The organism is Pseudoalteromonas sp. MM1 (assembly GCF_030296835.1).
Classification (GTDB): domain Bacteria; phylum Pseudomonadota; class Gammaproteobacteria; order Enterobacterales; family Alteromonadaceae; genus Pseudoalteromonas.
Genome location: NZ_AP027922.1, coordinates 1,960,832 through 2,076,174 on the forward strand (window position 1 = coordinate 1,960,832; position 115,343 = coordinate 2,076,174).

General features: G+C 39.7%; 108 protein-coding genes, 5 tRNA genes and 2 pseudogenes (1 of these 115 cut by a window edge). 43 read left to right on the top strand and 72 right to left on the bottom strand.

Annotation, left to right across the window (positions count from 1 at the left end):
- The 7 genes from prc to QUE46_RS08880 form a co-directional block, all read right to left on the bottom strand.
- Positions 1-322, bottom strand: partial view of a carboxy terminal-processing peptidase gene (gene prc, locus QUE46_RS08850; protein ID WP_286244473.1) — the beginning only. 1,703 nt of this gene lie to the left of the window's left edge; 322 of the gene's 2,025 nt are visible here — the first part of the coding sequence; its start codon is at positions 320-322; the stop codon falls past the left edge of the window.
- A gap of 26 nt (positions 323-348) precedes the next feature.
- On the bottom strand, positions 349-987 hold the full coding sequence (gene proQ, locus QUE46_RS08855) for an RNA chaperone ProQ (RefSeq protein ID WP_286244474.1): 639 nt from the start codon (positions 985-987) through the stop codon (positions 349-351).
- 15 nt (positions 988-1,002) lie between these two features.
- Complete coding sequence (locus tag QUE46_RS08860; RefSeq protein WP_004586713.1) at positions 1,003-1,281, bottom strand: hypothetical protein; 279 nt, start codon at positions 1,279-1,281, stop codon at positions 1,003-1,005.
- Positions 1,281-1,739, bottom strand: coding sequence for a GAF domain-containing protein (locus QUE46_RS08865; RefSeq protein WP_286244475.1), 459 nt, complete (start codon positions 1,737-1,739; stop codon positions 1,281-1,283). Before QUE46_RS08865 ends, QUE46_RS08860 begins: the two co-directional genes overlap by 1 nt.
- A gap of 128 nt (positions 1,740-1,867) precedes the next feature.
- Positions 1,868-2,248, bottom strand: a complete 381-nt coding sequence (locus QUE46_RS08870; protein WP_286244476.1) for a hypothetical protein — start codon at positions 2,246-2,248, stop codon at positions 1,868-1,870.
- Between the two features lie 184 nt (positions 2,249-2,432).
- Positions 2,433-2,523 (bottom strand) — tRNA-Ser (locus QUE46_RS08875).
- A 52-nt stretch (positions 2,524-2,575) separates the two neighbouring features.
- A tRNA-Ser gene (locus QUE46_RS08880) sits at positions 2,576-2,666 on the bottom strand.
- Positions 2,667-2,917: 251 nt separating this feature from the next.
- Between QUE46_RS08880 and QUE46_RS08885 the strand changes: the two genes are divergently transcribed.
- Genes QUE46_RS08885 through QUE46_RS08915 form a run of 7 tightly spaced genes read left to right on the top strand, consistent with a single transcriptional unit; the run spans position 2,918 to position 6,063 of the window.
- A complete protein-coding gene (locus QUE46_RS08885; protein WP_286244477.1) occupies positions 2,918-3,583 on the top strand; it encodes a Bax inhibitor-1/YccA family protein in 666 nt (221 codons plus the stop codon).
- A 55-nt stretch (positions 3,584-3,638) separates the two neighbouring features.
- Positions 3,639-3,992 (top strand): sulfurtransferase complex subunit TusD, encoded by a 354-nt coding sequence (gene tusD, locus QUE46_RS08890; RefSeq protein WP_286244478.1) that lies wholly within the window; start codon positions 3,639-3,641, stop codon positions 3,990-3,992.
- The gene (locus tag QUE46_RS08895) at positions 3,989-4,345 is read left to right on the top strand and encodes a DsrE family protein (protein ID WP_286244479.1); all 357 of its coding nucleotides are present in this window, start codon (positions 3,989-3,991) and stop codon (positions 4,343-4,345) included. The genes tusD and QUE46_RS08895 overlap by 4 nt, the downstream gene beginning before the upstream one ends.
- Complete coding sequence (gene tusB, locus QUE46_RS08900; RefSeq protein WP_286244480.1) at positions 4,342-4,608, top strand: sulfurtransferase complex subunit TusB; 267 nt, start codon at positions 4,342-4,344, stop codon at positions 4,606-4,608. Before QUE46_RS08895 ends, tusB begins: the two co-directional genes overlap by 4 nt.
- Before the next feature lie 3 nt (positions 4,609-4,611).
- Positions 4,612-4,941, top strand: a complete 330-nt coding sequence (locus QUE46_RS08905; protein ID WP_286244481.1) for a TusE/DsrC/DsvC family sulfur relay protein — start codon at positions 4,612-4,614, stop codon at positions 4,939-4,941.
- Positions 4,941-5,627, top strand: coding sequence for a pseudouridine synthase (locus QUE46_RS08910; protein ID WP_286244482.1), 687 nt, complete (start codon positions 4,941-4,943; stop codon positions 5,625-5,627). The genes QUE46_RS08905 and QUE46_RS08910 overlap by 1 nt, the downstream gene beginning before the upstream one ends.
- Positions 5,620-6,063: an NUDIX domain-containing protein gene (locus QUE46_RS08915; RefSeq protein WP_286244483.1), complete on the top strand. Its 444-nt coding sequence runs from the start codon at positions 5,620-5,622 to the stop codon at positions 6,061-6,063. Before QUE46_RS08910 ends, QUE46_RS08915 begins: the two co-directional genes overlap by 8 nt.
- Positions 6,064-6,098: 35 nt before the next feature.
- On the opposite strand, the gene QUE46_RS08920 is transcribed toward QUE46_RS08915, so the two are convergent.
- Positions 6,099-7,367, bottom strand: a complete 1,269-nt coding sequence (locus QUE46_RS08920; RefSeq protein ID WP_286244484.1) for a sensor domain-containing diguanylate cyclase — start codon at positions 7,365-7,367, stop codon at positions 6,099-6,101.
- Positions 7,368-7,706: 339 nt separating this feature from the next.
- Between QUE46_RS08920 and mnmA the strand changes: the two genes are divergently transcribed.
- The 5 genes from mnmA (at position 7,707) to QUE46_RS08945 (ending at position 12,503) form a co-directional block, all read left to right on the top strand.
- Positions 7,707-8,807: a tRNA 2-thiouridine(34) synthase MnmA gene (gene mnmA, locus QUE46_RS08925; RefSeq protein WP_286244485.1), complete on the top strand. Its 1,101-nt coding sequence runs from the start codon at positions 7,707-7,709 to the stop codon at positions 8,805-8,807.
- Complete coding sequence (gene hflD / locus QUE46_RS08930) at positions 8,807-9,409, top strand: high frequency lysogenization protein HflD (RefSeq protein ID WP_004586725.1); 603 nt, start codon at positions 8,807-8,809, stop codon at positions 9,407-9,409. The genes mnmA and hflD overlap by 1 nt, the downstream gene beginning before the upstream one ends.
- 32 nt (positions 9,410-9,441) lie before the next feature.
- Positions 9,442-10,812, top strand: a complete 1,371-nt coding sequence (gene purB / locus QUE46_RS08935; RefSeq protein ID WP_286244486.1) for an adenylosuccinate lyase — start codon at positions 9,442-9,444, stop codon at positions 10,810-10,812.
- A 77-nt stretch (positions 10,813-10,889) separates the two neighbouring features.
- Positions 10,890-12,035, top strand: a complete 1,146-nt coding sequence (locus tag QUE46_RS08940) for a cupin domain-containing protein (RefSeq protein ID WP_286244487.1) — start codon at positions 10,890-10,892, stop codon at positions 12,033-12,035.
- A gap of 9 nt (positions 12,036-12,044) precedes the next feature.
- Positions 12,045-12,503: a GNAT family N-acetyltransferase gene (locus QUE46_RS08945; RefSeq protein ID WP_286244488.1), complete on the top strand. Its 459-nt coding sequence runs from the start codon at positions 12,045-12,047 to the stop codon at positions 12,501-12,503.
- A 46-nt stretch (positions 12,504-12,549) separates the two neighbouring features.
- Here QUE46_RS08945 and QUE46_RS08950 read toward each other — a convergent pair whose 3' ends face one another.
- Together QUE46_RS08950 and QUE46_RS08955 are read right to left on the bottom strand one after the other, a co-directional pair.
- Positions 12,550-12,996 carry a DUF4826 family protein gene (locus QUE46_RS08950; RefSeq protein ID WP_029772653.1) on the bottom strand — a complete coding sequence of 149 codons (447 nt, stop codon included), beginning with the start codon at positions 12,994-12,996 and terminating at the stop codon, positions 12,550-12,552.
- A gap of 138 nt (positions 12,997-13,134) precedes the next feature.
- Positions 13,135-14,538, bottom strand: a complete 1,404-nt coding sequence (locus QUE46_RS08955; RefSeq protein WP_286244489.1) for a M28 family metallopeptidase — start codon at positions 14,536-14,538, stop codon at positions 13,135-13,137.
- A gap of 228 nt (positions 14,539-14,766) precedes the next feature.
- Between QUE46_RS08955 and QUE46_RS08960 the strand changes: the two genes are divergently transcribed.
- Positions 14,767-15,564, top strand: a complete 798-nt coding sequence (locus QUE46_RS08960; RefSeq protein ID WP_286244490.1) for a spermidine synthase — start codon at positions 14,767-14,769, stop codon at positions 15,562-15,564.
- 1 nt (position 15,565) lies between these two features.
- Here QUE46_RS08960 and QUE46_RS08965 read toward each other — a convergent pair whose 3' ends face one another.
- Complete coding sequence (locus QUE46_RS08965; protein WP_286244491.1) at positions 15,566-15,970, bottom strand: GFA family protein; 405 nt, start codon at positions 15,968-15,970, stop codon at positions 15,566-15,568.
- Positions 15,971-16,168: 198 nt separating this feature from the next.
- Here QUE46_RS08965 and QUE46_RS08970 point away from each other — a divergent pair, with 198 nt between their 5' ends.
- Both QUE46_RS08970 and QUE46_RS08975 read left to right on the top strand, forming a co-directional pair.
- Entirely contained in the window at positions 16,169-17,008 is an 840-nt protein-coding gene (locus QUE46_RS08970) for a hypothetical protein (protein ID WP_286244492.1), read from the top strand.
- A gap of 91 nt (positions 17,009-17,099) precedes the next feature.
- Positions 17,100-18,947 (top strand): ABC transporter ATP-binding protein, encoded by a 1,848-nt coding sequence (locus QUE46_RS08975; RefSeq protein WP_286244493.1) that lies wholly within the window; start codon positions 17,100-17,102, stop codon positions 18,945-18,947.
- An 80-nt stretch (positions 18,948-19,027) separates the two neighbouring features.
- Here the strand turns inward: QUE46_RS08975 and QUE46_RS08980 are convergent, their stop codons facing one another.
- Both QUE46_RS08980 and QUE46_RS08985 read right to left on the bottom strand, forming a co-directional pair.
- Complete coding sequence (locus QUE46_RS08980) at positions 19,028-19,447, bottom strand: MAPEG family protein (protein WP_286244494.1); 420 nt, start codon at positions 19,445-19,447, stop codon at positions 19,028-19,030.
- Positions 19,448-19,591: 144 nt separating this feature from the next.
- Positions 19,592-20,737, bottom strand: coding sequence for an endonuclease/exonuclease/phosphatase family protein (locus tag QUE46_RS08985; protein ID WP_286247715.1), 1,146 nt, complete (start codon positions 20,735-20,737; stop codon positions 19,592-19,594).
- Between the two features lie 239 nt (positions 20,738-20,976).
- Between QUE46_RS08985 and QUE46_RS08990 the strand changes: the two genes are divergently transcribed.
- Positions 20,977-22,239, top strand: a complete 1,263-nt coding sequence (locus tag QUE46_RS08990) for a valine--pyruvate transaminase (protein ID WP_286244495.1) — start codon at positions 20,977-20,979, stop codon at positions 22,237-22,239.
- Positions 22,240-22,308: 69 nt separating this feature from the next.
- On the opposite strand, the gene QUE46_RS08995 is transcribed toward QUE46_RS08990, so the two are convergent.
- Positions 22,309-22,755 (bottom strand): hypothetical protein, encoded by a 447-nt coding sequence (locus QUE46_RS08995; RefSeq protein ID WP_286244496.1) that lies wholly within the window; start codon positions 22,753-22,755, stop codon positions 22,309-22,311.
- Between QUE46_RS08995 and QUE46_RS09000 the strand changes: the two genes are divergently transcribed.
- Positions 22,740-23,927 carry a PQQ-dependent sugar dehydrogenase gene (locus QUE46_RS09000; protein ID WP_286244497.1) on the top strand — a complete coding sequence of 396 codons (1,188 nt, stop codon included), beginning with the start codon at positions 22,740-22,742 and terminating at the stop codon, positions 23,925-23,927. The genes QUE46_RS08995 and QUE46_RS09000 overlap by 16 nt on opposite strands.
- A gap of 261 nt (positions 23,928-24,188) precedes the next feature.
- On the opposite strand, the pseudogene QUE46_RS09005 reads toward QUE46_RS09000, so the two are convergent.
- The 5 genes and pseudogenes from QUE46_RS09005 to QUE46_RS09020 all read right to left on the bottom strand — a co-directional run.
- Positions 24,189-24,528: pseudogene (locus QUE46_RS09005) on the bottom strand (hypothetical protein); the annotation flags it as partial.
- A 19-nt stretch (positions 24,529-24,547) separates the two neighbouring features.
- Entirely contained in the window at positions 24,548-24,865 is a 318-nt protein-coding gene (locus QUE46_RS20285; protein ID WP_374761379.1) for a DUF5677 domain-containing protein, read from the bottom strand.
- A gap of 114 nt (positions 24,866-24,979) precedes the next feature.
- On the bottom strand, positions 24,980-25,426 hold the full coding sequence (locus QUE46_RS09010) for a hypothetical protein (RefSeq protein WP_286244498.1): 447 nt from the start codon (positions 25,424-25,426) through the stop codon (positions 24,980-24,982).
- Positions 25,427-25,555: 129 nt separating this feature from the next.
- Positions 25,556-25,951, bottom strand: coding sequence for a hypothetical protein (locus QUE46_RS09015; RefSeq protein ID WP_286244499.1), 396 nt, complete (start codon positions 25,949-25,951; stop codon positions 25,556-25,558).
- A gap of 125 nt (positions 25,952-26,076) precedes the next feature.
- Positions 26,077-26,484 (bottom strand): hypothetical protein, encoded by a 408-nt coding sequence (locus tag QUE46_RS09020; RefSeq protein WP_286244500.1) that lies wholly within the window; start codon positions 26,482-26,484, stop codon positions 26,077-26,079.
- A 126-nt stretch (positions 26,485-26,610) separates the two neighbouring features.
- Here QUE46_RS09020 and QUE46_RS09025 point away from each other — a divergent pair, with 126 nt between their 5' ends.
- Positions 26,611-27,765 carry an IS110 family transposase gene (locus tag QUE46_RS09025; RefSeq protein WP_286244501.1) on the top strand — a complete coding sequence of 385 codons (1,155 nt, stop codon included), beginning with the start codon at positions 26,611-26,613 and terminating at the stop codon, positions 27,763-27,765.
- A gap of 405 nt (positions 27,766-28,170) precedes the next feature.
- Here the strand turns inward: QUE46_RS09025 and QUE46_RS09030 are convergent, their stop codons facing one another.
- The 11 genes from QUE46_RS09030 to lrp form a co-directional block, all read right to left on the bottom strand.
- Positions 28,171-28,485, bottom strand: a complete 315-nt coding sequence (locus QUE46_RS09030) for a hypothetical protein (protein ID WP_286244502.1) — start codon at positions 28,483-28,485, stop codon at positions 28,171-28,173.
- A 117-nt stretch (positions 28,486-28,602) separates the two neighbouring features.
- The gene (locus tag QUE46_RS09035) at positions 28,603-29,121 is read right to left on the bottom strand and encodes a hypothetical protein (RefSeq protein ID WP_286244503.1); all 519 of its coding nucleotides are present in this window, start codon (positions 29,119-29,121) and stop codon (positions 28,603-28,605) included.
- A complete protein-coding gene (locus tag QUE46_RS09040) occupies positions 29,105-29,473 on the bottom strand; it encodes a DUF6794 domain-containing protein (protein ID WP_286244504.1) in 369 nt (122 codons plus the stop codon). Before QUE46_RS09040 ends, QUE46_RS09035 begins: the two co-directional genes overlap by 17 nt.
- A gap of 85 nt (positions 29,474-29,558) precedes the next feature.
- Positions 29,559-29,861 carry a hypothetical protein gene (locus QUE46_RS09045; RefSeq protein ID WP_286244505.1) on the bottom strand — a complete coding sequence of 101 codons (303 nt, stop codon included), beginning with the start codon at positions 29,859-29,861 and terminating at the stop codon, positions 29,559-29,561.
- Positions 29,862-29,981: 120 nt separating this feature from the next.
- Positions 29,982-30,398, bottom strand: a complete 417-nt coding sequence (locus tag QUE46_RS09050) for a hypothetical protein (RefSeq protein ID WP_286244506.1) — start codon at positions 30,396-30,398, stop codon at positions 29,982-29,984.
- A gap of 361 nt (positions 30,399-30,759) precedes the next feature.
- The gene (serS, locus tag QUE46_RS09055) at positions 30,760-32,064 is read right to left on the bottom strand and encodes a serine--tRNA ligase (RefSeq protein WP_089347797.1); all 1,305 of its coding nucleotides are present in this window, start codon (positions 32,062-32,064) and stop codon (positions 30,760-30,762) included.
- 9 nt (positions 32,065-32,073) lie between these two features.
- On the bottom strand, positions 32,074-32,454 hold the full coding sequence (crcB, locus tag QUE46_RS09060; protein ID WP_089347798.1) for a fluoride efflux transporter CrcB: 381 nt from the start codon (positions 32,452-32,454) through the stop codon (positions 32,074-32,076).
- Complete coding sequence (locus QUE46_RS09065) at positions 32,447-33,790, bottom strand: replication-associated recombination protein A (protein WP_286244507.1); 1,344 nt, start codon at positions 33,788-33,790, stop codon at positions 32,447-32,449. The genes crcB and QUE46_RS09065 overlap by 8 nt, the downstream gene beginning before the upstream one ends.
- On the bottom strand, positions 33,783-34,409 hold the full coding sequence (gene lolA, locus QUE46_RS09070; protein ID WP_286244508.1) for an outer membrane lipoprotein chaperone LolA: 627 nt from the start codon (positions 34,407-34,409) through the stop codon (positions 33,783-33,785). Before lolA ends, QUE46_RS09065 begins: the two co-directional genes overlap by 8 nt.
- Positions 34,409-36,937, bottom strand: coding sequence for a DNA translocase FtsK (locus QUE46_RS09075; protein WP_286244509.1), 2,529 nt, complete (start codon positions 36,935-36,937; stop codon positions 34,409-34,411). The genes lolA and QUE46_RS09075 overlap by 1 nt, the downstream gene beginning before the upstream one ends.
- Before the next feature lie 154 nt (positions 36,938-37,091).
- Complete coding sequence (gene lrp / locus QUE46_RS09080) at positions 37,092-37,571, bottom strand: leucine-responsive transcriptional regulator Lrp (RefSeq protein ID WP_004586747.1); 480 nt, start codon at positions 37,569-37,571, stop codon at positions 37,092-37,094.
- A 142-nt stretch (positions 37,572-37,713) separates the two neighbouring features.
- Between lrp and ald the strand changes: the two genes are divergently transcribed.
- Entirely contained in the window at positions 37,714-38,835 is a 1,122-nt protein-coding gene (gene ald / locus QUE46_RS09085) for an alanine dehydrogenase (RefSeq protein WP_286244510.1), read from the top strand.
- A 120-nt stretch (positions 38,836-38,955) separates the two neighbouring features.
- Here ald and pssA read toward each other — a convergent pair whose 3' ends face one another.
- Positions 38,956-40,281 (bottom strand): CDP-diacylglycerol--serine O-phosphatidyltransferase, encoded by a 1,326-nt coding sequence (gene pssA / locus QUE46_RS09090; RefSeq protein ID WP_286244511.1) that lies wholly within the window; start codon positions 40,279-40,281, stop codon positions 38,956-38,958.
- Between the two features lie 287 nt (positions 40,282-40,568).
- Here pssA and trxB point away from each other — a divergent pair, with 287 nt between their 5' ends.
- The 4 genes from trxB to infA all read left to right on the top strand — a co-directional run bounded on the left by trxB (position 40,569) and on the right by infA (position 43,338).
- Positions 40,569-41,519 (top strand): thioredoxin-disulfide reductase, encoded by a 951-nt coding sequence (gene trxB / locus QUE46_RS09095; RefSeq protein ID WP_024033489.1) that lies wholly within the window; start codon positions 40,569-40,571, stop codon positions 41,517-41,519.
- A 96-nt stretch (positions 41,520-41,615) separates the two neighbouring features.
- Positions 41,616-42,332 (top strand): leucyl/phenylalanyl-tRNA--protein transferase, encoded by a 717-nt coding sequence (gene aat / locus QUE46_RS09100; protein WP_286244512.1) that lies wholly within the window; start codon positions 41,616-41,618, stop codon positions 42,330-42,332.
- Positions 42,325-43,029, top strand: coding sequence for an arginyltransferase (locus QUE46_RS09105; protein WP_286244513.1), 705 nt, complete (start codon positions 42,325-42,327; stop codon positions 43,027-43,029). The genes aat and QUE46_RS09105 overlap by 8 nt, the downstream gene beginning before the upstream one ends.
- Positions 43,030-43,119: 90 nt before the next feature.
- A complete protein-coding gene (gene infA / locus QUE46_RS09110) occupies positions 43,120-43,338 on the top strand; it encodes a translation initiation factor IF-1 (RefSeq protein ID WP_002962494.1) in 219 nt (72 codons plus the stop codon).
- Between the two features lie 243 nt (positions 43,339-43,581).
- On the opposite strand, the gene clpA is transcribed toward infA, so the two are convergent.
- Both clpA and clpS read right to left on the bottom strand, forming a co-directional pair.
- Entirely contained in the window at positions 43,582-45,843 is a 2,262-nt protein-coding gene (clpA, locus tag QUE46_RS09115; protein ID WP_286244514.1) for an ATP-dependent Clp protease ATP-binding subunit ClpA, read from the bottom strand.
- 68 nt (positions 45,844-45,911) lie between these two features.
- Positions 45,912-46,220 (bottom strand): ATP-dependent Clp protease adapter ClpS, encoded by a 309-nt coding sequence (gene clpS / locus QUE46_RS09120; protein WP_004586754.1) that lies wholly within the window; start codon positions 46,218-46,220, stop codon positions 45,912-45,914.
- Between the two features lie 209 nt (positions 46,221-46,429).
- Between clpS and cspD the strand changes: the two genes are divergently transcribed.
- Both cspD and QUE46_RS09130 read left to right on the top strand, forming a co-directional pair.
- Positions 46,430-46,648: a cold shock domain-containing protein CspD gene (cspD, locus tag QUE46_RS09125; protein WP_004586755.1), complete on the top strand. Its 219-nt coding sequence runs from the start codon at positions 46,430-46,432 to the stop codon at positions 46,646-46,648.
- Positions 46,649-47,094: 446 nt separating this feature from the next.
- Positions 47,095-49,317: an NADP-dependent isocitrate dehydrogenase gene (locus tag QUE46_RS09130; RefSeq protein WP_286244515.1), complete on the top strand. Its 2,223-nt coding sequence runs from the start codon at positions 47,095-47,097 to the stop codon at positions 49,315-49,317.
- A 145-nt stretch (positions 49,318-49,462) separates the two neighbouring features.
- Here QUE46_RS09130 and QUE46_RS09135 read toward each other — a convergent pair whose 3' ends face one another.
- The 3 genes from QUE46_RS09135 to QUE46_RS09145 form a co-directional block, all read right to left on the bottom strand.
- On the bottom strand, positions 49,463-50,707 hold the full coding sequence (locus tag QUE46_RS09135; RefSeq protein ID WP_286244516.1) for an amidohydrolase family protein: 1,245 nt from the start codon (positions 50,705-50,707) through the stop codon (positions 49,463-49,465).
- Positions 50,708-50,717: 10 nt separating this feature from the next.
- Positions 50,718-52,100 (bottom strand): amidohydrolase, encoded by a 1,383-nt coding sequence (locus tag QUE46_RS09140; RefSeq protein ID WP_286244517.1) that lies wholly within the window; start codon positions 52,098-52,100, stop codon positions 50,718-50,720.
- Positions 52,101-52,200: 100 nt separating this feature from the next.
- Positions 52,201-52,986, bottom strand: coding sequence for a hypothetical protein (locus tag QUE46_RS09145; protein WP_055253785.1), 786 nt, complete (start codon positions 52,984-52,986; stop codon positions 52,201-52,203).
- 250 nt (positions 52,987-53,236) lie between these two features.
- Between QUE46_RS09145 and QUE46_RS09150 the strand changes: the two genes are divergently transcribed.
- Positions 53,237-53,602: a DUF3718 domain-containing protein gene (locus QUE46_RS09150; RefSeq protein ID WP_286244518.1), complete on the top strand. Its 366-nt coding sequence runs from the start codon at positions 53,237-53,239 to the stop codon at positions 53,600-53,602.
- Between the two features lie 49 nt (positions 53,603-53,651).
- Here QUE46_RS09150 and QUE46_RS09155 read toward each other — a convergent pair whose 3' ends face one another.
- A complete protein-coding gene (locus QUE46_RS09155; RefSeq protein ID WP_286244519.1) occupies positions 53,652-54,344 on the bottom strand; it encodes a DUF445 domain-containing protein in 693 nt (230 codons plus the stop codon).
- Positions 54,345-54,453: 109 nt separating this feature from the next.
- On the opposite strand from QUE46_RS09155, the gene QUE46_RS09160 reads away from it, so the two are divergent.
- Complete coding sequence (locus QUE46_RS09160; RefSeq protein WP_286244520.1) at positions 54,454-55,320, top strand: fructosamine kinase family protein; 867 nt, start codon at positions 54,454-54,456, stop codon at positions 55,318-55,320.
- 203 nt (positions 55,321-55,523) lie between these two features.
- Positions 55,524-55,727 (top strand): CPXCG motif-containing cysteine-rich protein, encoded by a 204-nt coding sequence (locus QUE46_RS09165; RefSeq protein ID WP_286244521.1) that lies wholly within the window; start codon positions 55,524-55,526, stop codon positions 55,725-55,727.
- Here QUE46_RS09165 and QUE46_RS09170 read toward each other — a convergent pair.
- Positions 55,724-56,350 carry a riboflavin synthase subunit alpha gene (locus QUE46_RS09170; RefSeq protein ID WP_286244522.1) on the bottom strand — a complete coding sequence of 209 codons (627 nt, stop codon included), beginning with the start codon at positions 56,348-56,350 and terminating at the stop codon, positions 55,724-55,726. The genes QUE46_RS09165 and QUE46_RS09170 overlap by 4 nt on opposite strands.
- Before the next feature lie 128 nt (positions 56,351-56,478).
- Here QUE46_RS09170 and QUE46_RS09175 point away from each other — a divergent pair, with 128 nt between their 5' ends.
- From QUE46_RS09175 to QUE46_RS09195, 5 genes are all read left to right on the top strand, one after another.
- Complete coding sequence (locus QUE46_RS09175) at positions 56,479-57,828, top strand: MATE family efflux transporter (RefSeq protein ID WP_286244523.1); 1,350 nt, start codon at positions 56,479-56,481, stop codon at positions 57,826-57,828.
- Positions 57,821-58,867 carry a DUF3080 family protein gene (locus QUE46_RS09180; RefSeq protein WP_286244524.1) on the top strand — a complete coding sequence of 349 codons (1,047 nt, stop codon included), beginning with the start codon at positions 57,821-57,823 and terminating at the stop codon, positions 58,865-58,867. The genes QUE46_RS09175 and QUE46_RS09180 overlap by 8 nt, the downstream gene beginning before the upstream one ends.
- Before the next feature lie 113 nt (positions 58,868-58,980).
- A tRNA-Val gene (locus tag QUE46_RS09185) sits at positions 58,981-59,057 on the top strand.
- Between the two features lie 45 nt (positions 59,058-59,102).
- Positions 59,103-59,179: transfer RNA gene (locus QUE46_RS09190), tRNA-Val, on the top strand.
- 45 nt (positions 59,180-59,224) lie between these two features.
- Positions 59,225-59,310 (top strand) — tRNA-OTHER (locus tag QUE46_RS09195).
- A gap of 350 nt (positions 59,311-59,660) precedes the next feature.
- Here QUE46_RS09195 and QUE46_RS09200 read toward each other — a convergent pair.
- Positions 59,661-62,024, bottom strand: coding sequence for an alkaline phosphatase D family protein (locus tag QUE46_RS09200; RefSeq protein WP_286244525.1), 2,364 nt, complete (start codon positions 62,022-62,024; stop codon positions 59,661-59,663).
- Positions 62,025-62,428: 404 nt separating this feature from the next.
- Between QUE46_RS09200 and QUE46_RS09205 the strand changes: the two genes are divergently transcribed.
- From QUE46_RS09205 to QUE46_RS09215, 3 genes are read left to right on the top strand one after another with little or no spacing between them, the layout of a single operon-like run.
- Positions 62,429-63,238 (top strand): hypothetical protein, encoded by an 810-nt coding sequence (locus QUE46_RS09205; protein ID WP_286244526.1) that lies wholly within the window; start codon positions 62,429-62,431, stop codon positions 63,236-63,238.
- Positions 63,239-63,263: 25 nt separating this feature from the next.
- On the top strand, positions 63,264-63,509 hold the full coding sequence (locus tag QUE46_RS09210; RefSeq protein ID WP_286244527.1) for a hypothetical protein: 246 nt from the start codon (positions 63,264-63,266) through the stop codon (positions 63,507-63,509).
- A complete protein-coding gene (locus tag QUE46_RS09215; RefSeq protein WP_286244528.1) occupies positions 63,490-65,418 on the top strand; it encodes a CRTAC1 family protein in 1,929 nt (642 codons plus the stop codon). The genes QUE46_RS09210 and QUE46_RS09215 overlap by 20 nt, the downstream gene beginning before the upstream one ends.
- Before the next feature lie 51 nt (positions 65,419-65,469).
- Here QUE46_RS09215 and QUE46_RS09220 read toward each other — a convergent pair whose 3' ends face one another.
- On the bottom strand, positions 65,470-66,009 hold the full coding sequence (locus QUE46_RS09220; RefSeq protein ID WP_286244529.1) for a sulfatase/phosphatase domain-containing protein: 540 nt from the start codon (positions 66,007-66,009) through the stop codon (positions 65,470-65,472).
- Between the two features lie 30 nt (positions 66,010-66,039).
- Here QUE46_RS09220 and QUE46_RS09225 point away from each other — a divergent pair, with 30 nt between their 5' ends.
- Positions 66,040-66,300, top strand: coding sequence for a helix-turn-helix domain-containing protein (locus QUE46_RS09225; protein WP_374761402.1), 261 nt, complete (start codon positions 66,040-66,042; stop codon positions 66,298-66,300).
- Positions 66,301-66,302: 2 nt separating this feature from the next.
- On the opposite strand, the gene QUE46_RS09230 is transcribed toward QUE46_RS09225, so the two are convergent.
- The 19 genes from QUE46_RS09230 to QUE46_RS09320 form a co-directional block, all read right to left on the bottom strand.
- On the bottom strand, positions 66,303-68,618 hold the full coding sequence (locus QUE46_RS09230; protein WP_286244531.1) for a beta-galactosidase: 2,316 nt from the start codon (positions 68,616-68,618) through the stop codon (positions 66,303-66,305).
- Positions 68,619-68,685: 67 nt separating this feature from the next.
- Complete coding sequence (locus tag QUE46_RS09235) at positions 68,686-70,233, bottom strand: LamG-like jellyroll fold domain-containing protein (protein ID WP_286244532.1); 1,548 nt, start codon at positions 70,231-70,233, stop codon at positions 68,686-68,688.
- Between the two features lie 2 nt (positions 70,234-70,235).
- The gene (locus QUE46_RS09240) at positions 70,236-70,820 is read right to left on the bottom strand and encodes an RNA polymerase sigma factor (RefSeq protein ID WP_286244533.1); all 585 of its coding nucleotides are present in this window, start codon (positions 70,818-70,820) and stop codon (positions 70,236-70,238) included.
- Positions 70,821-70,829: 9 nt separating this feature from the next.
- Positions 70,830-71,975 carry a lactonase family protein gene (locus QUE46_RS09245; protein WP_286244534.1) on the bottom strand — a complete coding sequence of 382 codons (1,146 nt, stop codon included), beginning with the start codon at positions 71,973-71,975 and terminating at the stop codon, positions 70,830-70,832.
- Positions 71,976-71,989: 14 nt separating this feature from the next.
- Positions 71,990-74,275: an FAD-dependent oxidoreductase gene (locus QUE46_RS09250; protein ID WP_286244535.1), complete on the bottom strand. Its 2,286-nt coding sequence runs from the start codon at positions 74,273-74,275 to the stop codon at positions 71,990-71,992.
- A complete protein-coding gene (locus QUE46_RS09255; RefSeq protein WP_286244536.1) occupies positions 74,272-75,474 on the bottom strand; it encodes a glycoside hydrolase in 1,203 nt (400 codons plus the stop codon). Before QUE46_RS09255 ends, QUE46_RS09250 begins: the two co-directional genes overlap by 4 nt.
- Positions 75,464-77,149 (bottom strand): sodium:solute symporter family protein, encoded by a 1,686-nt coding sequence (locus QUE46_RS09260; protein ID WP_374761380.1) that lies wholly within the window; start codon positions 77,147-77,149, stop codon positions 75,464-75,466. Before QUE46_RS09260 ends, QUE46_RS09255 begins: the two co-directional genes overlap by 11 nt.
- A gap of 4 nt (positions 77,150-77,153) precedes the next feature.
- Positions 77,154-78,428, bottom strand: a complete 1,275-nt coding sequence (locus QUE46_RS09265) for a family 16 glycosylhydrolase (protein WP_286244538.1) — start codon at positions 78,426-78,428, stop codon at positions 77,154-77,156.
- 159 nt (positions 78,429-78,587) lie between these two features.
- The gene (locus QUE46_RS09270; RefSeq protein ID WP_286244539.1) at positions 78,588-82,055 is read right to left on the bottom strand and encodes a TonB-dependent receptor; all 3,468 of its coding nucleotides are present in this window, start codon (positions 82,053-82,055) and stop codon (positions 78,588-78,590) included.
- Between the two features lie 863 nt (positions 82,056-82,918).
- On the bottom strand, positions 82,919-83,131 hold the full coding sequence (locus QUE46_RS09275) for a hypothetical protein (protein ID WP_286244540.1): 213 nt from the start codon (positions 83,129-83,131) through the stop codon (positions 82,919-82,921).
- A gap of 78 nt (positions 83,132-83,209) precedes the next feature.
- Positions 83,210-83,566: a hypothetical protein gene (locus QUE46_RS09280; RefSeq protein WP_286244541.1), complete on the bottom strand. Its 357-nt coding sequence runs from the start codon at positions 83,564-83,566 to the stop codon at positions 83,210-83,212.
- A 61-nt stretch (positions 83,567-83,627) separates the two neighbouring features.
- On the bottom strand, positions 83,628-84,020 hold the full coding sequence (locus QUE46_RS09285; protein ID WP_286244542.1) for a hypothetical protein: 393 nt from the start codon (positions 84,018-84,020) through the stop codon (positions 83,628-83,630).
- Between the two features lie 393 nt (positions 84,021-84,413).
- Entirely contained in the window at positions 84,414-84,560 is a 147-nt protein-coding gene (locus QUE46_RS09290; protein WP_286244543.1) for a hypothetical protein, read from the bottom strand.
- A gap of 65 nt (positions 84,561-84,625) precedes the next feature.
- The gene (galE, locus tag QUE46_RS09295) at positions 84,626-85,654 is read right to left on the bottom strand and encodes a UDP-glucose 4-epimerase GalE (protein ID WP_286244544.1); all 1,029 of its coding nucleotides are present in this window, start codon (positions 85,652-85,654) and stop codon (positions 84,626-84,628) included.
- A 10-nt stretch (positions 85,655-85,664) separates the two neighbouring features.
- Positions 85,665-86,819 (bottom strand): galactokinase, encoded by a 1,155-nt coding sequence (galK, locus tag QUE46_RS09300; RefSeq protein ID WP_286244545.1) that lies wholly within the window; start codon positions 86,817-86,819, stop codon positions 85,665-85,667.
- A complete protein-coding gene (locus QUE46_RS09305) occupies positions 86,816-87,871 on the bottom strand; it encodes a UDP-glucose--hexose-1-phosphate uridylyltransferase (RefSeq protein WP_286244546.1) in 1,056 nt (351 codons plus the stop codon). Before QUE46_RS09305 ends, galK begins: the two co-directional genes overlap by 4 nt.
- 11 nt (positions 87,872-87,882) lie before the next feature.
- Positions 87,883-88,971 (bottom strand): family 43 glycosylhydrolase, encoded by a 1,089-nt coding sequence (locus QUE46_RS09310; protein ID WP_286244547.1) that lies wholly within the window; start codon positions 88,969-88,971, stop codon positions 87,883-87,885.
- Positions 88,972-88,980: 9 nt separating this feature from the next.
- Complete coding sequence (locus QUE46_RS09315) at positions 88,981-89,919, bottom strand: sugar kinase (RefSeq protein WP_286244548.1); 939 nt, start codon at positions 89,917-89,919, stop codon at positions 88,981-88,983.
- Complete coding sequence (locus QUE46_RS09320) at positions 89,916-91,511, bottom strand: MFS transporter (RefSeq protein WP_286244549.1); 1,596 nt, start codon at positions 91,509-91,511, stop codon at positions 89,916-89,918. The genes QUE46_RS09315 and QUE46_RS09320 overlap by 4 nt, the downstream gene beginning before the upstream one ends.
- 319 nt (positions 91,512-91,830) lie before the next feature.
- Here QUE46_RS09320 and QUE46_RS09325 point away from each other — a divergent pair, with 319 nt between their 5' ends.
- Entirely contained in the window at positions 91,831-94,164 is a 2,334-nt protein-coding gene (locus QUE46_RS09325) for a beta-galactosidase (protein ID WP_286244550.1), read from the top strand.
- A 106-nt stretch (positions 94,165-94,270) separates the two neighbouring features.
- The gene (locus QUE46_RS09330) at positions 94,271-94,885 is read left to right on the top strand and encodes a GntR family transcriptional regulator (RefSeq protein WP_016709239.1); all 615 of its coding nucleotides are present in this window, start codon (positions 94,271-94,273) and stop codon (positions 94,883-94,885) included.
- Positions 94,886-95,568: 683 nt separating this feature from the next.
- Here QUE46_RS09330 and QUE46_RS20290 read toward each other — a convergent pair.
- From QUE46_RS20290 to QUE46_RS09365, 8 genes are all read right to left on the bottom strand, one after another.
- Positions 95,569-95,709 carry a hypothetical protein gene (locus QUE46_RS20290; protein WP_374761381.1) on the bottom strand — a complete coding sequence of 47 codons (141 nt, stop codon included), beginning with the start codon at positions 95,707-95,709 and terminating at the stop codon, positions 95,569-95,571.
- A 64-nt stretch (positions 95,710-95,773) separates the two neighbouring features.
- On the bottom strand, positions 95,774-96,052 hold the full coding sequence (locus QUE46_RS20295) for a transposase (RefSeq protein ID WP_374761382.1): 279 nt from the start codon (positions 96,050-96,052) through the stop codon (positions 95,774-95,776).
- A gap of 162 nt (positions 96,053-96,214) precedes the next feature.
- Positions 96,215-96,637: an SH3 domain-containing protein gene (locus QUE46_RS09340; RefSeq protein WP_286244551.1), complete on the bottom strand. Its 423-nt coding sequence runs from the start codon at positions 96,635-96,637 to the stop codon at positions 96,215-96,217.
- Between the two features lie 365 nt (positions 96,638-97,002).
- Positions 97,003-98,013, bottom strand: a complete 1,011-nt coding sequence (locus QUE46_RS09345; protein WP_286244552.1) for a Gfo/Idh/MocA family protein — start codon at positions 98,011-98,013, stop codon at positions 97,003-97,005.
- 41 nt (positions 98,014-98,054) lie between these two features.
- Positions 98,055-98,768 carry a SapC family protein gene (locus tag QUE46_RS09350; RefSeq protein ID WP_286244553.1) on the bottom strand — a complete coding sequence of 238 codons (714 nt, stop codon included), beginning with the start codon at positions 98,766-98,768 and terminating at the stop codon, positions 98,055-98,057.
- A gap of 21 nt (positions 98,769-98,789) precedes the next feature.
- Positions 98,790-100,358, bottom strand: a complete 1,569-nt coding sequence (locus tag QUE46_RS09355; RefSeq protein ID WP_286244554.1) for a tryptophan halogenase family protein — start codon at positions 100,356-100,358, stop codon at positions 98,790-98,792.
- A gap of 77 nt (positions 100,359-100,435) precedes the next feature.
- Positions 100,436-103,207: a TonB-dependent receptor gene (locus tag QUE46_RS09360; RefSeq protein ID WP_055014345.1), complete on the bottom strand. Its 2,772-nt coding sequence runs from the start codon at positions 103,205-103,207 to the stop codon at positions 100,436-100,438.
- Between the two features lie 273 nt (positions 103,208-103,480).
- Entirely contained in the window at positions 103,481-104,251 is a 771-nt protein-coding gene (locus QUE46_RS09365) for an IclR family transcriptional regulator (RefSeq protein ID WP_286244555.1), read from the bottom strand.
- A gap of 235 nt (positions 104,252-104,486) precedes the next feature.
- Here QUE46_RS09365 and QUE46_RS09370 point away from each other — a divergent pair, with 235 nt between their 5' ends.
- From QUE46_RS09370 to QUE46_RS09380, 3 genes are all read left to right on the top strand, one after another.
- Positions 104,487-105,251 carry a phytanoyl-CoA dioxygenase family protein gene (locus QUE46_RS09370; protein WP_138554832.1) on the top strand — a complete coding sequence of 255 codons (765 nt, stop codon included), beginning with the start codon at positions 104,487-104,489 and terminating at the stop codon, positions 105,249-105,251.
- 83 nt (positions 105,252-105,334) lie between these two features.
- A complete protein-coding gene (locus QUE46_RS09375) occupies positions 105,335-106,444 on the top strand; it encodes a 6-bladed beta-propeller (protein WP_286244556.1) in 1,110 nt (369 codons plus the stop codon).
- A gap of 86 nt (positions 106,445-106,530) precedes the next feature.
- Entirely contained in the window at positions 106,531-108,882 is a 2,352-nt protein-coding gene (locus QUE46_RS09380; protein ID WP_286244557.1) for a beta-galactosidase, read from the top strand.
- Between the two features lie 89 nt (positions 108,883-108,971).
- Here the strand turns inward: QUE46_RS09380 and QUE46_RS09385 are convergent, their stop codons facing one another.
- Together QUE46_RS09385 and QUE46_RS09390 are read right to left on the bottom strand one after the other, a co-directional pair.
- Positions 108,972-109,898, bottom strand: a complete 927-nt coding sequence (locus QUE46_RS09385; protein WP_286244558.1) for a 2-dehydro-3-deoxygalactonokinase — start codon at positions 109,896-109,898, stop codon at positions 108,972-108,974.
- Between the two features lie 28 nt (positions 109,899-109,926).
- On the bottom strand, positions 109,927-110,589 hold the full coding sequence (locus QUE46_RS09390; RefSeq protein WP_286244559.1) for a GntR family transcriptional regulator: 663 nt from the start codon (positions 110,587-110,589) through the stop codon (positions 109,927-109,929).
- Positions 110,590-110,828: 239 nt separating this feature from the next.
- On the opposite strand from QUE46_RS09390, the pseudogene QUE46_RS09395 reads away from it, so the two are divergent.
- Positions 110,829-111,377: pseudogene (locus QUE46_RS09395) on the top strand (TonB-dependent receptor plug domain-containing protein); the annotation flags it as partial.
- A 691-nt stretch (positions 111,378-112,068) separates the two neighbouring features.
- Here QUE46_RS09395 and QUE46_RS09400 read toward each other — a convergent pair.
- The 3 genes from QUE46_RS09400 to QUE46_RS09410 all read right to left on the bottom strand — a co-directional run bounded on the left by QUE46_RS09400 (position 112,069) and on the right by QUE46_RS09410 (position 115,252).
- Positions 112,069-112,722, bottom strand: a complete 654-nt coding sequence (locus tag QUE46_RS09400; RefSeq protein ID WP_286244560.1) for a bifunctional 4-hydroxy-2-oxoglutarate aldolase/2-dehydro-3-deoxy-phosphogluconate aldolase — start codon at positions 112,720-112,722, stop codon at positions 112,069-112,071.
- 51 nt (positions 112,723-112,773) lie between these two features.
- Positions 112,774-113,970: an MFS transporter gene (locus QUE46_RS09405; protein WP_374761403.1), complete on the bottom strand. Its 1,197-nt coding sequence runs from the start codon at positions 113,968-113,970 to the stop codon at positions 112,774-112,776.
- A gap of 127 nt (positions 113,971-114,097) precedes the next feature.
- Entirely contained in the window at positions 114,098-115,252 is a 1,155-nt protein-coding gene (locus QUE46_RS09410) for a mandelate racemase/muconate lactonizing enzyme family protein (protein WP_286244562.1), read from the bottom strand.
- Positions 115,253-115,343 lie beyond the last annotated feature (91 nt).

Here is a 115,343-nt window from a genome sequence, read left to right on the forward strand (position 1 = left end):
ACTTGCCAGTGGTAATCGCATTATCAAAATCGTTGCGGTATTTTTCAAACGCAGCAATGTCGCTTGCTAAAAACACACTTTTATTAAAATCAAGGGATTCGATATAACGATCGTACACTTTACTAGAAAGCGCATCGTTAAATCGAACCGGTGTATAGTGTGAACGAGCAAATAAGTTAGCCACTCGTTTGCTGGCAGTGCCATGTTGACTTTCTTGTTTAAGTACAGGCAAGTCTTCAAGTTTTGCCGCTTCAACTGAAGCGAATAAAGAACCCGAAAACAGGGCAGCAACTAACGGAATGAGCGTAAACTTTTTACTCATACACAACTCCTTAATTTATTTACAACTTAAATAATGTATAAGCTGTCAGCTTTGGTTTTAACTTGCATGCCTGTTACTAATTCAACATGGACTTCGTCTTTGTTTACTTCAGTAATTACCGCATTTACAAGTGCTTGGCCAAGTTTTACCTTAACCTTGTTATTAACCTTGACCTCACTTTCAGGTAAAGGTTCAACTTTTCCTGAACGTTTAGCAGGGGCTGCTTTAGCTGGTTTGTTAGCTTGTGCATTGTTTTTGCTAGAGTGGGCTGGTTTTTTCTTGAAAGATTTAGAATCTGAATCTTGGCGAGGACGCTGTTGTTTTTTGCGTTTTGCCATTTTAGCACGGCTTTCTTCTAGTGCTTTTTGAGCGTGGTCAATGTGCTCTTGCTCAACTTTTTCACCTTGATTACCATCAAGATCAATACGAAACTCTGACTTAGTCACAGCTTCTAAATAACGCCAGTTAGACGTGTATTTTCTAAGCGCTTGACGTACTTGAGTCTTACTTACTTTTTCAGACCCTTCGATACGCTCGGCAATATCTTTAAAAATACCGACTTTAAGCGGTTTAATACCGTCTTTTTGTTTAAAACATTGTGGAAATTCTTGATAAAGAAATTCCAGCACTTCATTAATATCTTTTAGCTTGTTTGTGGTTTCCATTTTAGAACCTATTTTTCACATCTTTTCATCAAGGGACGAATCAACGTAGTGTATTACCCAGTCGATTAACTCTTCGAAGTCGGCCTCAAGTACAGCCAAATCACCTCGAAGGTGTTCCCAAATACCATTTATTATTTCATCGATTGATTCACAATCTAAATCATCTGGGAGTTTATCCCAGGCTATGTGAATCAAATCATTGAGCGTTTCCGCTACATGTTCTTCTTCCCCTTCCCAATCGCCTACATCTTGTACTGCGAATAGGTAGTCTTGAACATTTAGCAAGTCTTTCATTATAAGCTTGCCTCTAAGCATTTAACTAATGCTTCAAGACCTGCTTGGTCATCAGTATCAAATCGACCAATAGTTGGGCTATCGATATCAAGAACAGCAACTATTTTATCATTTTTCATGATAGGTACAACAATCTCAGAGTTAGACGCTGCATCGCAAGCTATATGGCCTTCAAACGCATGTACATCTTCAATTAGTTGAGTTTTTAATGTTGCTGCAGCCGTACCACACACCCCTTTTCCAACAGGGATACGTATACACGCTGGATTACCTTGAAAAGGCCCAAGCACTAATTCACTTGGCGAATCCATAAAGTAAAAGCCCGCCCAATTTACATCTTCTAATGAGGTAAATAATAGCGCACTTATGTTAGCCATATTAGCAATGACATTAGATTCACCAGCAATTAGTGATTCAGTTTGCTTAACTAATGACTGGTAAAAATCGTGCTTTTGCATACCAAACTACTTCTTATTAAACAGACAGTAGCTAAAGGTACTCTTTGTCGTGAAAAATTGAAACCTTTTACAGGCAAAAAAACAGAAATAGCGCCGTTTTTGAGCACGCTTGATTAATATTTCTGCAATTATTTTTTTGCTGATTTACGCAAGCCAAATAAAAATAGTCCTGCAGCAAAAGCGGCCATTACACTATTAATTAAAAATATCTCGCCTGTTGTAGCACTCAATAGGTAACTAAAAATTGCGCCACCAAGCAACCCAAGAGTCAGTACCCCTGAATAATTTACTTTTGCATACTTAAACATAAGCAAATAACCAGGCACAACAAAAGCGGCCATAGTAAGGCCAACAATATGTGCATTGGCGATTGCCGTCATTAATAGTTGTAAAAAAATGGTAGCCGTATCGCCATTCATAGTGAGCCCATAATAAAGGCCAAGTAAACTACCAACAATAACGGGAGATAATAAAGAAAGCGCGACACTTTTTGCTAGTTGATGTTTCATTTAAGTTCCTAAATACACACTACAAACATTATCTTAAGCATGCACCAAGTTCTTAAGGTTAGAAACAGAGACTATGGTCGTAATTTATGATGGGAAATTATACGTATTTTTGAGTTAAGAAAAGTGTTACTGAATCAACTAATCTAAAAACAAAAAAGCCCGCTAAAAGCGGGCTTTAATATAATGGTGGAGAGATAGGGATTTGAACCCTAGATGGGCTACAAACCCATGCCGGTTTTCAAGACCGGTGCATTCGACCACTCTGCCATCTCTCCAAAAGTGCTATAAACTACAAGTAAGAGTGTACTCATAGTTATTGTAATTAGGTGGTGGAGAGATAGGGATTTGAACCCTAGATAGGCTACAAACCTATGCCGGTTTTCAAGACCGGTGCATTCGACCACTCTGCCATCTCTCCGCACGGCCTGCATAATAGGGAAACCCATTGGCTTTGTGAAGCTTTTTTTAAAAAAAACTGTTTAAGTGCTTAAAAAACAATTAATTTGTTCAAAGATAAAACAAAAGCGCTATTATTTATACACAAATGAACTTTAATTAAAAAATAACACGCTATTGATCTACAAAGGTTTGCCCAAACATATAAGAGTTGGTAATCTAATTTTAGTTAAATTATCGAAACAAACATGTTTCACTTAAAGGAGCTCTACAATGGCATTTAATCATTCGTACAATACCGCTAAACCGGTAATGTCGACCATTGAAACAAACAAGGTACTTAAAAACACCTATTTCTTACTGGCCATGACATTAGCATTTAGTGCTGTTACGGCGGGTATTTCAATGGCATTACAATTACCTTACTTTATGGGAATTGTGTTCACACTGGTTTCGTTTGGTTTATTATTTGTTGTAAACAAAAAAGCAGACTCAGCCTCAGGCGTTTTTTGGGTATTTGCTTTTACTGGCTGTATGGGCGCAGGCCTTGGCCCACTACTTAACTATTATGCGGCTATGCCTAATGGCCCAATGCTTATTATGCAGGCGCTTGGTTCAACTGCATTAATATTTTTTGGTCTATCGGCTTATGCATTAAACACTAAAAAAGACTTCTCATTTATGGGTGGTTTTTTAACTGTGGGCTTATTAGTCGTTATTGTTGCAAGCATAGTTAATATTTTCATTGGCAGCTCGCTAATGTTTATGGTGCTAAACGCAGCTGTTGTGTTAATTATGTCTGGCTTAATTTTATTTGATACAAGCCGTATTATTAACGGCGGTGAAACTAACTACATTCGCGCTACTGTCTCTCTATACTTAAACGTATATAACCTATTTACCTCTTTACTGCACCTTCTTGGCGCAAGTGATGACTAATTAAATAGTTCTGTTAAAATAGCCCCTTTATTGGGGCTTTTTTATTGGAATTGTTTTGGCGCGATTTGTTCTTTCTTTACATACTCCACCTTCAGATCATGATTCAACGCAGCGCATTATAAAGTTTGCAAATGCATGTTTAGCACAAGGCCATACTATAGATGCGATATTTTTGTATCAAAATGGTATTTATCACGCATCAACATATTTTGAGCTAGCTTCGGACGAACTGCAAACTCCTACGTACTGGCAACAGCTTGCAGATAAAAACGTCAACTTAATGCTCTGTATTACTGCAGCAGAAAAACGCGGCTTAGATACAAGTCAAACAGGTGTGTTTACTGTTGCAGGGCTTGCTGAATTTGCAATGTTAGCGAGCGAAGCAGATAAATGGATACAGTTTAAATGAAAAACGTTTTAGTGATGAGCCAATCCAGCCCCTTTGATGAGCTTAATACCCGTGATGCCTTAGACATGTCACTAATATTTGCTGCAGTGGAGCAAAATATTAGCTGGCTATTTAGCGGCCCAGCGGTACTTGCTTTAAAGCATAATCAATCAACGCAGCAACTGGGTGTAAAAGATTTTTTTAAAAACATTAAAACACTCGAAATCTATGAAGTAGAAAACATATATGTTTGTGAAAAGTCGTTACTTGATTACAACTTAAGTAAATCTCAATTAATTATTGATACAACCAGCCTAAATTACACCGAGCAGCAACAATTAATAAGTCAGCAAAATTTTGTGGTGAACCTATGAGCACATTACATATTTTTTCAAAGCCACTGGCTTATTACGACTCAACTCAGCTTGAAAACTTAATTCAAGACACCGATAAAGTACTCCTTGTTGGTGATGCCTGTTATGCCGCTAAGCAATACTTTCAATTAAACAACTCGCTAATGTTGCTTTTAGAAGATGCCCAAGCTCGCGCGGTTAAACTAACCCCAGGCCAAACACTTATAAATTACGAAGAGTTTGTTACCCTTACACTATCTACTAACCAATCTATTACTTGGTAATCTATGCTTGAATTTAATAATCAACAAATCGACACTGATAAGCAAGGCTATTTACTTGATTACACCTTGTGGACAAAAGAGTTAGCGCCCGTAATAGCAGAGCAAGAAAACATAACGCTTAGCGAACAGCACTGGGAAGTCATTAATTTTGTGCGCGGCTTTTATTTAGAGTATAACACCAGCCCAGCAATAAGAATGCTTGTTAAAGCCATGGCAAAAGCCCTTGGTGAAGACAAAGGCAATAGCATTTATTTGTATAAATTGTTTCCTAAGGGCCCTGCAAAACAAGCCACAAAAATTGCTGGGTTACCAAAACCCGCTAGGTGTATTTAATGGCTAGTAAACCAATACATAATCGCGCAAGTAAAAGTACCACTAAACGCACTACGGGTAGAACTTATTCACGCAGTGCGCTAACTAAAAAAAGCACAATTTCGCGGGAAGTTAAGCCCGCCATAGCGTCTAAAGATAAAAAAATTGTGCTATTTAACAAACCATACGATGTGCTGTGCCAATTTACTGATGATGCCAACAGAAAAACCTTAGCTGAATTCATTCCCATTAAAGATGTATACGCTGCAGGAAGACTCGACCGCGACAGTGAAGGGTTATTACTTTTAACAAACTGCGGAAAGCTTCAAAATACCCTTACCGCACCAAGTAAAAAAACCAATAAAACCTATTGGGTGCAAGTTGAGGGCGAGCCAAGTGCAGAGGCTATTAATGCCCTATGTAAGGGGGTGGAACTAAAAGATGGTATTACCTTACCCGCAAACGTAAAAATTATTGATGAGCCGAATATTTGGCCTCGCGTGCCACCCGTTAGAGAGCGAAAGTCGATTCCTACAACGTGGTTAAGTATTACAATTAACGAAGGACGCAATAGGCAAGTTCGCCGTATGACCGCTCATGTTGGGCACCCCACATTAAGGCTTATTCGCTACAGTATTGGTAATTATACGCTTGATGACATTGAGAGCGCTCAATACCGTGTTCTTAAGGGGGATGAAAATGCATAAACCCCATGTTACGGTTGCTGCTGTAGTAAAAAAAGGAGACAGCTTTTTACTCGTAAAAGAGCGAGATAAATTTACTGCTACTATTTGCTATAACCAACCTGCCGGCCATTTAGAATTAAACGAAACACTAGCTCAAGCAGCCAGCAGAGAGCTTTTTGAAGAGACAGGTTTAACCTTAACCCCAATTGGTTTAGTCGGTATTTATAACTTACATGCGGCAAATGGGGTACATTATTTGCGCTTTTGTTTTATGTTTGATGGCGCTCAAACCACGACTGAGCCCAGCCCAAAAGACACAGATATAATTAGCGCCGACTGGCACACTTTAGAAGACATAAAAACGCTGCCTCTAAGAAGTCATTTAGTTTTAAAATGTATTGAAGACAGTCTAAACCGCCCTATCCAAGACGTTGAGTTTATTTACGACGATAATTAAACACCTGCGCTTTATATAATTCTCAAGGCTAAAAGTTAACTTAATGCTAAACAATTTCGTCCTTGCCTTTTAGAATAATAAAGTGCGCTGTCGGCAGCCTTAATAAACTCTTTTTGATCGCAATTATCATCTTTACCTATCGCGTTAATACCCATGCTAAGAGTTAAGTAGCCGGTAAAGCTGTCTTCGTGAGGAACATGTAGCTCTTCAATTGCTTTTTGAATATGCTCAGCAATAAATAAAGCCCCTTGTTTGTCGGTTTGAGGCAGCAATACAACAAATTCTTCTCCACCATAACGCGCCACAAAGTCCTCGGTGCGGCTTACCGTGCACGCTATTGCTTGCGCCACGTTATACAAACATAAATCTCCTTCAACATGCCCGTAGCGGTCGTTAAATAGCTTAAAGTGATCAATATCAATTAAAATAATCGCCAAGTCGTCACCACACTCAACGGCTTTTTCAAACTCTTTACTTAGCTTTTCATCAAAACGACGTCTATTTGCTATTTGTGTTAGCGAATCTAAGAATGCCATGTCGCGTAAAATATTTTGATCTTCTAAACGCTTGGTCGCATCATTAAATACAGCAATATATTCATCGCCCAAATTGATTCCAGATACTTCCATGGTAATTGTATTGCCGTTTTTACAAGTCACATGGTAATCGTGCGCGGGAATGTCTTGCCCTGTTTCATTGCCAGTTTCTAATGCCGATTGCCACGTTTTTTTAACCGCTTCACGATAATGTGCATCGGGGTAAGCCTTTACCCACCACTGGTCTAAATTAGGTAAATCGTCAACGGTGTAACCAAATACATCAATAAAACGCTGGTTAACGCGGATAATATCCCCTGTTTTTGCACATACATTAGAGATAGGCATAGGCAAAATAGTAAACAAATGTGCGTAATGGCTCATTTCGTGGCGCTTCATAGGGTGGTGCATTTTTTTTGAAAGGAAACTGTAAGGCGCATCTTCTTTATCGTGAGACAGTGAATGCTCCATTGTTAACACAAAATACCACTCACGCCACCATTGTTGCGTCGCTTCAGTTAAAGCGACTTCTGCTTGGTTAATTAAACTTAAAGATTCATTAACCGAGTTAAAAATATCATCAACGGGGCTCGGCTGTTGAAAATCCACAGGCAGTGTGTGTTTAAATATTTCATGAAAAAGTTTGTAAGCCGACTGCTTAAACTCACTCGCTGGGTTTTCAAGTAACTGCTTTACATGAAAGCTTGAGTTGGTGGTATAAAATGTAATTAAGGTCGTAAGCTTTTTTACCTGAAAGGCATAATTCATATATTCATTCCGTTGAAAATATTAAGACAATAAAGAGCAAATTTAAAACACAAAATCTTGCCTGCTCCTTAATTGTGCTGCAAACACAAGGTAATACGGGCATAATTATTATGTGTTCAGACAATAATGGCACCGAAAAATCTTTTTACAATGGCTTATTTAAAGTTTTCGTGATTTTTTATGTTAAATGCGATTCAGTCTTATTTGCTATTTATTATATGAATAAAATAACGACAAAATCGTGAGTTTGCACTACTCCTCCCTTTAAGCAAAAACAAAATGCGTGCTATAATCGCGGCCTTTCCAAGTTAACAGCAATCTGTATAAGCGAAATTATTCATGAGCGAAAATAGTCACATTAAAGTCATCGTTGGCATGTCCGGCGGTGTTGATTCTTCTGTATCTGCATATTTATTAAAACAACAGGGCTACCAAGTAGAAGGCCTGTTTATGAAGAACTGGGAAGAAGACGACAATGACGAATACTGTGCAGCCGCTGAAGACTTAAAAGATGCACAAGCAGTGTGTGACAAATTAGGCATTGAGCTTCATACCGTTAACTTTGCAGCCGAATACTGGGATAACGTTTTTGAGTACTTTTTAGAAGAGTACAAAGCCGGCCGTACGCCAAACCCAGATATTATGTGTAACAAAGAAATTAAATTTAAAGCATTTTTAGAATTTGCAGCACAAGCACTTGGCGCCGATTATATTGCAACAGGTCATTATGTTCGTCGTGAACTACGAGATGACAAATATGTTATGTGCCGAGGCTTAGACGATAACAAAGATCAAAGCTATTTCTTATATACCTTAAGCCATGAACACATAGGCCAAACTCTTTTCCCAGTAGGCGATATAGCTAAACCAGAAGTACGCCGTATTGCAGAAGAGCAAGACTTAATCACTCATGATAAAAAAGACAGCACCGGTATTTGTTTTATTGGTGAGCGTAAGTTTAAAGACTTTTTACAAAAGTTTTTACCTGCTCAACCAGGTGTGATTGAAGATAATGACGGCAACAACGTCGGAGAGCACGAAGGGCTTATGTATCATACACTTGGCCAACGTAAAGGCTTGTTAATTGGTGGCATGAAAGAAGGCTCTGGCGAACCCTGGTACGTTGTTGATAAAGATGTAGAGCGCAATGTGCTCGTTGTAGGGCAAGGTAAAGACCACCCTCGCCTATACAGCAATGGCTTAAACGCCAATCAATTACATTGGGTAGACCGTGTTGGTCCACAAGGCACAACGCGTTGCACCGTTAAAACCCGTTACCGCCAAGAAGATATTAATTGTACCCTTTTAGTTGGCGAAGATGGTATGGCACGCGTATTATTTGATGAACCACAAAAAGCCGTTACACCAGGTCAATCAGCTGTATTTTATGCCGATGATGTGTGTTTAGGTGGCGGTATTATAGATTCGGTGATTAAGTAATGAATCAACACCAAGTCATGGCGCTTGCGGCCATGTGCCAAGTGGCAAAACAAGTACAAAAAATTGCGCAATACGGCAGCGCAAACGATTCAGACTTAGACGTGCTATTTACAAGTATCGTACAAACATCACCTGCATCGCCGGTTGATGTTTATCAAGGTACGCATAACTTGCGCGACGGCTATAAAACATTAATGGCACAGCTCACTGCTGGCGCCCAAAAAGATGTGGAAATAGTTAAGTACGTAGGTGGTTTAATGCAGCTTGAACGTATTTTAAATAACGAGCCAAAAAGCTTAGCTGAACTTGGCCGTCGTATCGACGACATTCATCGTCGCTTAGACCACTTTGCCATAACCGATGACACCGTAGTTGCCGGTTTAGCAGATATATACTCGTCGGTGCTGAGCCCCCTTGGGCACCGAATTCAGGTTTATGGCAAACCCGAGTTATTAAAACAGCAGCAAACGCAAAATAAGATTCGTGCACTTTTATTAGCAGGAATTCGCAGTGCTGTATTATGGCGACAAATGGGCGGTAAACGCCGTCACTTTTTCTTTGCAAAAAGAAAAATTCTCGCTATTGCAAAAACAAACATTTAATTATCGTTCAAAACTAAAATTTAGGAGTTATTATGGAGCTTTCAGCGTTAACCGCTATCTCTCCAGTGGATGGTCGCTACGGCAGCAAAACCACTGAACTACGCAGTATTTTCAGCGAATTTGGCTTAATCAAATACCGCGTAACCGTTGAAGTGCGTTGGTTGCAAGCCTTAGCTGCAGCAAGCGATATTAAAGAAGTACCTGCATTTAGCGAACAAGCCAATGCACTTTTAAATGCCATTGTTGATAACTTCAGCGAAGCAGACGCACAACGCGTAAAAGACATTGAACGCACCACAAACCACGATGTTAAAGCGGTAGAATATTTACTAAAAGAAAAAGTAGCCGATAACAGCGAAATTAACGCTATTAACGAGTTTATTCATTTTGCTTGTACCTCAGAAGATATTAATAACCTATCTCATGGTTTAATGCTTACAGAAGCTCGCGATAAAGTATTATTGCCATACTGCGACCAATTACTTGACGCCATAAAAGAAAAAGCAATTGAGTACAAAGCAGTGCCTATGATGACGCGTACCCACGGCCAACCTGCTACGCCTTCAACTATGGGTAAAGAATTTGCTAACGTATACATGCGCTTAAAGCGTCAACGCGACCAAATCGCACAGGTAGAAATGTTAGGTAAAATTAACGGTGCTGTAGGTAACTATAATGCCCACTTAAGTGCCTACCCAGATTACGATTGGCATACCCATGCAAGCAACTTTGTAACTAGCCTTGGTTTAACGTTTAATCCATTCACTACGCAAATAGAACCGCATGACTACATCGCTGAGCTATTTGATGCCATTGCTCGTTTTAACACTATTTTACTTGATTTTGATCGTGACGTTTGGGGTTACATTGCCCTTAACCACTTCAAGCAAAAAACCATTGCTGGCGAAATCGGCTCTTCAACAATGCCGCATAAAGTAAACCCTATCGACTTTGAAAACTCAGAAGGTAACCTAGGTTTAGCAAATGCCATATTTGCTCACCTTGCACAAAAACTACCTGTTTCTCGTTGGCAGCGTGACCTTACCGACTCAACCGTTTTACGTAACTTAGGTGTGGGTATGGGTTACACGCTTATTGCGTATCAATCGACACTTAAAGGCGTAAGCAAACTTGAAGTGAATGAGCAACGTTTACTCGACGAGCTTGATCAAAACTGGGAATTACTTGCAGAGCCAATTCAAACAGTTATGCGTAAATACGGTATTGAAAAACCATACGAAAAACTTAAAGATTTAACGCGTGGCAAACGTGTAAATCAAGAGATTATGGCCGACTTTATTGATGGTTTAGACCTGCCTGAGCACGCAAAAGTTGAAATGAAAAAACTAACACCTGCCAACTACATTGGCCGTGCTGTTGAGTTTATTGACGATTTAGTTTAAATACTAAATTGCACATATAAAAAGCGAAAGGATAACTCCTTTCGCTTTTTTTGTACTAAAAATTATAGGCCAACTCTATGTACCAATTAAAAATAAATAACCTCTGTGAGCAAGAATTTTTAAACCAATATTGGCAAAAAAAGCCACTATTAATTAAACAAGGCTTTACAGACTTTCAAGACCCAATAGAGGCAGAAGAGCTTGCCGGTCTTGCTATGGAAGAAAGTATAGAGTCGCGAATTGTTACCAACCACGATAACGATTGGCAAACATACCAAGGCCCATTTGAAGATTTTAAAAATTTAACTGAGCGACATGCTACTTTGTTGGTACAAGCGGTAGATCATTGGCATAGCGATGCAGCCCAACTGTTAGAGCCGTTTAGATTTATACCAAATTGGCGAATAGATGATTTAATGATCAGTTACTCAACCCCTAAAGGTGGCGTTGGCCCTCACTTAGATCAGTACGATGTATTTATTATTCAAGGCCAGGGTAAGCGTCATTGGCGCGTTGGCCTGCCCGATCCAACACTTAAACAATTTGCACAAAATAAAAAACTACTGCAAGTTGAGCAATTTGAAGCTGTAATAGACTGTATTTTAGAACCCGGCGATATTCTATATATACCCCCAGGGTGCCCACATGAAGGCTACGCGATAGAAAACGCGTTAAATTATTCAGTAGGCTTTAGAGCACCTAATCAACAAGATTTATTTTCTAGCTTTGCTGATCATATTATTGATATCGACAGCGGTCAAAAACGTTATACCGATCATACTTTAGCTCTAAGAGGCTCTAAAGGTGAGCTTTTAGATAGCGAAGCCGATAAAGTAAAAACGCTAATGCAAGCGCTATTAAATAACGATGAATTATTTAAGCAATGGTTAGGTAACACGCTTAGCCAAGCCATGCACGAAATGGACTTAGCACCGCTTGAAGAGCCCATAACTTGCGAACAAATGAGTGAACTATTAGCAAATAATGAAGAGGAATTTGAACGCTTAGGTGGAGTCCGTGCTATTTACCAGCAACTTGAAGATACCCTACTGTTAAGTGTTAATGGCGAGAACTACCCACTGCCATTGTCAGATATAAATGCTGTTAAACTTCTAACTAATAACAGCTATTTTAATACTGAAGACTTAAACGCAGCTCAACCAAGCCTAGTTTTTATTCAAACTTTTACTACACTAGTTAATGAAGGAATTTGGTTTAACTAGGGGTGAGCTATGGGCTATCAAGTTAGTAAAGTTGACTGGGATATACAAAAAGACCTACTTCAACAAATACGTGAAAAGGTTTTTGTATACGAATTACACATCCCCAAACGCATAGAATTTGATAGCCTCGATAAAATTGCTCACCACGTTTTAGTGACTGATGAATGCAAATTGCCTGTGGCTACAGGTAGGCTTTGTAGTGACGGTTTAATTGGCCGTATTGCCGTGCTACCAGAGCACAGAAATCGCCACGTTTACACATCGCTTCTAACCTTTATAGTTCAACTTGCTGCAAACGATGGCCATAAAGCCATTAGTATTAATTGCATATTAAATGAAGTAGAGCGTTTTAGACGAAACGGCTTTATACAACAAGGAGGAGTCTTTATGGAAGCAGGTATACCAAGGCAGCGAATGCAATGCAATGTGTCTGAATTTGTCACTAAACCATTTACATTAGTACATTAAAAAAGGGCCGTTAATTGCCCTTTTTTATGGTTATACACGCATTATTTTATTTTGGCTCATTGGCCCAAAGCTGCTCGTTTTCATGCATTTCATATAAGCCGTGAGCACGGTTTATTAATAAATTAGCAAAGTCGACCTGTGTTTTATCACGAGCGCCAACACTCATTATTTGATCCGCTTTTAACTGCCATTGTAATGAAAAATAACGCATGGCATCACGTGCATCTTTTGCTGCGCTAACTTCAGCATGATCCGTTGGTAAGCGCCCTGTTATTACCCAATAGCTCTTGCCGTTTTGCGCTTTAAATTTCCACATAGCACACAGTGGCGCTAAAAAACGGCTGTCTTTGTCTATTACTGATTTAGGCATAATGCCTTTTTCTGCTAAATATTTTTGGGCATTTTGAAAACATTCGCGTTGCCAAGCAACACGTTGCTGCTCTATTTGTGCTTGCTCTTGCGCTGTTAATGGTTTTTTTTCTTCTTGCTGCATTTTATTAACCTTTACTGCTTTTTTTTACACTCTAAGTGCATAACAAATAAGGTGCAAGCATAAAACAGCTACTTTGCACCTTAAATACATCATTTGATTTGTTTTTAATCACAATTACACTTAAATAATAAATCGCTGTTATTTTATATTGTGATCAAACGAGCCTACATCACCCGGGAACACCACTGGCGATTCAATCCCGTCTTTGCTTATCGCTGCAACACCAAAATAGTAATTATCAATAACCACATTTTTAAGTGTAGCCGTTGTGACCTTGCCTACATCTTGACTAAATTGCCATTGTGGCTCACTGGTATAGCGCCAATAAATACGATAACCGGCTATATTATCATCATCTGATTTTTGCCACGAAAGTGTGGTATCGGCCTTAACAGCGCCTTCAATTTTTACCTGCTTAGGAGGTGCTGGCGCCCAAGCCATTGAAGCCATAGTGACTGCGTTCAGTGACGTAAGTTTTGCTGTGTAGTCAAAATCAACACCATCTATTGTATCGCCATAAACCACGCCATTTTCAGTGCGTAAGTCTTGATGCTGTCGGTCGTAATGCTCGTTAGTTTCCATAATTCTGACTGCTGCAAAACCTGCATCATTAAACGGTCTATGGTGCCCGCCTCGGCCAAATCTATCTAACCTGTAAACTAACATTGTATCTAAATTTGGGATGTACCTATCAGCAATAGTATCTATATAGCGGGCTAAATTACGGCTCGCTGAGTCCACTTCACCGCCGGTAAATCGCCTTGTACGCGCCTGCTCCTTAGTTTCTACTACACGTGTGCCTTCAGAAAATATGCGTGCCGTTGTATTGTCGGTCACGCCATTAATACCGGTAATGTTGCCAATCATATCGTTATTTAAAACACCATGAACTTGCCAATCATGCTTTTGCGCATACGCTGTGAGTATTTTACCGCCAAACAAGCCTTGCTCTTCGCCCGAAAGCGCTGCATACACTATTGAGCCATTAAATTTATGCTTGCTTAGTACGCGTGCAGCTTCAATAACGCCTGCCACGCCCGAGGCGTTATCATTAGCACCTGGTGAATCGCTGGTAAAATCCATTACATCGCTCACCCGCGAATCAATATCGCCCGACATAATCACCATTCGGTTTGGCTCAGTACTGCCGCGCTGAATTGCAACAATGTTTACTACTTCAACAGGATTAGGGATTCGTTTTTCACCTGTTATAGTATCTTTAACTTCAATAACCTCAAGGCAGCCACCACATTGTGCTGATATTTTCTCAAACTCTTTTTTGATCCAACGCCGTGCAGCACCTATGCCCCGCGTATCTGACTTAGTGTCTGAAAGCGTATGGCGAGTTCCGAAATCCACCAGCGTTTGTATGTCACTCCCAATACGCTTAGCTGATACTTCGGCTGCAATATCATGTAGCTTTTGTTGCTCTTCATATTTTATGCTGGCATGAGCGTGTGCAGTTAATCCTGCTGTACAAGCAAAGGCTAACGCACTCAATTTAATAAGTTTAGTTGTAATAGAAAAAGGGGTTCTGCGCATTTTAAGCTCCTTATTTTTTACCTTACCATTACTCAACAACCTATTTAGTGCAACTATTTTGAGTTAAAGCTTTATACAAGTAAGCTCAACTGTAAAAATTAACCCCACTTAAGTACTCCCTTTTTTTAAGCAAGTGAGCCTGCTACAAACCTTGTTACATAAATAGGCTATATACTTAGCGTGTTTTCGTGGCAAACTAATCGGGTGTTTTATTTGAATTTGTGATCTATGCGCCAGCTTAAAGCCGACACTGTCTCTGCCAATTTAATAGCCTCTAGTAACAACCAATATGGGCCTATTTGTGTCTATCAAAATACGGCCTATCGCTGGTTAACACTTGCCCAAAATGCGCAAAGCGATATTACCATTCAAGGGGTGATGAGCCTTAATGAGAATGAGCAATTACTGATTGCGGTTAATCAATGTATGCTGTTATTTTTACTTAAAGCAGCTGAGCCACTGCGGATTTTAAATTTAGGTTTAGGCACTGCAGGAATAGAGCGAGCCATTTATTATTTACACAATAAAACGGCTTATATAAATAATTTAGATGTGTTTGAAAGTGTGGAAATAAACCCCGCGATGATAAGCGTTGCAAAGCAGTATTTTAACTTGCCCGCTGACCATACTGTGCACTTACAAAATGCAGAGCTGTTTGTTGCAACGTGCACAAGCACATATAACGTCATCACAATTGATATTTTTAGTGGCGATGTACATCAAGGCTTTTTATCAGATAGCGTATTTTGGCAAAACATACGTCGCTGTAGTGAGCAAAATGCACAAATTATTATAAATTTAAACCCTAAAACAGGTAAAGAGCTCCAAGCTTTACTCGTCCTATTTAGGCAACACTTTGGCTGTATTGCCCTTATAGAGTTTAACGAATACAAAAATATTGTTGTGATACTTTCTCAGCAAAGCTTAGTGCACATTAATAAAGAAGAAATAGCCCATTCGTCATTATTTAAAACATGGGCGCCCACCCTTCACCACGAGATAAACAGCATTTATCACATAGAGTGATTTAGCGCCCAGGTTCGTGCTTTTCATAGCACGGTAAACGGGTTTCTAATTGCTCCCAATTGGCTTTAGAGGTCACAAAATTATGCGAAATTACCTGTTCGGTAATATCGTCATCTATCAACCCAAGGCGTATCCGCAAGCGAGATTTATCCTCTGCATTTGCACTGTAAATAGGTGAGCCACATGTTTTACAAAAAAAGCGCGCACGCCCGGGTTTAAAATTAAATTCAGTTAAATTATTTTTACCTTTGGTAAGTGTAAAATCGCGAGTATTTACAAACCCATTTGTAGCAAAAGCAGTCCCGCTATTTTTTCTGCAAAGTGAGCAATGACAATGAATAATTTGAGAAATAGCCCCTTTAATTTCAATGCTTACCGCTTTACATAGGCACGTTCCTGTATACATATAATCCCTTTATTATTTTTTAGTTGTGTGTTGTTAGCTATTTTACCCGTTTAAAATATAAACGTCAGCAGGTTAGATACAACACAATATTGGTTGACTAATTTACAGCAAATTGGTTATATAGATTTTAAGGTTTAAAAATTAAAACCCATGCATTGGTATACCAATTTATATACTTACATAAGTAAAAGAGGGATTATGCGCGTTAAATACAGCTTACTGTTAGTGGCCTGCTCAGGATTATTGGCCTGTAGCCAAAACAATCAAAACGCCCCTTCTGCAAAGTGGTTACTAGTCGATAACTTTCAACAACCGCTAAAAGGTTGGACAAAGGCCGACACTGATAACCAAACTCAACCTTATGTCGCTAACCCACAAGTAACTAAAATAGAAGTTGAGGACACAGCCAAAGGGGTTAATCATTTTTTAATTAAAAAGCCTGCCGAAAACGGTATTGTTGGCAACCGTAAAGCCCTCAGCTATAAAAAGCTTCCAAAAACAGTGCCTGTTGGCGAAACCTACACTTTTTTTACGCGTATTAACGTAGCCTCTTTTCCAAATAACCATGCTTTTGGATTAAGTAACTTAGAACCAGAGCAGATAAACATTCATGGCTACGATGCCTTCGAAGCCACTCTTAGGGTTACAGACAAAACCGAGTCAAACGGCCTAGTCAACACCGGTGCGCTAATGGTCAAAACTGATAAAGGCTATAGTAATATCCAAAACTATGCGCAAGCGCAATCGGCACAACCACTTGATACAAACAGTTGGTACAACATTTGGTACGTTGTTAATAATGCATCGGTAAAAATGCAAGGCCAGCAATATAATGTATACGTACAAGGCGGCGAATTTAAAAATCAAACCTTAGTCTATAAAAATGCCACCTTTAGAATGAAACGCGAACGTCCACTTAGCTATTTTTTGGCTAACTGTAATACGGGCCCTCATAAAAAGCCCTACGGAAATGGCGGTTTACGCTATGACGACATTTACATGATAAAAGGCGTAAACCTCACAAACCCGATTCGATAAAGGTAGCTGAGTAAATTAGTCGCTAAAGATCTACAGCGCACTCCTTAAATGGTATGATCCTTTTCTATTATTTGTCATTTAAGTTTATAAAATGTATCGATTATTCGAAAAAATGACCAACGCATTTCCTGAGCAAAAGCCAACGCAGCCGCCCTCTACCTTATTTGCGTTTTGTCGTCACTACACTAAAGGTATGGAGCTGTCGTTAGTTTTAATGTCAGTTAGTGCCGCTCTGCTTGCCATTTTAGAAGTGTCGTTGTTTAGCTATATGGGCCAATTGGTTGATTGGTTAGGCACCTACACACCGCAAACTCTGTTTGAAGAACAAAAAGCCGAGCTTATAAAAATGGCAGTAGTGCTTTTAGTCGTATTGCCTATTGTGGTGTTTTTTCACTCGGCTATTTTGCACCAAGCATTACTGGGCAATTACCCTATGTCGATTCGCTGGTCAGCGCATAGATACTTATTACGCCAAAGTGTGAGCTTTTATCAAAACGAGTTTGCAGGACGTATTGCCACAAAAGTAATGCAAACATCACTGGCCGTGCGCGAAGCAGTTATGAAACTGCTCGATGTGCTAATGTATATTGTGGTTTATTTTGGCGCTATGGTGTTTTTAGTTGCCGAAGCAGACTGGCGTTTAATGCTGCCACTTTTAGTGTGGGTAATTCTTTATGCTGCCATTCAAATGTACTTTGTGCCAAAACTTAAAAAAATTGCCAGCTCGCAGGCCGATGCACGCTCAGAAATGACCGGTCGAATAGTCGATAGCTATACAAATATATCGACCATTAAGCTTTTTTCGTACACACAGCGTGAAGAGCAATACGCAAAGCAAAGCATGGATGTATTTTTACAGCCTGTTTATAAGCAAATGCGCTTAGTAACCAGTCTCAACTTTGCCATTAATAGCCTAAATTATTTATTAGTATTTAGCGTGGCCGCACTCTCTCTATATTTATGGTCGTTAAGTGCGATTAGCGCAGGCGCGATTGCAGTTGCCGTTAGTTTATCGCTCAGATTAAATGGCATGGCCCAGTGGATAATGTGGGAAATAAGTAGCTTATTTGAAAACATTGGCACCGCAACCGATGGCATGAAAACCTTATCGACACCAATTAAAGTAGCTGACAAACCTAATGCGAGCACACTTAACGTTTCTAAAGGCGATATTGAATTTACAAACGTGCATTTTAACTACGGTAAAGCCGCTAACGAAACCAATCGCGGCCCGGTAATGAACGGCCTAAACCTACATATAAAACCCGGTGAAAAAATTGGCTTAGTGGGTCGCTCTGGCGCTGGTAAATCAACGTTAGTGAATTTATTACTGCGTTTTTACGATACTGACTCTGGCACCATTAAAATTGATGGCCAAAACATTACCGATGTAAGCCAAGAAAGCCTTCGCCGCTATATAGCCATGGTGACCCAAGACACTTCCCTGCTGCATCGCTCTGTAAAAGATAATATTTTATACGGCCGACCCGATGCCTCAGAAGCTGAAATGCTCAGCGCTGCCAAGCAAGCTAAAGCGCTCGACTTTATAAGTGATTTAGAAGACAGCAAAGGCAATAAAGGGTTTGATGCACAAGTTGGCGAGCGTGGCGTTACACTTTCTGGCGGGCAACGCCAGCGTATCGCTATAGCGCGGGTATTACTTAAAAATGCACCCATACTTATACTTGATGAAGCCACCAGCGCGCTCGACTCAGAAGTAGAAGCAGCAATACAGGCAAGTTTAGATGATTTAATGACAGGTAAAACTGTGATTGCCATTGCGCATAGGCTATCGACCATTGCGCAAATGGATAGATTAATAGTCCTTGATCAAGGCGGTGTTGTAGAGCAAGGCAGCCATGAAGAGCTTATTGCACAAAATGGTATTTATGCTGGACTTTGGGCGCATCAAACCGGTGGGTTTATTGGTGTAGATTAAGTCTTATCGAGTGCCTTTAATCCACACATAAAAACGAAGCGTTAAGGTAACGCTTCGTTTTTTTAATTAAATCAAAGCTGCTAAGCCATTAACCTTAAGCCAATTAAAATTAGCATGACAATATTGGCAATAAAACTAATTAAAAAGAAGTACGTTCGCGGGCTTGGGTTTTTCTCAGTGGCTATAACGTAGTACAACACCATATGAATTAAACGTGCTATTACGTACACCCAAACACACATAGCAAATATAGGGCTTTGGTAATTTATAACAAATGCAAACAGCACAGTACCAATAAATAGCGCACTGTTTTCTAGTGTGTTTTGAAAAGTACGATGAGCCCTGAATATAAAACTGTCGTGCGATAAATCATCGCTTATTTTGCCTGGTACAGCATTAGGTTGTTTAGCCTTGCTAAAGGTAGCCACAGACCACTGTACCACTAACATTATTAAGTAAACGTAAAACGCCATATAGGCAGAAAGCGCAACTTCAGTCATTTTTATATCCTTAAAATTATTTTAACTCAGTTGTTACTGCAATTTTCAAGCCTAAAATAAGTCATTTATAATTAATTACTTATAATTTAAAGGTTCAGTAATAATGTAAAAGCTGCAAACCTATTTATAAATGTTACCCACGTATTAACTTCTTAAAGTGAGTGTAATTGATACCACTGCATGATCGGTTGTTAAATCGTCTCGTTCGTATTCTGGGTTTATTAAATGCCTGTCGTATGTATGATAATCGCTCACTTCATAAAAGCTATCATCGTAACTTGGGTCAAATTCACACGAGAGTAAAATATAATCAAGTACCGCACTACTTGTTCCATAGTAATGGGTGGGGCTGCGCATAAATAACGGCGCAGTATTATTTATTTGCGAAGTAGCTTCGTTTATTGACTGTTGCAGCGCAGCAGAGCCATTACTTTGTTGATCATCTGTATGGCTCCCAGCGTTTTGCTGTGTATTAAACGCTGTATATTGGCTCATTTTTAGTGTTTTAAATAACTGCCACGCGTCATTTAAACAATATTTAGCAAGGTAGGCTTTAACGTCAAACGCTGGAGCAAATCGCAATGTGTTTGTGAGTAAGTGGCTAAGCACACCATCGGCAAGGTCGTTATTAAAATCGCCCATTAACACCATGGGGTGTTGGGTAGTTTCGCGACGGGCAATCATTTCTATCATGAGTAAGGTAGCTTCACTGCCGCGCTGCACGGTTGATCTCCACGAGCCTGCAACATTAGCCTTTAATGTTTCTATTATGTTTTTCTCAGGCGTCAGCTCATTAGCAGAGATAGCCAATGCATTCGTGTTTATCTCAGGCTCTAACATTGGGCGTTTAGATTTAAAATGCACAACGTAGCAATCGGTACTACCTACATGAGGCAATGAAATAGTGGCTCTTAACACTTTACGGCTAAACGTAAAGTCACTACAAAGGCCAAGTTCACTTGCAAGGGCATTACTGTGCTTAACCGCCTCTGTGGCAATTATAGGGAATTTAGAGGCTATGGCAACTACAGGGCTTTTATAAATAAAGTCATCAATCACCTCTGGTGTATCAACCACTGCAAAATATGTATAGCCTTGCTGCGCCATTAACGCTTTTAGCGATTCAATACTAAACACCTCCTGAAAACCTATTACATCAGGCGCGTACTCATTTAAATAATCTACAATCCAGCGCTGTTTGCGTGCCCATTGCTCTGCGGTATAAATTTTTTCAAAATCGTAATATGCATTAGGCGGCTCAAGGTAGTTAAATAAATTAAACGTGGCTATTTTAAATTGCGTGTTTTTAACTACAGGCTCGTTTAAATTAGTGGCAGGTTTAGTCTCAAGCGTAGTGTGGTGTAAAGTCGATTCAAAATTACTGATAACAATAGCCTAGCGAATTAAAGTGCGTTAATTATACCCTAAAGGGTTTAAAGTTCTAAACCGTGAATTATTCTCAACATGCAATTTAAAGCCGAAATTTACGTTATACTGCCCTCCTCGTTATTAGCGCACACATAGGTATTATGAACTACTCAAACTTTGGTACTAAATTTACACAGCCCAACGGAATAACGCAGCTTATGGAAGATTTAGGCAGCGCTAACGCAAGCAATAATCCAAATATTGTTATGCTAGGTGGCGGTAACCCCGCACACGTACCACAGGTTAATGCCGTATTTTTAGATGAATTACAAAAGCTAGTAGCCAGTAATAAAGTGTCGCAAGTGTTCGGTTTGTACGATGGCCCAACCGGTAACGATGAATTTAGAACAGCCCTTGCTAAACAGCTCAATAGCGAGTTTGACTGGGGCTTAACACCACAAAACATAGCACTGGGTAACGGCAGCCAAGCTAACTTTTTTGTATTGTTTAATATGTTAGCAGGCAAAATGAGTGACGGCAGTACCAAGCGTATTCTCTTCCCTCTTGCGCCTGAGTACGTAGGTTACGCCGACCAAGGTTTATCTGATGATATGTTTGTGGCTATAAAGCCCGACATTGAAATTTTAAATACACCCAGTGGCTCTAAGCAATTTAAATACGTGATTGATTTTGACGCGGTTGAAAAAGTACTTGCTGAAGATAGCAGCATAAGCGCGCTGTGCGTATCGCGCCCTACCAACCCAACCGGTAATGTCATAACCGATGAAGAAGTACGCCACCTTGACGCCCTAGCGCACAAATATAATATTCCTCTCATTATTGATAACGCCTATGGTGACCCTTTCCCGGGGTGTATTTACACCGATGCAAACCTTACTTGGAACTCAAACATAATATTATGTATGTCTCTTTCAAAATTGGGCTTGCCTGGCCTGCGCACTGGTATTGTGGTTGCCAATAACGAAATAATTAAAGCCATTGGCCGTGTTAACGGCTCTATGGTGTTATCGCCTAACGCTATTGGCCCAAGCCTAGTAACGCGCTTAATTAACGAAGGCGAATTACTGCCTTTGTGTAAAAATACTGTATTACCTTTTTATAAAAATAAAGCAGAGATAGCCATAAACCTGTTTGATGAAATTTTTGCAGACTTGCCTGTTTATTTACATAAACTCGAAGGCGCATTTTTTATGTGGCTATGGTTTAAAGACTCAAAAATAACCAGCGAAATGCTTTATCAAAAACTTAAAGAGCAAGATGTATATATAATTCCTGGTCATAACTTTTTTATTGGTATTGAAGATAGCTGGGAGCACAAGCACCAGTGCGTACGCATTAATTACGCCAACGATGAAACCAATCTCAGAAAAGGCTTAGAGGCAATTAAAGCGCTTATTATGTAGTACTTTTAGTAAAATAGCTTAGCAAGGTGGCTAACACCTAAACGTTAGCTACCTTTTTAATTTTTTAACTCACTTTTTAGTGTTTAATACATTTGTTAACACAGCAAACAGCAAACCACCTGTAGCACCTGCTAATAATTGCATATAAAAGCCCCAACCCCGCGCACCTGCTATAATGTGAATATTCATAACCGACTCAATGGCCAGTAACACCACAGCAAAAGCAGTAATACCCGCTGCAATAAATAACACCATACTGTATTGCTTAACTTTTTGAGTAAGCTTTGCAGTCACCAAAAACGCAATGGCAAGCGCTATGGCAATAATAGCGCCATAGGTAGGTAATAAACCTAACCAATCATCTAGCGTTAAATTGATACGATCGCTTATGCTTACTACTACGCCTACATTAACTAATTGATTGACAACGTATTGGCTATGAAACAAGCTAGCAAGGGTAAAGGTAAGTAACCAAGAAACTAAAAATATAGGGAGTACACGTGTTAAAAATGGCATGGTTATCTCAACTTAAAATAAAGCTTTTTTCTTACAGTAGCAAAGGCTTGCAATGTAAACAACGACTCTCTCAGTTCGCACTATGTTTATATGTAGGGCTTTTTGCATCAACGGCCAGTGCAGCTGAATTACCTAAAGAGCAATACAGCACTCACACACTCGCAGCACATTTAAACTCGCCGTGGAGCATGGTTAAACTTCCAAACGGGACATGGCTAATCACAGAGCGCGACGGACACATTGTTATTGTAAAAAACAATCAGCAAACTAGAGTAAATTTAAACCTTGAAGGTTTATACGTTGCAGGCCAAGGCGGCTTACTGGATATAGTGCTGTCGCCTAATTTTAACACTACTAAAGAAGTTATATTTACTTATGCGCAAGGCACTGCTGAAGCTAACCGCCTTGTAATTGCCAAAGCCACCTTTAATGGCACTGACTTTTCAAAGCCTAACGTTATTTATAAAGTAGCGACTGATAAAAACACTCCACAGCATTACGCTGGCCGCGCCCTTATTTTACCCGACAACACCCTACTGTTTTCAACCGGTGATGGCTTTGATTTTAGAGAGCAAGCACAAGTGATAACCAGCCAACTAGGCAAACTATTGCGTATAAATCTAGATGGCACTATCCCAAAAGATAACCCGTTTATTAATCACAAAAACCCCAATGCACACGCTGTTTACTCGCTCGGTCACCGTAACCCACAAGGCTTAGTATATGATTACGATACAGAGCAAATTGTCAGCCACGAGCACGGCCCCGCCGGTGGCGATGAGCTAAATTACTTAACGCCAGCTACCAACTACGGCTGGCCGGTGATCACCTATGGCAAAGATTACTCGCAAGCACGTATTTCACCCTTTACGGAATATAAAGGTATGCAAAAGCCAAACGTAGATTGGACGCCATCAATCGCCCCATCGGGTATGGCGTATTACGGCACTAAACACACTGCATTTCCTTCACTTGCACAACATGTACTCATCACCACACTCGTTGATAAAAAGCTCTACAGCATTAATTTAGCTAATGGAAAATTCACCCAGTCTCACGTATTTCCACAAGCAGCAGGAAGATTAAGAGATGCTTATGTAACCACGCAAGGTAATGTAGCAATATTAACCGATGGGAAAGATGCTGAACTTATATTGTTTAAAGCTAATTAATACACAAAGAAGGTTAGAGGCGCTTCGCTTTTAGATAAATATACCGGGTTATATTAGGACGGTTTAGGTATTTGTAATTTAATGTCTGAAGTCAATATTTGATCCCCCTTTATTTGAGCTGATGTTGTTTAAAGCGGATTAATTCACAAAGAGGACTAGAGGCGCTTCGCTTTTAGAGAAATATAATGGGTTATATTAGGACGCTTTAGCTATTTGCAATTTGATGTCTGAAGTCAAGATTTGACCCCCTTTATTCCTGACCCCCTTTATTCTCTTTTGCGTAAGTACGGTGCCTTTGCACAGCTTGTGCCACCGAATACCGAATAACAATCGCTTTATCATTTAGCCTATTCGCTTTTTTATTATCAACATACAACACTAAGTGCGTATGATTGCTCATGACTGCAAAAGCACACACGTCAATACAAAATATCTTGGCTAATTCAAGCAACTTATCTTCAACCCACCCTCGTCAATGCTCGTAAGATTGACCTGTAATGTGGTCTTCGCCACATAGAAAGGCTCGACGAACACAGCGCGAGATACAGTGGTAATATTTTGTATCAACCAAACTTATTTGTCGCTTTCTTGCAATTGCCATAAGACATCCTGCTTGTTTTTTATACTGATAAAAGCCTAGTACTACGTTTGCTAAACTGCAAAATTAAGATGGGTGTCTTGTTTATTTTTGGGTGACTAATATCTTTTATACAACATTGAAGATCGGCATACGATTCTAAAGCTGAACGAAGGACAATAGGAACCGATGACATTCTATGATTATTCAAAAGTATTACTGCATCTAAGCATAATTCAGTAACTCTTATACACAAAGCGAGAATGTATTTCTCTTGCAAGTTACTATGGCTTAAAGACTTAAATTTTTCATCTCGAAACTTTAGTAAACCTACCCAATCATCTACCTTACCAGAACTCATAGCTACCTTGCTTTATAGCTTTTAAATAAGGGGCGCAGGCATGTGGGGCATAATGGCGAAGCCGCCCCGCATGTATGCGTCCCAACGAACGAAGTGAGTGACTTAATTTTTTTGTTATGTGCTACTTTGTTCTTCAAAAGAGAACCCCTTAAAAACAACCTTGAAGATAGAGCCTGAACGCATTTCAATTATATGGTTGTAAGCGTCGCCAGTAATACTAATGCGATGATCCAATATATCTCCATGGAAAGTGTCATTTGGGTTAAACCTATTTTCTGAACCTAAGAACTCATAGGCGACAACATCTGAATAGATTAACACTAGTGTTCTATCATGTTGTTGACCAAGTAGCTTTAATGTCACTCTTAACGCGCATTCAAATGGCCGTGTATTGTTTCTAAGTTCTTCTGTACACAGCGAAGATACCCATGAATCGTGAAGTGATTGAGGGTGATTCAATTCGTAGTGGTCTTCGTTTGATGCAAAAGAAAATAGCTCTGGAGGCATAGACTTCCTGTTTGCCTTAATTGAATCCATATAATCATCGAAGCTAATATTCATTACACAGTACTTTCCTTGGCACATAACTTTTAAATAAGGGGCGCAGGCATGTGGGCTAAAATCCGAACGAAGTGAGCAGCCAAGATGTTTGCGTCCCAGCCCGTGCAGCGGGCGAACTTAATTTTTTTGTTAGGTGCCATAATACCGCCGAACTTCATTAAATGAAAAAAGATAAATCGCAGCGATAACTGGAACAATCAAGAAGAATACTAATGCGTAAAAGTCTCTTTCTTCTAACGCTGGCATAGAAACTGCGACAGCTAAGGCGAAGCAATAGAAATGTCTAGAATACTTTTGTTTTAAAAGAACTGATACGCCAGAGAGAGGCATCAAAAGACCGATTAGAATTAACGGCACTCCAAAACCACGCTCCCATATTTCATTAAATTCTAGAACTTCACCATTGTACGTGAAAGTACCAAACATTCCGGGGATCGTGGCTTTAAAAAAAAGAAATATAAAGAAAATTGCCATCCCAGTTAAAAATTTTAAAACAGGCGGCATTTCTTTAAATGATGCATACATACTTTGGCACCTACCTTCCAAATATGGGGCGCAAATACGTGTACGAAAATGGCGAAGCCGCGCACGTGTTTGCGTCCCAGAGAGCGGCAGCGAGTGCCATAATTTGTTTGTTATGTGACTTTACCCTAAATAAGAGCATGCTTTTTATACTTTTTAACAAACACTTTAGCTTCTGCCAACGTTGAAGGGTAAGAAACGTTGCAATAGCTATTTTTGATAGGCCTGATTTTTTGAAAATAGAAACCATGGTGGACGAGGTATGCCACCTTTTTCCATTGGGCGAAATCAGACTTTTTTGGTGCTTTGAAATGCCGGCCTAAATTATAAGTAACACCACCACAAGAAACACACTGGCCGTGCAATGGATAATCGCATGGAGCACCAGGAAAGCTACGTTGAAAAGAGGTTTTGCAGTCGAGGCAAGCATACGCCATAGAATACTTGCCACTTGAAAAGGAAGCTTTGTCTGGTTTGATTGGTTTAGTTCTGTAACCAGAATCCCATCTCAGTGCTTTTTTAGTGTTTCTATCCATGAATATCCTGAGTCACATAGACATAATGACTCCCACACGGTGTTAGCCTCCGCTTTTCGTGGGTTAGCTTAATTCAAAGCCAGAGCCATAATTAGTTTGTCAAATAACTAAATAGCAGAGGCTAACATGAACAAACATAGCATACTTTTTATCGGACTTGATACACATAAAGAATTCAATGAAGTCGCCTATATTGAAGAACATAGAGGCGCGCAACCCGTTCATCTTGGCCGAATTTCTTCTTCCAAAGTGGCCGTTCAAAAGCTTGTTCGTCAGTTTGAATCCAAATACCCTGGCGCAACGCTACACTTTGTCTATGAAGCAGGCCCTTGTGGTTATTGGATTTACCGATTAATTACCAGCCTTGGCCATTGCTGTTATGTGGTTGCACCCTCTCTTATTCCTAAAAAGCCAGGTGAGAAGATTAAAACCGATAAACGTGATGCCCTTAAGCTTGCTAAATTACTCAAATCTGAAGATTTAACACCTATTTATGTTCCTGAGCCTGAAGATGAAGCTGTACGCGATTTATCTCGTGCTCGCGAAGTAGCCATGAAGGATTTAAAAGATGCTAAATATCAGTTAAAAGCGTTGCTGCTTCGCAATAATATTAATTATAAAGGCACCGCAAATTGGTCACAAAAACATTTACGTTGGCTCACTGAGCTTGTGTTGCCACATCCCGCGCAGCACATCGTCTTACAAGAGTTTTTACACACAATTACTGAACGAATAAGCCGACTTGAGCGGCTAGACAATGAGCTAACACATCACGTCCATCAATGGCGCTATTATCCTGTAGTAAAAGCAATACAAGCTATGCGAGGTGTTCGCTTGTTGGTCGCCACCGGCGTTGTTGCTGAGCTTGGCGATTTATCGCGCTTCGACCACCCCCGCAAATTAATGAGTTATCTTGGTCTTGTACCTAGTGAGCACTCGAGTGGTGGCAAACGCCATATTGGCGCCATCACAAAATGCGGAAACGGCCGAGCGAGGCGCCTTCTCGTTGAAGGTGCACACACTTATCGATATGCAGCAAATATATCAACAGATATGCAAAAACGACAAGAAGGTTTACCAAAAGACATTATTGATATTGCATGGAAAGCACAGCTTAGGCTCTGCAAGCGCTATAAAAAAATGATAGCCAAAGGGAAACATTCCAACCTGGTTGTCACCGCCATTGCTCGAGAAATGATTGCATACATATGGGCAATTGCAAAAGAAGTGGTGCTAACGCCAGTAAATACAAAACTTAGATTGGCAAGAGTACCCGCATGATAAACGAATTAGAGTTAATGCATAGGATCAAGCATCAGGTGTGGCACAACCACCGACGGCGTTAGGATGGCAATGTAGCTAACGCTTCATTGAACCACGAACATAGACTGAAGACAGGTGCCACGACGAAATAAGTAAGGTCTGCTCTGTTACTAGAGATAGTAATAACCAACGAATATCAGCAAGATAACCGACGACATTACTTGCTTCATCCTATGTATTAACTCGCTCTAATTCGAGCTGAAGTAATTATGGCTTAAAAAGTTAAGCAAGGATCAGTGTGTTTAACTTGACAATGGGAGTCATACCAACGCCTACTTAAGCGGAAAAATATAGTTGGCTAAAATGTTGAACGGAGTGAAAACAGCCAACTGTAATTTTTCCGTTTGATGTTCTTGTTAGCATTTATTTGCACTGAATTTCGGCTTTTAACCAAGGATGATCTATAGAAGTGATACCACCAAGGAAAATACCTCCATCCGTTTTTCCTTTATTTTCACTCACTACATCATAACCATTAGGACACAATTCTGAAGCGCGTTTACTCCAAAAGGTTTTAAGCATTTCGGTTGAAGTTGTGCCATTCCCATAGTACTCAACCATATAATTATTTTCGCCTAGCTCTTTATCTTTGTAACCGCCAGACCAAGTATGTGCTTGATAACCTGTTGCACATCCCGTTAATAATGCACATCCTGTAATTAAGGCTAAATACTTCATTTGTACTCCATACTTGTTTTGAATGCTAACGCCTTACTAATGGGCGCATAAATGCTTGGCTAAAATTAGCGACGAAGGAGCACAAGCCAAGCGTTTTGCGTCCTTTTGAGTAACTTGTTATATAGCACTTTTGCACTGACTATCATTGTAGAAAGTGAGACGTGCATCAAAGGTTTTAAATAGTTTATCCTTCAGTTGATGAGCTAATTCTAACGCCTGCTTTTCGTTGTTTTTATCAAAATCATAAGCTGCGGCGAAAAAGCAATCATGATCTAAATAGTTTTGAACGTAAATATGAATACTTTCATCTAAAGAATATTTGGCGGCAACTAAAACAGCAGCTTTTTCTGGAAGCATTTTCTCTCCGCCTTCGTAATTTTTTACCAAATTATTGTCGAGTGCAAATGAGTCTAAATGCGTTATTAGTTCTGCTTTACTCAAGCCTTCAATTGAGAACTGCATTCCACCTATCGCTGGATGATGCTCCCTTGAACAACCTGACAACAAAACAACTAACAATAGTAAAAGATAACGCATGACTTCCTTGTGCCAACGCTCAGCTAAACGGCGCGAGCTTGCGAGCGTCCGGCAGGCGAAGCCTGCGTATTTGAGCTGCTTGTTACATGTTGGCGCCATTAATAATCTCCCAAACTCCGTCCATGATTATCCCAGATGCATTGTCGGGGTGCATGTCTTGCTCTCCAATCGATTTAGCGCAAGATTTTCTAATTGGGGAGTTTTCCGACCACAAGCCATAGCTATTTCTTATCCCCATGCCCCAGGACATATGAAACAAAATCAAATCTTCCTTTTTCGTTTCCTTGAGAGTCTTGATGCTATCGTCATCGAGGCTTTCAGCCACTTTCTTAATTGCGCCTTCACAGGTTTGTGGGATCTCAGAATTATTAATGGCTTCCACTTCTTTGGTTGGCTTCGAAGCACAGCCAACAAGGATAAATATTAGTAACGATGCAACTAAAAATTTCATCAGTTCCCCTAAGACATGTAACGCTTACAGCTGGGGCTTGTGGGAGCGCAGCGAGTACAAGTCCCTAGACTTGACTTGTTAGCAGCTATGTCCACAAGGCCCACCTTATTTTAATTAAACGGATTAGCATATTATTCTCTAACTCAAAGCTATCCTCTTCAGGTGTATCTGATTCGGTATAGCTAATCCACCACTTATACAATTCGTCTATCTCAGCTTTGGCTAGTCGATGCTTTTCATCTGAATTCCAATCCGTATTTCCAAGGGCTAAGTCTTCTTTCTCTACGAAGTCTTTTAGCAGCTGAAAACAGGCATGTAAAAGTATGGAGTCTTTATCCCGCCAATCATCATTTAATGATTCAATTTTTAACAGATTACTTGGTTGCATGATGGTAACTTCTGGCTGCTAACGCCCTAATAATGGGCAAAAAATTGTTGGCTAAAATGTTGAGGAACGAAAACAGCCAACTGTTTTTTGTCCTTATTAATTAGCTTGTTATACGCCATTTTACCCATCCAAAGACTCTGAAACAGCTACCTCAGCCTCAATAATAGCTCGATGTGCTTTTAAACCTATGTTACTAGAATAAAAGTCTGCTGCAATTTTTAACTCTTCAGCTGTTAATAATGAGAGAAGTTTAGTTTTAAATACAACCTTGGCTGCATTTATATTGATAGGATCAGTCATCATTTTTGAAGGCATAGACTCGATGAAAATTCTTTTCTGGTTTTCAGATAAACCACTTAGCGTGTCTGAAAAAAGTTTTTCGGGGCTGATATTTATTTCACCACCAAAAGAGCTCAATATTTCTTCCATTCCAAGAGCAACATAAAGCCGTTCAAATTCAGCGTTTGCATCAAGTTTAGGTGTTGAAGAACATGCGAAAAGCGAAAGTGATATTAATATTAAAAGAGTTTTTTTCATCATCATCCTTAATTTTACACCAAACTATAGTGGCGTATAACAACTTTGTATCCGACATTTGTCGCTTTATAAACCGACAAATGTCCAAATATTACGAAGCATCTAATTTAACCAGCGAATAAGCACATGTAAACAATTAGTTAGCTCTCGTATAAATTTACTGGATGTAGAAAAACACCAAAATGGTAGAGATCAGTAATATCGGACAAAAGAGTAATACACTAATAAACAACAAAACTTAAACTTTTCTTTCGCCTTGAACCTTTTACCTTTAACTTTTTACCCACAAAAAAGCCGCTGTTCATTACAAACAGCGGCTTTTCTACTTAAAGCTGATAGCTAAAAACTGACAGCTTGTATTTTAAGCTTTACCAATCACTTCAAGCCCACCCATGTATGGGCGTAATACTTCTGGCACGACTACTGAACCATCTGCTTGTTGGTAGTTTTCTAGTATAGCGACTAGTGTACGGCCAACCGCTAAACCTGAGCCATTTAGTGTATGGAGTAACTCTGGCTTTTTAGCCCCTTCACGGCGAAAACGTGCTTGCATACGGCGCGCTTGGAAATCGACCATATTTGAACAAGACGAAATTTCGCGGTAGGTATCTTGCGCCGGTAACCATACTTCTAAGTCGTATGTTTTAGCTGCGCCAAAGCCCATGTCGCCCATACATAAAATTACTTTACGGTATGGTAGTTCTAGTGCTTGTAGTATTTGCTCTGCGTGGCCTGTTAGCTCTTCAAGCGCTTGCATTGAATCTTCAGGTTTTACTAGTTGTACTAGTTCAACTTTATCAAACTGGTGCTGGCGAATTAAACCACGTGTATCGCGCCCGTAGCTGCCTGCTTCACTTCTAAAACATGGCGTGTGTGCAGTTAAGCGAATTGGTAAATCACTTTCTTCGTAAATTTCGTCGCGTGCGCTGTTTGTAAGCGGTACTTCTGCTGTAGGGATTAAGCTAAAGCCTGCTTGTTGTTCACCGTCGTCATTTACTAGGCCTAATGTGTGAAATAAGTCGCCTGCAAACTTAGGTAATTGGCTAGTGCCGTAAAGGCTTGCGCTATTTACTAAGTACGGTACATACATTTCTGTGTAGCCGTTTGTATCTGTGTGGGTGTCTAGCATGTATTGCGTTAATGCACGGTGCATACGTGCTACTTGGCCGCGCATTACTGTAAAGCGTGCGCCACTGATTTTAACGCCCATTTCAAAATCTAGGCCGTTTAGGTCTTGCCCAACATCTACGTGATCTTTTACTTCAAAGTCGTACTTTTTAGGCGTGCCCCACGTAAGTATTTCAACGTTGTCGTCTTCATCAGCGCCTTCTGGTACTGATTCGTCTGGCAAGTTTGGAATTGCTAATGCAATGTCGTTAATGGCGTTTAATACTTCGTCTTGCGCTTTTTTAGTTGCGTCTAATTCGCTACCTAAATTTGCCACTGCGTCTAATAATGGCTGTGCGTCTTCGCCTTTCGCTTTTGCTTGACCAATGGCTTTAGCACTGGCGTTACGTTGACTTTGAAGCTCTTGCGTTTTTACTTGTAATGTTTTGCGTTGCTCTTCAAGTTCTGTCACTTTTGCAACATCAAGCTCGTAGCCACGAGCCGCTAAGCGTGCTGCAGTTTGCTCAACGTCTTGTCGTAAATATTTAGAATCTAACATGTTAGTTTTTTAACCTTTTTGCATTACCAGCTGAAGGCCCAGCCAAGCCATAAAAATACAGATCATCACATTTAAGATGATATTGAGGGCCATTTTAATAAAGTGACCTTGTTGTAACAACAACAACGAGTCCATTGAGAATGTTGAGAAGGTGGTTAACGCACCTAAAAAGCCAATACCAATAAGGGTTTTGGCGGGGCTTGCGGTGATAATTTCTTTATCTATCAAACCGTACAAAATGCCCATTAACAATGAACCCAGAATATTAACCGTCAACGTGCCAAAAGGGAATCCCCTACCGAGGAGTTTTAGCATGGTTTCGCTAATAAAAAACCGTAAACAGGCTCCTGAGGCGCCGCCAAGGGCAATCATCATATAAAGTTTAATCATTTTCGTACCGTTTAAGTGGGCTTTGCGCATCGCGCTCTTTTAGGTAATCGAGTTTTTGTTTAATTTTTTGCTCAAGGCCGCGATCGCTCGGTAAGTAATATTCCTTAGTGTCCATTTCTGGCGGTAAGTACTTTTCACCTGCGGCAAAGGCACCCTCTTCGTTATGCGCATAGCGGTACTCAGCGCCGTAACCTAAGTCTTTCATTAAGTTGGTTGGTGCATTGCGTAGATGCTCTGGCACCGGGTAACTTGGCTCGTTTTTGGCGTCAGCCTTTGCTTGGTTAAATGCCATATAAACCGCATTACTTTTGGGTGCGCTGGCTAAATATAAGGTGGCTTGTGCAATGGCGCGCTCGCCCTCACTTGGGCCTACACGCTGAAATATATCCCATGCGTTTAACGCCACTTCCATTGCGCGGGGGTCGGCATTACCTATGTCTTCTGTTGCAATGGCAAGTAACCGCCTTGCTACATAAAGTGGGTCGCCACCGCCGGCTAAAATACGGCAATACCAATACAGCGCACCATCGGGGGAGCTGCCGCGTACTGATTTATGAAAAGCCGATATTAAATCGTAAAATTCATCGCCGCCTTTATCGTATTTAGCTAAATGCGTGGGAAGTACTTGGCTTAATACGTGCTCGTCTAGGTTGTATGTGCCGTTTTGCTCGGTGGTTAAATCAACAGCTTGTTCAAGCAGGTTTAACACTTTTCGCGCATCACCGCCGCTAGCTTGGCACAGTGCCTGTTTGGCGTTATTAGCAATAACTATGTTTTTTTGGTTTAGTTGCTCATCTTGCAAAAGTGCGCGCTCTATAACTGTGTATAGATCGCTCTCTTGTAATGACTTTAAAACATAAACCCGTGCGCGCGATAAAATAGCGTTATTAAGTGCAAACGAGGGGTTTTCGGTTGTGGCGCCTACAAATATAAAAGTGCCATCTTCTATGTGAGGTAAAAATGCATCTTGTTGCGATTTGTTAAAGCGGTGCACTTCGTCAACAAACATAAGCGTGCGTTGCCCGCGGCTTTGAAGGTTATCGTGCGCTTGCGTTACGCTGTCGCGAATATCTTTCACGCCTGCGGTAACAGCCGACATTTGTATAAGCTGGGCATCGGCATGGTTTGCAATAATTTGCGCAAGAGTTGTTTTACCCACACCAGGCGGGCCCCACAAAATTAAGCTGTGGCAACGCCCTGCAACAATGGCTTGGTGCAGGGGTTTATCGTCACTAAGTAAATGTTGCTGACCTATATATTCGTCAAGTGTTGTTGGGCGCATTCGCGCCGCAAGTGGGCGTACATCGGGCCCAAAGTTAAAGCCTAAATTATTCACCGTTACTCTGATCGTCTATTTCAACACCCTCTGGTGGGGTAAATTCAAAGGTACTTGTATCAAGCTCGGTATTTACTTGTGCATCGCTAAAGCTAAATGATGAAAGCTGACCAGAGTTATCTGTCACTACTAATTTAGCAAGGCCTTGCTCGTTACCTGCAAAGGTAATATCAAGCTGTTCTACTTGGCTCTCTACGCCTTTATTTGGTGTTACACTAAAGCCAGAGTTAGTAGCTTGTACGATGTATTTTTCCCACTGTGCGGGATCTTTTGAAGTAAGCAATACAAACGGCGTTGAATCTATAAGGCTATGGGTATCCATAATAGTTACTTGCTCAGCGAAGCTATCGAAGTAATAAGTTTTGTCGCCATTTGATACAAATAAGGTATCGTCTGGGTTTGTTTGCTGCCAGCGGATCATCATAGGCTGTTTAAGGGCTATGGTGCCCTCGCCTTGCATAACTGCTTGGCCTTGGGAGTCAGTTACGGTTTGTGAAAACTGCGCTTTAAAACTTTTAAGTGTGGCGAGTTTGTCTTGCAGTGCTTGGCTGTCGTCAGCAAAGCTAGGCGTGGCAATTAAACCGCCAAGCACTAATAATAAACTGTTTAATTTTTTCATTAATTTGCTCCATTAGGTACTAATACATCGCGAGCGCCGTTATGGCCTGGGGAACTCACGATACCCGATGTTTCCATTTGTTCTACTAGTCGTGCTGCGCGGTTATAGCCAACACGTAATTTACGTTGTACAGACGATACTGATACTTTGCCGGTTTCGATTACAAATGCTACGGCTTCGTCGTAAAGCGGATCTGACTCGTCATCTGCGTTTTCACTGGTTTCACCTGGTAATAAAACATCTTCTGTTGCATCACCATTTAAAATTTCATCAATGTAATTAGGTTTACCACGTGCTTTCCAATCGTTAACTACCGCATGTACTTCATGGTCGTCAACAAATGCGCCATGCACACGCTCTGGTACGCTTGTGCCTGGCGGTAAATAAAGCATGTCACCCATACCTAATAGGTTTTCAGCGCCTTGCTGGTCCAAAATAGTACGCGAGTCTATTTTGCTCGACACCTGAAACGCCATTCTCGTAGGTATATTGGCTTTAATTAAGCCGGTAATTACATCTACCGATGGGCGTTGTGTTGCAAGTACTAAGTGTATACCTGCGGCACGTGCTTTTTGCGCAATACGGGCAATTAGCTCTTCAACTTTTTTGCCTACAATCATCATCATGTCGGCAAATTCGTCAATTACTACTACTATACTTGGTAGTTTGTCTAGCTCATCGGGGCCTTCTTTCATGCCGTCGGTGTCTTTAAATAATGGGTCAAGAATTGGGTAACCCGCCTCTTTGGCTTCCATTACTTTTTGGTTGTAACCTTTCAAGTTACGCACACCCAACGCCGACATTAATTTATAGCGGCGCTCCATTTCGCCTACACACCAACGCAGCGCGTTAGCGGCTTCTTTCATGTCGGTAACAACTTCACACAATAGGTGCGGAATACCTTCGTAAACCGAAAGTTCCAGCATTTTCGGGTCAATCATGATCATACGAACATCATCTGGGCCCGATTTGTACAGTAAGCTTAATATCATTACATTAACGCCCACTGACTTACCAGAACCCGTGGTACCCGCTACCAGTAAATGTGGCATTTTACCTAAATCGGCACACACAGGTTGACCGGCAATATCTTTACCTAACACCATGGTAAGTGGTGATGGGTTTTGCTCAAATTTAGGGGCGTTAATTACCTCAGATAAACGTACTATTTCACGGTACTTGTTAGGCAGCTCAATTCCTATATATGTTTTACCTGGGATCACCTCAACCACACGTACGCTAATTGCCGAAAGTGAACGGGCTAAATCTTTTGATAAACCCGTAATTTTAGACACCTTTATACCCGGCGCTAAATCAAGCTCAAAACGTGTTACAACTGGCCCTGGGTATACGCCTACTACAGTGGCTTGTACGTTAAAGTCGAGTAATTTTGTTTCAACAAGGCGCGAAACACTTTCGAGCTCTTCTTGTGATATTGGGTTTTTTGCTTTATCAGGTCTATCGAGTAAATCAAGTGACGGCAACGGTCCTGGTGGTGGCTCCTTATCAAGTAATTCTTCAAACTTTTCTTTTGCTGTTGGCGGTGGCTGATACGCAGGTTTTGGCTTAGGCATTGGCCTTGCTGGCGATACAACTGTGGTCACCGGTTTTTCAGGCTCAACAACTTGACTTTGATCCAGTGCATTTAACGCAGCGGCTGTATCCATAGGCTCATCGTCTATGGCGCTAAAGCCAATTTCTTGGTCGAGTATATCGTCTAGCTCATCAAATGGGCTGTAGTCATCACTAATTTGCGGCTCGCTAAAGGTTGGCTGCTCTTTAGTAATGGCTTTTTGTTTAGCTGGTTTTTTACTTTTTGCAGGCGCTTGTTCAAATTCTGATGATTGCTCGTGTGTGGTATCGCTTTGCTCATAATCGTCAGGGTCATCATTAAATTGCGCATCGGCTTGTACCGGATTTGCCGCAATACGCTCTCGTTGCATCCAACCTTGGGCGTAATTAAAAGCATAGCGGTAGCCTCTAACCACTAAATCACCAAGGTAGTCTACAAATTCAACCCATGACACACCGGTTAGCAAAGTAAGCCCAGCAAAAAAGAAGCACAATAATAAAATAGAGGTACCGGTAAAGTTAAATGCCGGCATCATGGCCGATGCAATCACATCGCCCACTACCCCACCGGATGAAAAATTATAAATATCATCAAAGTTAATACTGCTTATTGCCGTTGCTGAGGTAATAAATAAAGCAAAACCAATAACACGCAAGGCAAGTGTGGTGTAATCGAGCTGTAAAATACGATGTGGTTGCTTAAACAGTAAATAGCCAAATAGCTGAATTGCAGCCGGCACTAAATAAGCAAGCCAGCCAAATGATAGTAATAATATATCGGCCACCCAAGCACCGGCAGTGCCTGTAATATTTTTTACGTTTCTAAATTCACCCGTTTGCGACCACGCGGGGTCTGCGGGATCAAAGCTGATTAAAGCACATAAAATAAATATTGCCGCAAAGGTGCTGATGATCAGCCCTGTTTCTAATAGTCTTTGCACACCATTTAGGCGCATAACTTCCTATCCCTCTTTATTGTTCTATTGGCACTTGCTTGCAATCAAATACCTTAGCAGGAAATGCAATTTGATGCACTTTATCTTAATGTGTATGGCCTGATTATGAACAAGTTTTTATAAATAAGAGCGTGTTTATCTTTTGCGGTTAAATTTACGCAATGTAAGGGCGAATAATTACGCCGTCTTCACCTTTTACTTCTTCCATTACTACATAGGTGCGGCTTTCACTCACATTTGGTAGTTTTAAAAGTATGTCTCCTAGTACACCTCGGTATTCTGACATATCGTTTACACGGGTTTTTAATAAAAAATCAAAATTACCCGATACCAAGTGACACTCAATTATTTCTTCGTGCTGTTTAACGGCTGCACTAAATTCGTCAAATACATCGGGAGATGTTTTAGTGATGGTTACTTCAACATACACAGATAAGCCTTGGCCAAGCTTTGCTGGATCAACCACCGCTTTGTAGCCAAGTATGTAGCCTTCTCGCTCTAACTTTTTTACGCGTTCCAGACAGGGCGTGGCGCTCAGGCCAACTCGTCGGGCCAGTTCCACATTCGACAAGCGTCCATCATGCTGTAATTCCATTAAAATTTTACGGTCAATCCTATCTAATAACTGATGCATACACCCAACTAGTTTTATATTCTGTTTATTTTATTTTTTTAGATGATAACACTAGACTGGCTTTTAAAAAAGGTGAGACACACTGCCATATGATGAATATAATAGTGAAAAATGTTAATCCGTTCTTAATAAGGCAAATTTTATGATTATTGGTGTACCTAAAGAAATTAAAAACCATGAATACCGTGTAGGTATGGTTCCTGCGAGTGTTCGTGAATTAGTAAATCACGGCCACCAAGTGATTGTTGAAACTGATGCGGGTATGGGCATTGGTTTTACTAACGAAGATTACACTCAAGCTGGCGCTGAAATTTTAGCAACTGCAGCTGATGTTTTTGCAAAAGCAGACATGATCGTAAAAGTAAAAGAGCCGCAAGCTGTTGAGCGTGCAATGTTACGTGAAGACCAAATTTTATTTACTTACCTTCATCTTGCACCTGATCTTCCGCAAACTGAAGACCTTGTTAAAAGCAAAGCAATTTGTATTGCGTACGAAACAGTGACTGATGCACGTGGCGGCTTACCTCTTCTTGCACCAATGAGTGAAGTAGCTGGTCGTATGTCTATTCAGGCCGGTGCACAAGCGCTTGAAAAATCTAACCACGGCCGTGGTATGCTACTTGGTGGCGTACCAGGCGTTGAAGCAGCTAAAGTTGTTGTTATTGGCGGCGGCATGGTTGGTCGTAGCGCTGCACAAATGGCTGTTGGCATGGGCGCAGACGTGGTAGTACTTGATCGTAACATTGATGTACTTCGTGCATTAGACGCGCAATTTGGTAATAAAGTAAAAGCGATTTACTCAACTGCCGATGCACTTGAAAAACACGTACTAGAAGCTGACCTAGTAATTGGTGGCGTACTAATTCCTGGTGCAGCGGCACCTAAGCTTGTTACAGCTGAACACATTAAAGCCATGAAGCCAGGCGCTGCAATTGTTGATGTTGCTATTGACCAAGGTGGTTGTATTGCAACGTCTAAAGCAACTACGCACGCTGATCCTACTTACATTGTTGATGAAGTTGTACACTACTGTGTTGCTAACATGCCAGGTGCTGTTCCACGTACATCTACGTTTGCACTTAATAATGCAACATTGCCGTTTATTATTAACCTTGCAAACAAAGGCTACAAAAAAGCTCTACTTGATGACGCGCACTTCTTAAAAGGCTTAAACGTAATTAAAGGCCAAGTAACTTACAAAGAAGTAGCAGAAGCGTTCAACATGGAATATGTTGACCCACGTACTGCAGTAGAAAACGCATAATTTTGCGGTTAGTCGTTAGTTGTTATTAACCAAATAGCTACCTAACTAACTACAAGCAATAAAAAAGCAGCTAAAATTAGCTGCTTTTTTTGTATCTAAATTTTGTCTATATAAAATAATTTATATAAAACGCTTAATTATAAAATCTACTTTTACGCGTTTAGCCTGACCAAGTAGCTTTTTAACCGGTTGCGGGTAATTTTCTACTGTTTCTAAATCATTTGGCCCAGTTAAACGGCGGCAGTGTTTTAAAATTTCCTGCTTTTCGTTATCTATGGCTTGCATAATACTTTGCTGTGGGTCTTCAATTAAAATACCGTTTTCGATATCAAGCCCCCACGCTCGCGGATTAAGGTTATGGCCGCTTAATAAGTGACGTTGTCTATCGGCACAAATACCTTTTAAGTGAAACGAGTTACTTTCGTGCTTCCATAAGTACACGTTTAAATTACCGTTATCAATATGGCGCTTTTGCGATTTTACAAATTTATGCAAAATAGTTTCGTATAAATACGGTAATGCGCCAATTTTACTAAATGGCTCACTAGGCGGAAGATAAAAATCGTTCGCAGTTTTATCGCCCACAACAATGGTTACCTGCTTACCTTGTTTTAATAATCGACGCAATGAGCGCATAAGCGGCGCCGGAAAATTAAAATACGGTGTATAAAGCACAAGCTCTTGTTCTGTTGTATCAAACAAGTTTTTAATTAATCGGTTAAGGCTATTATTACGACGCCCTAAACCTAAAAACAAACGCACACCGAGTGGGTCGGTATTGGGCGTAGTTGAATTGGCATAACTGGCCGACTTTAGCTCGCGCATAAGTTGCTTTTGTTCAAATTTAAAGTCTATTAAGCGCTTGAGCGGGCGTGTATCAATGCGTGGTACGGCATGGGAGCCAATGAGCTTAGACTCAATAAAATCAACCACAGAGTCACATAGCGCTGCTTGGTTAATTAAAAAGTAGCGGTCGAGCCTGTAGCGTTCGTTGTATTGTAGGTACACGTTATTTAAGCTAGCGCCGCTGTATAACAAAGTATCGTCTACAACAAAACCTTTTAAATGTAATACACCAAAGAGCTCTTTTGCTTTAACGGGTACACCGTAAACTTGTACGTTTGATTTAAATTTTTCTAAATAGTCACAATATAAACTTGCGTTACCGTCTGATTTTGCCGCCCCAATAAGACCACGTTGAGCACGATGAAAATCAACCAACACTTTTATTTCAAGGTTGGGGTTTGCCAACGATACACGATGCAGCGCTTCAAGTATTTCTCGCCCGGCTTCGTCATCTTGTAAATAAAGTGCCGTAATGTAGATTCTTTTTTTTGCATTGCTAATTAAACGTAGCAATTGCGTACGGTACTCTTGTGCGTTGGTTAAGACGTTAACGTCTTTTGAAGTCAACCCAAATGCGGGTTTTTCCTGCCAAAATAACATAGTTGCCTATTCACTAAGGTCACATAATCTTTCAGTGACAAATAAAATTAGGTAAAACATATCAAAAAAATACTAACGGGTCATGAATTAACGAAGCTTTGTTGTTCATCTGTTTGTTTTTTAGCCTTTACACGGGCTTTTTTATCGTTCAATGCAAAGTCAGTACATAATATTGCACAGCTTTTAAATTTGTCAGAAAAAAATAATCACATAATTTGTTTACTTGTGCCTTGTTTTTCTTAGAATCGAAGCCATTAAGTTCAGTATTAAACGTTTAGGAAAAGATCATGACTGAAGCAAAACACTCTAAGTTACTAATTTTAGGCTCAGGCCCTGCAGGTTACACTGCCGCGGTTTACGCAGCGCGTGCAAATTTAAACCCGGTTTTAATTACCGGCATTCAACAAGGTGGCCAATTAACGACCACAACTGAAGTTGAAAACTGGCCAGGCGATGCGCATGGTTTAACAGGCCCTGCATTAATGGACCGTATGAAAGAGCACGCTGAGCGCTTTGAAACTGAAATTGTGTTTGACCATATTAATAAAGTCGATGTGTCTAAGCGCCCTTTCACGCTTACTGGCGACCAAGGTACTTACACGTGTGATGCTTTAATTATTGCAACGGGTGCGTCTGCTAAATACTTAGGTTTAGAATCTGAAACTAATTTTCAGGGGCGCGGTGTTTCTGCATGTGCTACCTGTGATGGTTTTTTCTACAAGGGCCGTAAGGTTGCCGTTGTAGGTGGTGGTAACACAGCCGTTGAAGAAGCACTTTACTTATCTAACATTGCCGATGAAGTACATGTTATTCACCGTCGTGATAGCTTCCGCAGTGAAAAAATTCTTGCAGATCGCCTTAACGAAAAAGCACAAAATGGTAACGTAGTAATGCACTATAACCGTACGCTAGACGAAGTACTTGGCGATGACATGGGCGTAACGGGTGTACGTATCAAAGATACGCAATCTGATGCTACCGAAGAGCTTGATTTAGCCGGTGTGTTTATTGCTATTGGCCATAAGCCAAATACCGACATGTTTGAAGGCCAACTTGAGATGAAAGACGGCTATTTAGTTGTTGAGTCGGGCCTTAACGGTAACGCTACACAAACAAGTGTACCAGGCGTATTTGCCGCAGGTGATGTGTCTGATCACATTTACCGCCAAGCAATTACATCTGCTGGTACTGGCTGTATGGCAGCCCTAGATGCAGAGCGTTTCTTAGATAATCTGTAATCGCGCTAAATATTTTAAAAGAGGCTGATAATTCAGCCTTTTTTTATGCCTAAAATATAGTTACACTTTTATGATAATTAATAAGTTAAGTCCTCTATGAGAAACCAGCTATACCAACTAAGTGAAACCGATATAGTATTTCCAAACCCCGAATATGCACTCACCTCTCCCGATGGACTGCTTGCCATAGGCGGCGATTTATCTGTAAAGCGATTAAGTAACGCCTACAAAATGGGTATTTTCCCGTGGTTCAGCGAAGGTGAACCCATTATGTGGTGGTCACCAAGTGAGCGTGGCATTGTAGAGCTAAATGACTTTCATATAAGTAAAAGCTTGCGTAAACATTTAAAAAAGCACCCTGTCAAAGTAACTGTTAACAATGCCTTTGCTGAGGTGATAGAAGCGTGCTGTGAGCAACGAATAGACACCGAAGGCACATGGATAACAAACGACATGTTAAACGCTTATATTGCTGCGCATGACGCTAATATTGCGCATAGTGTTGAGGTATGGCAAAACGGCGAACTTGCCGGTGGACTTTATGGCATTATGCAAAATGGCGTTTTTTGTGGCGAGTCAATGTTTCATCATCAAACCAACTGCTCTAAGCTTGCAATGTGGGCGTTAGTAAATTGGCTAAAGCGCCATAACGCACATTTTATTGACTGCCAACTAGAAAACCCCTATTTAACCTCTTTAGGCGCAAAAGTGATCCCTCGCTCAGAATTTTTGACTAAACTTAAACGAGCAAATGCTTACACCCTCAACTCAACCATGTGGCAACCACAGGAGTTATCAGCAATTTATGAGTGAACATATTCCTGCACGCGTTGGCCTTAGCCAAGAGTTTGCTTGTAGCTATTTACCTGACAGGCAAGAACAATTATTAGTAATACTTGACCCAACCTGTTACAGCACGCATAAATTTGAAATGCTTTTATCACTCGGCTTTAGGCGCAGTGGTAATCAAATTTATCGACCACACTGCCCTTCGTGTAGCGCCTGTAATTCTGTACGCGTGTTAGCCCAAGAGTTTGTCCCTTCAAAGTCGCAAAAAAGAAAATTAAATAAAGTTAAAGCAAACTTTGCAGTTAAATACACGCAGGCTAAGCGCGAGGAATATTACCCACTTTATAGTAAATACATTTCAATGCGCCACAGTGATGGCACTATGTTTCCGCCTAATTTAGAACAGTTTCAAAGTTTTTTATTTTGTAGCTGGTTAGAAATAACGTTTATTGAGCTTTGGCACCAAGACACTTTAGTGGCTGTGGCCGTAACAGATTGCATGGATAACACTGTTTCGGCTATTTATACGTTTTTCGATCCCGACTTTGAACACTACAGTTTAGGGACGGTAATGATTTTACAGCAGCTCGAATTTGCCAAACAACAAAATAAAGAATTTGTGTATTTGGGCTACCAAATCGATGAATGCACCAAAATGAAATACAAAACTCAGTTTTTACCCGCGCAAAAACACGTTAATGACCAGTGGTTGGCTATTTAATTTGCAAAAATGCCCGCTGCGCCTTTACTTATTGGCGTATTTTGGGCAAAATCTGCAGCGTTTAACTATTAAAGAGGTGTTACGCTAAACATGGCGAAAGAAGACGTAATCGAAATGCAAGGGACAGTCCTTGATACTTTACCAAATACAATGTTCCGAGTTGAGCTAGAAAATGGTCACGTAGTTGTGGCTCATATTTCAGGTAAAATGCGCAAAAACTATATCCGTATTTTAACCGGCGATAAAGTAACGGTAGAAATGACTCCTTACGATTTATCGAAAGGACGTATCGTATTCCGTGCTCGCTAAGTGCGTAAACGAGATTTAGTTTTTGGCTAGTGTAAACTAGCTTAAAGCGTTTATTAAATGTAATTGATGGTACTGACTAGCAATTACATTTAATAAACAAAAAACCCAGCTTTTGCTGGGTTTTTTGTTGCCTATTAAAAAGCACAAAAAAGCCCACGCGTATGGCGCAGGCTAGTTTATATACCCATTCACATAATTAAGTTATCTATTTTGCGGATGGGTATTATAAGTAAATACACTGATTTAAGCGGGTGTTAAATTACTTTCATAGTCAAAGTTAATTTTCTTATCTTTAACAGATACTTTAACAGTACCGCCATCAACCAGTTCACCAAAGAGTATTTCGTTAGCCAATGGCTTTTTAAGCTCGTCTTGAATAACACGTGCCATAGGACGTGCACCCATTGCTTTATCGTAGCCTTTATCTGCTAACCACTCTCGGGCCTTAGAGGTCAGCTCAAGATTAACTGACTTCTTATCTAATTGAGCTTGCAGCTCAACTACAAATTTATCGACCACTTGCAAGATAACGTCTTTTTCAAGGTGGTTAAACCAAATAATATTATCTAAGCGGTTTCTAAATTCAGGTGAAAATACCTTGTTAATTTCACTCATTGCATCGTGCGTATGATCTTGCTCGGTAAAGCCAATCGATTTACGCGTGGTTTCTTGCACACCGGCATTGGTTGTCATAACCACCACGACGTTTCTAAAGTCAGCTTTACGACCATTATTATCGGTTAACGTACCGTGATCCATTACTTGCAGTAGTATGTTGTAAATATCTGGATGGGCTTTTTCAATTTCATCCAATAATACAACGGCATGTGGGTTTTTAATAACAGCTTCGGTAAGTAAGCCGCCTTGTTCAAAACCAACATACCCAGGAGGCGCGCCAATTAAACGGCTTACTGCATGGCGCTCAACATACTCTGACATATCAAAACGGATAAACTCAACGCCCATACATTTTGCAAGCTGTTTTGTAACCTCGGTTTTACCTACACCCGTTGGCCCCGCAAATAAGAACGAGCCTACTGGCTTATCTTCGTTAGCAAGTCCAGAGCGAGATAAACGAATCGCAGATGTTAGCGCGTCGATAGACTGATCTTGGCCAAACACTAACATTTTAAGATTACGATCAAGATTTTTAAGCGTTTCTTTGTCGGTAGAAGACACGCTTTGAGCTGGGATACGCGCCATTTTAGCAATAATCGATTCAATATCTGATACGCCAATGGTTTTTTTGCGTTTAGAGCTTGGCTGCAAACGCTGGTTGGCGCCGGCTTCATCTATTACATCAATGGCTTTATCAGGTAAGTGGCGCTCATTAATGTATTTAGCACTTAGCTCAGCAGCTGCTTTTAATGCTTTTTGCGTGTAACGAATTCCATGGTGTTCTTCGTAACGCTCTTTTAAACCATTTAAAATTTTAGTGGTATCGGCCACACTTGGTTCAAGTACATCAATTTTTTGGAAACGACGCACTAATGCACGATCTTTTTCAAAAATATTTTTGTATTCATTGTAAGTGGTAGAGCCCATACAACGTAACTGCCCGCTTGAAAGCAGCGGTTTTAGTAAGTTAGATGCATCCATAACACCGCCTGATGCAGCACCTGCACCAATAATAGTGTGTATTTCATCAATAAATAAAATTGAGTTAGGTTTTGCTTGTAACTCTTTTAGTAAGCTTTTAAAGCGTTTTTCAAAGTCGCCGCGGTACTTAGTACCAGCAAGCAATGCGCCCATATCAAGCGAGTAAACAACAGCATCGGCAATTACTTCAGGCACTTGTTCATTAACAATGCGGTATGCAAGGCCCTCTGCAATGGCTGTTTTACCAACGCCTGCTTCACCTACAAGTAATGGGTTGTTCTTTTTACGACGACACAATACTTGTACCGTGCGCTCTACTTCGCTATCGCGCCCTACTAATGGGTCAATGTTACCGTCTTTGGCTTGCGCATTTAAATTAGTGGTAAAGCTATCTAACTTACTCGCCTCTTCGTTTTGAACTTCTTGTACTTCTTCATGAATATCGTCAGTGTCATCACCTAACTCATCATCAGATTTAGAAATACCATGGGAAATAAAATTCACTATATCTAAGCGAGAGATATCACTTTTCTTAAGTAAGTAAACTGCTTGGCTTTCTTGTTCAGAAAAAATAGCAACCAGCACGTTAACACCGGTCACTTCGTTTTTACCTGATGATTGAACATGAAAAACCGCACGTTGAAGCACGCGCTGAAAGCCCAATGTTGGTTGGGTTTCGCGTTCTTCTTCTAAATCGGGAATAACCGGTGTGGTTTCGTCTATGAATTCTAATAGTTCGGTTTTTAAACCTGAAATATCAACACCACAGGCGTTTAGCGCTTCGCCTGCTGAAGGGTTATCTAAAAGCGCAAGTAAAAGGTGTTCTACCGTCATAAACTCATGGCGGCGTGTACGCGCTTCACGAAACGCGGCATTTAACGTTAGTTCTAAGTCTTTGTTTAGCATTGGCAACCCCTTACTGAGATAATTATTTTATACCACAACAATGAGATGATTGATCACCTAATTGGTATTTATTCCTGCTCACAACTACAAAGCAGTGGATGCTCGTTATCACGTGCATAACGGTTAACTTGTTCCGCTTTGGTATGGGCTACATCGGCGCTAAATACACCGCATATCCCCTTCCCTTTTTCGTGAACTTGTAGCATCACATCAGTTGCTCTATCGCTATCCATATTGAAAAACGTCATTAGAACTTCTATTACAAAGTCCATTGGCGTGTAGTCGTCGTTATTTAAAACAACTTTGTATTTTCGCGGTGGCTGTAGCTTTTGCTTTTCACTATCGCGAACTGTGTCTATGACACCTGAATCTTTCATACCACTCATAATTAAATATAGTCTTGTCTTTAGAACTCAAGCAAACTTGAATAAAAAATAAATTAAATGTTAAAAAAATACCACAAAACACTTGACTGACTGGCCAAATAAACTACAGTCAGAAGTAGATTGATTAATCCTTAGTCAGTCTAGCAAATTATACGGTTTAGAATAACTAAATTAGTCAACTTATAGAAGGATGTAGAAGTATGGCTTGTGGTAAAGTCAAATGGTTCAACAACGCCAAAGGTTTTGGTTTCATCGTAGAAGACGGCTGCGAGAATGATATTTTCGCTCATTACTCAACGATTGTAATGGACGGTTATAAGACACTTAAAGCTGGTCAGGATGTAACATTCGAGCTAGAACAAGGCCCTAAGGGCTTACACGCTAAAAACATAGCCCCTAACGGCGACATTTTAGAGTGATAAAAAATTTGTTCGACTAAAGCGAGCGACCTAATTTAGATCCTCGCTTAATTCCCCACTTACCATTCAACTCTCTTCTTATTATTAAATTGCTCCTGTACACGTTAAATTCAACCCTTTTCCTTGATTTTATTTTATATACCCCAATGTTCTAACAGTTACCTGCTAATTAAGGCTGCATAAAAGCGCAAGCGCTAGCCCTTTTTAAACAAGCTTGTTACACTCTTGTTGCTAAATTACGCGGTTACATTTTAGCTTATGCTTTTACGCGGCTAAAATACGTGTACTTTGCAACCTATAAAAATCAGTTGGTCAGGTGTGGCTATTCTGCCTTTGGTATATAGAGTACCAACACCTAACAAACTGCTTGTTAACGCAACCATGCGCTAATGAGTTTCTTTGCATTGTTGAATACGGCCACTGCGGCCTACTATCTAGGAATGATGATGACATCAAAAATTATCTACACTAAAACGGACGAAGCTCCGGCGCTAGCAACCTACTCGTTGCTACCAATTATCCAAGCCTATACAAATGCGGCAGGTGTTGAAGTTGAAACTCGCGATATCTCATTAGCAGGTCGTGTAATTGCAAACTTCGCTGATTACCTTACTGAAGAGCAACGCATAGGCGATGCGCTTGCAGAGCTTGGCGAACTTGCAAAAACACCAGAAGCAAACATCATCAAATTACCAAATATCAGTGCGTCTGTACCGCAACTACGCGCTGTTATTAAAGAGCTTCAAGAAAAAGGCTACGCACTACCAGAATACCCTGCTGAGCCTAAAAATGATGAAGAAGCTAAAATTAAAGCCACTTACGACAAAATTAAAGGCAGTGCTGTAAACCCAGTATTGCGTGAAGGTAATTCAGATCGCCGTGCACCAGGTTCTGTTAAAGAATATGCACGCAATAACCCTCATTCAATGGGTGCGTGGAGCAAAGACTCACAATCATACGTTGCAAGCATGAGCGAAGGTGACTTCTTTGGTTCTGAGCAATCTGTAACAGTTGATGCAGCCACTGATGTACGTATTGAGCACGTAGCAACTAATGGCGTTGTAACTGTACTAAAACAAAGCACGCCGCTAATTGCTGGCGAAGTAATTGATGCATCGCGCATTAGCGCAGCTAAACTACAAGCGTTTTTAGCAGCAGAAATTGATGCAGCTAAAGAAAAAGGCGTATTATTTTCGCTTCACATGAAAGCGACAATGATGAAAGTATCTGACCCTATTATTTTTGGTCACGCGGTAAAAGTTTTCTACAAAGATGTATTTGCTAAACACGGCGAGCTTTTTGAAGAGCTAGGCGTTGATGTAAATAACGGTTTAGGCGATGTTTATTCTAAAATTCAAACATTAGATGATGCTAAGCGCGAAGAAATTGAAGCAGACATTCAAGCGGTTTACGCTGATCGTCCTGCTATTGCAATGGTTGATTCTGACCGTGGTATTACTAACTTACACGTTCCAAGCGATGTGATCATTGATGCGTCTATGCCTGCTGCCATTCGTTCAAGCGGTCAAATGTGGAACAACGACGGTAAACTACAAGACACTAGCTTTGTGATCCCAGATCGTAGCTACTCAAGCGTTTACCAAGCGACTATTGATTTTTGTAAAGAAAATGGCGCATTTGATCCTACCACTATGGGTAGCGTACCAAACGTAGGCCTAATGGCTCAAAAAGCTGAAGAATATGGTTCTCACGATAAAACGTTTGAAGCAAAAGCAGATGGTTCTATTCGTGTTGTTGATGCAAATGGCACTACATTGCTTGAGCACACTGTTGAGCAAGGCGATATTTGGAGAATGTGTCAGGTTAAAGACGCACCAATCCAAGATTGGGTTAAACTTGCGGTAAACCGTGCACGTGCAACGGGCGTACCTGCTGTTTTCTGGTTAGATGAAAATCGTGCTCACGATGCTCAGCTAATTAAAAAGGTAAACAAATACTTACCAGATCACGATACAGATGGCCTAGACATTCAAATTTTAGCACCGCTTGAAGCAACCTTGTTTTCATTAGCGCGTATTAAAGAAGGTAAAGACACTATTTCTGTAACAGGTAACGTATTACGTGACTACCTAACAGATTTATTCCCAATTTTAGAGCTAGGTACCAGTGCTAAAATGCTTTCAATTGTACCGCTTATGAACGGCGGTGGCTTATTTGAAACTGGCGCAGGTGGTTCGGCACCTAAGCATGTTCAACAGTTCGAAAAAGAAAACCACTTACGTTGGGATTCACTAGGCGAATTTTTAGCACTAGCAGCTTCGCTTGAGCACCTAAGTGTGAATACAGGCAACAAAAAAGCACAAGTACTTGCTGATACACTAGATAAAGCAACAGGTACGTTCTTAGCTGAAAATAAGTCGCCTTCACGTAAAGTAAAAGAAATTGATAACCGTGGTTCTCACTTCTTCTTATCTTTATTCTGGGCACAAGAACTGGCTAAGCAAGACGAAGACAGCGAGCTTAAAGCGCAATTTACGCAAATTGCGAGCGATTTAGAAACGCAAAAAGAGCAAATTGTAAGCGAGCTTAACGATGCACAAGGTCCTTCAATGGATATTGGTGGTTACTTCCAACCAAATGACGATGCAGCGTTTAAAGCAATGCGCCCAAGTGCAACGTTTAACGAAATTTTATCTAAATTAGTATAATTTTAGATTAAATTAAAAAACCGCTTACGTTTAAAGTAAGCGGTTTTTTTGTGTCTTTATTTTATATAAAAAGGCCGCTACTTTAACTTTAAAGTAGCGGCCTTTAATAATTAACCTGAATTCTGGATAATTATAGCTATATTAATTATTTTGTATAAGCTCGCGGCATTGTTGAATCTGTAGTATAGCGCTCTCGTAGTTTATCTTGGCGTGACTGTGTAGATACTTCTTCACCGTTAATAATCATTTTACTAACGTGCGAGCTTAGTTCAAACGGGTCGTTGCTCCACATAACTACATCAGCGGCTTTACCCACTTCAATGCTGCCGGCATTAATATTAAACACACTCGCGACATTAGATGTAACGGCCTTTAATGCACCTTGTTGGCTCATTCCATATGATACGGCATTGCCTGCATCAAAACGAAGTTGGTAAATATTATGACTGGCATCGCCGCCCACAGTTAAAATAACTTTTACCCCTGCTTTTTCAAGCGCGGCTGCGTTATCTAAACTGGCATGTAATGAGTCAAAGCTTGAAGGCAAGCTATCCATAGCACTCATAATTACGGGTACTTGCGCTTTAGCAATCTGTTCTTTAACTACAACGGCATCTTGTGCGCCATTGAGTACTAAATTTATGCCAAATTGCTCTTTAACTTTAATTAGCTCTATAATATCAGCCGCACGAGATACACCCACTACAAGTGGCATATCGCCGCTAAGTACTTTAACCATTACTTTGTCTTCAGTACTTGGAGTGCTGTCGTCGTCTTTTTTAGGCTTTTTAGCTGCTTTTGTTTGGTGCTCTTCAAGCTTATTAATTAGCGTTTGCAATGTAAATGCGCGCGAGCCCTTACTGCGCTCACCTAAATAAACCACTAATGCAGCTTGTTTTTGTATATTGCCTTGTAAATCACCGCTTAAATCAACAACACTTGCTAAGCCCGAAAAAATACTATCGCCACCGTGCGGGGTAATTACATCGCGGGTTACACCGCCTTTGCGTGCATACGGGATAAGGCTTGAATGAGCGTTGTAAGCAAGGCTTACATCAAAATCAATGCCTGCTTTTTCTTCGCCGGCATCGCGTGAGCCTGCAACTGCACTTACCTCAACTAAGCCAAGTTGATTAATGCTAGCAATAAAACCTGGGGTTACAATTTGCCCATTAGCATCAATAACTTTATCTGCTTGTACTTGCTGTGGGTTAATAGCAGTAATTTTACCGTTATCCATAACAATGCTGGCGTTTTCTAAAACGCCTTGCTCGGTGGCTGTATGCAGCGTTGCATTAATAATTGCAAGCGATTGTGCATTGGCTACACCTGAGGCTAATAGTCCGGCAGCAACCAGAGATAGCGAAAACGAACGTGATAAATTTTTCATTCTGGGCTCCTTATTGTTGGCCTAACATAAAATCACTTTGTGCTTGAAATGCACTATCGTTTCTATCGTAAACTTTTGCGCCATCAATAAATACTTGTTCAGCTTTTGCGTAAACGCTAAATGGGTTTTGGTTCCAAATAACCACATCACCTTGCTTACCAGCTTCAAGCGAACCAGTTTTATCTTCAATACCTAATGATTTAGCAGCATTAGACGTGATCCACTTAATTGCGTGCTGCTCCGAAATATCAAAACCATTTTCGTTTGCACGATACATTACTTTACCCGCTTCTTGGTTTAAGCGCTGAATAGTGGTGTCTGAGTCAGAATGCACAATGGCACACGAATTTTTTACCGCATCAACAATAGCTACGTTTTCTTGAACCATGTCGTAGGCTTCCATTTTAAAGCCCCACCAATCTGGCCAAAGTGCTGCACACGAACCATTTTCAGCCAGTAAATCTGCAATTTTATAAGCTTCTACGCCGTGATGGAAAGTACCTGCGTGATAGCCAAATTCTTTTGAAAGGTCGATCATCATCGCCATTTCTTCAGCTTTATAACAGTGATTATGAATTAATACTTCACCTTCAATAACCGCTTTTAGTGTATCGTGCTTAATATCGCGAGCTGGTGCTTGTGGGTTTAAGCCAGCTTCATAATCGGCGTCGTACTTATCCCATGCACGTTTGTACTCTTGTGCTTCTGCCCAAGCCATTCTATAACCGGCCATGTTACCCATACGGGTTGAAGGCAAAGTACCTTGGCGACCATATACGCGTTTAGGGTTTTCACCACAGGCCATTTTTAAGCCATTTGGCGCATCAGGAAATTTCATTGCTTGCATGGTATGCGCAGGAATGTTTTTAAGTGTTACACCACGGCCACCAAATAAGTTAGCTGAGCCAGGTAAAATTTGTAGTGAAGTAATACCACCTTCGCGCGCACGGTTAAAGCCAGGATCTTGAGGCCATACAGAATGCTCTACCCACACCTCAGCAGTATTTGGGCTAGTCATTTCGTTACCGTCTTGATGAGACTCAACCGATGGGCTTGGGTAAGCACCTAAGTGAGAATGTACATCAATAATACCTGGGGTAACCCACTTGCCTTGTGCATCAATGGTTGCATCTGTATTGGCCGATAAGTCTTTACCTACTTGTTGTATTTTGCCATCAACGAGTAACACATCGGCGTCATCTAAGCGCTCGCCAGTGCCAGTTAGTACTGTTGCATTGGTAATTAAAGTGCTTTTACTTGCAAGTGGTGTGTAAGTGCTTGGGTATGGGTTTTTATTAATGGTAATTTTTGCATCTTGTGGGCCGTTTTCTTGACAGCCAACAAGGGCAGCAGCTAAACCAACTGCTAACAATGAAGGTGCAAATTTTTGCATGTTGTTAGGTTCTCCTGTTTTTTTGCTACTTTAGCTAAAGCGGCATAATAAAGCTAAAAAAACAGGTAAAAAAGCGATTAAATGAGTTAAACGGCTGTAATTATTTTTTTATATAATTGTTATATAGCTTTTCGAGTGCGCCTTCGGTTGTAAGCGATGGGTCTTTGTTTATAAAGTGTTTTACGGTGCGAGTTACAAAGTCTGAGTTTTGCTTATGTTGCTTAGCAAAATCCTTAATTAAGGTATTGCCATCACTTGCTGCTGTCACTTTGTCATGACGATGACGGTACTGGCTAAGTGCCCTATTAAAGTCGCCGTTGTAATCCTCAACCAATATTTTGTAAAAGTCACTTTTTTGAACTTTAAGTACGTTGATACAGTAATTTAATGCCTCTTTAAAGTCGGTAAAAACGGTGCCTTCTACATCAAACTCTTTGGTTTTTTCGCGCACGGTAACGCGGGCTTCTTCGGTGGCATATGTAAAGCCTGTAAACGCTAAACGCTCAGATGCCTCTTTACCTAATTTCATACCCGCTTGAATGCTGTGCGCAAATTCGTCACTCATTTCGCTTAATTCGTTTTCTTCCCACATGTTATAAACACGCAGCGCCTTAGCGTACTTATTAGAGAGCTTTTTTTTAAGTTTTGTAAAACGCTCATCTATCGTCATTAGCCTTTCATTATGCAATAAGGCATGGCACTCATAACACGCGGCAATAGAGACAAAGTCAGCCTCTTCGCCTAAGTCAATAATACTCTGTAGCATATGTAACGGCGGGCAATGATCGCGCTCTGTGGCTTCGCATCCACAATAAAAACATTGGTTAAAATGCTTGTGTTCGCAGGCATACGCTTGCTGGTAATAGCTGGCTAACGTTTTGCTCACTGGTTCTCCTAAAAATTAAGCGCGTAAATAATGGGGGCGATAATAGCAGGCTGAGAAAATATGTCAGTAGCTATAAAATAATTTTGCCTAAGTGTGTCAAAAAACACATTTATTAGGGCTTAAATTCAGTCACCTAGGTTAAGTGTGTATTTTTAAACATACCTGCTTACACCTTGTTGCGTTTGGTTAACAGCTTTTTAGTTTAAATCGCTCAATAATAAAGCTGAACCACAAACAATGAGGACTAATTATGAACACGTTAAAAGCTACTTTATGCACAACTATGGTACTAGGCGCAACTTTACTAATGGCAAAACCAGCATTAGCAACGCAGTTTATCGCGGCCGATTCTTCGCCAGGTACACAGGCTTGTATGGCTGTTGCAGCTAATAAATCGTACGGTTTGCGTAAAGCGTCACGCGATTTAAATATAAGCAAAGCGGTAATGAGCAAAAAACTGCACTGTAATAACTTATCAATGAGCGACTTTGTTAGTTTGTATAACCTTGATAAAAGCGCAAATTATTTGAATATTGATACCAGTACTCGCACATCAATTAAAGATTTAGCTAAATCGTACAACCCTGAAAAAGTAATCATCACAGGGCCAAAATAGTATGGCGTTAAGACAAAACTAAGCCTGCTTTGTAAGCGGGCTTAGTTTATTAAATAATGGCCGCAATTAAGCCAAATAAACCGCCAAACACCCCCCCCCATACTACTAGCCAACCTAAATGTTCACGTATCATAGTTTGAATAATGTCTTTAACCATTTTAGGGGTGAGTTCATTTAAACGCTCATCAACTAATTTAAGTACCGTAGCATGTAAGCTTTGTGCGCTATTCCCTTGCGATAACGTATCGTTTACTAGCACTTTAAAATCGTCTGTTTGGCTAATTTGCGCAAGTGATAGCTGCATTTTTTCAATAAACTTTTCTCGCATTGGCTCTATAGCCGCTGTGCCACCAAACATACCTAACATACTGCCAAACTGCGATTGCTCAATTACTTTTAGTAGGTTGTCGAACGCAGGGTTTAAATCAACCTTAGTAATAATGCCTTCAAAGTCGATATTAGGTTGTGCTTTGCTAAGTAGGTTATTAATTTTTTGCTCGGAGAAAAACTCAGTCAAAATTAAATTACGAATAGCCACTTTAAAACTTTCAAATTTTAGAGCAATAACACCCGAGCCGTATAAAAAAGGCACTTTTTCAAATAACATATGAACAGCCAATAAGTTTGTGACCGCACCAGATAGCGCAAATAACCCCACCGATAACACAATAGTGTGGTTAAAAAAGTAGCCTATAACTACACACAAGACAGCAAGCAAATTGGTGATAAAACTTTTGTTCATTGTTACTCCATTAGCATTTTTTATATCGTTAATTTTACAACGATTAGTTTGTTAAATTAATACTTTTTTGCCATAGTTTAAGTATCTGTTTAAAAGGCGAGCAATTGATATGTGGAAAACAGTAAACGAGCACATTAGCCAAGCCATTCATTATGACTTTAAACATACTTACAAACGCCAGCTGCAAAGTACAAATACCGATAAACTCTATCAACTAACCGATGGAAAGCACAATTACCTGGTTAAAATTGCCCTTAAAAGCGAACTAGACCGCCTTGAAAGCGAAGCGATAGGGCTAAAGCAGCTCACCCAAAATAGTATTTTTATGGTGCCCGACTGCATCGCAACAGGTGCTAATATTGAATTTTCGTTTATTGTGCTTGAATGGTTAGTACTTGATAAACAGCCCCACACACACTGGCACGATATGGGTAAACAACTAGCTATGTTGCACCAAAAGCACGACCAAGCAATGTTTGGCTTTGATGTAGATAATTACCTAGCCACCACCGTGCAACCAAACCAATGGCATAAAAAATGGGACTTGTTTTTCGCAGAAGAGCGCATAGGCTGGCAACTACAACTATTAGCCGAAAAAGGCATTCAGCTTGTAGAGCCTGAGCTATTAATTAACTTAGTAAAAGAGCAGCTACACAGCCATATTGTGGAGCCCTCTTTAGTGCATGGCGACTTTTGGCGAGGAAATATGGGCTTTATTAAAAATGTACCGACATTATTTAATCCCGCGTGTTATTACGCAGACCGCGAGGTAGATATTGCAATGAGCGAGCTATTTGCCCCTTTACCTGATGATTTTTATAACGCTTACAATGCACAATACCCACTAAGCGATAACTATAAAAAGCGCAAAGCAATATACCAACTTTACCCTATTTTAAATCACGCAAATATTTTTGCAGGGCACTACCTTACTCAGGCTAAGCAGCATATAGATACGTTACTTAACACTCAGTAATTTATTAAAGCAATACACGTAAAATTATTGTCATAATCAGGGGTTCAGCACTATATTTATAATGAATGTAGCTAAATTTAAATTAGTAAAAGCATTTATTATTGAGTTCAGTTTTGAGCCATTAAGTTGTTGGTAGTATACGTTAACAACTTAAATAATGTGTACCAACACGGTAGCTTCGCCTTGGTACTACTGGAGTGATTATGAAAGATTTTTTATCACAACGTATCACCTGCCCTCACTGTGGCAACCACATACACCTAGATATTGACGCAAGTATGGGGGATCAAGACTACGTAGAAGAATGCAGTGCCTGTTGTAACCCTATTCATTTAAATGTGCATATAGACCATGCCCATAAAAAATTAGAGTTACACATAGACAGCGACGATGAGCAAATTTTTTAGCTCTGGTGGCGTAAGTAATTTTCTACTGTGTTAACAATGGTATAAGTTTGCTGATCAACTTCTATATTTAGTTCATCACCCGCTTGAGCGTTACCTAAATTTGTTATGGCCAGCGTTTCGGGGATCAAGTGTAACCAAAACCCCTGCTCGTCAATTTCGCCCACGGTTAAACTTGCGCCATTTATAGCTACAAAGCCTTTGTATAAAACGTACTTTTGCCATTTAGACGGTAAATTTAACTGAATTTTACAGTTATTTTGCTCTTTAACTATTTGTCCTATTTGGGCAGTACAATGAATGTGCCCAGATACAATATGGCCGCCTAGTTCTGTACCAAAAGTGACTGAACGCTCATAATTAACTAAACTACCGACTGCAAGCTTGCCTAAATTGGTAAGTAATAATGTTTCATCTATTACATCAAAGTGCACTTGTGCCACTACATCGTGGTTACTTAATTCTACTTTAACCACTGTTAGGCAGCAGCCATTAATTGCAATACTGGCACCTAAATCAAGGTGTTTAACGTATTCATCACCTACCGATACAACCAAGCGTAAAACCCCTTCTGTATGTGTGGTAGATACAACCGTAGCTTGAGTTTGAACGATTCCTGTAAACATAAAATCACTTAAAATTATTACAAAGTGCTAGTTTAACGTATCAACGGGTAAAATCATTCACTACAGTGATTTTTATTTGAAACACAATCGATTACAATTGCGCCCTGTTTTATCAAATAGCTGTTTTTATGACCTTTAGTAGCTGGGAAGCCAAACGTTTAATTACCCTTGCCGTACCTGTATTTTTAGCACAAGTAACACTCGTTTTAATGTCGGTGGTCGACACCATTATGGCAGGCCAAGTAAGTCCTACAGATTTAGCTGCGCTATCGATTGCAACCGGTATATGGAACCCGTTATTACTGGCGCTGCAAGGTATTTTGCTTGCGTTAACCGGTATTATTGCCCAATTTGCAGGTGCTAATGATAAAAAAGGAATTAGCCATTATTTTCAGCAAGCACTGTATTTAACCGCTATTTTAAGCGCAATTGGCTTTGGTATCGCTAACCTAGCCGATATAGTCATTTTAAAACTCAATACAACCCCTGCTATTGCAAGCCTTGCGTATGACTATATCCATTTTGTGAAATGGGGAGCCTTTGGTTTTTTAATTTTTACCGTTTATCGCAATATGACCGAAGGCATGGGGATGACAAAACCCGCTTTTTATATCAGCTTGCTGGGCCTTGCTGTTAATATTCCGGCTAACTATATTTTTATAAATGGTTTATTTGGTTTACCAGCCTACGGCGGTGCTGGTTGTGGAATTGCTACAGCATTGGTACTCACTGTAATGGCTGTTGCACAAGTAACGTATTGCCAGTTTAGTAAAAAAATAGATGCAAAAGCTTTGCTGGCAAATTTTGAAAAACCTAACTTTAAAACCATAGGAATTATTACCAAATTAGGTATACCTATTTCGTTGGCTACCTTTTTTGAAATTACGTTGTTTGCATGCATACCTTTATTTATTGCACACTTAGGTGCTGTTGCAGTGTCGGGCCATCAAATTGCGGGAAGCGTGACTGCATTATTATTTATGATGCCACTGAGCTTATCTATCGCTATTAGTATTCGTATTGGTAATTTATTTGGTCAAAACCATTTAAGCCAATTAAAAACGGCTATATCGACCAGCTACATATTAGCTATTGCTATAGCGTTATTTTTAGCATTTATAACCTTTATTGGCCGCGATTTAATAAGCCAACTTTATACCGATAGCCCAGCTGTTATTGCGTTAGCCAGCTCTATTATGATTTTGGCATGTATTTATCAAATTCCTGATGCACTGCAAGTCGCTGCAAATGGCATATTAAGAGGTTTAAAGCATACTCAGCCTATATCGTATATAACGTTTATATCTTATTGGTTAATCGGTTTTGCTTTAGGCTACGTATTGGGAAGAACAGATTTAATTGTGCCCGCCATGGGGCCGCACGGTTTTTGGATAGGTATTATTTTTGGTTTAACCGTTGCTGCTGTGTGGCTTATGTTCACCGTTAATAAGCGATTAAAGCAGGCGCCATTTGTATAAAAAAGCCCTTATATTATTATCTAGCAAAACATGGTTAAGCTATTTATTAGCTTTGTGTTGCGCCGTGCTTGCAGGGTGTTCAAAAGCGCCCAGCAACACTTATCAAACATACACAGAACGCTTAAGTAATACCCTTGAAACCCAAGCCCCAAGTTTAAGTAAGCCTGCACCAATTAGCCCGCTATTACCCCCAAATACGCTTTCTGAAGGCAGTACTATCAGCTTGATTGAACTAGCAAGCTTAAGCCATTGTAAACTCAGCTTACTAATTAGTGAGCACAATAACCAGCTAGGTAAAACGGCCGGCCACGCCAGTATTTTAAAATACCAAATACAGTTTGTACAAAATGCCCAGCAGTGCCTGGGCACGCTTGAGCCTAGCTCAAACGTTTATAAAACGTTATCAAATGCAAAAGTGCACAAAGAGCAAACACTAAACCACTACTTTAATTCAATGTTGTATAACGAATTTGAGCTAAAAAACACGTGGCAAGCTAGCAGCGCAGAGCTTGCTGTTTCCCCTGCAGGGTTTAGTGACACGGTAGCGGCTATGCAGCAGCTTGCACTCATAAAAAAACACATAATCAATAAACACTACTTAAAAATTAACTCTGCAGATATTTTTAACGCTTTAGAGCAACTTAATAAGTACCGTTTTAACCAATTACTCATTTATTCTACACGGCTACAAATAGCGTTTAATAATTCAGCTACGCAATTTATTCAAACGCAATCCATTGATGAAATATGCCCAGTAGGTAAAAATAAAAAAGTAGCCACTATCATTAGTAACGTGTTCCAAAAGTATTTCCTTAGAGAAATACAGCCTTATCAGGCTAATTTAGCAGGCTACCTTGAAACACTATTACCCTTGTACAATCAACTTTGGTTTGACCAACCTATAACAAATAACCAAATAAATACTTTGATAGCGCTGGATTCGCAAAACAATCTATTAAACCAGCTTAAAAGCTCAGCCAAAAAACACGTAACCTGGTGGCAAAACTTTTATAAAACGTGTGAAATCAGCCCAATATGAATAAAAAAACGGCAAATAAACTTAAAAGCAACAAACTTGCTTGATTCACCACTCACCAAGCTATATATTAGCGGCCGCTGATAATTAAATTTATCGCATCTTAATTAGGTAATACGACCGTAGCTCAGTTGGTTAGAGCGCTACCTTGACATGGTAGAGGTCGGTGGTTCGAATCCACTCGGTCGTACCAAATTTATTCTTCCCTTTGAATAAATATAATTAAGATACTATTTGTACGACTGTAGCTCAGTTGGTTAGAGCGCTACCTTGACATGGTAGAGGTCGGTGGTTCGAATCCACTCAGTCGTACCAAATTTATTCTTCCCTCTGAATCAATTTAATTAAGATATTATTTATACGACTGTAGCTCAGTTGGTTAGCGCGATACCTACTCTCTATGACCCACGCCGAAATCGGTGGTTCGAATCCACTCAGTCGTACCAAATTTATTCTTCCCCTGAATCAATTTAATTGAGATACTATTTGTACGACTGTAGCTCAGCTGGTTAGCGCGCTACCTACTCTCTATGGCCACGCCGAAATCGGTGGTTCGAATCCACTCAGTCGCACCAAATTTATTCTTCCTCTGAATCAATTTAATTAAGATACTATTTGTACGACTGTAGCTCAGTTGGTTAGAGCACTACCTAATATCTGTTCACCTCGCCGAATTTAGAACCGCATCATTGAAAGATACTAACGCATTGATTTCTCTTAATATTGTACCAATAAAAACGGCGGTAAAATATACCGACCGCCGTTTTAAAAAGTACACGAGTAATTTTAACCTGAATTAACTTAACAGGTTGTTACCTTTGTTCTCTTGCTGATGAATTGTTATAGGCCAGCCCGAGAACTGGTTACTTGCTTTACCATCGGTTATATCGACTAAAAACTTATAGGCATCCATTGTGTATGTGAGCTTCTCAGAATCGAAGGTAATAAAACCAAAGCCGCTGCCTTTTTCATGAGCCTTTACATAGCGGTTATTTGATTTTCCTACTTCAGGATTCCCTACCGCATAGACATAAATCTTATTACCGAAGGTATCATTATACTCGCCTGTTTCAGCAAGCCCATGTGCAGGGCGGTTTTGATAAGGCATATTCATTGAATCTGGCTTCCACCACCTTGGCCAACCGGCAGAAATAGCTGGCGTACAAAAAGCCCAGTTACTATCCCTTTGTTGATTGACGCCATATTGAGATAAAGACCCTAAGTGGGTATCACCACAAATATGTAACGCCATAGAGTCACGCATTGCATCAATTGCACGATTTCGCGCAGATGCAGGCCAACCACTTGAATCGAAATCGTATTTTAAAAAGCGATCAGGTACCGGCTGATGAGTTGAGATAGCCGCAAATACCGTTTGGCTTAACACCGCTTTTAATTTATGCCCGCGCCAGTCTTTACCCCACGCTTTAAGAAATTGCTCCTGTCGACTGCCTAATAAATCTAAACCAGGCGGATTAAACACAGGATTATAAAAAAGTGGATCTTCGTCTTGTCCTGTTTCGCCAACCGCAACATTTATGCGTTCAGGACCACTTTTCCATTGTCTGTCAGCAAGAATCGCAAAACCAACACCACCATATAGCATAGTGCCATAATACGAGCTAATACCATTAGTTGGCGTTGGATCATAAGGATCAGGGTGATGGTTAAGAGTAGTTTTATGTACCATATTAACCACCCGTGCTGAATCAATGTAACCACCTAAAACACTTGCTGAAGGGTCTTTCGAAATGTTTTCCATTCTTGCACCACCTTCACCCCACAAATTGCCTTGGAGTACATCATGATCATCGGGCAAACAAATTGTAGGTTGATTACGCATGACTTCTTTAAAAGCCCAACCAAATTGATAGAACTTACGTAAATAGTTCAAAATCGCCAAATCATCCGGCGTGCGAATTACACCAAACCCACCATGGCTTTCATAAATCTGATCACCAGAAAAGAATACCAAATCGGGGCTTAGTTTTTCGACATTTTGCGCAACTGGCTGGTACGGAAAACCATAATCATTTTGACACGTGAGCGCGGCCATTCGTAATTTTTCATTTGCGGGGTTCGCTTTTATAACCCCTGAATATATATCTGGTGTGTGTGTACCGTCAGTGTGTTTTTCACGATATACAACCCGAAAAGGCGTATCTTGTTTCTCATCCCAATTGGCTATACGAAAAGTCGCCAACCAGCCATCATGGTCAATACGCTGTGAGTCAATAGCGATCCACTGATTATCACGCTGGATCTGTAGCTCTATTTGCTGATTATCTTGCTCACCTATTGGTCCTGTGTAAGCACTCAATTTCAGCACAAAACCTTCATGACTCAATGTATCGTTTAACGAATACATAGTCCAAAGTATTGGACCAAATGACTGTTCATCAGTAACAGAGAATGCCTCTCCTTGCATAGCCCAGTGGCTAAATTTATAACGTGCGCCTAATTTGTCCTCAGGCACATTTTCATAAGTAACAGATGGAATTGAGAAATTACTTACTAGCGCCACATTACCTAGTAGCTCTGATACAGGTACCAAATGGGTAACCGTACCGATTATTTTTTCAGTTGATGTTAAACGAGCCGTTAGCTCTAACGCCATAGCACCTGATTGAGGAGTCCCAGTCAGTGTTAAACTAACGGATTGATTATCTAGCGGAATTTTTAAAGGTACAGTGTTGTTACCCAACACTAAATCGTTATTTTTAATACCAAGGTCGTATCCCTGTTGAACAAAACAGTTACTGCGGTATTCATTGAGTTCACTTTTAGCGCCAAGACGAATACCCGCGCCACCATCGTTGTTATTTTGCTCTAAACGCGTAACCTCCACTGACATGGAAAAAGCTTGGTCAATATTAGTTATTTGATGAGTTAAAGAGTGAACACTGCGATTTCCCCCACGAGTTATACATTCAGCCGCACCGTTATTCACACGCCAATCTTCCATCGGATTAGCCCAATACTGTTTGCCAAGCCAAACTCTATTATACGTTTTATACCAATTATCACGGTAAGACTGAGTACCACGAGTAACGGTTGAATTCATAACACCTAAATGACGAGTACAGCCAGAAACGCCAGATGCAACAACTCCAGCAGCAAACATTTTAAGAACTGAGCGACGAGATATATTTTTATTCATAATTTTCAATCTCACACATTGAATATTGTTAACAGTAGACAAACAGTATATGTTTTCCTTATAAATTTCAGCCTTTGTTTTCATAAAAGCGTTAAGAAATTATAAAAAACTCATTCAAATGTAAGATTACGTAATTTGAAGACCCCTATCTAACCCACAATAACACACGGTTCAATACTGGTTTAATCCCTCATATTGAACACATTTGCCATTTACTAACGCACCAAGATATAACAATTAACTAAACACTGAGCACCCAACTTTATGCTTTGCTTTATTATTACGCTAATTAATGGTTGCTATTTAATCACAATAAAATGTAACCTGACAATTTTGTTAACAATTAACATTAAGCTTAACTTATTATGTCATTCCTAAATAACTATAAAATAAAGACACGAATTTTGGCGCTAGTGCTCATTCCATTACTAATTGCTGGGCTTAAATCAGTTAACAAAGTACGCTTCTCTTTGGCGCAGCAGCAAGCGATAAGTAAGGTTAATGCAATACTCGATTACGCTCATGTTACTTACCCACTGATCTCAAGCTTGTTAGAAGAAGTGTTTTACATAAGGTTGTATTTTGATACAGCTTCAGGTGCACAACAAGCGCAGAAACAGAGGCTCGCTTATCAACAAAACGCGCTAACAAATGCTAATCGGTTTAAACAATTCGTTACTGAGAACCTGCAGACAATTAAGCAATTTCCGACCTTTAATAACCACGTAGAAATAAAAAATAAACAATTAAGTGATCCGCAAATAGCTGAAGAAAAAAATCACCTAAGTAAAGCATACACAGCGCAATTTAGTCGAAAAGTTCACACGATGTATGAAATTAACGATCTCATCCGCAAACTATTAATAACATTGAGTGAAATTGAGGTCATCGCCAGTAGCGAACAACTGATAGGAAAAATGTCAAATGCGAACTATTACTTAGTCGCTAGCAGTATCGAACGCTCATTTCATGATAGCTTTATAAATACTGCAAGCAATACACAATTGGATGTATACATATACGGGGAAACTTTCAGAAGCGCGACCGCAGTGCAAACTTATAATAGCCTACTTTATAATTTTACCACTGCAAATGCACAATCTGCGTTTACTCAAATGACGCAAAACGCGAGCTATTTAAAGTCTGAAGAAGTGGCGCTACAAGCCCGTGCAAACAACTATCAAACAATCAATAAACCGCTAAATATCGCATGAACTTGTACTTAAAGAGCTGATCGACATGGCCCTGCAAATTGCCAAAGCCACAGAAAAACAAAAATCTGTGCTTAATTTCATCAATAAGCAAATAACCTTGATCAGTACTTACGCTCAATCTGTAACAAGTACTACCCAAAGTAACCAACAAACGGTCGATAACTTAACTGATATTGTTGAAGACTTAGAAAGCTACAATTATGAGTTTACTTTGGCTACGCCTACACCAACACCTTATAAGGAGTATTTCTATGAGCAATACAGTATTTAAACTCAGTGCTATATCTATTGCACTTTGCATCACAGCTTGCAGTAATCAACACACCAGCATGCAAGCTAAACCTAAAATAATGTTCGACGATGTCTCTGTTGAAGTGGGATTAACAACTGATAAAAATTGGAAGTACGGCGGCCCATCCCTATCTGATTTAAATAATGATGGCCTGTATGATTTATTACTAACTAATCACGACTCTACGCCAGTTCAATTATTTTTATCAAATAGTGACTTTAGTTATACCAAGCAAGCTGATATTTACCCACGTGTTGATTTACATGGCATGGCCAGTGGCGATTACGATAACGATGGTGATAACGACATTCTGCTTTCATTAGGCGGTGGCAACGGCCTTACCCCTCAACCGCAACGATTATTGCAAAACAATAATGGTCAATTTACTGATGTAACTGAGCAAGCTGGCTTATCAAAAATGGGCGCACGAGGCCGCTCGGTGCGTTGGGTTGATCTAGATAACGATGGCGACTTGGACTTTATGCAAGTTAACGCTGAAAAAATGGTGACAGAGCAGAGCCCTCGTAACATTTTATTTGAAAATAACGGCAATGGTACATTCGATTATCACCCTTCCCCCGTCTTTGAAAATTTAAATAGCGAGCGCGTGCTTATCACTGATTTTAATAACGATAACATTCCTGATATTTTCGGCTTTAATGGTTACAGCCCGTTAGTAATTTTACAAGGCAACAATGATTTTAGTTTTACCGATGTCACAGCTAAGGTGTTGCCACAATCACTCGATACAACGGGTACTTTAACTCTTGCCCATGCCGATATCGATAATGATGGAGATATGGACTACTACCTTGCTAGGGGCAAATTACATTACACCATCGCCAATAATAGTATCTCATACAATGACCAACTAAAGCGTTTAGACTTACGAGACGAAGGCAATAAAAGTCATGATGGCTTGAACCTAACAACACAGGGGGATTTGATTCTAAGTGATTTTTATCATTTTCCTCGGGGCAAAAAAATGAAAACTATGCCGGTCTTTTTAGGTGCCGAACAGGTACCCAAAAACACGCCAGTCTCAGAGCAAAGCATCGCTGCAGATCAAGCCCAAGGATTTGCAAAAAACATCAATAAAACAGGCTGGTATATTGGTCATTTAGGTAACAACAAATGGCGGGTAGAATGGTATTTAGAGGATAATTTAGCATGGGATGTGCGCGCTTCGTTCAAAAATGTCACTAGCTATAACACAGATTGGACACCACAAAACCTAGCATTAAGTGATATTTTACTACGTAACGATAAAGGTCAACTTACGGATATATCAGCGCAATTACCAAAACAAACTATTGATAATAACTGGGGCGTGGTGCCGGGTGATTTTAATAATGACACTTTAATTGATTTCGTGGTGTATCGATTTGGCCATTTAAAGCAACGCGTGGCTGATGTGATGCTTATTAACCAAGGCAATAACCAATTTACTAGCCAGCTATTAAATTCAGCCACCAGCGAGTTAAATCAAGATTCTCATGGTGATATGGGCGCAGCATTTGATTACAACCATGACGGTAAGCTTGATCTGCTCAGTGGCGATGACGACAACGGTCGTTGGCACTTGTATAAAAACACCTCAGCGATACTTAATAACCATTACAGCTTAGTGCGTATCGGATATTCGCCATCAGGGATTGATGCAATGGGGGCAAAGGTTGAAATAAAAACGGCCCAAACGACCCAATATCAAGTTGTCGGTTCGCACAGTGCAAACCACTCACAAAGTTTAATGAACATTGCCCATTTTGGCTTAGGTAATGATGCTAACATCAAGGAGATTAGTGTCACTTGGCGTGATGGCAGCAATCAAGTATTGCGTAATCAACCCGCAGACCGTTTAATTGATATAGGAAATATAACGTACTGATAAAAAGCCCCTATTTTGGGGCTTTTTACTCGTTAACTAAATCAACTCTGGTTACTTAATAACATAATTTGGCGTTTGTTTTGCCTGTTCAATATTCTGCATATTTAACTGCTCAAAAAACTTATCTATTTGTGCTTTGTATTCCCATGATTGCTGCAATACATTATTTGTATTGTGCTTATTCCACTCATTCCACAGCTTGGCTAATTTCGCTTGTTCAGCGGGTAACGTATCAACCAAGTTATGTTGCTCGTACGGATCGGCTTTCATATCAAAAAAGCCGCGGCCTACATTCGGTAGTGGTTGGCTCATATATTTATAATCAACAGTACGTACAGCATAAATATTTGGTGCCTCTTCTAAGCGCCAAAATAACGCCTGATTTGGGCTGCCTTGTTTAGTGCCTTGTAAAAATGGCAGTAAATTAACACCATCTAATTTCTTATTATCAGCACCCGCTAGTGCAACTGAGATTGCAGCAATATCAAGTGACGATACTAAACCAGTAAACTCTTCGCCTTTAGGAATAACCCCCAGCCTAAGTGCAACTTGCCAAATACTAAAGCGTATATTCTTGAGCAATACCGCCATGATATCTCCATTGCAGATTTTGTCAGCGCAGTGGGTGCGAGCCGCTCTCATACAGTGAAGGTGGTGTTTAAACAGCTTACGGCATCAACGATTAATCAATACCTAGCTGATGTAAGAATAAACCAAGCCAAGTTGCTCTTGCTAACTAAAACAGTCACCGAAACTGCCTATGCGGTAGGGTTTAATAACTCAGCGTACTTTTCAACGGTATTTAAAAAACACACTCAGTTATCACCTAAAGAATACCAACAGCAAGGTCAATTGAAGTCGTCGATAACGACTTCAAAATGAGCTTATTTACTTTTCACGTCACCATAACGATTTTGATACAAGGATTTATGAACTTGTTTAGCCGCTTCGACTAACTCTGGGTAGGGAATGTCTGTCGTTGTTACAAATCCAACATTGTAATTTTCACCATCATACGCCCTGCCAGTAATTGGCGAATCAATATATTGGAACCAATGAGCACCAATTAAATATGGGTTATCAATTACTGTTTTCATATAAGTTTTATACATATCAGCACGATCGCTTTGATTAGCAGCATGTATGATGCCAGGATTCGGATGACCTGTATCGCCTGAACCAATATGAAATTCCCCAATAATTGTCGGCATATCAAGTTCTTTCAAAATGTCCCATGTCATCGGGTCTAAACCTTCCCGATAATAGTTATAACTGATCACATCAGCATACTTTTTAGCAGACCAACGAGCTTCTGGCGATGTACCCCAAGAAGTAAATCTCGCTCCCATATACAGATGGTTAGGTAATACTGACTTTAAAGAATGGTTTACAACCTTAAAATATTCATCAGAGAAGCGCGTTAACAACCAAGAGAGATCTGCAATCATAGCATCATTAAAATGACTGTCGTTTTTATAATTAACGCCAGTATTATCAAATAATTCCCAAGACTGAATAGATCTCTGCCATGCTTGGTTTAGCTGGCTAATGGTTTTATATTTTTGTTTTAGCATATCGCTGAACACTGATTTGGTCGGGCTATCTGCAGTTTTTTTAGATAACGCATCAAGCACGATACCATAGCGTAAGGTTGTTGAACCCTCACCTCCCCAACTCATTTCGTTATCAATAAACACCCCAATACACCAAGGGTTATTTTGTACCTCTTGGGCAATAACCTCGGTGGTTATTTTCGCTCTCTTAACAAATTCTGGATCGAAAGGGTCAGGCATGGCTCCCCAATAATCAAAACCAGAACTCAGCCTTTTAAAGTCACCGATGATCCAACCATTCGCAAAATAAGGAACTTGTTGATTGTTATAAAAACTAGCATCAGTCCAATTTCCAAATGAAGTGAACCCCCAGTCTTGCATTCTTTTTAAAGTTACTTCTCGCCATTTATCAATATAAGAACCTGGATATTGTTGACCATAGCGGCGTTCTAAATTTGCTTGGTAAAAGCTAAATACTTCACCATGTTGAATTGGCCCAAGATGAGACGAGCGCTTGTAACTATAATGATTTGCTAATTTATCATTATACTCTGGCAGCCAGTTAAACATGGCTCGTCGCTGTGGATAAGCAGTGTAAGCTGACTTTTGATATTCAGATAAATTACTATTTAAACCTTTGGAGTCTTCTGGGGTTACATCATCAGGGTCACGCTTTCTGACAGAATCATCACGATAGTCTATGCCTGTAAATGTTGTTGTGTTCGCCATTCTTGCGTTAGCAATACCAGAGGAAAAAAACAAATAGCCTTCAGGATCAACTAACGCCCATTTACCATTTACTTTTTCCGTACGAAAAAAGCCCGTTGCCGTTAACTTAGGGCCAAGCTTCCAACCACCAAATTTACTTCTATCAGGCCGTGGAGTTATTTTAGACAGTTCATTTATTTCTTTTTTTGCGATTGCTCTTAATTGTTGCTCAGAGCTAACTTTTAATGGGTAATTAAACTGTGTAGATTGACCAAACTGATCGACGATATTTGCTAAAAATTCAGGGTTTTCATCGGGTATGGTTTCAAATCGAAGATTATCGATGGTTACTGCGGTTGGATTAATTTGTGTTTCTGTATAAATAGCGATAATTTCAACTTGGCTAAAATCGACATTGAGTTTAGCGCCTCTCAAAATCATTTTACGTGCAGTTGTTTCAAAACTAGGAGGTGTATCTCTGAGCCCTGTATCAACATTTAAAGTCTGGGAGTTGAGCTCAAAATATAATGTAGCATGCTCTTTAGTTGTTAGCCCAATTGTACGTCTTTGGACTTGTTTATCTTTTCCAGTGATATTCACACTGAGCATCACCGGAAAGTCACCATCATTCGCAACATCAAAAAATAAGGCATTACTACCTAACGAACTCAATTCCCATGGTTCATTTGGCTTGATTATGATCCCTGAAAACTCATGTTTATTCGAAAAAGTAAGCTGCAACACTTTGCTTTTATTTTGGATCACCTGTGTCGCTATATTTTTATTAGTGAGTGTATAACTGTTGCTAGCGTGTTCAAAGTCATCAATTAAAATAGTCTTGCTATCGTGCTGCAAGTCAAACTCCCTTGCAGCACCTTCACCGCTTAACACTAACGCAGAATAAACAAAGACAGATAAACATCTAATTATTTTTTTCATTTTATTACCTTATACTTTAACGAGTAATAGGTAATGTTCTGAAAACTAACTTTGACACATCTTTTTACTAATTTAACTGATTACTTGTCATTAATTGTATTATTTGTTGTTGATTCAATGCAGCTTCCACCACATAAAGCTCATCTAACCCGCCTCTAAAGAACATTTGTTTTTCATGGGTTGCACCCTCGATGTAACCTATATTTTTGCCGATCGTAAGCGGCCTCGATGCTGGATGCTGTAGATTTGTCGCAACTTTAGCTATTGATTTCTTTTGAGTTTTTTCAAGCTTTCCATCAACGTATAACAAAACATGTGTGGCAAGATTGCTTTCAACACCACCATATAATACCACGGCTATATGATGCCACTCATCATCTCGTAGATCCGTACTACCAACAATTTGAGCGTTATAGGTTCCTATTCTGATCCTACCTAATGGTCCATCGATCAACTCAGGATTAGGGGAAATTTGCCACGCTGAATAATCCTGCTGTAATCCCCAGCTCACAATCCCATATGCGTGTTCAGGTAAGAAATCACTGGGGATTTTCAACCAGAAAGCAACTGTTCTAGGGTTATCACTACCAATTCCGGGATAATGTGTTTCCAGCCAGTTGTTCGTGCCATTAAAGCTAATTGCCTTATCAAATACGCCCGCTATGTCTGTTAACGGTTCATCAATAGGAGATTTATCTGTGGCTAAATACTGCTGCCCATCAATACCCCGTCCGCTGGAGGGATAATTATGCTGCTGCTTTTTATCAAATGACCAATGTAATAAATGAGGCTCTTCTATTGAGTCTCCAGGCAATACACGCATAAAATCAGAGGGTACGCTAACAAAGCTGGTGACCTGATTATTTAAATCAAATGCTAATGCCTGATCTTTTTTAAGGAGTTGGTAAGACTGCATTTTGTTGCCACGTGCTTTTATTTCACCATCAAGCACGTGTACTTGAGATTCACCGCTATTAGACACTTCGACACCAAATTCGGTGCCTAAATCTATAATTTCAGAACTTGGGGTATCAACTCTAAAACCAATTGCATTTTCTGGCACTCTCGCCACTAACTTGCCATGATGAAGCGTTACTTTATCTTTGGACTGTAAATTCACTTTAACCGGTGCTTCTAAGACCAGTACCACGCCATTATCTAATAAAATTTCACTGTAACCATGTTCAAGAATAATGTCTCCTTGACCTAATTCACTGCCAACAGAAAAGTTGGCGTTATAAGAGGCGGTCATTTTTGTGACTTCAGCAAACTTATTTGTGTAATCCAAGTGCTGTGCCATAAATATAACACTGACAAAAAGCATAATACTTGCAGCAAGCGCATACGGGCTTGAAAGCCAACTCATGGTATGTTTGGCCTGAACCGGCTTTTGCTGTTCGCTTAACTGTGCCATGACACTATGGGTAAACTTGTCTGATTGCACAACGGATTGATGATGCGCTTTTAATAAACGTTCACTCGTCACATATTTACTGACTTGTGCAAGTAAATTAGCATCATGCTGACAGGCTTCGAGTAACTCATCGGCAACATCTTCACCAGCTAAATACGCAGCTAGTAATTGTTGTTGGTGCGTCGTCATTTGTTCAGCCATGCTCATAGTTGCTGTTCCTGTATTCTTTTATCAATACATGTTTTCAATGTTTGACGAATTCTAAATAAACGCATAGTCATAGTAGAGTGTTTATCTTCATATTTACGACACAGCTCGGCTAAGGACACACCTAATGTGTAATGTTCAGTTAATAAATTACGCATTTTATCGCTTAGTTTTTCAAGGCAAATGGTCAAATTATCAAACATATCAAGCTCACTACCCTCATGTATGTGTTCATCAATGTGTTGATTTATTAACTGCTCTAATTCATCTGCACTACCTAGTGGAACAGCTCGGTGTTTACGTTGATGATTTTTTAGTAAATAAGCGGCAATCCCTCGAAGCCAAGCTAAAAAAGAGCTTTCATTGTTAAAATCAGCAATTTTTTTGAAAGCCACAATAAAAGTTTCTTGCGCTAAATCTTCAGCATCATGGGGCGTCTTCAATCGAACGACTAAAAACGCCTTCACTGCAGACTGATAACGGTCAACTAACAGAGCATACGCAGCAACATTCCCTTGTAATATTTCATCAACTATAAAAGCGTCACTTTTACCATTTATTGGTATTATATTTTCTTTCAAATCAGCGCCCTAATTGAAATAACTGACATAAGATGGGGCATTAATGTGCAGCTGACTCTGTGTTGAATATAATTTTCCAGATACTGAATCGCGCTTAATAACCACAACATTATTACTATATTGATTAGCTACTAATAACTGTTTCTGTGATTTAGAAAAATTAAAATCTCGTGGATGTAAACCACCACTTGAAACTTTATTAATTAGTTGAAGTCCGGGTTCTGCCGTTAATTGATAGCCATAAATAGTATCTTCTCCACGTAGTGCCACGTATACATGCCGACCATCCTCACTGATACGAATTGCCGATGCAAGATTTTGTTGCTGGCCAGTTGTGGGCATTATATTTGTTTGTGAAACGTGTAATAAATCGCCATTTTGCAATATTTTGAAGATACTAATACTGTTACTCAGTTCATTTAAACTAAACACTAATTTTTTAGTGGGATGAAAAGCAAGATGACGAGGCCCATCTCCTGGTGTTAATGTAATGCGATGTACTGGTGTAAAATCATTTTTGAAGCTATCAAAAACAATTATCTCGTCAGTCCCTAAATCCGTTAAATATAAATAGCGGCTTTGCTTATCCCAGCCAGCAAAATGTAAATGAGCACTATGTTGTCTAGGAGTAACACTACTTCCTGTATTTGTAAATTGACCCCGTAATGTTAATAAACCAGATCTGTCAATATCAAACAACTCACTATTACCTGTTGTGTAATTAACAACTGCTAACTGTTGACGATCATCCGAGACATTAATATGACATAGCCCTTCTCCTTCAATTGGGTATGTTTTTAGCGTTGAAAACGCATTACCTTGCCAGTCATACACATTAATAACAGATTTTTTATCAAGCGTTCTGCCAATGCTATACAATTTGTTTATTGTCGGTTGCCAATTTAGGTAGCTTGGTTCGATTGCCGCCGCCACCACACTTTCGTTAGTTAATTGTCCATGATATTCGTTATAAGAAACTAAATATATCCCCTGATCAGGCTCATTTGTGTAGCTCCCGACTAAAAAATAACTAAGTTCAGATTGTTCATCTCTGATACTTTGACAACCGCCAAGGCAAAAAGTAATAGAGATAAAAACAAACCACTGAGTGCAGTTTTTAAGACGAATATGTAATCCTGTTAACCATAAGCTCATTTATTAAATTCCCTTTACTTAATTTGAATTTCAAACAGTGCTGCAGGTACATTGTTTGACGGGTGAGTAAATTCTAGAATTAATTGTTGAGTCGTGACAGGCTCAGCTAAATCGATTTTATTAATGCTTTGATAATTACCGCTAACGTGTGCGATCACCTCACCTGAATCTGTTTTTATTGTATAGTTTTGAACACAATATGGTATCTGATCTTCATAATGCTCCATTAATACAGTTTCTAAAGCATGGTCAAAGTCACTATCAAAATACAGCACTATTTGACTCATCGTTACTTTTTCTGGCCATATAAAATTTAGAGTTGGCGACGGATCTGCAAAGTCAGCAACCCAAGCATTAGGTTGTAGCCAAGGCCTCACAAAGCCATTAATGACCTGTGTAGCTTGGTAATTATGAGCTGCGGGAGAGATACTCATTGCCAAATTTTGCCCATGTGGTCGCCGCGCTGGTGTCCAAAACTCAAACTCTTCAAGACCACTATTTGCAGGTACTATTTGTTTGCCTTTATTTGACACCGCTTTATGAACTTTATTGAACACAATCATAGTGCCAGTAATCAGCTGCTCTGAGGTAGCGAGCTCTATTTCATTATTTTGTAAGAAACAAATAAATCCATATTGTTCCTCTAAACTGCAATCACTAAAATCAAACACGAGCGTACTTTCCCCCGCCCTAACAGGCAAACTGATCGTTTTATTTATAACGTCTGGGGTATAGTTTTCATGCTTGATACTAGTGCGTAATTGACACGTTAATTGTGTCTCTTGATGAGCAAATATCGCGATGCTAATTGTTGGTCCTTGCCCTTTTACAAAAGCAACCAACTGTGCACACGAGGAATCTAATGGCATTGTGCTGCCACTAGGTTGAAAACCATTGAACGCAAGCTCGCTGGATGAAGTAATCGATGCTAGGGCTGCTAAATTATTGTACTTATCTAAACGAACCCCTGGAATACTTTGGCCATTAAGATTTAACCTTTGCTGTAATTGAACCATGTGCGCTGGGAGCATCAGTTCTTTGGGCATGACATTGAGTTGGTTACACATAGCTGCAGCTTCTCCCACAGCTTGACCACCGTGTGCGCAAGTGATCATAACCCGAGTTGAACCAAATGCCATATGCGTTGCACTGATGATCCGTCCAGCATAATATAAATTTTCTATATCTCGGCTAACAAAACAGCGGTACGGAATTTGGTAGACCCCTTTAGAATGATATTGAGAACAAGGTGGTCGTTCACTGTATATACCTTCACTAGGGTGAATATCTATCGCCCAGCCGCCATAAGAAACAGCATCATTGAACTGCGTTTGCTCAATTATATCTTGCTGCTTGATCATATATTCTCCTTCAAAACGCCTGCTTTCGCGTTTGCCAGGAATGGTTCCTACCCATTCTAAGGTTAGGTTTTCGACATCATCGAATTTACCACTATTTTTTATGTAGTCCCAAATTCCGTAAACGAGCTTCCAAAGCTCCCATTTAATATCTTCAGTTTCATAAATAGTATCTCGAATGCCGCCAAACTCTATCCACCAAAATTTACAGCCGGAGTCACTTCCTGCAATATCTTTACAGCGAGGAATTGCTTCTATTTGTTCATAGGTGTAAGCAAAATCTGGCGCTTTGTAGCTAATCGGCTGATCCATTTTTTTACTGTAGAAAAATAAGGTGTGTCCGAGTAACTCCATTTTTTCTTCATCAGATGCTAATAGCTCACCAAACTCTGCTTTTGATTCAGCTCCTATCCTAAACCCAGCTCCTGCATTAAATGCAACAATACCATCGCCGGTTGCATCACAAAATAATGGCGCGCTGATAATATAGTGCGTTGAATTTTGACTACAAAATGCTTCTACACTCGAGATTCTAGTGCTGTGCCGTTTATTTACATCAACGACAGAGGTGTTTAACAACAAGGTAATATTTTTCTCGGCAATTACTTTATCAAGCAAAATGGTATCAAATATTAATGGGTTACCATGTCTATTTAACTTAAGATTATCCAACATAATTTCATCAATAACCCCTCCTTCCCGTGACCAGCGATTATTGTTACCCATGTGGGAGGTTGCGCCTAAGGCCCATAATCTTACTTCGCTTGACGCATTGCCACCGAGTACGGGACGATCTTGAATTAACACAACCTTGCTACCCGCTCGCGCCGCACTGATTGCAGCACATGTACCAGCTAAACCACCACCAGCAACAACAAACTGAGTATTTAATTGTTGTTTTTTATTTTCGCGGGTAGCGGCATTAAAGTTTTGCTTAATCATGATTTTTTCTCTTTTTCTTGGTCGTGGGATGAGCGTTTAATTTTTAATTCGGGGCTTAATGACTGCGCAAAATACACACTAGGATGATGAGGTACATCCGTAATTTTTAATTCTTTCTCAAGCTCATTTGCCATTAAACTACAGTCAAATCGAGCTAAAAAACTGTGTTTGTTGAGCGCTTTCTTGTCTGAAAAATGACATAACCCCCACTCAATACCGTTTTCATTTCCTTCACTATTAAATGCATTGGCAACATAAGGCCCTGCTGCAATTGGCATCAATGAAGTCACCGCCGCAATCGAAAAATTCACACCGTCAGGTGAATATTGAATAGTGTTACTTTCGTTACCATTTCTGATCGAAAACGCAGCAATGCCGGAGCCAAAGGGAAAATAAGTGGTTTCATGACCTGAATTCAAAATAGGGTTCAGAGGGTGTTTTTCAAAAGGCCCTAACGGGTTACTCGCAATTGCTAAACCATTGCCAACTAAATAATCTGGCCTATCGCCATAAGCAGCTTTATAATATAAATGTATTTTCCCTTTATAAATCAGTAAATATGGATCATGAATCGAGAATTGATCCCAACTACCAGGTTCACCATTGTCAATAATCACTTTGCCATGTGGGCGCCATGGCCCCGTTGGTTTATCGGCAACTGATAAGGTAACTGGGCAATGATCGCCTTTTTTACCACTAGCTTCATTAAAAGCTTGATAATATAGATAATATTTATTTTCATAAATTAGAATGTCTGGTGTGCTAACCGATCTCCAACCTAGCTGAGGATAATCAGGTCTTGGCACGGCAATTCCTTGTTCAATCCAGTCAAATCCGTTAATACTGGTGGCATAGCCTATTTCAGATAAATCCCAATCAGTGGAGGGAATCAATTCGTTACAGTGCTTCGCCCCTTTTGGTGGGAATTGTGTGCACCGTTTTGTGTACCAAACGTAGTAGAGACCATCAACTTTTATAATTTTAGATGGGTCACGTCTTGAAAGAGTGCCATCATCATTATGATAGTCAAAACCTGAAAGTTCAGTGTATTTAAAGCTAGTAAATAAAGGATTGTCTTCAGGACGAGGGGTTAAATAACTGTCATATAACCTCGACATTGCAACACTCAATTCTCGTGCTGGTTTTTTAGTTGGAATATCCCACGGGTAACTTTGCTGTTTGGAACTGTTATTGCTCATTGCTACACTCCTTTACAGCTTTACTTCTAAACTTAAACACTAAAATACTGCCTAATATAAAAATGCCACTACTTACGATGGTTATTTCCATCTTTCCTGTGGTAGCAATTGCGGCTAATGCCAGCATGATCGCCCCAGTGGAAAGAATGCCAAACCCTAAGACGCGAATAGCATGATTATTATCTGTGCTTTTTTCTGGAGTTATTAATTCAACAGTCGGTTTTATTTCACTTAATTCAATTAAGTAGTTTTGATAACATGCAGGTGTTTGGTCTTTTGCTCTTAAATACAATTCAAATATTGTAAGCATCATTACAGGAAATAACACACCCAACATCATTTCTTGTGCTCTGTCTAAGCTGAAATCAAATAACCATGGACTCACAAATTTGAAAAGTACATTCACCAGTAAGCTAAACAGTGTCGTTATTAAAATCGTTTTCCCTGTTTGATAACGAGAAAATAACAACCAGATAGGCGGTAAAAATAACGGCCCGCCTGTCAGCGCAGCCATCGTCATTACCACTTCAACAACACCGCCAAGTAAAGGAATTAGTAACGCAACAATAATAGTAATAAAGCCAAGTACTGCGGTTGCAATACGACCGATTTTCACTAGCTGAGTTTGAGATGCATTAGGTTTAATTTGTTTATATATGTCATTACTGATCACCCCTGCCGCTATATTTAAAGAGGTGTTAATGGAGCTTGATGTAGCAAAGACCATACCCGCTAACATTAAACCAAGCATGCCTACCGGCAATACTTCTTTGCACATTTGTAAATAAGCCCCTTCACTTTCAAACCCTACTAAACTAGGGTTCATCGTTCGGTAAATCATCGGGGCTAACATCCACACTACAGGGCAAATAAGATATAGAATTGCAAATAATCCTCCGACCTTCTTTGCATCCTTTGGCGTTTTCACACTAGTGAAGCGTTGAATATAGGACCAGTTACCAGCAATAAAAAATAAGTTATATAAGGCAAATGCAAAAATAAATTCCCATGAATACTCATCACTTACTAAGTTAAAAAAATCATCGGGGGCTTTATCGATAAAGTTCTCAATGCCACCAATCGCCTCAAATGATAGCGGTACTACAATTAACACAGCTGCCGTGAGCACCACGAATTGCAAAATGTCAGTAATTATAACGGCCCACAGCCCCCCCACAGCAGTGTAAGCTAAGATCAATAAGCCTAAAATGATGACGGTATATTCAAGAGATAAACCAGTAGCAACTTCCACTATTTTTGCTACAGGATATAAAAAAGCCCCCGTAGAAAAGCTCGCTATCAAAAGAAAAATATAGGTATATGTTCTTTGTACATTTAAGCCAAGGCGCTGTTTAATATATTCGGCTGCGGTTAATACACCGGTTTTCTGCCATTTAGGGGCAATAAATAAAGCAATCAACACGCCAGCTAAACACATAGTCCATTGAATAGTGATCGCCACCCAGCCATGCTTATATGCAATGGCTCCCCAAACAACAAATGTTCCTGCCGAGAAGAAACTCATAAAAAGTGACAACCCGCTCATCCACCAAGGTAGCGCCCCTCCCGCAGAGAAAAAGCTTTTCATGCTCTTCCCTGCGGTTGAAAAGCTTAATCCGCAACCTATGATCAACAAAGAAAATACAGCTATCACAGTGATATCAATGACATGCATGTTCTTAGTGCTCGCTATTTTCTTTTCGGGTGTAGTATCTAACCCAATCTATCGCCATGCTAGTACCATCAATATCATCGCTAACAGGACCGGCTATGGCTGCTTTTAAAATAGCTAAACTAAATAACATCGTTGTTTCACTAAAACAGACATCATTTCTCATGGTGTAGTAAAGCTCGCCATCAAAATAAAAGTTAAAGTAGTCTTTATCCCACTCAATCCCATAAGTATGGAAATCTTTTGAAAAATCAGCGACGTCTGCAGCATTATATGAGGTAATTTTTTGCCAATTATTACCATCGTGATACTCAATGCTGTAATCAGAAATTAAGTTGCGATAAGCACCTTTATCAACGCCATGCTCTTGCAGCCAACCATTTATAAATTGCACAGCGCCAATTTCCTGTGGCTCATCCCAACTAAGTTGTAAAAATTTTTCACCATGTTTTTTAGACACCCAACGGGTTTGTGGGTTGCCATCGATTGCAAAAGACTCCTCCGACATCAATTTATTAAATAAGCCGTTTGTTTTTATTGTCACATTATCGACTTGCGCTAAATTATTTGCGCTGTTTACTTGCTCAACATCAAATGCATTTGGGTAGCTAGCGCTGGGGGGGAACACTCTAAATTCAGAAATATGAATAGAAGCAGGGTTATTCGATGTTAAACGAATTTTTTTGCTCTTAATTGGTTTCTTAAACACCAGAGTATGATCAGGTTTACCGATTAACGTATGGTGTAATTGTTTATCACTGTGTGCTACACGCCCATTTGGTAAAGTATAGGTATCAGTCCAATTATGTACGTTGGTATTTATGATATTCGGGAAATGGCCTTCATTAACATCAATCTCGCATGCCTTTAAATCACCTTTCACACCTTGTTTTGGCCAAAACCAAAATGAGTTATTCGTACCATAAGCGCCAGCATATTTAAAACGAGCTTCAAAATAGCCGTAATGAAATGAACGTTTTGACCATACATTACCGGTCGTCCACTCTTGACCACCACGTGATTCTTTTTTCGCTATTAAATGCAGTACACCGTCTTTAACTTGTGCATTATCACGCCAACGACTGCTTAGCACCCACGGGTTTTCTGTCGGCCCATTTTGCGAAATCCAATTTTTATCTAATTCTGAATCAGCATAAGTAAATTCATCACTCCATTGTAATTGCCATATTGATGAGTCAAGTTTGCGAGTTTGCTCAGCACTAACACAAGACGATGTGACGACTAATGCTGCGAGGGTACATTTAGAAAATACTTTAAACATATTTTAACCTTTCTTGTTGTTTTATCGAACGAGTTATAAATTTTGTCGTATGCTAGGTATTGTCTTGAGAATGAAAAGTGACACAAATTATTTTATTTTCATGAAAATAAAAAAGCCCGCAGCGATGCTGCGGGCTTTGCGTTTTATTGGATAAGAAGTTTAGAAATTAATACGGGTATTAAGTCTAAATGTACGTCCGGTATGATATTGATAAACCGTACGTGACTTAGTTGCTTCGCCTTCAAGTGGGCTACCTTCATCAAAAGTGACACCGCCCGCTGCTAAAAATCGACTAGTGAAGTACTGACGAACTCCTTCATCTGTTAAGTTAGCGACTTGGAAAGACACTGAAATCATATCTGAAACTTGATAAGTAGCTGAGAAATCAAGTGTTTGACGACCTTCTTCCCAAAGCGAACCATTCTCCCAAGAACGTTGTACTAACTGATCTGTAGTCCCTTGATAAGATAGACGTAATTGGTGACCATTTTTCTCCCAGAAACCCGTTAAGTTGTAGCTGTGTTCAGGTGTATAAGCAACAGCAAGTGAAGGCACTTTAACGTTACTATCGATAGAAGAAACTTCTTGCTCATATTCGCTATCTTGATAAGTGTAGTTAGCTTGTAAACCTAAACCAGACCAAATACCTGGTAGGTTGTCGTAGGTTTGCATGTATTGTAGCTCTAGACCTTTGATAGACGCACCTTTACCATTTTTAATACGGGTAGTATTAAATTTGGCACACATTTGTTCTAAATCGCCTGAGTACATCCAATCTTCTTGATAATCTGTACTACCTTGAAAACGTTTAGGCATACAGCCTTCTAAACTATCTTGACCGGCAATCAGAACGAGATCGTTTGGATCATAGGTTTCGCCTTCTGTTAAACCTACATCTCGTAAATCATCCATGTAAGTCACAATGGTTTCTGACTCTTCAAAGTTAGTCATCTCTTTGTAAAATAACGTAGCAGCTAACAAACCTGACTTGTTAAAGTACCACTCATAAGATAAATCAAGGTTAAATGATTCAAGTGGATCTAATTTAGGGTTGGTAAGTGTAATAGTGTTATTACGATTATCACCCCCCCATTGTGTTTCTTTTACTTTAAAACCAGGGCGAAGAGAATCTATTTGCGGACGCGCCATGGTCTTAGAAGCCGCAAAACGAATAATGGTATCTTCGTCATACAAATAATTTAGATTTAAACTCGGTAGGAATACGTCATATTCATGCTCATCAGTTACACTGAAAGAACGTAAACTTCGGTCTTCAGTTGGCAATAAGTTACCATTTTCATCAAACTTACGTTCACCATACACATAGTTTTTCTCTGTTGAAACATCAGAGTGACGCCATAACCACCATTCTGTCTCATTTGGGTTGCCTTGTATTGCATTAGGATCATGACACGGGCCTTGATCAGGTAACGCAACGTCATCGGTTAAATCATTTGTGCCCTTGGTATCGTAGCCTAAACCATCGACACGTGACCAGCGAGATTCAGCATTGTAGTCTGTGCCGTAAAATAAAATAGGTGCACATTCAGGTAGGCTGGTATCACGTAACTCAGCTAATTTAAATGGATCCATTAAGCGAGCAGCATTTGACGGGTCAAACGCAAATTGCACACCTGAAGCACCTTGCACTTCAACTTCAGTTCTCACATAGCGAACACCCACATCACCAGTGATCTTGCCGTCCATTAACTCAAAGTTTAGCTTTGTATAGAGCGCTAAATTATCTAATTCTGTGTTACGGGTATTTGAATCATCGGTATTAAATGCGACTTCGCTACTACCTTGAGCAACTTCAAATGCCTTAAATGCAGAGAAACGGTTCCAGCCATCTGTAATGCTATCACGACCATAACCAAGACCTGCCATAAAGTCATCAACTGGGAACTCTTCACCATCGGTGACCATTTCTCCGGTAATATCACGCAGACCGCTTCCCAGTACTGCAGGATTACCAGTGTAAGGATTCAATACTACGACACCCTCACCAACAGTGCTAAATGAACCTACTTGTGCATCAACATACTTAGTACGATTAGACCACTTAGCACCAAACTCTATAGAACGAAAGTTATCTGAGTCTAAAACATAATCAAAGTCTACAAATAATGATTTTTGTGTATCTTCAACTTCATTTAATGTACGGCTCATATATGAAAGGTGCTGGGCTCTTAACTCATCAGCATTAAAACCTGTAGTACTATAGTTATCCCACACATTTAGCGGATCACCAAAGTTATCATTTGGGCCATAATCAATTAAACCCTCACCTGAAACTAACGTACATACCGAGCTACTGGTACAATCATAGCCCACAGGCTCTATATCTTCTGGCGGTACGTTATTTATTATCCACGCATTAATATTGCCAAAATTTTGTAATGCCACATACACAGAGTTATTGGGGATTTGCTCAGTTTTAGAGTAACCAACACCTGCTTCCATTGCAAAGGAATCAGTAAAACTATGATTCATATCCAATGAAAGTATTTGATTTTTATTTTCAAAATCACCTTCAGATTGTACCAACCCACCATTGCCAAAGCGATTTACAAACTTAGTGAATGTATTGGTTTCTAAATCAATGGTACGCCAATCTGCTTCGGGATCTGTAAATAAGGCAGGTCCTGTCCCACCTAAACCAGGGTCAACACCTTCCACTAAGTTTCCATATTGATTAGAGCGAGTATTAATGCCATGCATAGAGTTATTTATATCTTGCTTGCCTAAAATCGCATTAAAATTGAACTCAGTTTTTTCTGATGCAATCCACTGCAAACCGATATTAAAATTGGTTCTATCATTTTCACTTTCATGATATTGATATTGAGTCGTTTGAGGTGCTATCCCCACAACATTTTCAACAATATTACCGTTGGTATCGGTAGCAAGAGGAGACTCTGTCGCAAACCAATCTATTGCTGAGTATTGATCTTTACGATAAGCATTGGTTTCTTTAACGGCTGTAACAACCACACCAAACGTATCATCAAAAAACTTACGAGAAAAAGTGCCCGACACTTTATAATTATCTTCTTCTGATAGGTCGTTGTAACGGCCTTCAAGTGTCATGGTGTTTATTTCATAATTTAAATCAAGTGGCTTAGTGGTAGTTAGGTTAATATTTGCACCTAACGCCCCTTCTTCATGATCTGCACTTGGAGTTTTTACAACTTCGATTTTAGATAAGATATCTGAAGAATACTGTGATAAATCGACACCTTGGCTATAACCTGTTGAGCCAAGCTGAACACCATTCATACTGATATTATTTTGTTGTGAATTCGCACCACGTACAGTCACTCGCGCACCTTCACCGTCAACTGTCTGCACTGACACACCCGTTACACGTGAGAGTGCATCGGCAATGTTTTGGTCTGTCGATTTACCAATATCCTCAGCGTTAATTGAATCAACTACGTTTTCAGCAAAACGTTTATCATTAATTGATTTTTTTACACTTGCCGCTAAGCCACTTACTTCAATAATTTCAATATCATCTTCAGCTTTTGTTTTTTCATCTTCTTGTTGTTGTGCATAAATCAAATTCGAAGCAAATAGCGCTGCTGTCAATGCGCTGAGTTTAAATGTCTTCTTAATCGTCGTCATCTGTGTGTGTTTCCTGTTGAAGGTTTTATTATGTTGTCAAATTGTTATCTTGTAAACATAGTATGAACGGCAATTCATTGTCAACTGTATTTTGTTAACAATATAAGATTAATTAAAAAAGCAAAACCGTTTTCATGCTTGCTTCGCACTCGTTATCACCGTTTTGCTAAATAAAATAGATTCAATATTCTTTTAAAAAGCCACTTAAATTATTTGTTAGATTTTTTAACATAAGGCCAACCTGAAAATTGTTTACCTGTTGCAGGGTTGGTGCGCCACTCCAAATACTCTAATTGATAGTGCTGCTGGTGATTAACCTTGATATGTCATAGCCTTCACTTTTGAGCTTTCGGTCGGCCAAGAATTTGCCCCAGCTGTTATTTTGTTTAGCAAACTCTTGGTGGCTAATTTTTGGATTTGCCACCGCTAATACACGCATTTTATTACCAAAAGTATCAATAAATTTTCCCGTATTTCTATCGTTATTGCGTTGATTAGAGAAATCTGCTTTAGGCTCAAACTAACGTTGCCAAAATGCGGCACTGGCAGGAAAGGCAAAAAAATAAACTACCATCATCGTAATCCTCAATTCCTGATAAGCTAACAAGCCCATATACCGATCACCGGCAATAACCAATGCATTGGCTTCACTGACCAACTTAACTGCCCGCGTTCTGCCATCCGCTGGGTAACCATTTGAATCAAAGTCAGTGAGTACATCCCCTTTTTCATCTGTCTGTGGTGACCCCCATATTGATGCTGTAATAAAATTTAGGTTTACCAGGGTGCATGCTTTGCCAAGCTTTTAAAAATTCCTCTTGGCGTTGACCTAATAGTTCACCCGTTGTTGCAAGTTTGTCTGCTTAATAACCCGGTGGAGATTTAAATTTACGATCCTCTACAATGGCAAAACTAATTCCACCATATTCATATGTGGCGTAAGCCACTGGAATGCCATATTTAATTGGTTTAGGGTCGTACGGATCAGGGTTATGCCCATGTTGAATGCGATAAACCATTCTGATCAAATCTTTATCCCACTTAAAGCCACCATCTCCCCACAAGTTACCTTGCAATACGTCATGGTCATCAGCAAGGATGATGCTTGGTTTGTTTTCTATGCTGTCGGCAAATGCCCAATACCGGAAATACCATTAATATAGGGTATCTAGCTTGGCATCAGGTGTGTGGCGGGCATACTGAGTTGGGAAAGTTTCATAGTATCGGTCACCACAAAAAACATACATATCAGGATTATGATAAGTAGTATTTTCTATCAGTTCAGTATGGGGAAATAAAATATTGTCTTTAGTGTAGCGTCCAGGTTCTCGCTCTGTGGCGATAAGCTTAGTGTAATAGGTATTATCGAGGCTTTTCGATGTAGGAATAATGCAAGAATACAGTGCAATAGCAAACTCTTTACTATTTTGTGGCTCCTTCGCCACGGTGCCTAGGTATAAACTATCGCGCGAATTATTTGGGCCAACTATACGGTATATGTGAGTGTGCAAATAATCCCAGCCAGTGACTCTAAAGCGGCTATGTTGCCATCTTCATTCTTTGCATTGGCAGCTAATCGCCAATTTTATCACCTTGCATTTTATATTCTAAGCTTACGGCTGACAAAGCCTGTGTATCAAGCGGCATTAATTGGCACGTTAACTTTAGTACCTCCTTATTTACTGTATACATGTAACCTACAACGGGCTCTAATGTATTACTAATATTTTTAGTTTTTTTTGCTCCACCAGTTTGAATCTCACTAAAACCCCAACGCGCGCCTTCTCCTAGTGATTCAGACGAGCTTAATAAAGAAATGCCGCCTTGTAATTGCTCGCTTGGTACTTTGTGAAGTAAAGCAAAACCCAGCTCTTGACCACTCACTGCATCAGTAGCCACTAAACGTATATCAAAATACTCACTTTCTATGGGATCTATATGGCAATCAAGCGTTATTTTTTCCATCTTGATACTGCTTTAAGGTGAGCAGGTCTCTATTAATTGTTTCAAATTTAAGGGGCTTATTTTCATCATCAAAGCGTCGAAACGAAAGCTTACCACTACTTTCAAATGCTGCAATTATCTCGCCATTAACTCCTCCCGCTCGCTGAGCCTACGCAGCTCCTTTCGCGGTTAACTCCCCTTTGCCAACACCAAGTAAAAATCAACAGAGCCCATTTTCACCCGGGGTTAAATTACGTACGGTAGTTTTTAGGCAAGCGCTTTGTAAAGAGCTATTGAGCTGCCTAGTTAATAACGAGACGGTGCGTACTTCAAAGCTTTTACCTTCTCGTATACATTTGAGATCATTTCCTTCGCACTGCCAATTTTGAAGTCTGTTTCCCCAAAAGTGCGCTCCTAGCCATACTTACTCAGCATGTTGTTATCTATAGGTGCTGTTGATGCTAAATCCCCTCTGTAAGAGGCAAATAACCCTGCACAACCACTTAACATACTTGAGCCAATTAAGCCGGCACTGAGTTTTAAAAAACTTCTCCCCTTCATTTAATCACCTGTAATATTGTGTGAGTTAAACTGCGTTGTATAAAAAGTGTTTATACAAAAGGGAGTTATACACCTAAATAGCCATTAGGATTATTGCTTTGCCAACGCCATGTATCTTTCATCATATCTTCGAGAGTATAGTTGCAGTGCCAACCTAAAACAGTCTTCGCTTTCGTAGAGTCAGCCCAAAACGCGGCAAGGTCGCCATCGCGTCTTTTGACTATGTTAAACTTAATATCAACCCCCGTATGGCGAATAAATGCTTTTACTATGTCAAGCACAGAATAAGGCGCGCCTGTACCTAAGTTAAATGCCTCATAAAGGCTATGCTTTTGCTCACCTAGCCATACAAGCGCTTTTATATGTCCTTCGGCTAAGTCGCTCACATGTATATAGTCACGCTCACACGTGCCATCTTCTGTAGGGTAATCACCACCAAAAATAGCGAGTTTGTCACGTTTACCTACAGCTACCTGAGCAATAAAAGGCATTAAGTTGTTAGGAATACCTAATGGGTCTTCTCCTATTTGGCCACTAATATCTGCACCTATAGGATTAAAATATCGTAGACTTGCCACTTGTAGAGCTGTGTTCGAGGCAACGATTTCTTGCAATATTTGTTCGATCATTACTTTGGTTTGCCCATATGGGCTTGCTGCGCGTCCAAGCGGTAAATCTTCGGTATACGGGACTGAAGCCCCTTGACCATAAACCGTAGCTGAAGAGCTAAAAACTAGCTTATTAACGTTAAATTTAAGCATGCACTGACATAAGTTTAAGGTAGATACCAAGTTGGTATAGTAATATTCAAGTGGTTTTTTTATTGATTCGCCAACCGCTTTTAAGCCTGCAAAGTGAATAACGGAATCAAACTTGTGCTCGCAAAACGTGGCAGATAACTTGTCAGTATCGAGTAAACTGGCGTGAATAAATTCAACTTTTCGCTTTGATAACGCTTCTACGCGAGTTAGCGATTCGCGACTCGAGTTACTTAAATCGTCTATTACTACTACGTCAAAACCATCTTTTAATAAGCTTAAAACAGTGTGGCTGCCAATATAGCCCGCGCCTCCTGTTACCAGTACTTTTTTCATTAGATTGTCCTTATGCTCTTATGAGTGATACACCAGCTGAAGGTACGCTTGTGTAAATCGTTTCTTTTAATCCTGTTTGTTGCTCGTACTGCGTTTCAATAGCACTAATTACATTCTCTACCAAATAATTAGGAACAAACGCCACTACACAACCACCAAAGCCACCGCCCGTCATTCTTACCCCGCCGTGTTCATTAATTACTTTTGCGATAATATTCACAAGAGTGTCGATTTGGGAGGTGGTTATTTCGAACAAATCACGCATAGAGGCATGGCTTTGTGCCATTAGTGTGCTTAGTTTGGTTACATCGTTATTACTAAAGGCTTGCATGGCTTCTAATGTTCGCGCATTTTCATACACTATATGTTCAACACGTTTAGCTACATTTGGATCAAGGGTATGCTTTTTACTTTCGTACTCATCAATGCTGACTTCGCGCAAGCTTGGTTTGGACAAAGCTTCTGCTCCTGCATAACATTGTTCTCGGCGTAAATTGTATTCACTATCTAGCAAGCCACGTTTAACGTTTGAGTTAACCATTAAAATTGTCATCTTTGGGTCAATACTCACCTCAATTAAATCAAGTGAGCGGCAATCTATACCCAATGCTTGTCCTTCTTGTCCACATGCTGATATAAGCTGATCCATAATTCCACAGTTGCAGCCCACAAAATTGTTCTCTGCAGCTTGCGCAATTTTGGCTATCTCTTTTCGCTCAATAGATAAATCACATAAATGATTAAACGCATAGGCAATACCTACCTCAAGGGAGGCTGAAGAACTAAGGCCTGCGCCCTGGGGCACATTACCGCTAATACAGATATCGCAACCACTTAGTGTATAGCCACATTGTTGTAATTCATTTACTACACCGCGCACGTAGTTACTCCACGTTTGAGTGCTGTGGCTATTAAGCTCAGTATTAATAAAAAACGAATCAGTTTGATTATTACAATCTAGTGCAAGTACATTTACTTTATCGTCATCTCGCGCCGACACCGCAATAAAAGTGGCGTATTCAATAGCGCAAGGTAGTACAAACCCGTCATTATAATCTGTGTGTTCACCAATTAAATTGACGCGTCCAGGAGCTTTAACTGTAAAGTCTGCTTCGCGTCCATAGTGATTAATAAAAGCTAAACGTACGCTATGCTCAACATTCATTTCTTGTTCTCTTTATAATGAGTGAGTGATTGTTTTTTTAATATAGTTGCGGCTTGCTCTGGGGTTATATCGCGCTGCGCTTCAGCCATCATTTCATAACCCACCATAAACTTTTTAACAGTTGCAGAGCGTAACAGTGGCGGGAAGAACTGGCCGTGTAATTGCCAACATGAGTCATCTTGGTCATCATATGGCGCACCATGCCAACCCATTGAATAGGCAAATGAACATTGAAATAAATTGTCGTATTTGATCGTAATTTGTTTAATCAGCTCTGCTAGACTCTCTTGCTGGGCTGTTGTTAAATCAGTCATTCTAGTTATCGCAAAGCGCGGTAATAGTAGCGTTTCAAATGGCCACGCAGCCCAATAAGGCACAACCACTAGCCAGTCATCATTGATACATACAACGCGCTCCTCTAATTCCACTTCTCGTTTGGCATAATCAAGCAATAAATTTGACCCATGCTGCTGGGTGTATTGTTGTAAGTTAAGCTGCTTACGCTCGACTAAACTAGGTAACTGGTGTTGCGCCCAAATTTGGCCATGCGGGTGCGGATTAGAGCAACCCATTACAGCGCCTTTGTTTTCAAACACTTGTACCCAGCGGTAAGTCTTTGATAGCTCTTTACATTGCTGCTGCCACGTTGCCACCACATTGGTAATTTCAGCCAAAGACAATTCAGGTAAGGTTTTCGAATGATCCGGCGAAAAGCAGATTACTCGTGCAGTACCGCGTTCAGTTTGCATACTAAATAGTGGATCATCAAACGCAACATCAGGTACATCTTCACGCAGTGCAGCAAAGTCATTGGTAAAAACAAACGTCCCTTCATAATTAGGATTTACTTCACCATTGATCCGAGTATTGCCTTTACATAAAAAACAGTTTTCGTCATAGGCGAGTTTGATTTCATGATCAACACTCTCTTCTTGGCCCTGCCAAGGTCGCTTAGCTCTATGCGGTGAGACCAATACTGATTCCCCTAATAAAGGGTTAAATCGGCGATGTGGATGTTCAGTAGGGTCAAATTGGCTGTTTTGATTATTCATTACTTTAAGCCTTAATTACTATTTTGAAATGTGCCGGCATCAAGCACTTGTTTACGCGGTGTAAAGCGGCAAATATAATTCCAATTCCAACTAGCATCATATTTATGACACAGCCCCCAACTAAGACCTGGCGCAGGGTTTTCATCAAAGCCTTTGCTTGGGCGGTATAAGCCTATGGCTTCAGGCCCGCCTTTAATATGTGCCATGATTTCAAAGTTAATACCGTCTTTTGCAAATTGAATAGTATTTTTTTCAGGGCCATCGGTTGTCAGCAGGCTGGCAATTCCTCCTCTGAAGTTCCACACCACCACTTCATGACCACTGTTAGAGATAGGGTTAAACTCTGATTTTACATACGGGCCCATTACGTCATCAGCAATTGCAACACCATGTTTGATTTCACGCCCGCCAAAGTTCATCCCTTCTCCTTGCGTTTCACCTTTGTAATACAAGTAAAATTTATTTTGGAAAAACACTAAACACGGATCGTGTACTTTATGGCTATCAAAACTGCCTTTTTTACTAACGGCAAAGCGGTTGTCTTCATCCCCAGACCACACACCATCTTTGCTTGGGCTAACGATTGGCGCAGCTGACTTGTGCCATGGGCCGAAAGGAGAATCGGCTTGAGCAATGGCAATATGCTCATATTGACGGTTGGTATAAGGTGTTTCAACTGTTTGATAAACCAAATAGTACTTACCTAGATGAGCAAATACTTCAGGTGTAAATACAGCACGGTCATCATATTCACCGGCTTTACCACGTGTAATAGCAACGCCTTGCTCTTGCCACGTAATGCTGTCTTTTGAAGTAGCGTGCCACACTTGTGTTAAATCCCACGGAAATACTTTTGCCTCGGGATCATCTGCATTAAAACCTAACGTTTCGCCTTCGCCTTTGGTGTACCAACAGTGGTAAACACCCTCAATATATAAAACTGATGACGGATCACGGCGTATAACCCCTTCTTGATAAGCAAAATCACCTTTTAATGGTGTTACATCAAACTCTGTTAACCATTGAGGACCTCGGCTGTCATAGCCCCTTTCGATTGCTCGGCGGCTCGCTAAACTTAATTTTTGTTGATTATCAGACATGTCTATTCCTTACTTTGCACTGTTTAATTTAAGCGCTTGGTAAACGTCAAAAGGTAAAATGGCGCCTTGATGTTGCACAACTTGTGAGGCAACTTTATCAGCCATGTGTAATGCGATTTGTGGTTCATGATGAGTCATTCTTGCGGCTAGATAGGTCCCTGCAAACGAATCTCCTGCCGCTGTGCTATCAACTTGCTGTGGTGCGGGGTTAAATGCACATTGCGCACTTAAGGTATTTTGGCAAAACACCTGCATGCCTTTACTACCGGCTTTAATCACCACTTCATCAATTGCAAACTGTTGGCAATAATCAACAATATCATTCGCATTAGTATGGCCGAATAAAGTGTAGTGATCATCAAGCCCAGGTAACACCACATCACTGATTTGGTAGGCGCGCTCTAACCACTCAATTGCATGCGCTTTCGATTGCCACATGCGCGCACGGTAATTAGGATCAAACGCAATAATGCACCCTTGCGCTTTTAATTTAGTTAATAAATCAACTAACTGTTGTTTTGAATCATCCTCTAAAATGGCAAGGCTTATACCACTAAAAAATACCCAGTCATTTTTGCCTAAACCAAAATCAAACGGTTGTTTGGCATATAGCTCCATCATGTGTTTCGCAGCAGACTGATTACGCCAATAGTCAAAGCTACGCTCTCCATGCTGATCAGTCGAGATGGCATAGATCCCCACATTATGGTCGGGAGTTTTGATCACCTGTTTGCTACTGATCCCTTCTTGCTGCCACTTTTTAAGCATATTAATGCTTAGAATATCTTCACCAACGGCGCTGAAAAGCTCACAATTTAACTGCTCTGCAAAACGTTTGGCATACACTAATGCGTTATAGGTATCTCCGGCAAAAGACTGCTGACATTCACTCACCCTTTTAGGCACAAGTTCAACCATGCATTCACCAATGGCTAATAAGGTACTCACGCGCCCTCCAATGCTTTTTTTGCTGATACACCCGCTAACTGCTCTTCAATTTCTTCTATCGATTTGTTTTTTGTCTCAGGCATAATTTTATAAAGCAATATAAAGCCAATTACGCCGCTGATGCTGTAGAACAAAAAGATATTCGCCGCGCCAAAGTTATTTAATTGCCAAGGGAAAAACTGCTGTACTAAATAGCTCACAACACTGGCAATAAACGCAAACGTTGGAATGGCAACACCACGGATACGGGTTGGGAATATTTCAGAAAAAATCACCCACATAATTGGGCCTATTGAAAAGTGAAACGCAGCAATAAAACCGGCAATACCAAATGATATAAGCGGCGCATTAATCGTTGCGGCACGTTGAATTAAATCACTTTCAAACCCTTGTAGTTGGGAAGCTGAAAACACCGTGGCTAATGCTTGTTTAAACTCAACATCACTGTGATATACCTGACCAATCAACTGATCTAAGCCACTGACTGTATTTAAGCTTGAGAATTCCGCAATATGTTGAGCTGATAAACTATATTCAGCTTGGCTAAAGCCGATATAGCACATGAATAAACTAAGGGTAGCCGTCGCTAAGCCACCAATGACAAGAGGTCTGCGGCCCAATTTATCTATTAATAAAATCGCCACAACAGTAAAAACAATACTCACTAAGCCAATTAACACTGCGTTTAAAAACGCCGCATCAGTGCCTATGCCTAGTTGCTCAAATACTGTTGGCGCGTAAAACATTATCGCATTTATGCCGGTTACTTGCTGAACCAACGCAATAGTTAATGCAATAATCACCGCAGCACGAACGCGGCTATCAAGTAGCTGTTTAAAAGATGCTAAATAGCTGCCTGTGTCTGAGTAATCGGTTAAACTCGTTTTTATAGTTTGCAGTTGCTCATCGGCCAACGTGCTATTTTTAGTTAATCGTAACAGTACCGCTTTTGCTCGAGTTTCGTTGCCTTTCATCACCAACCAACGCGGGCTTTGTGGAATAGTAAATAACAATAAAAACCAAAGTAGAGCCGGAATCACTTCAACCCCGAGCATCCAACGCCATAAATTTTCTTGCATAGCGTAGGTGCTGACCCACTGATAACTACTTTGCGATAGCTCAACTAATAAATAGTTAGCAAAATAAGCCGCCGATAAACCCACCACAATATTTATTTGAATCATAGAAACCAGTTTGCCACGGTATTTAGCGGGCGATACTTCACCGATATACATGGCTGCAACAGATAAAGAGGTAAACGCTAAACCACCAATAAAACGCGCAATGACCAACGCTTCATAGCTCGGCGCTAAAACCGAAGATATAGCAGAAAAAATATAAATGAATGCAATGCCAATAAGTGTATTCTTACGACCAAACACATTACATATATAACCGGTGATCAGCAGTGCAAATAACACCCCAAAACCAGGAGCGCTTACCACAGTGCCTATTTGTATATCAGTTAAATTAAACTCAGCAGAAACAAAACGAACCGTTCCTGAGATCAAAGCAGCATCTAAGCCAAAGATAAAACCGCCAAAGGCGACGATCAAGGCAAAAAAGAACACATTACGGTTGCTACCATTCATACATCTTTATCCAATTTTGTTGTTATCATTGTGTGTGTTAATTCAAAAATTAACAATTAAGGAACCTCTTAAAATTGTTAACAATTAACCATAGGTAATGCATTCGAGGTTATTTCATAATTAACTCGCATGCAACATATATTTTCAAAAAACTCTGTTTTCACACTGGAAAGCAAAATTTCTGAAAATCTTTAAAATTCTTAATATCAATAGCTTAAATATATAAATAGGCAACCACACAAATTGCACTTTGTTAACAATTTTCAATTTGTATTTTTTCGTGTATGGTGTGTTAAATTGTTAAAAAGGTTGGACTATAATGAAATATAAAAAAAATCTGGCAGTAACAGCACTGGCACTCGCCCTCACAGGGTGTAATCAACAAACTAATAGCGTGTCCGATCCCGTGGCAGCTGAAGCAACAAGCAGCTCGACCCTGTTGCACTTATTAGATGATGCCCAGCATACGGCTGACATGGCGGTTAAAATAAAAACCAGCGGTGCTCAGGTCACTAATAACGATAATATTTTAAATATTGCGTTTAATTCAGAGCAAAACCTTTATTCAGGAGTCACCTTTACTCCTGATACCCCATGGGATTGGAGCCAATTTAAAAATTTCAATATTGCCTTTGAACTTGCAAACCCAGGCCAACATTCAGTACAAATTTACTTAGATATCTCAGATATTGATGGTGCTAATTATACCCGCACAGTGAATGTACCTATCGATGGCTTTAATACTTATTATGCCAAACTTGATGGCCATGATTTAGCCACTCCTGATGGAGAAGAAAATGTAGAGCTTAACTTTACCTCAGGCTTACGCTCTAACCCTGCAACATGGCAATCCGATGAAACTCAGTTTATCTCTATGTGGGGCAAAAAGAATTTAAACCTAAAAGGGATCACTAAGATTTCTTTGAGTGTACAAAGCGCATTACATGATAAAGCATTACAGATAAAATCAATCGATTTACGTAGCAACCCTGAATTCGATACTGAATTTTTAACCCACATTGTTGATAAGTTTGGCCAAAATGCAAAACAAGACTTTGCCTACAAAATAGACTCTGAAGCCGAATTAATCGCAGATAAAAAACAAGAAGCGCAACAGCTTCTATCACAGCGTCCAGCAGATCGCTCACGCTTTGGTGGTTGGGCACAAGGACCAAAACTAGAGGGCACAGGCTACTTTAGAACAGCAAAACACAATGGTAAATGGTCGTTAGTCGACCCAGATGGTTACCTTTATTTGGCAACCGGTTTAGATATTATTCGTCTTGCCAACTCAACTACATTAACAGGTTATGACTTTGATCAGTCTCTCTTTAAAAGCGCCAATGAATCGGGCTTAACACCTGAAGATTCCAAAGGGTTAAACCGAGTTAACAAAGAAGCACTACCAAGTCGCTTTGTCGCATCACAAGTACGTAAAGATTTGTTTGAATGGTTACCAAGTTATGATGAGCCAATGGGTAAGCACTATGGTTACCGTAAAAGCGCTCATTCAGGTCCACTTGCGCACGGCGAAACCTACAGCTTTTATTCTGCCAACCTTGAACGTAAATACGGCCAAAATAATAGCGACTTTATGCAAAAGTGGCGCGAAGTTACTCTGCAACGCATGATAACGTGGGGCTTTACCTCGCTAGGTAACTGGACAGATCCAAGTTACTACGATAATCAACAAGTGCCCTACTTTGCTAATGGCTGGATCATCGGTGACTTTAAAACCGTTTCAAGTGGTAATGATTTTTGGGGAGCAATGCCTGACGTATTTGACCCCCATTTTGCAGAGCGTGCAGATATTACCGTAGAGAACGTCGCAAAAGAGGTTAAAAACTCACCTTGGGCAGTAGGCGTGTTTATTGATAACGAAAAAAGCTTTGGCCGCCCTGACTCTGTACAGAGCCATTATGGGATTGTGATCAACACGCTGGACAGAGACGCAGCAACAGTGCCGACAAAAGCTGAGTTTTCTCGCTTAATGAAGCAAAAATACACTGATATTAATCAACTCAATCAAGTGTGGCATTTAAATTTAGCCTCATGGGAGGAGTTTGATAAAGGCGTAAAAGTAGATGTTAAAAACAACGATCAACTTGCTGACTTTTCAATCATGTTAACCGCCTACGCCGACAAATACTTTAGTGTAGTTGATGCGGCAATGGATAAACATTTACCTAATCACTTGTATTTAGGCGCGCGTTTTCCTGATTGGGGCATGCCAATTGAAGTCGTTAGAGCATCAGCAAAGCATGTTGACGTGATCAGTTTTAATGCATACAAAGAAGGCATCAAGCCTAAAAAGTGGGAATTCTTAAGTGAATTTGATAAGCCGACTATTATTGGTGAATTCCATGTTGGCGCATTAGATTCTGGCTTGTTCCACCCAGGGCTTATTCATGCCGCTGATCAACAAGACCGCGCAAAAATGTACACTGACTATATGCGTTCAGTCTTTGACAACCCATACTTTATAGGCGCTCATTGGTTCCAATACATAGACTCGCCTATTACTGGCCGTGCTTATGATGGAGAGAACTATAACGTTGGTTTCATTACAGTCACAGATCGTCCTTATACTGAAATGGTTGAAGCAGCAAAAACTGTGAATAATGAAATGTACGAGCGACGATTTAAGGAATAAAGCTTAAATAGTGGTCTATTGTAATGTGTTGACAATAGACCATTCGCTTTTTTTTATATACACTAAGTAAAGAAAAACAAAGCATAAAATAAACGTAGGAAAAAATATGGCCGCAACTAAACCAACAAAAATTTTATCTGTAAAAGATCAAATAGCTGAACAGCTACGTTCAGATATTATTTCTGGTGAGATGCCCCCACAAACTAAATTGAATGAAAAAGAGTTAGCAGAACGTTTTGGCCTATCCCGTGGCCCTATTCGTGATGTTATATTGCAATTGACGAAAGAAGGTTTATTGATTTCACGAAATAACTGTGGTGCATCAGTAAACAGCGTACTTGATCCTAAACTGCAAAAGTTAATGATCAAACTACGCCGCAGCATTGAAGAATATGCGGTTACAGAGCTAAACGGCAATTTAACCGAGCAGAATATAGCGGACTTAGAAGATATTCTCACGGCACTGCAAGATGCACTAGAACGTGAAGACTATACAGAAGTAACTAAAATCGATATTTCGTTTCACCAATACTTAATTTACCAAGCTGGTGGCGAAGAGCTGGTTAATATTTGGTACCCTTACGTTATGCGTATGCGTTTAAATTACAAGCGCATAACCTCAAGCTCTGAATGCGTTAATGAACACCGCGCCATCCTTGAAGCATTAAAAGCGCAAGACAGTGCAACTGCAATTAAAGCTATTAAACACAATATCAAATAAAAAAATAAATTTTATGCTTAACAAAGCCGCTGTAAAACGGCTTTTTAGTTTTAAAGCTCACAAAACCCCTTTAAGTTATTATTCATAAAGATATTATGAGGCGGTGCGCTCAAGAGAAGACATTCAAAATATAAATAAGTGATAAGGCTGAAGTCAAACCGCTTTGCGCCAGTGGACGGTGGGAACGCTTGCCTAACCGGCGAAAAATAGCAGGCCGAAATGTTCTAGTTAACCCCTGCCAGACACTTTTCTAAAAGAATTTTCATACTCTACTGATGACTGAGCATTAATAGCTGAGTGCAGCCTTTGCTGATTGTAATATTTCATTTATTCAGTAACATCATTTTTCATGTGTTCACGAGTTGGCTGCCCCACTTTTAACAGCCAATCATGTTTCAAGCTGCCAAAGAACCTTTCAACAACAGCGTTATCCCAACGAGCCCCTACATCACCCATGCTTGCTCGCGTATCAAACTGCTGTAACAGGCTACGATATCGCTTACTCGTATACTGAGACCCCTGTCAGAATGAAACACCAAACCTTTAGCTGGTTTTATAGCGTGTTATTTTAAAACCTTCTTTGCGTAAGTTCTTGCATAACTCACGGTAATCTAAGCTTTCTACTTGTTTACAGCACTTTATTGAGCAGCCTGATAATCTTGAATCGCTGTTACCTTGGAACATTAAACAAGCTGGGTGTCGTTAGCTAGACGCTTACGTTTAAACAGCGCTTTGGCTCTGCGATAAAGATGCTGCTCTTTGGTCGTTATAAGCTTTGCTGGACGCGCCAGCCATGCGTAATCACTTGAGCTACTCACCTTCATAGCTGAGCATAATTTTATAACTCGAAAAGTTTGGCTATTTTCTTTGATGAACTGATACTTTACTTCATTTCTCTCGTAAAGAAGGCGCCTTTTTTAAGATCTCTTTCTCCATTTTGAGATCGCTGTTTTCTATTCTTAGCCGCTTTAGCTCTGCGCGCTCATCTTCATTTAACGAATTACCAGCTTGTTGCTCTTCAAATATAGCTTTCCAATTAAAAATAAGTTTGGTGGTGATCCTTAAAGAGGCTGCGGCCTCTGAAACTGAATAACCTTGCTCAGTAACTAAAGCAACTGCTTCTTGCTTAAATTCGGTTATATAAGTTTTGTTTTTTAGTTTTGTCATTTAACACCTCAATATTAGGACATTGTCCATTATTAAAGTGTCCGGCTCAATTAAACCAGTTCATCCATTTAAACGAAGTAATTAAATGGACATATATTTTTCATCACGAAGTCTCTGCTGTGCTTTTTAGCGGCAATTTGACGCGGTTGATTATGTAACTTACTAAAAATTTGCACAAAGCTTAAACGCACCAACACTTTGATTACTGAAAGAACACAAGAGCCCTCCCCACTGATACCCGACCGTTCCAGACTGTGAACGAACTTTAAACCAGTAGTAACTATCTTTTAGCTCTGCGGTTCGTTCTAAAAGAATGACTTTTTCTCCATATTTTAGAGATGTTATTTTAGGTGAGTCCATACTCGCTTCCGCTCGCACAATACCCCCATAAGACAACCCTTGAATATTTAGTTCTAGGGGCATCAGTGATCCAGCCTTTACATCATGATATTGGTTGCTTTTGTAACTTTGCAGCTCGGCCTGAAGCTGCTTTACATCAGATTTCAACTGTTTTATTTCTGCATCATTTGACGCACACCCTCCAAGAATTAAAGGTAAAACAATTACAAAATGTAGATATCTCATTCGTACTCCTCGATATTGCACTTTATCAGGTAACATTTTAAGATTTATACAGCAGCCAGTTAACATTGCAATATCACTTGTTGAACAAAGGCGATATCTGCTAGGTATGTCCAAGCTGGTACTGCGTATACTATGGACTTTAAACCTAAAGTCCATCAAACAAATTTAATCACTGCGCCTGTGACAAAAGCGCTAATATTGCTTAGCGTTTATTATTTGGATTATCACGGCATAATAACTCTGTAGGTTATTCATTCACTGCCACTAACCATGATTCTGACATCTCGAATAAGACCATACGGCCAAAACAAAGACTTCATAAAGCATAATTATTGACTTATCGCTTCGCTCAAAGCTAAGTAGCGTCAAACGTTTTGAACAGTAACCAAATGCTGATAGCCATTGCCTGCCAAGGCGTGCTCCATTATCTCAATGACCGCGCGACTGTTGGCATGAGGTATCACATCAGAATCTAACTTGTTGGTTAAAATTAGAGTTGAAATATGTTCTATTTCAAATTCAAAGCTTTCCCCCTTACTGCAAACTTCGATTTTTTGTTTCACGCCATTATGTATAATCTCTATAATTTGCGGATTCCACCACTTATCATGAATAATAATTTCTACACCTGTGCCTGATATCACAGCTTCATTAGATAAATTTCTGGTAATTGAGGCTGATAGATTACCTTGGATTTTGCCATTAAAAACAAAAGAGATCATTTCATCAACATCAGACTGTGCATTGTCTTGCGTTATATTTACTGAAGGCTTCTGAATAGGGATATTTAACTGGCGACAAATATCAACATACAACCATAAAGGATATACCCCAACATCTAGTGTAGCGCCCCCACATTGTTTAGGATCAAATAGGCGACTGGTATCATTAAATTCATTTTCAGTGCCAAATGAAGCATCGATTGAGGTGATCACAAGGTTCTGGGTTTTTATATATCTAATCATTTCACGATATGCTGGAAAAGCGACTGACTTCATTGCCTCGATCAATAAAAGGTTTTTACTCTTTGCTAAACTAACCATTTCATCCCAATCACTAACATTAGTGAATGCCGGCTTCTCAACACAAACATGTTTGTTATTTGCTAAAAATAAAGCGACTAATTCTTTATGACAAGAATGAATTGTTGCAACATACACAACATCTACATGCGGATCTGTTGCTAAGGACGTATAATCTCCGTAAGCAATCTGACAATTAAACTCATTAGCAAATTCATCCGCTTTATTTTGTGTACGTGCCGATACAGCATATAATTGGGCGTTCTGCACATTATTTACCAAATCAACGGCAAAACGTCGTGCAATTTTACCCAGCCCAGCAATTCCCCATCGTATTTTGTTGTTATTGTCCATATCCATACCTTTTACTTCATTTTAATCAGTGTTTAGACTATTTAAGCACACCACTTTAATAATTTTTGTATATGTCCTGTGGCGGCAATGATCATATAACAGGCTTGTAGATAACCCATTTCGTGTAATGACTTAAGTGCTTCTGTGCTAAGTTCGGCCAATGCCTGTTCATTAATCGCGTATAAACCAGTATAGGTTTGTTTTTCGCCATGTTGAGTAAAGCTCAGTTGTACGGCTTCTATCAACTCATGGTGTAACAAAGTATTGATAAATGCATTAGTGCGCTTATTCCCGTGCATCAGTGTCATTAATTGCTCACACACACTATTTAAGTAGGCGCTGGGCTCTCCCTGCTCATCAAAAATTCGCTCACCGGTGTCGTTGTTTACTCGCGGATGTTCCTCATCGATCAGAACAGCTAAATCGTTGTCTGTATCCTCTGTAAGCGAATTATCACGCAGGCCTAATTTAAACGGTTGGCGCTTAATGTGCAGCGGTATATGCTGTGCTCGCCATTTACCTTGATGTAAAAACAAGTTCTGTCCGGCTGTAAACCCCGTTAAGGCAAACAATTCAAACTGACCTGTTTGGGAGTTTTTCATAAAATACACAGGGTAATCTAACACCAGCTGCTTAAGCTCATCTGCCACAATCGGAATATAGTTAATATTATCGCCAAACCCATGCCCGACCGACGTATTTATAAATAGGTTTGCGTGTATTTTTTTGTCCAATAAAGTTGCTTTTGTCATCATATAGTTGCTCATTTAAACGCGCTAAATTGCCGCTAAACCAAACTGTTTTATTTGATCTAGTAATGTCCGGTTACCCGGTAATTTATTAACTAATAAGGCCGTATCTTTGGCATTTTTAATGACTAAATTGTGCGCTTTTTTAAGATAGTGTGGGTTATTACCATAATGTGTAGTCGCGGTTTTAAAGCCCATGCCATACAAAACATATTGGTAGCTTGCGGCGGGAAAAACCTCAACAGAATAGTCAAAATGACTGTCATTAGGGACATGTGTTTGCCAAATTGCAAGGCTATCTTGCAAACTTTGTGGAATACTTTGGGCGGCGCAATGTTGCAGCCAAAACTCGCTGTCGGTGCGTTTACTGAGCATATAATGCAATTTTAAAAAGTCGATAATTCGCTGCCAACGGTAGCTAAAGGTACGATTAAATCGCGCAGCTGTGATATCCATAACTTGCCGGTTTGCTGGTAATTGCTCGGCAATGAAGTTAGCTGATATTTCGACCAACAGCAATGCAGATGCTTCCAATGGCTCTAAAAATCCCGCCGATAACCCGACTGCAACACAGTTTTTATGCCAAAATTTTTCTCTATGGCCTGGCTCAAAAGTAATTTTTTTAACTGCGAGTGAAGTTCTATCTTGCTGGGCTATATTTAAATAGTCACACAACTGGTTTTTTGCCTCTTGCTCACTGATATGACGGCTGGAATACACATGCCCTACTCCACGGCGCGTTTGTAGGCCAATGTCCCAAATCCAACCAGCGCTTTGTGCAGTAGAAATAGTATGAGAGCTGATGGGTTGATTTTCATCATAAGGAACATGCACAGCCAGCGCGCTATCAGCAAACAATACATCTTTACATGATTTAAACCCAACTTTGAGATTATCACCCAGTAGTAATGATTTAAAACCGCTGCAATCAATAAATAGATCACCAGCCAACGTCGTGTTGTTGTCCAAACTCAATGAGGCTATATCACCATTTTTATGATTATTTACCGCTTCAATCGTACTGACTACATGCGTTACATTAAGTTTATTAACACAGTGGTTTTTTAAGAAGGTAGCAAATAGCCCTGCATCTAAATGATAGGCATAATTGGCAACAGCACTATATTGCGCGGTTGTAATTAATTTGGGTGCGAGATTATGTTCGCATAATGCCTGTTGGGGGCATACGTAATTGGCAAAGCTAGGTTGTAGTTGCCCATTTGGTTGCGTGTGTAAGTTAAGCCACGCAGAGGATAAATCTGTGTCATTAAAGCCTTGCGGCATCATCAGTGGATGGTAATAAAAGTCGTCTTCTTTACCTGTATGCCATTTTGCAAATTTTGCGCCTTGCTTAAACGACACATTACATTGGTTTATAAAATCGGCTTCATCAACGCCCATATTTTGTAATGTACGCCGCATGGTGGGCCAAGTCCCTTCTCCTACTCCCACCGTTGGGATATCTGATGATTCTACTAAGGTAATTTTATAATTAAGACTATGGTGTTTTTGTAAGTAAGCAGCGATGATCCCTGCACTCAACCAGCCTGCTGTTCCACCGCCAACAACCACAATTGATTGTAAGTGATTATTCATAGCAACCTCTTTATTGCTATAGAGCAAATCCAAAAAGAGCAAGGCCAGTAGCTGCCTTGCTCATAATTAACGATCAGTTACCACTTAGCAGTAAAACCTATGCTATAACGTGGGCCGTATTGCTCAGCAGAGATGAGTTGCTCACTAAAGCGACCATGACGACGAACAGTTTCATTAGTTAGATTCAGCGCATCAAAATTAATTGAATATGCCTCATTAATTGTATAATTGAAGTTAAAATCTAACTGACCGTATGCTTCAGTAAATGTTGGCTCTGTTCCTAATGAAAGTAAGAACTCGTCGCGCCAGTTATATGCAAGACGAACTTGAAAATCATCATTCTCATAAAAGCCTACCAAATTACCTGAGTCACTCAAGCCCGTCAGAGCAATCGTTTGATCAAAATTATAGGGTTCAAACTCTTCATCACTATTAACTAAGGTATAGTTAGCAACCACACCGAAGCCAGTATCTTCAATCATGTATTGACCGTTTAACTCCCAGCCATCAACTTCACGATTTTGCAGATTGTCAGGTTTAGAAATATCAAATATTACAACAGGATCAGAAGCCTGACTGAGACATGCAGGATTTGGTGTATCACTACTGTCAGGACATCCTGGACGAGGGTTAACACTTGGATCGCGAAGCGGCTCACCGTTTATATCATCTAATGTACCTTGTACTACACCAGCACCAATAAAGTTTTCAACAAACTTTTTAAAATAACCCACTGATGCGTAGCTACCATCATCACCATACCATTCAAACGAGAAGTCAAAGTTATCTGAGGTTATGGGTAATAAACTTGGATTCCCCTGCGAGGCTTTAAATGGCCCTTCTGGACGTGCATTAATCGTTGTAGATGGAAACATAGCACTGATGCTTGCTCGCGCTAATGTTCGGCTATATGAAAAACGTGCTTTGTAACCATTATCTAAATCAGCACTTAAATCAAAGTTAGGTAAAACACGGGTATATTTACCATCTAGCTCTTGCGAAGTAGCCTCTGAGGCAAAGAATGGGCGCAGTTCTTCTTCATGGCGATAATTAAGGGCAATAATTTCAGGTTTAACTGAATAACCTGTAACATCTGTACTTTCATAACGTACCCCCACATTCATATCGATAGGAATGTTATTAAATTCGGTGTTTACATCTAACGAAATATAAAATGCAAGAGTTTGCTCTTGAACACCATTGGTTGAAATATTTGGTTCTCTAAACAATCCTTCAGCTTTTACAATATCAACAAAATCTTGTGCGCTGTACCTTGGCATATATGGAAACAATTGGTCAGAGCCTGAAAACTCGTCAGCAAAGCCTGTCGCATCATCAAATGTCATGCCTAAATTATCTAATGGAATATCAACAAATGAAAATTGCTCAGACAAATAGGTATCAATCTGATAATCGGTATACATTGCGCCAAAATGAATTGCCGATATAGCCCCACTTTCTAAGTTTTCCCACATACCACTGGCATGAAACTGCTTGATATTGTTTTCCATTTCATAACCACGGCGCTGGTATAAATCAGATACAATATTTTCTTGCGCGTATGCACCGCCGGGTAAAGTCGAATCATCAATGGTTATACTAGGTACTTCGGTAGAGAAATTAGCCCCTATCATGGCAACTGAACCAGGAATGTTTTTCAGGTTGGCGATGGTTTCAGCCGTGTTACCATCAGGATTAGAATGTGATGTTGAATCGTGCGCGTCAAAACTTAATTTTAGTGAATCTGTTGCTTGCCAGGCTAAATTTAAACCAAAAGAATCGTTTTCTTTTTTCTCGTATAATTCCCATGCCCAAAAATTCAATTCATCGTTTGGATTAGTAATATCGATCAAAGTACCATTAGTATCTGCCGTACCACCAGGATTATCAAACCAAAATGCCATTTTATTGGTTTCACTAATCTCTTCAAATCGCGATAAGGTATAATCCAATGTTGCGGTCAATTTTTCTGATGGGGCAAACTGTAACACTAATTGCGCATTGTCACGGGTACGTTCAGTCTCAAAACGCTCCATTTCTGGTGTCCACGGCACCCAGTAAGTACCCGTAGGATTGACTGTAGTATCAATAGCGCTGCTATCAACCTGTGAAGGCTTTGCACGATTCTTTTCCCAACCTTGTGATGTACCCACACGTTCACGACCACTTTCACGCTCAGAATGTGAAACAGACAACAGCACACCAAACATATCATCTGCAAACGTTTGGCTGATCATACCTGAGACTTCGGGTGTTACACTTGATTTTTCAGAGCTGGTATCATTAATTGCTTTTACATTTGCAAACGCTTTAAATCCATCATAGTCAAACGGTTTGGCAGTGTTGATATCAATCGTGGCACCAATGCCACCAGATGCGACATTCGCTTTACCCGTTTTATAAACTGATACGCCTGAGACACTCTCTGCAGCAATCTCTCTAAAGTTAAAGCTACGTGAAACTCCTGCTTCTTGTATTACAGACGAGTTTGGCATTTGGCGACCATTTAGCGTCACTAAGTTAAAGCTTGGGCCAAAGCCACGCACTGTTACTTGGTTACCTTCGTTATTGGCTCTATCAATAGATACGCCGCTAATACGCTGTAATGATTCTGCTAAATTAGTATCTGGAAGTTTGCCTATGTCTTCAGCGGATATAGCATCAACTACACCTGATGAATCTTGCTTTATTGAAGCAGATTTACTCAATGCACTACGGATCCCCGTAACCTGAATAACTTCTACATCATTATTTACATCAGTTGTATTTTCTTGCTCTGCATAAGCCAGTGGTGTTGACACCAGCATAGCGATACAAATTGCGTTTAACTTAAATTTTGTATTTATCATTTTTACACCTAAATATTGTGTTTAGACGACGTTGCCAGTAATGATTTTATTTTGGGCCCCTCAATTGTTATCAAAATATTGTTAACAATTAACTTTAACAATAATGGAACACAGCTCAATAAGTCAAACGAAATTAAACAAAAAGTTTACAACTGCACTGTATAGGTGATTTAAAAATGGGGGAAGGTATTGGTAACTATATAAATTATAAGTGATTTTATTCTGTTGGGGAATCAAGCGAAAGCAATTGACTCGGTAAAGTCCCTCACCTGTTTAATTGTTTAGTAAAACAGTAATCTTGCTTGCAGTACTTTTAAGCTCTGCGACCATTGCTTGGGCATTCACTGCTGATGTTAATTCTGCATCAAAAGATGAAATAGTCAGTGCAGCTATCAGTTTTGCTTGCGGTTTACCTATCAGCACAGAAAAATCATCGACACCGGTGATCAAAGGGTTACTCTGTACAAGGTGGCCTTGTGTACAAATAACATCGAGTTCATGTTGCAACTGGCTTAGCGCTTTAGATTTTAACGTACTATAACTTGCATCATGTTCAATCAACATGCCACGAACTTGCTCGTTACTATTTGCTAATAATAATTGACCCGCCGTTGATTTACTTAACTTAAATAATGATCCTTCTGCAATGCTTAAGTGCATTGCACTGTGACTGCGAGCTTGTACCACCGTCATAGCTTGGCTTTGATACAGCATAGTTAAATAACATGACTGTCCCAAACTCACCGCTAAATCTTCCATATAAGGAATGGCGCATTGTCGCACTTGATCAATCGGCGAAATAGACCGAGATAAATTATAAAGCTTTAAAGATAAGCTATAACGCCCCGAAAATTCATCCCGTATTAAATAGCCCCGAGACTCTAAACCAACCAGCACTCGGTAAATTTCATTTGCACTACGACCAAGCCCAGCCGCTATTTCACTTTGAGAACAAGCACTGCCTTTAAAAACTAAAAACTCAAGTATATCGAGCCCTTTATCTAACGCAGGTACCGCGTATTTACTTTTTACTTTTGTGTTCATTCCCCACCCAACCGTGCAAAAACAAGGCAATTCGCCATATTCATATATGAATATAAAAATAATTTTTCTAGCTCATAATATTTGAATTTATGTAGAAACAATTAGTTAATCATCATCACCATTATTTATATATGAATATCATATTTTTATATAAATTCAAGCTTGACCACTTCACAAATCCAACTCATTATTGTCAACAATTTACAACAAGTAGTCATTTACAGGACACCTACTTATGAACAACAGACAACTCACACCACAACAAATTGCTGACTTTCATCGAGACGGCTACGTTATTGCAAAAGGCTATTACGACGAACAAGAAATTGCCCGCTTACAGCACACCGCCTTTAATGATGATTCGCTATACGAGCGAGCATGGCATAAAAAAGATGCCGATGGCGCAGTAAGTAAAGTGTGTTTGTGGCAAAAAACCGGTGATGATTTTTACAGTATGTTTTCTCGTGGCCGTCGTTTAGTTGATGTATGTGAAAAGCTTATTGGTGAAGAGGTGTACCATACAAGTACTAAAATAATGATGAAAGAACCTTTTGTTGGCGGCGCTTGGGAGTGGCATCAAGACTTTGGTTACTGGCATCGCGATAACTATATGCTTTACCCGAAAGCCATTAGCTGTATGGTGGCCATTAATAAAGCGACTATCGAAAATGGATGCTTACAAGTTTTAAAAGGCTCACATCATTTAGGCCGACTTGATCATAGTAAAACGGGGGATCAAAAAGGTGCCTGTTTAGAATTTGTTGAAGAAGCAATGAAATACCATGAGCTGGTCAATGTAGAGCTTGAACCTGGTGATGTTCTGTTTTTCCACTGTAATTTATTACATAAATCAAACCAAAACCGTGCTGCAGAGCCGCGTTGGTCAATGATCTGCGCATTTAACGCAATCACTAATCAATCATTTAAAGAAAACGAAGCTGTTTATTATCCATTAGAACCGGTTAACGACGATGCCATTTTGAATTGGAAACCGGCTTAACTGTTCATCCGTAATTCTAGCCAAACCAACTCATTGATTATTAGCCCTTTTCTTGAGTTGGTTTTTTTAATTTGGAAAAACCAATGCTTTGTAGCCTAACTGAAAAACAAAAACAGCAAATTGCGCACCCATTCCCTAAAAACGGCCAAGATCCCCATGGTAAAATGATTGGTCACGGCAAATTCAAATATAAAGTAGATGCGCATTGGGGCAAACTCGATCCTCAGCAGTACCCAATCGAAAACTGCCACGCCATGGTAATTGATGCACAAGGGCGTATTTTTATGATCACTGATAATACCCAAAATAATATTTTGGTGTATTCACAACAAGGTGAACTACTCGATGCTTTTGGCACACTCTTTCCTGGCGGCCATGCTTTAAAAATTGTCAAAGAAGGTGAGCAAGAATTCTTATATGTTGTAGACAGTGGCTGGATTGTTAATCGTCATTGGGATGGTCACAGCAAAGAGCAATGGGATAGCCCGACTAATAATGTCATTCCACAAGCCGGATTTATTGCGAAAATGACTTTAGATGGCAAGCTTGTTTACACCATTGGCCACCCGCAAACATACGGTGCTTATACGCCTGAGCAGCCCTTTCGCCCTACTGATATAGCCATAGCTCCAAATGGTGATTTATACGTTACTGATGGTTACGGCAGTGATTTTTTACTGCACTTTGATAAACACGGCCGGTATATCAAGCACTGGGGTGGGCATGATAACAGCGATACTAACTACAACTTACATAATACCCATGGCATCGAGGTTGACTTACGTGATGCCACCAACCCGACTTTAATTGTCAGTTCACGTTTTGAACAGTGCTTAAAAGTGTTTTCTTTACAAGGTGAATACCTTTCAAAAATAAGCGCGAGCGGCGCATATATTGGTGGGCCAGTTTTTAAAGGTGAACTATTTTACGCTCCGGTGTGTTGGTCGCATATTGACGAGCGTAATGCCGATGACTCTGGTTTTATCAGTATTTTTGATCAATCAAATAAAATAGTGGCTAACTTGGGTGCGCCACAACCTGTATATATAGAAGGCGAATTACAGCCAATGCAAACAGATTGGCAAATATTTAACCATGTACACTGTATTTGTGTTGATCAAGATGACAATCTTTATGTTGGCCAATGGAACTCGTCAAATAGTTATCCTATGAAGTTAATAAAACAGAATTAACGCAATAAAAGTGAACACGATCATTGTTTATTGTTAACAATGATCGTATGTTATCCATTCTAGTTTACAACAGGATCAAAACTATTATGACAACAACTAACACTTCACTGACTGTTAACTTAATCGCGCTCAGTTTAGCCTGTATTTTTGCCAATGGGTGTAGCGATACAGATAAAACACCTGTGCAAGAGCGCGCAGCTAACACCCCAGTGGATCCTTTCTATCAAGCTGAAACATTAACTAAACTGGTTGATTTTTCAAATCAACAACAGCAAAGCTGGTTTTTCGATAAGTACACATCGCACCAATTCATTGAGTCTGCAAATAGTAATAAGTTAGCGTTAAGTTTTTCTGCAAAGGGAAATATTTCTGAACTAAAAATAGCCCCACCCAGTCCTTGGGATTTATCATCGTTTAATAACTATAACGTGGCTTTTGACGTTGAAAATACCAGCGCCAGCTCTGTACACGTTTACCTCTCAATAGAAAATCCAGAAGGGCAACTACAAAGCCGCTCGGTTAGTTTACCGGCGAATTACTCAGGTACTGTCTATTTTCCTTTAGATGGTAAAGAAGCCCAAACCAATACTGGTATGTGGGGAGATGCACCACCTTGGCAAACAAATGATCGATTAATGGTGTGGCGCTCTTGGCGTGATGATGGCGGAGACTTCACAAAGATTAGTGCAATGAACCTCTTCACTATCGGTGTGTTAGAAGATAAGTCAATATTAATTGGTGATATCAAACTGAGAAAAAACCCACCATCCGATCCCAATTGGATGGTCAATATACTTGATAAATATGGTCAATACACAAAACAAACCAATGCGTTAACTATCACCTCAGATGAGCAGCTTAAACGTTTGGCTGATATTGAATTAGCTGAACTTGCAAAATCCAAAGGCATGAGCGACCGCTCTCGATTTGGTGGTTATGCCAAAGGCCCTAAATTAGAGGCCACAGGCTATTTTAGAACTGAAAAAGTAGACGGTAAATGGTGGATGGTTGACCCTGAAGGCTACTTATTTTTCTCCCATGGTCCGGCCAATGTGCGCATGGCTAATCTTACCACTATTACCGGCGTAGACTTCAAAGATGATTCGGTCCGCAATCGCAGTAGCGATGAGATCACCCCTGAAGATTCAATGGGGATCATTAAAGTCTCAGATGACGCTCGCCAAAGCCGCTTTATTACCTCTGAGCTTCGTCATAATATGTTTCAATGGCTGCCCGATTACAATGAGCCACTTAGCGAGCACTACAGTTACCGACGTTCAACACATAAAGGGCCTGTTGCACATGGCGAAACATATAGTTTTTACCGTGCAAACTTACAACGTCGCTATGGTGAAACATCACCTAAATCATATTTAGATAAATGGCATGAGGTAACACTAGACCGCATGAAGGATTGGGGTTTTACATCATTTGGCAACTGGGTCGATCCGGCTTTTTACGATAAAGAATCAGTGCCCTATTTTGCCAATGGTTGGATTATCGGCGACTTTAAAACACTCTCTGGACATACTAATCACTGGGGACTGATGCCCGATTTTTATGATCCTGAATTTAAAAAACGCGCAGAAATTACCATTGATGCTATAGCTAAAAGCATTAAATCTTCACCTTGGTGTATAGGTATATTTATCGATAACGAAAAAAGTTGGGGCGAACGTGAAGGCAGCGTAGAAAAACGCTACGGGATCATACTCGATGCCCTATCAAAAGATGCAGAGCAAAGCCCAGCTAAACACGCATTTGCAACACACCTTAAACAAAAGTACACCTCAATAAATGCACTAAATAAAGCATGGCAAAGCGATATTTCAAGTTGGGATGAACTTAATAATGGCGTTACGTTTACTACCTACACTGACGCACATATAGCCGACATATCGAAAATGTTAGAAATGCTAGGCGAACAATACTTTAAAGTAGTCAATGGTACATTAGCTAAAAAGCTTCCTAATCATTTATACATGGGTGCTCGCATGGCTAACTGGGGCATGCCAGATGAAATTATTAAAGCGTCGGTAAAATACTCGGATGTATTGAGCTTTAATATTTACGAGGAAGGTATGCAAGATCATTACTGGCAATTTTTAGAAGACGTTGATCTACCAGTTGTAATTGGCGAATTCCATATTGGTACAGCTACCGACTCAGGCTTGTTTAACCCAGGTATTGTTCACGCTGCAAATCAAACAGACCGTGCTGCTATGTATAAAAATTACATGCAAAGCGTACTCGAAAAACCGTACATGGTTGGCGCTCATTGGTTCCAATATGTTGATGAACCAGTATCTGGGCGGGCATTTGATGGTGAAAATGCCAATATAGGCTTTGTTACCACCACTGACATCCCCTACCCTGAAATGATCGAAGCAGTAATAGACGTTACCTCCACCATGTACGAAAAGCGCTATAGTAAATAAAAGTTTACCAAATAAGATAAAGCTTTATTTCATTTATAAGCTTTATCTTATTACTCATAAATATAGGCTGATTCATAGCTCAACAAGTTTTATGAGAAACTTATGGATGTAGGTAATTTAAAGTTCTTCAGCTTAATCATGCCCAATAGGAAACATTCATCGCCGCTAACATGCTCAGCTTTTATACCCAAAACCTTGCAAGCAATAAGGTACCTTCGGCACAACGATTCATTACCAACGATAAAGAGAAAGTCTTTACTCACTGCTTGTAACTCATTCCCAATCAGCAGGCCTGATAAGTAGCTTTCAACATGTTCAGGGTTAATTGTATTAAAAAGCATATGAGTTCTTGCGCGAAATAAAACGTGAGTTAATTGATTTGTTACCCCTTCGGCTACTCCCAACCTAAATGAGTGCTCATTAAATACTTGATCTGGTAGCTTCTTTCCCAATATTGTATGCTGGCTTATAACAGCAAATAACTCTCCAGTCATAAAGGATGAAAGGCTACAGATTTCATTATTAATAACACTGACATGCTTACTATGTGTTCCTGGGAGTATTGCCTTAAAACTATTACGATTACACTTATCCATCAGTCCAAAAACTTGGACTTCCTCACCACGCATAACATCATTATAATTCTGTTCATGGGCTGTATGTAATATTCCTGGGATAATTGCAGCAGTTGCAAGCCAGGGTAAATTGAATTTAAAACACCCATTTGCCAATTTAGTCTTATCAACTGGCGTTTCAACATAGTCTACGTTATGCCAACCATTAAATGAACCGACCATACCAGCCATAAAAATTGGGACTTGTTGATAGCAAGGAACCCATAATTTTAAAACACTCTCTAATGCCGTAGGGAAATCTTTGCCCTCAATTTTTAATAATCCCATTTCAGACTCTTTTTTAGCCAAGAGCTTATCATTATGATCCATTAAAAAAATTCGAAAATTACTACTCCCCCAATCAACGATACAATAACTAATTTTATCAACACCACTATCCATAATATCACACGCCCGATTTAAAGTTTATTTATGAATGCCTTGACCAATACTTTCCACTATTAGCTATGTGTTTTCGTAAAATTGACAAAGACAGTTCTAGATCCCTATTTTCAATAGCAGATAAAATTTCTCTATGCTCGATTAGACTCTGTTGAATCCGCGCTTCACTAATTGGTAAGTTTACATGCATAATTTGCAGTACCATTCTTTTTTGTCGCCATAACTCAACAGCACTTTTGTTATAATGCTGCTTATACATAGCCCAATGAAAGTGGGTATCTAAATTACGATAACCAATATGGTCACCTTCGCGGACATTTTCCATTCTAGAAAGGATATCTTGAAGCATTTGTAGCTGATCTTTTGAATGTTCAAAAACAAACCACTCTATAAGATACGGATCTAATAGCTGTAATATTTCAAAAACATCGCGCATCGCATTGTGTTCAAACTTTGTAACTCTAGCCCCACTATTTTGGTTAACAGTTACAAAGCCTTCTCCCTGTAATTTCTTTAAAGCTTCGCGAATTGGATTGACACTCGTCCTATACCTTTTTGATAGCTGAGTTGTTACTAACCTATCCCCTGCGCTAAAAAAGCCATCAGCTATATCCTTAATAATTAAAGTGTAAATTGATTCATCATCGAGCAATAAAGGTGACAATAAACCTTGGTTTTCAACTATTGACATATTTTGCGTACTTAAACTGTTAAATAAAACGACATTCTAACAAAATTGTCGGTTAAACAATCAATAATTTTATCACCCTTTATAAAGAATTAAATACCTTCCAAACCACCATAATACACAAAAACTAAAAACAACAACACCAAATACAATATATCATGGTTAATAATAGGTGAATTATGTGCAATATTCATGTGAATTAATTATCGAACATTTTTTACACACTACAATAATGAGGAATTATGAAAAATAATGATAAAAACATAAAAAGTACCAAAATAGCTTCAGCTGTTACGCTTGCAATTTTAAGCTTAACATCGACTTTTTACGCTTTAGCTGAAGAAGCTCAAGAGACTGAGGTGATTGAAGTCATGGGTATCCGAGGCGCCTTAGCTAGTTCAGCTAATATAAAAAGAGAGTCAAGTGATGTTGTGGATGCGATCACAGCAGAAGATATTGGAAAATTTCCCGATACGAATTTGGCTGAATCACTGCAACGGATTACAGGCGTATCCATAGACAGATCGAAGAATGAAGGAAACCAAGTATCTGTTAGAGGTTTTGGCCCATCTTTCAATCTAGTAACGCTCAATAACAGACAAATGCCAACATCTTCAACCCTACTAGAAAACTGAATTAACAGGAGTTTCAACTTTATAGAAATAGCCACAGAAAGTTTATCTGAAGTTGAAGTATTTAAAACAAGTAAAGCTCATGTCCCTTCAGGTGGAATAGGCGCAACAATTAACATAAAAACAGCTAAGCCATTTAATTATGATGATTTCAAAGCAGGTACAATGGGATATAAATGCAGTTATGATATATCTGACGCTGTTTCCTTATTTGTTGAAGCAATAAACATCACAGAAGAAACAACAAGACAACATGGCCGATTCGAGGATCAATTATTAAGTTATGACCAATATGGTGCACGTTACAATGTTGGCGTAACAATTAAATTTTAACTTTACCTAAGCGTATAAAGTTTATCCAACAAACAGAAAACAGATTCGTTTACATGATTCGGTTTTTCAGCTACTAAATGCTTTACTTCAGTAGTTGCTTTCCATCACATAGGCTTCGCTAGTATAAGTTGACCACTACAAAGGTAACCTTATTAATTCATTTTGTACAAATATACCTCTTAGATTTAGTGATGAAAATTCCGGCAAACTGTTAATATCAGAATTAATGGGAACAGTGAAAGGAAGGAAGTGTTCAAAAATCTTTGCCATTTAATTATGAAATACTACTGAAAAATGCCCATACGCAATTGGAGACTTTGTTTATCTGAGCTAGCAATTTATTTTAAAGGGCGTTTAAATATCACCTTCGGTCTTTAAATTTTAAGCTGAGGCGACAACTAACTTGAAAAACTCCGATTAGAAAGCAAGCGCAGTTAACACTGGGTTTAAACTACGCCTCTCTTATTAAGTTACTAATTAAAGCCACTTACTTTTAGAATATGAGTCTTAATAGTCTTTACTGAATTTTAGGTAATTTACTTACATACAGCTGAGCTAGTTCTATAAGTGATTTTTGTTCTTCGGTTGTGTTAACTGCTTTACTGAGATCATTACCTACTCCAACTCCTATTGCCCCTGCGGTAAACCAATCTTCAATATTATTAATGTTAACCCCTCCAACAGGAATGAGCGAAGTGCTCGAAAAAGGCCCTGATAGATCTTTAAAGTATTTAATACCTAATGAACCTGCTGGAAATAATTTAATGAAGTCCGCGTCAAACTTTATGCAGTTTGCAATATCCGTTGGAGTCAAAGCTCCCATTAGCACTGGAATATTATTCGCATGTGCAATTTGAATAACCTCCTTGTCTGTATTTGGGGTTACTAAAAATTGGGCACCGGCTGCAATTGATTCAATTGCTAGCTCTGCACTTATAATAGTGCCTGCCCCAATCAGGATTTGTGGATACTTTGCTCTGGCGTGACTAATTTCTTCCAGATAACCAGGCGTATTTGATGTAATTTCAAGTGTCTTGATTCCACCTGTTACTAAACATTCTATAACATTCGAGACATCAGATTGTTGACTGAACCGAAGAATCGCAATAATCTGATTTCTCTTTATTTTATCTGATATTTCGGCTCGGTTATTATTTAATTTTTTATTCATTTTACCACCTAAAAAGTTGTGTAAATTTCAAAGCTAATGGCAATTGCAGTCTCAACTGTTGTCTATTTTTTCAATTTTTCCTACTAGAAACAGATAAGAACAAGATCCCAATACAGCGAGTCCAGCAATAAATACCAGCGCAGGTTTAAAATCACCATCATTGACAAGTACACCAATAATAACTGGAATCAAAACAGCAGAAAGCCCTCCTATTGCATTGAAGCAACCACCCACTAAACCAACCAAATTTCTTGGTGCAAGTAATGATACAAAAACCCATGCGATCGAAGCTAAGCCATTCCCAAAAAAAGCTATAGATAAAAAAGTGATCACCCAGAATGTATCAGCAGTATAATTAGCACCAATAATGCAAGTTGTTAAAAGCATACCTACAACAATAGGTGCTTTTCGAGATAACTCTTTAGAAACTCCTCTCTTTACTAAATAATCAGATGTAAAACCTGAAGCTATCACTCCACAAAAAGCAGCTAAAAAAGGAATCGATGCCAAAAATCCTGATTTAATGAAGTCTAGTCCTCTGAATTCAACAAGGTATGTTGGAAACCAAGTTAAAAAGAAAATAAGCGTCCCACCTAAACAAAACTGACCAATATAAATCCCCCATAATTTCTTATTTGTGAAAACAGATATGAAATCAGCTCTTGTGTACTTTTGTTTCGTCTCTCCTTTTTCAATGCTTTGTTCGCCTTCTACAAGCTCCAATTCAGCTGTATTGATAGAGTTATGCTCATGTGGGTCGCGATAAAAAAAGTACCAAACGATAGCCCATAAAATTCCTATTAACCCAGAAATTATAAATAACCCTCTCCAACCAAAATGGTCTTGTATGATAGCTAGTGCAGGCATCAGAAATGCTAACCCAATAAATTGTCCAGATGTATATATTGCAATAGCTGATGCCCTTTCATTCTCAGGAAACCACTTAGTTACAATTTTATTGTTACAAGGGTATGAAGGTGCCTCGAAAACTCCGATCACCATTCGGCAACCTATTAATGCTGCAAATGATGAAACTAGTCCCTGCACCAAAGTTGCTAATGACCAAGCAATTAGAATAAAGGGATATAGAATACGTGTTTTAACTAAATCGACAGCAATCCCACCAGGAATTTGTAAAATAGAATAAGTCCAACCAAAAGCTGAAAATAATAGCCCCATTTGAACCGAGCTTAAACTTAATTCGTTAGAAAGTGCAGCAGCTGCAACCGATAAATTCGTCCTATCCATATAATTAATAACGACACTAATAAAAATTAGGATTAAAATCTGAAACCTTTTCTTTGTTGGTTTAGTTAGTGTATTTTTCGATCCCGTAGACTGATTAGTAATTGACATATAATTCCCTCGTTGATTTTTACCAATTTGTATAAGAACCATCACTCTTATGTAAGCGTGGTGGTTCCCAAAACTTGAATTTAAGGTTTTTAACTAAGTCTTCATTAACGTCAATCCCCAAACCAGGACTGTCTAAAACTTCGAAAGAATTATCTTTAACTATAGGACGACCAATAAAATATTTATCATAATCAGTCATGCTCCCATCATAAGGGGGTAACTCTAACCATGTCAGGTTGTTGATGGCTGAACAATAATGTATTGATGCAGCAGCACATATAGGACTTAATGGATTATGAGGCATCATATCTATATAGTGAGTTTCACACATTCCTGCGATCTTCATTCCTTCAGTAAACCCCCCAGCATTACAGATATCAATACGTGCGAAGTTAGCTAATCCACTCTCGGTAAAAGGTGCAAAGTCCCACTTACTAGTAAACTCCTCACCTATAGCGAAAGGGACATCACACATACTTCTTAAAGTTTGATAGGCTGAAAGTGACTGGTCTCTTATGGGTTCTTCAATAAAATCCAAAACCCCTTTTGGCATACGCTGTATAAAAGACACTGTTTCAGGAACAGATAAACGATGGTGGTAGTCAATACCAAACGTTATTTCACTGCCTAACACCTCACGTGCTTTCGTTAGCCACTTGGATGTTTCAATAATTGATTGCCTAGGTTCAAACAGTTCAGAAGATTTTGTATTACCATGGACACCTGTAGTCGCCCTTATAGCGTTCCAGCCTTGCTCTTTGAGTTGTAGAACCTCATCTATAAATGTAGGCCCCATTGGCTTCACTGCTGTCGCAAATAGTGGGATTCTAACTCGCTGTTTGCCACCTAATAATTGGTGCACTGGTATATTCAAACTTTTTGCGACCAAATCATGTAATGCAATATCTATTGCAGATATTGCTGCGGCTAGAACCCGCCCACCTTCAAAATATTGGCTACGATACATTTCTTGCCAAATGGCTCCTATACAAACAGGGTTTTTACCTATTAGAAATTGTTTAAAATGCTCTATAGCCCCTATTACCGCTTTTTCTCTGCCTGATAAACCTGATTCGCCCCAACCATAAAAACCCTCATCAGTTTCGACCTTAACGATACAAACATTCCTAAAGCCTGCCCAAAAACCATATGCTTTAATATTTATAATTTTCATGTAACACCTATGTGATTTTATAAAGTCAAATATTGATGAAAATAAATCTGCGCAAATAATATTTAACATAACAACAACCATATTGCACACA

Coding starts and splice junctions, on each gene's coding strand:
- proQ (WP_286244474.1), bottom strand. CDS start 987: ATGGAAACCACAAACAAGCTAAAAGATATTAATGAAGTGCTGGAATTT.
- QUE46_RS08860 (WP_004586713.1), bottom strand. CDS start 1,281: ATGAAAGACTTGCTAAATGTTCAAGACTACCTATTCGCAGTACAAGAT.
- QUE46_RS08865 (WP_286244475.1), bottom strand. CDS start 1,739: ATGCAAAAGCACGATTTTTACCAGTCATTAGTTAAGCAAACTGAATCA.
- QUE46_RS08870 (WP_286244476.1), bottom strand. CDS start 2,248: ATGAAACATCAACTAGCAAAAAGTGTCGCGCTTTCTTTATTATCTCCC.
- QUE46_RS08885 (WP_286244477.1), top strand. CDS start 2,918: ATGGCATTTAATCATTCGTACAATACCGCTAAACCGGTAATGTCGACC.
- QUE46_RS08895 (WP_286244479.1), top strand. CDS start 3,989: ATGAAAAACGTTTTAGTGATGAGCCAATCCAGCCCCTTTGATGAGCTT.
- tusB (WP_286244480.1), top strand. CDS start 4,342: ATGAGCACATTACATATTTTTTCAAAGCCACTGGCTTATTACGACTCA.
- QUE46_RS08905 (WP_286244481.1), top strand. CDS start 4,612: ATGCTTGAATTTAATAATCAACAAATCGACACTGATAAGCAAGGCTAT.
- QUE46_RS08910 (WP_286244482.1), top strand. CDS start 4,941: ATGGCTAGTAAACCAATACATAATCGCGCAAGTAAAAGTACCACTAAA.
- QUE46_RS08915 (WP_286244483.1), top strand. CDS start 5,620: ATGCATAAACCCCATGTTACGGTTGCTGCTGTAGTAAAAAAAGGAGAC.
- QUE46_RS08920 (WP_286244484.1), bottom strand. CDS start 7,367: ATGAATTATGCCTTTCAGGTAAAAAAGCTTACGACCTTAATTACATTT.
- mnmA (WP_286244485.1), top strand. CDS start 7,707: ATGAGCGAAAATAGTCACATTAAAGTCATCGTTGGCATGTCCGGCGGT.
- hflD (WP_004586725.1), top strand. CDS start 8,807: ATGAATCAACACCAAGTCATGGCGCTTGCGGCCATGTGCCAAGTGGCA.
- purB (WP_286244486.1), top strand. CDS start 9,442: ATGGAGCTTTCAGCGTTAACCGCTATCTCTCCAGTGGATGGTCGCTAC.
- QUE46_RS08940 (WP_286244487.1), top strand. CDS start 10,890: ATGTACCAATTAAAAATAAATAACCTCTGTGAGCAAGAATTTTTAAAC.
- QUE46_RS08945 (WP_286244488.1), top strand. CDS start 12,045: ATGGGCTATCAAGTTAGTAAAGTTGACTGGGATATACAAAAAGACCTA.
- QUE46_RS08950 (WP_029772653.1), bottom strand. CDS start 12,996: ATGCAGCAAGAAGAAAAAAAACCATTAACAGCGCAAGAGCAAGCACAA.
- QUE46_RS08955 (WP_286244489.1), bottom strand. CDS start 14,538: ATGCGCAGAACCCCTTTTTCTATTACAACTAAACTTATTAAATTGAGT.
- QUE46_RS08960 (WP_286244490.1), top strand. CDS start 14,767: ATGCGCCAGCTTAAAGCCGACACTGTCTCTGCCAATTTAATAGCCTCT.
- QUE46_RS08965 (WP_286244491.1), bottom strand. CDS start 15,970: ATGTATACAGGAACGTGCCTATGTAAAGCGGTAAGCATTGAAATTAAA.
- QUE46_RS08970 (WP_286244492.1), top strand. CDS start 16,169: ATGCGCGTTAAATACAGCTTACTGTTAGTGGCCTGCTCAGGATTATTG.
- QUE46_RS08975 (WP_286244493.1), top strand. CDS start 17,100: ATGTATCGATTATTCGAAAAAATGACCAACGCATTTCCTGAGCAAAAG.
- QUE46_RS08980 (WP_286244494.1), bottom strand. CDS start 19,447: ATGACTGAAGTTGCGCTTTCTGCCTATATGGCGTTTTACGTTTACTTA.
- QUE46_RS08990 (WP_286244495.1), top strand. CDS start 20,977: ATGAACTACTCAAACTTTGGTACTAAATTTACACAGCCCAACGGAATA.
- QUE46_RS08995 (WP_286244496.1), bottom strand. CDS start 22,755: ATGCCATTTTTAACACGTGTACTCCCTATATTTTTAGTTTCTTGGTTA.
- QUE46_RS20285 (WP_374761379.1), bottom strand. CDS start 24,865: ATGAGTTCTGGTAAGGTAGATGATTGGGTAGGTTTACTAAAGTTTCGA.
- QUE46_RS09010 (WP_286244498.1), bottom strand. CDS start 25,426: ATGAATATTAGCTTCGATGATTATATGGATTCAATTAAGGCAAACAGG.
- QUE46_RS09015 (WP_286244499.1), bottom strand. CDS start 25,951: ATGTATGCATCATTTAAAGAAATGCCGCCTGTTTTAAAATTTTTAACT.
- QUE46_RS09020 (WP_286244500.1), bottom strand. CDS start 26,484: ATGGATAGAAACACTAAAAAAGCACTGAGATGGGATTCTGGTTACAGA.
- QUE46_RS09025 (WP_286244501.1), top strand. CDS start 26,611: ATGAACAAACATAGCATACTTTTTATCGGACTTGATACACATAAAGAA.
- QUE46_RS09030 (WP_286244502.1), bottom strand. CDS start 28,485: ATGAAGTATTTAGCCTTAATTACAGGATGTGCATTATTAACGGGATGT.
- QUE46_RS09035 (WP_286244503.1), bottom strand. CDS start 29,121: ATGGCGCCAACATGTAACAAGCAGCTCAAATACGCAGGCTTCGCCTGC.
- QUE46_RS09040 (WP_286244504.1), bottom strand. CDS start 29,473: ATGAAATTTTTAGTTGCATCGTTACTAATATTTATCCTTGTTGGCTGT.
- QUE46_RS09045 (WP_286244505.1), bottom strand. CDS start 29,861: ATGCAACCAAGTAATCTGTTAAAAATTGAATCATTAAATGATGATTGG.
- QUE46_RS09050 (WP_286244506.1), bottom strand. CDS start 30,398: ATGAAAAAAACTCTTTTAATATTAATATCACTTTCGCTTTTCGCATGT.
- serS (WP_089347797.1), bottom strand. CDS start 32,064: ATGTTAGATTCTAAATATTTACGACAAGACGTTGAGCAAACTGCAGCA.
- crcB (WP_089347798.1), bottom strand. CDS start 32,454: ATGATTAAACTTTATATGATGATTGCCCTTGGCGGCGCCTCAGGAGCC.
- lolA (WP_286244508.1), bottom strand. CDS start 34,409: ATGAAAAAATTAAACAGTTTATTATTAGTGCTTGGCGGTTTAATTGCC.
- QUE46_RS09075 (WP_286244509.1), bottom strand. CDS start 36,937: ATGCGCCTAAATGGTGTGCAAAGACTATTAGAAACAGGGCTGATCATC.
- lrp (WP_004586747.1), bottom strand. CDS start 37,571: ATGCATCAGTTATTAGATAGGATTGACCGTAAAATTTTAATGGAATTA.
- ald (WP_286244510.1), top strand. CDS start 37,714: ATGATTATTGGTGTACCTAAAGAAATTAAAAACCATGAATACCGTGTA.
- pssA (WP_286244511.1), bottom strand. CDS start 40,281: ATGTTATTTTGGCAGGAAAAACCCGCATTTGGGTTGACTTCAAAAGAC.
- trxB (WP_024033489.1), top strand. CDS start 40,569: ATGACTGAAGCAAAACACTCTAAGTTACTAATTTTAGGCTCAGGCCCT.
- aat (WP_286244512.1), top strand. CDS start 41,616: ATGAGAAACCAGCTATACCAACTAAGTGAAACCGATATAGTATTTCCA.
- QUE46_RS09105 (WP_286244513.1), top strand. CDS start 42,325: ATGAGTGAACATATTCCTGCACGCGTTGGCCTTAGCCAAGAGTTTGCT.
- infA (WP_002962494.1), top strand. CDS start 43,120: ATGGCGAAAGAAGACGTAATCGAAATGCAAGGGACAGTCCTTGATACT.
- clpA (WP_286244514.1), bottom strand. CDS start 45,843: ATGCTAAACAAAGACTTAGAACTAACGTTAAATGCCGCGTTTCGTGAA.
- clpS (WP_004586754.1), bottom strand. CDS start 46,220: ATGAAAGATTCAGGTGTCATAGACACAGTTCGCGATAGTGAAAAGCAA.
- cspD (WP_004586755.1), top strand. CDS start 46,430: ATGGCTTGTGGTAAAGTCAAATGGTTCAACAACGCCAAAGGTTTTGGT.
- QUE46_RS09130 (WP_286244515.1), top strand. CDS start 47,095: ATGACATCAAAAATTATCTACACTAAAACGGACGAAGCTCCGGCGCTA.
- QUE46_RS09135 (WP_286244516.1), bottom strand. CDS start 50,707: ATGAAAAATTTATCACGTTCGTTTTCGCTATCTCTGGTTGCTGCCGGA.
- QUE46_RS09140 (WP_286244517.1), bottom strand. CDS start 52,100: ATGCAAAAATTTGCACCTTCATTGTTAGCAGTTGGTTTAGCTGCTGCC.
- QUE46_RS09150 (WP_286244518.1), top strand. CDS start 53,237: ATGAACACGTTAAAAGCTACTTTATGCACAACTATGGTACTAGGCGCA.
- QUE46_RS09155 (WP_286244519.1), bottom strand. CDS start 54,344: ATGAACAAAAGTTTTATCACCAATTTGCTTGCTGTCTTGTGTGTAGTT.
- QUE46_RS09160 (WP_286244520.1), top strand. CDS start 54,454: ATGTGGAAAACAGTAAACGAGCACATTAGCCAAGCCATTCATTATGAC.
- QUE46_RS09165 (WP_286244521.1), top strand. CDS start 55,524: ATGAAAGATTTTTTATCACAACGTATCACCTGCCCTCACTGTGGCAAC.
- QUE46_RS09170 (WP_286244522.1), bottom strand. CDS start 56,350: ATGTTTACAGGAATCGTTCAAACTCAAGCTACGGTTGTATCTACCACA.
- QUE46_RS09175 (WP_286244523.1), top strand. CDS start 56,479: ATGACCTTTAGTAGCTGGGAAGCCAAACGTTTAATTACCCTTGCCGTA.
- QUE46_RS09200 (WP_286244525.1), bottom strand. CDS start 62,024: ATGAATAAAAATATATCTCGTCGCTCAGTTCTTAAAATGTTTGCTGCT.
- QUE46_RS09210 (WP_286244527.1), top strand. CDS start 63,264: ATGGCCCTGCAAATTGCCAAAGCCACAGAAAAACAAAAATCTGTGCTT.
- QUE46_RS09215 (WP_286244528.1), top strand. CDS start 63,490: ATGAGCAATACAGTATTTAAACTCAGTGCTATATCTATTGCACTTTGC.
- QUE46_RS09220 (WP_286244529.1), bottom strand. CDS start 66,009: ATGGCGGTATTGCTCAAGAATATACGCTTTAGTATTTGGCAAGTTGCA.
- QUE46_RS09230 (WP_286244531.1), bottom strand. CDS start 68,618: ATGAAAAAAATAATTAGATGTTTATCTGTCTTTGTTTATTCTGCGTTA.
- QUE46_RS09235 (WP_286244532.1), bottom strand. CDS start 70,233: ATGGCTGAACAAATGACGACGCACCAACAACAATTACTAGCTGCGTAT.
- QUE46_RS09245 (WP_286244534.1), bottom strand. CDS start 71,975: ATGAGCTTATGGTTAACAGGATTACATATTCGTCTTAAAAACTGCACT.
- QUE46_RS09250 (WP_286244535.1), bottom strand. CDS start 74,275: ATGATTAAGCAAAACTTTAATGCCGCTACCCGCGAAAATAAAAAACAA.
- QUE46_RS09255 (WP_286244536.1), bottom strand. CDS start 75,474: ATGAGCAATAACAGTTCCAAACAGCAAAGTTACCCGTGGGATATTCCA.
- QUE46_RS09260 (WP_374761380.1), bottom strand. CDS start 77,149: ATGCATGTCATTGATATCACTGTGATAGCTGTATTTTCTTTGTTGATC.
- QUE46_RS09265 (WP_286244538.1), bottom strand. CDS start 78,428: ATGTTTAAAGTATTTTCTAAATGTACCCTCGCAGCATTAGTCGTCACA.
- QUE46_RS09270 (WP_286244539.1), bottom strand. CDS start 82,055: ATGACGACGATTAAGAAGACATTTAAACTCAGCGCATTGACAGCAGCG.
- QUE46_RS09285 (WP_286244542.1), bottom strand. CDS start 84,020: ATGGAAAAAATAACGCTTGATTGCCATATAGATCCCATAGAAAGTGAG.
- QUE46_RS09290 (WP_286244543.1), bottom strand. CDS start 84,560: ATGAAGGGGAGAAGTTTTTTAAAACTCAGTGCCGGCTTAATTGGCTCA.
- galE (WP_286244544.1), bottom strand. CDS start 85,654: ATGAAAAAAGTACTGGTAACAGGAGGCGCGGGCTATATTGGCAGCCAC.
- galK (WP_286244545.1), bottom strand. CDS start 86,819: ATGAATGTTGAGCATAGCGTACGTTTAGCTTTTATTAATCACTATGGA.
- QUE46_RS09305 (WP_286244546.1), bottom strand. CDS start 87,871: ATGAATAATCAAAACAGCCAATTTGACCCTACTGAACATCCACATCGC.
- QUE46_RS09310 (WP_286244547.1), bottom strand. CDS start 88,971: ATGTCTGATAATCAACAAAAATTAAGTTTAGCGAGCCGCCGAGCAATC.
- QUE46_RS09320 (WP_286244549.1), bottom strand. CDS start 91,511: ATGAATGGTAGCAACCGTAATGTGTTCTTTTTTGCCTTGATCGTCGCC.
- QUE46_RS09325 (WP_286244550.1), top strand. CDS start 91,831: ATGAAATATAAAAAAAATCTGGCAGTAACAGCACTGGCACTCGCCCTC.
- QUE46_RS09330 (WP_016709239.1), top strand. CDS start 94,271: ATGGCCGCAACTAAACCAACAAAAATTTTATCTGTAAAAGATCAAATA.
- QUE46_RS20290 (WP_374761381.1), bottom strand. CDS start 95,709: ATGAAGGTGAGTAGCTCAAGTGATTACGCATGGCTGGCGCGTCCAGCA.
- QUE46_RS20295 (WP_374761382.1), bottom strand. CDS start 96,052: ATGACAAAACTAAAAAACAAAACTTATATAACCGAATTTAAGCAAGAA.
- QUE46_RS09340 (WP_286244551.1), bottom strand. CDS start 96,637: ATGAGATATCTACATTTTGTAATTGTTTTACCTTTAATTCTTGGAGGG.
- QUE46_RS09345 (WP_286244552.1), bottom strand. CDS start 98,013: ATGGACAATAACAACAAAATACGATGGGGAATTGCTGGGCTGGGTAAA.
- QUE46_RS09350 (WP_286244553.1), bottom strand. CDS start 98,768: ATGATGACAAAAGCAACTTTATTGGACAAAAAAATACACGCAAACCTA.
- QUE46_RS09355 (WP_286244554.1), bottom strand. CDS start 100,358: ATGAATAATCACTTACAATCAATTGTGGTTGTTGGCGGTGGAACAGCA.
- QUE46_RS09360 (WP_055014345.1), bottom strand. CDS start 103,207: ATGATAAATACAAAATTTAAGTTAAACGCAATTTGTATCGCTATGCTG.
- QUE46_RS09365 (WP_286244555.1), bottom strand. CDS start 104,251: ATGAACACAAAAGTAAAAAGTAAATACGCGGTACCTGCGTTAGATAAA.
- QUE46_RS09370 (WP_138554832.1), top strand. CDS start 104,487: ATGAACAACAGACAACTCACACCACAACAAATTGCTGACTTTCATCGA.
- QUE46_RS09375 (WP_286244556.1), top strand. CDS start 105,335: ATGCTTTGTAGCCTAACTGAAAAACAAAAACAGCAAATTGCGCACCCA.
- QUE46_RS09380 (WP_286244557.1), top strand. CDS start 106,531: ATGACAACAACTAACACTTCACTGACTGTTAACTTAATCGCGCTCAGT.
- QUE46_RS09385 (WP_286244558.1), bottom strand. CDS start 109,898: ATGGATAGTGGTGTTGATAAAATTAGTTATTGTATCGTTGATTGGGGG.
- QUE46_RS09390 (WP_286244559.1), bottom strand. CDS start 110,589: ATGTCAATAGTTGAAAACCAAGGTTTATTGTCACCTTTATTGCTCGAT.
- QUE46_RS09400 (WP_286244560.1), bottom strand. CDS start 112,722: ATGAATAAAAAATTAAATAATAACCGAGCCGAAATATCAGATAAAATA.
- QUE46_RS09405 (WP_374761403.1), bottom strand. CDS start 113,970: ATGGATAGGACGAATTTATCGGTTGCAGCTGCTGCACTTTCTAACGAA.
- QUE46_RS09410 (WP_286244562.1), bottom strand. CDS start 115,252: ATGAAAATTATAAATATTAAAGCATATGGTTTTTGGGCAGGCTTTAGG.